This is a genomic window from Uliginosibacterium sp. 31-12 (genome assembly GCF_030548425.1).
Taxonomy (GTDB): domain Bacteria; phylum Pseudomonadota; class Gammaproteobacteria; order Burkholderiales; family Rhodocyclaceae; genus Uliginosibacterium; species Uliginosibacterium aquaticum.
On the sequence record NZ_JAUOOA010000002.1, the window covers coordinates 112,793 to 226,188 of the forward strand.

101 protein-coding genes, 1 tRNA gene and 2 pseudogenes (2 of these 104 running past the window's edge) are annotated in these 113,396 nt (G+C 63.1%); 46 read left to right on the forward strand and 58 right to left on the reverse strand.

Features of this window, described 5'->3' with window-relative positions:
* The 5 genes in view from kdsB to Q3Y64_RS05760 are tightly spaced (at most 12 nt apart) and all read right to left on the reverse strand, a layout consistent with a single transcriptional unit that may run on beyond the window.
* On the reverse strand, positions 1-238 hold the 5' end (the start) of the coding sequence (gene kdsB, locus Q3Y64_RS05740; RefSeq protein WP_303560435.1) for a 3-deoxy-manno-octulosonate cytidylyltransferase. The gene continues 551 nt to the left of window position 1, outside the view; the window shows 238 of its 789 coding nt (coding positions 1-238); the start codon lies at positions 236-238; its stop codon lies off the left edge, out of view.
* Positions 238-423, reverse strand: a complete 186-nt coding sequence (locus Q3Y64_RS05745; RefSeq protein WP_101941303.1) for a Trm112 family protein — start codon at positions 421-423, stop codon at positions 238-240. The genes kdsB and Q3Y64_RS05745 overlap by 1 nt, the downstream gene beginning before the upstream one ends.
* Positions 404-1,417 (reverse strand): tetraacyldisaccharide 4'-kinase, encoded by a 1,014-nt coding sequence (gene lpxK, locus Q3Y64_RS05750; RefSeq protein WP_303560436.1) that lies wholly within the window; start codon positions 1,415-1,417, stop codon positions 404-406. The genes Q3Y64_RS05745 and lpxK overlap by 20 nt, the downstream gene beginning before the upstream one ends.
* A gap of 12 nt (positions 1,418-1,429) precedes the next feature.
* The gene (locus tag Q3Y64_RS05755) at positions 1,430-1,852 is read right to left on the reverse strand and encodes a biopolymer transporter ExbD (RefSeq protein WP_101941305.1); all 423 of its coding nucleotides are present in this window, start codon (positions 1,850-1,852) and stop codon (positions 1,430-1,432) included.
* 10 nt (positions 1,853-1,862) lie between these two features.
* A complete protein-coding gene (locus Q3Y64_RS05760) occupies positions 1,863-2,495 on the reverse strand; it encodes a MotA/TolQ/ExbB proton channel family protein (RefSeq protein WP_101941306.1) in 633 nt (210 codons plus the stop codon).
* Between the two features lie 356 nt (positions 2,496-2,851).
* On the opposite strand from Q3Y64_RS05760, the gene xseA reads away from it, so the two are divergent.
* Positions 2,852-4,204 carry an exodeoxyribonuclease VII large subunit gene (gene xseA, locus Q3Y64_RS05765; RefSeq protein ID WP_303560437.1) on the forward strand — a complete coding sequence of 451 codons (1,353 nt, stop codon included), beginning with the start codon at positions 2,852-2,854 and terminating at the stop codon, positions 4,202-4,204.
* Between the two features lie 118 nt (positions 4,205-4,322).
* On the forward strand, positions 4,323-4,904 hold the full coding sequence (locus Q3Y64_RS05770) for a superoxide dismutase (protein WP_101941308.1): 582 nt from the start codon (positions 4,323-4,325) through the stop codon (positions 4,902-4,904).
* A gap of 64 nt (positions 4,905-4,968) precedes the next feature.
* Here Q3Y64_RS05770 and Q3Y64_RS05775 read toward each other — a convergent pair whose 3' ends face one another.
* Together Q3Y64_RS05775 and nadC are read right to left on the reverse strand one after the other, a co-directional pair.
* A complete protein-coding gene (locus Q3Y64_RS05775) occupies positions 4,969-5,106 on the reverse strand; it encodes a hypothetical protein (protein WP_170020828.1) in 138 nt (45 codons plus the stop codon).
* Between the two features lie 36 nt (positions 5,107-5,142).
* Positions 5,143-5,994: a carboxylating nicotinate-nucleotide diphosphorylase gene (gene nadC, locus Q3Y64_RS05780; RefSeq protein WP_101941309.1), complete on the reverse strand. Its 852-nt coding sequence runs from the start codon at positions 5,992-5,994 to the stop codon at positions 5,143-5,145.
* Between the two features lie 83 nt (positions 5,995-6,077).
* Here nadC and Q3Y64_RS05785 point away from each other — a divergent pair, with 83 nt between their 5' ends.
* Positions 6,078-7,559 (forward strand): FMN-binding glutamate synthase family protein, encoded by a 1,482-nt coding sequence (locus Q3Y64_RS05785; RefSeq protein ID WP_303560438.1) that lies wholly within the window; start codon positions 6,078-6,080, stop codon positions 7,557-7,559.
* On the opposite strand, the gene Q3Y64_RS05790 is transcribed toward Q3Y64_RS05785, so the two are convergent.
* The 3 genes from Q3Y64_RS05790 to Q3Y64_RS05800 all read right to left on the reverse strand — a co-directional run bounded on the left by Q3Y64_RS05790 (position 7,541) and on the right by Q3Y64_RS05800 (position 11,861).
* Positions 7,541-8,413, reverse strand: a complete 873-nt coding sequence (locus tag Q3Y64_RS05790) for a DMT family transporter (RefSeq protein WP_303560439.1) — start codon at positions 8,411-8,413, stop codon at positions 7,541-7,543. The genes Q3Y64_RS05785 and Q3Y64_RS05790 overlap by 19 nt on opposite strands.
* Complete coding sequence (locus Q3Y64_RS05795) at positions 8,410-9,879, reverse strand: NAD(P)H-hydrate dehydratase (protein ID WP_101941675.1); 1,470 nt, start codon at positions 9,877-9,879, stop codon at positions 8,410-8,412. Before Q3Y64_RS05795 ends, Q3Y64_RS05790 begins: the two co-directional genes overlap by 4 nt.
* A gap of 83 nt (positions 9,880-9,962) precedes the next feature.
* Positions 9,963-11,861 (reverse strand): potassium transporter Kup, encoded by a 1,899-nt coding sequence (locus Q3Y64_RS05800; protein WP_303560440.1) that lies wholly within the window; start codon positions 11,859-11,861, stop codon positions 9,963-9,965.
* A 174-nt stretch (positions 11,862-12,035) separates the two neighbouring features.
* Here Q3Y64_RS05800 and cobA point away from each other — a divergent pair, with 174 nt between their 5' ends.
* Together cobA and Q3Y64_RS05810 are read left to right on the forward strand one after the other, a co-directional pair.
* Positions 12,036-12,809: a uroporphyrinogen-III C-methyltransferase gene (gene cobA / locus Q3Y64_RS05805; protein WP_303560442.1), complete on the forward strand. Its 774-nt coding sequence runs from the start codon at positions 12,036-12,038 to the stop codon at positions 12,807-12,809.
* A gap of 129 nt (positions 12,810-12,938) precedes the next feature.
* Positions 12,939-14,960 (forward strand): sensor histidine kinase, encoded by a 2,022-nt coding sequence (locus tag Q3Y64_RS05810; protein WP_303560443.1) that lies wholly within the window; start codon positions 12,939-12,941, stop codon positions 14,958-14,960.
* Between the two features lie 55 nt (positions 14,961-15,015).
* Here the strand turns inward: Q3Y64_RS05810 and queF are convergent, their stop codons facing one another.
* From queF to Q3Y64_RS05830, 4 genes are all read right to left on the reverse strand, one after another.
* On the reverse strand, positions 15,016-15,855 hold the full coding sequence (gene queF / locus Q3Y64_RS05815) for an NADPH-dependent 7-cyano-7-deazaguanine reductase QueF (protein ID WP_303560444.1): 840 nt from the start codon (positions 15,853-15,855) through the stop codon (positions 15,016-15,018).
* Positions 15,856-15,954: 99 nt separating this feature from the next.
* A complete protein-coding gene (locus tag Q3Y64_RS05820; protein WP_303560445.1) occupies positions 15,955-16,905 on the reverse strand; it encodes an alpha/beta hydrolase in 951 nt (316 codons plus the stop codon).
* Between the two features lie 47 nt (positions 16,906-16,952).
* A complete protein-coding gene (locus tag Q3Y64_RS05825; RefSeq protein ID WP_303560446.1) occupies positions 16,953-18,914 on the reverse strand; it encodes an EAL domain-containing protein in 1,962 nt (653 codons plus the stop codon).
* Positions 18,915-18,927: 13 nt separating this feature from the next.
* Complete coding sequence (locus tag Q3Y64_RS05830) at positions 18,928-19,578, reverse strand: transglutaminase-like cysteine peptidase (RefSeq protein ID WP_303560447.1); 651 nt, start codon at positions 19,576-19,578, stop codon at positions 18,928-18,930.
* A 157-nt stretch (positions 19,579-19,735) separates the two neighbouring features.
* On the opposite strand from Q3Y64_RS05830, the gene Q3Y64_RS05835 reads away from it, so the two are divergent.
* From Q3Y64_RS05835 to Q3Y64_RS05845, 3 genes are all read left to right on the forward strand, one after another.
* Positions 19,736-21,523 carry a TolC family outer membrane protein gene (locus Q3Y64_RS05835; RefSeq protein WP_303560448.1) on the forward strand — a complete coding sequence of 596 codons (1,788 nt, stop codon included), beginning with the start codon at positions 19,736-19,738 and terminating at the stop codon, positions 21,521-21,523.
* A 334-nt stretch (positions 21,524-21,857) separates the two neighbouring features.
* Positions 21,858-22,181, forward strand: coding sequence for a hypothetical protein (locus Q3Y64_RS05840; RefSeq protein WP_303560449.1), 324 nt, complete (start codon positions 21,858-21,860; stop codon positions 22,179-22,181).
* 115 nt (positions 22,182-22,296) lie between these two features.
* Complete coding sequence (locus Q3Y64_RS05845; protein ID WP_303560450.1) at positions 22,297-22,617, forward strand: hypothetical protein; 321 nt, start codon at positions 22,297-22,299, stop codon at positions 22,615-22,617.
* Positions 22,618-22,999: 382 nt separating this feature from the next.
* Here the strand turns inward: Q3Y64_RS05845 and tldD are convergent, their stop codons facing one another.
* The 3 genes from tldD to Q3Y64_RS05860 are packed head-to-tail and all read right to left on the reverse strand — an operon-like array spanning position 23,000 to position 29,270.
* Positions 23,000-24,454: a metalloprotease TldD gene (gene tldD / locus Q3Y64_RS05850; protein WP_101941321.1), complete on the reverse strand. Its 1,455-nt coding sequence runs from the start codon at positions 24,452-24,454 to the stop codon at positions 23,000-23,002.
* Positions 24,451-25,299 carry a carbon-nitrogen hydrolase family protein gene (locus Q3Y64_RS05855; protein WP_303560451.1) on the reverse strand — a complete coding sequence of 283 codons (849 nt, stop codon included), beginning with the start codon at positions 25,297-25,299 and terminating at the stop codon, positions 24,451-24,453. Before Q3Y64_RS05855 ends, tldD begins: the two co-directional genes overlap by 4 nt.
* Entirely contained in the window at positions 25,296-29,270 is a 3,975-nt protein-coding gene (locus Q3Y64_RS05860; RefSeq protein WP_303560452.1) for a YhdP family protein, read from the reverse strand. The genes Q3Y64_RS05855 and Q3Y64_RS05860 overlap by 4 nt, the downstream gene beginning before the upstream one ends.
* Before the next feature lie 127 nt (positions 29,271-29,397).
* Between Q3Y64_RS05860 and glnE the strand changes: the two genes are divergently transcribed.
* Complete coding sequence (gene glnE, locus Q3Y64_RS05865; RefSeq protein WP_303560453.1) at positions 29,398-32,064, forward strand: bifunctional [glutamate--ammonia ligase]-adenylyl-L-tyrosine phosphorylase/[glutamate--ammonia-ligase] adenylyltransferase; 2,667 nt, start codon at positions 29,398-29,400, stop codon at positions 32,062-32,064.
* A gap of 113 nt (positions 32,065-32,177) precedes the next feature.
* Here the strand turns inward: glnE and Q3Y64_RS05870 are convergent, their stop codons facing one another.
* Positions 32,178-33,305: a pectate lyase gene (locus Q3Y64_RS05870; RefSeq protein ID WP_303560454.1), complete on the reverse strand. Its 1,128-nt coding sequence runs from the start codon at positions 33,303-33,305 to the stop codon at positions 32,178-32,180.
* Between the two features lie 276 nt (positions 33,306-33,581).
* On the opposite strand from Q3Y64_RS05870, the gene Q3Y64_RS05875 reads away from it, so the two are divergent.
* Positions 33,582-33,959, forward strand: coding sequence for a hypothetical protein (locus Q3Y64_RS05875; protein ID WP_101941326.1), 378 nt, complete (start codon positions 33,582-33,584; stop codon positions 33,957-33,959).
* Between the two features lie 134 nt (positions 33,960-34,093).
* Here the strand turns inward: Q3Y64_RS05875 and Q3Y64_RS19490 are convergent.
* The 13 genes and pseudogenes from Q3Y64_RS19490 to Q3Y64_RS05935 form a co-directional block, all read right to left on the reverse strand.
* A pseudogene (locus tag Q3Y64_RS19490) lies at positions 34,094-34,423 on the reverse strand (GNAT family N-acetyltransferase); the annotation flags it as partial.
* Positions 34,424-34,571: 148 nt separating this feature from the next.
* Positions 34,572-35,225 carry a DUF2238 domain-containing protein gene (locus Q3Y64_RS05880; RefSeq protein ID WP_303560455.1) on the reverse strand — a complete coding sequence of 218 codons (654 nt, stop codon included), beginning with the start codon at positions 35,223-35,225 and terminating at the stop codon, positions 34,572-34,574.
* 150 nt (positions 35,226-35,375) lie between these two features.
* A complete protein-coding gene (locus tag Q3Y64_RS05885) occupies positions 35,376-36,992 on the reverse strand; it encodes a methyl-accepting chemotaxis protein (protein WP_303560456.1) in 1,617 nt (538 codons plus the stop codon).
* Between the two features lie 62 nt (positions 36,993-37,054).
* A complete protein-coding gene (locus Q3Y64_RS05890) occupies positions 37,055-37,507 on the reverse strand; it encodes a cache domain-containing protein (protein ID WP_303560457.1) in 453 nt (150 codons plus the stop codon).
* 120 nt (positions 37,508-37,627) lie between these two features.
* Positions 37,628-38,683, reverse strand: coding sequence for a chemotaxis response regulator protein-glutamate methylesterase (locus Q3Y64_RS05895; protein ID WP_303560458.1), 1,056 nt, complete (start codon positions 38,681-38,683; stop codon positions 37,628-37,630).
* On the reverse strand, positions 38,680-39,237 hold the full coding sequence (locus Q3Y64_RS05900) for a chemotaxis protein CheD (protein ID WP_101941332.1): 558 nt from the start codon (positions 39,235-39,237) through the stop codon (positions 38,680-38,682). Before Q3Y64_RS05900 ends, Q3Y64_RS05895 begins: the two co-directional genes overlap by 4 nt.
* 98 nt (positions 39,238-39,335) lie before the next feature.
* Positions 39,336-39,893, reverse strand: coding sequence for a chemotaxis protein CheW (locus Q3Y64_RS05905; protein ID WP_101941333.1), 558 nt, complete (start codon positions 39,891-39,893; stop codon positions 39,336-39,338).
* Positions 39,894-39,909: 16 nt separating this feature from the next.
* A complete protein-coding gene (locus tag Q3Y64_RS05910; protein WP_303560459.1) occupies positions 39,910-41,517 on the reverse strand; it encodes a methyl-accepting chemotaxis protein in 1,608 nt (535 codons plus the stop codon).
* A 38-nt stretch (positions 41,518-41,555) separates the two neighbouring features.
* Entirely contained in the window at positions 41,556-43,730 is a 2,175-nt protein-coding gene (locus tag Q3Y64_RS05915; RefSeq protein ID WP_303560460.1) for a chemotaxis protein CheA, read from the reverse strand.
* 2 nt (positions 43,731-43,732) lie between these two features.
* Complete coding sequence (locus tag Q3Y64_RS05920) at positions 43,733-44,065, reverse strand: STAS domain-containing protein (RefSeq protein ID WP_303560461.1); 333 nt, start codon at positions 44,063-44,065, stop codon at positions 43,733-43,735.
* 14 nt (positions 44,066-44,079) lie between these two features.
* Entirely contained in the window at positions 44,080-45,372 is a 1,293-nt protein-coding gene (locus Q3Y64_RS05925) for a methyl-accepting chemotaxis protein (protein WP_303560462.1), read from the reverse strand.
* Positions 45,369-45,734 carry a response regulator gene (locus Q3Y64_RS05930; RefSeq protein ID WP_101941338.1) on the reverse strand — a complete coding sequence of 122 codons (366 nt, stop codon included), beginning with the start codon at positions 45,732-45,734 and terminating at the stop codon, positions 45,369-45,371. Before Q3Y64_RS05930 ends, Q3Y64_RS05925 begins: the two co-directional genes overlap by 4 nt.
* A 201-nt stretch (positions 45,735-45,935) precedes the next feature.
* Complete coding sequence (locus Q3Y64_RS05935) at positions 45,936-47,255, reverse strand: hemolysin family protein (protein ID WP_101941339.1); 1,320 nt, start codon at positions 47,253-47,255, stop codon at positions 45,936-45,938.
* Between the two features lie 209 nt (positions 47,256-47,464).
* Between Q3Y64_RS05935 and Q3Y64_RS05940 the strand changes: the two genes are divergently transcribed.
* A complete protein-coding gene (locus Q3Y64_RS05940; RefSeq protein WP_303560463.1) occupies positions 47,465-47,749 on the forward strand; it encodes a hypothetical protein in 285 nt (94 codons plus the stop codon).
* A gap of 168 nt (positions 47,750-47,917) precedes the next feature.
* Here Q3Y64_RS05940 and Q3Y64_RS05945 read toward each other — a convergent pair.
* Together Q3Y64_RS05945 and Q3Y64_RS05950 are read right to left on the reverse strand one after the other, a co-directional pair.
* Positions 47,918-47,994 (reverse strand) — tRNA-Pro (locus Q3Y64_RS05945).
* A 27-nt stretch (positions 47,995-48,021) separates the two neighbouring features.
* Entirely contained in the window at positions 48,022-48,951 is a 930-nt protein-coding gene (locus Q3Y64_RS05950) for a polyprenyl synthetase family protein (protein WP_303560611.1), read from the reverse strand.
* Positions 48,952-49,137: 186 nt separating this feature from the next.
* On the opposite strand from Q3Y64_RS05950, the gene rplU reads away from it, so the two are divergent.
* The 4 genes from rplU to proB all read left to right on the forward strand — a co-directional run bounded on the left by rplU (position 49,138) and on the right by proB (position 52,156).
* Complete coding sequence (rplU, locus tag Q3Y64_RS05955) at positions 49,138-49,449, forward strand: 50S ribosomal protein L21 (protein WP_101941347.1); 312 nt, start codon at positions 49,138-49,140, stop codon at positions 49,447-49,449.
* 17 nt (positions 49,450-49,466) lie between these two features.
* Entirely contained in the window at positions 49,467-49,733 is a 267-nt protein-coding gene (gene rpmA / locus Q3Y64_RS05960) for a 50S ribosomal protein L27 (protein ID WP_101941348.1), read from the forward strand.
* 76 nt (positions 49,734-49,809) lie between these two features.
* The gene (gene cgtA, locus Q3Y64_RS05965) at positions 49,810-50,955 is read left to right on the forward strand and encodes an Obg family GTPase CgtA (protein ID WP_101941349.1); all 1,146 of its coding nucleotides are present in this window, start codon (positions 49,810-49,812) and stop codon (positions 50,953-50,955) included.
* Between the two features lie 85 nt (positions 50,956-51,040).
* Positions 51,041-52,156: a glutamate 5-kinase gene (proB, locus tag Q3Y64_RS05970; protein ID WP_101941350.1), complete on the forward strand. Its 1,116-nt coding sequence runs from the start codon at positions 51,041-51,043 to the stop codon at positions 52,154-52,156.
* Positions 52,157-52,218: 62 nt separating this feature from the next.
* On the opposite strand, the gene aroG is transcribed toward proB, so the two are convergent.
* The gene (gene aroG, locus Q3Y64_RS05975) at positions 52,219-53,301 is read right to left on the reverse strand and encodes a 3-deoxy-7-phosphoheptulonate synthase AroG (RefSeq protein ID WP_101941351.1); all 1,083 of its coding nucleotides are present in this window, start codon (positions 53,299-53,301) and stop codon (positions 52,219-52,221) included.
* Positions 53,302-53,505: 204 nt separating this feature from the next.
* On the opposite strand from aroG, the gene Q3Y64_RS05980 reads away from it, so the two are divergent.
* Entirely contained in the window at positions 53,506-54,936 is a 1,431-nt protein-coding gene (locus Q3Y64_RS05980) for a S41 family peptidase (protein WP_101941352.1), read from the forward strand.
* Between the two features lie 53 nt (positions 54,937-54,989).
* Here Q3Y64_RS05980 and pap read toward each other — a convergent pair whose 3' ends face one another.
* Positions 54,990-56,471 (reverse strand): polyphosphate:AMP phosphotransferase, encoded by a 1,482-nt coding sequence (gene pap, locus Q3Y64_RS05985; protein WP_303560464.1) that lies wholly within the window; start codon positions 56,469-56,471, stop codon positions 54,990-54,992.
* 87 nt (positions 56,472-56,558) lie between these two features.
* On the opposite strand from pap, the gene Q3Y64_RS05990 reads away from it, so the two are divergent.
* The 4 genes from Q3Y64_RS05990 (at position 56,559) to Q3Y64_RS06005 (ending at position 58,824) form a co-directional block, all read left to right on the forward strand.
* The gene (locus Q3Y64_RS05990) at positions 56,559-56,957 is read left to right on the forward strand and encodes a DUF2946 family protein (protein WP_303560465.1); all 399 of its coding nucleotides are present in this window, start codon (positions 56,559-56,561) and stop codon (positions 56,955-56,957) included.
* Positions 56,958-57,024: 67 nt separating this feature from the next.
* On the forward strand, positions 57,025-57,549 hold the full coding sequence (locus Q3Y64_RS05995; protein ID WP_303560466.1) for a YcnI family protein: 525 nt from the start codon (positions 57,025-57,027) through the stop codon (positions 57,547-57,549).
* A gap of 49 nt (positions 57,550-57,598) precedes the next feature.
* The gene (locus Q3Y64_RS06000) at positions 57,599-58,075 is read left to right on the forward strand and encodes a copper chaperone PCu(A)C (protein WP_101941355.1); all 477 of its coding nucleotides are present in this window, start codon (positions 57,599-57,601) and stop codon (positions 58,073-58,075) included.
* 134 nt (positions 58,076-58,209) lie between these two features.
* Positions 58,210-58,824: an alpha/beta hydrolase gene (locus Q3Y64_RS06005; protein ID WP_101941356.1), complete on the forward strand. Its 615-nt coding sequence runs from the start codon at positions 58,210-58,212 to the stop codon at positions 58,822-58,824.
* A 46-nt stretch (positions 58,825-58,870) separates the two neighbouring features.
* Here the strand turns inward: Q3Y64_RS06005 and Q3Y64_RS06010 are convergent, their stop codons facing one another.
* From Q3Y64_RS06010 to Q3Y64_RS06020, 3 genes are all read right to left on the reverse strand, one after another.
* Positions 58,871-60,142, reverse strand: coding sequence for an MORN repeat-containing protein (locus Q3Y64_RS06010; protein WP_303560467.1), 1,272 nt, complete (start codon positions 60,140-60,142; stop codon positions 58,871-58,873).
* A gap of 76 nt (positions 60,143-60,218) precedes the next feature.
* Positions 60,219-60,413, reverse strand: a complete 195-nt coding sequence (locus tag Q3Y64_RS06015) for a heavy-metal-associated domain-containing protein (RefSeq protein WP_170020777.1) — start codon at positions 60,411-60,413, stop codon at positions 60,219-60,221.
* A gap of 66 nt (positions 60,414-60,479) precedes the next feature.
* Positions 60,480-61,457: a helix-turn-helix domain-containing protein gene (locus tag Q3Y64_RS06020; protein ID WP_303560469.1), complete on the reverse strand. Its 978-nt coding sequence runs from the start codon at positions 61,455-61,457 to the stop codon at positions 60,480-60,482.
* 283 nt (positions 61,458-61,740) lie between these two features.
* On the opposite strand from Q3Y64_RS06020, the gene eat reads away from it, so the two are divergent.
* From eat to Q3Y64_RS06060, 8 genes are all read left to right on the forward strand, one after another.
* Positions 61,741-63,129: an ethanolamine permease gene (eat, locus tag Q3Y64_RS06025; protein ID WP_303560470.1), complete on the forward strand. Its 1,389-nt coding sequence runs from the start codon at positions 61,741-61,743 to the stop codon at positions 63,127-63,129.
* A gap of 16 nt (positions 63,130-63,145) precedes the next feature.
* Complete coding sequence (locus Q3Y64_RS06030) at positions 63,146-64,540, forward strand: ethanolamine ammonia-lyase subunit EutB (RefSeq protein ID WP_303560471.1); 1,395 nt, start codon at positions 63,146-63,148, stop codon at positions 64,538-64,540.
* The gene (gene eutC / locus Q3Y64_RS06035) at positions 64,537-65,328 is read left to right on the forward strand and encodes an ethanolamine ammonia-lyase subunit EutC (RefSeq protein ID WP_303560472.1); all 792 of its coding nucleotides are present in this window, start codon (positions 64,537-64,539) and stop codon (positions 65,326-65,328) included. Before Q3Y64_RS06030 ends, eutC begins: the two co-directional genes overlap by 4 nt.
* A gap of 57 nt (positions 65,329-65,385) precedes the next feature.
* The gene (locus Q3Y64_RS06040) at positions 65,386-66,249 is read left to right on the forward strand and encodes a TorF family putative porin (protein ID WP_303560473.1); all 864 of its coding nucleotides are present in this window, start codon (positions 65,386-65,388) and stop codon (positions 66,247-66,249) included.
* A 121-nt stretch (positions 66,250-66,370) separates the two neighbouring features.
* Positions 66,371-68,806: a heavy metal translocating P-type ATPase gene (locus Q3Y64_RS06045; RefSeq protein ID WP_303560474.1), complete on the forward strand. Its 2,436-nt coding sequence runs from the start codon at positions 66,371-66,373 to the stop codon at positions 68,804-68,806.
* A 97-nt stretch (positions 68,807-68,903) separates the two neighbouring features.
* The gene (locus Q3Y64_RS06050) at positions 68,904-70,901 is read left to right on the forward strand and encodes a methyl-accepting chemotaxis protein (protein ID WP_303560475.1); all 1,998 of its coding nucleotides are present in this window, start codon (positions 68,904-68,906) and stop codon (positions 70,899-70,901) included.
* A gap of 45 nt (positions 70,902-70,946) precedes the next feature.
* Entirely contained in the window at positions 70,947-71,423 is a 477-nt protein-coding gene (gene cueR, locus Q3Y64_RS06055; protein ID WP_101941365.1) for a Cu(I)-responsive transcriptional regulator, read from the forward strand.
* A gap of 23 nt (positions 71,424-71,446) precedes the next feature.
* Positions 71,447-72,031, forward strand: coding sequence for a hypothetical protein (locus tag Q3Y64_RS06060; RefSeq protein WP_101941366.1), 585 nt, complete (start codon positions 71,447-71,449; stop codon positions 72,029-72,031).
* A gap of 183 nt (positions 72,032-72,214) precedes the next feature.
* Here the strand turns inward: Q3Y64_RS06060 and Q3Y64_RS06065 are convergent, their stop codons facing one another.
* The 4 genes from Q3Y64_RS06065 to Q3Y64_RS06080 all read right to left on the reverse strand — a co-directional run bounded on the left by Q3Y64_RS06065 (position 72,215) and on the right by Q3Y64_RS06080 (position 76,217).
* A complete protein-coding gene (locus tag Q3Y64_RS06065) occupies positions 72,215-73,288 on the reverse strand; it encodes a sulfate/molybdate ABC transporter ATP-binding protein (RefSeq protein WP_303560476.1) in 1,074 nt (357 codons plus the stop codon).
* A 43-nt stretch (positions 73,289-73,331) separates the two neighbouring features.
* Complete coding sequence (gene cysW, locus Q3Y64_RS06070; protein WP_303560477.1) at positions 73,332-74,210, reverse strand: sulfate ABC transporter permease subunit CysW; 879 nt, start codon at positions 74,208-74,210, stop codon at positions 73,332-73,334.
* Complete coding sequence (gene cysT, locus Q3Y64_RS06075) at positions 74,207-75,064, reverse strand: sulfate ABC transporter permease subunit CysT (protein WP_303560478.1); 858 nt, start codon at positions 75,062-75,064, stop codon at positions 74,207-74,209. The genes cysW and cysT overlap by 4 nt, the downstream gene beginning before the upstream one ends.
* A 148-nt stretch (positions 75,065-75,212) precedes the next feature.
* Positions 75,213-76,217, reverse strand: coding sequence for a sulfate ABC transporter substrate-binding protein (locus Q3Y64_RS06080; RefSeq protein WP_303560479.1), 1,005 nt, complete (start codon positions 76,215-76,217; stop codon positions 75,213-75,215).
* A gap of 226 nt (positions 76,218-76,443) precedes the next feature.
* Between Q3Y64_RS06080 and Q3Y64_RS06085 the strand changes: the two genes are divergently transcribed.
* Complete coding sequence (locus Q3Y64_RS06085; protein ID WP_303560480.1) at positions 76,444-76,887, forward strand: hypothetical protein; 444 nt, start codon at positions 76,444-76,446, stop codon at positions 76,885-76,887.
* An 11-nt stretch (positions 76,888-76,898) separates the two neighbouring features.
* On the opposite strand, the gene Q3Y64_RS06090 is transcribed toward Q3Y64_RS06085, so the two are convergent.
* A complete protein-coding gene (locus tag Q3Y64_RS06090; protein WP_101941372.1) occupies positions 76,899-78,008 on the reverse strand; it encodes an aromatic ring-hydroxylating dioxygenase subunit alpha in 1,110 nt (369 codons plus the stop codon).
* Between the two features lie 94 nt (positions 78,009-78,102).
* On the opposite strand from Q3Y64_RS06090, the gene Q3Y64_RS06095 reads away from it, so the two are divergent.
* The 4 genes from Q3Y64_RS06095 to folE2 all read left to right on the forward strand — a co-directional run bounded on the left by Q3Y64_RS06095 (position 78,103) and on the right by folE2 (position 82,007).
* Complete coding sequence (locus Q3Y64_RS06095) at positions 78,103-78,339, forward strand: exodeoxyribonuclease VII small subunit (protein ID WP_303560481.1); 237 nt, start codon at positions 78,103-78,105, stop codon at positions 78,337-78,339.
* On the forward strand, positions 78,336-79,229 hold the full coding sequence (locus tag Q3Y64_RS06100) for a polyprenyl synthetase family protein (RefSeq protein ID WP_303560482.1): 894 nt from the start codon (positions 78,336-78,338) through the stop codon (positions 79,227-79,229). The genes Q3Y64_RS06095 and Q3Y64_RS06100 overlap by 4 nt, the downstream gene beginning before the upstream one ends.
* A 36-nt stretch (positions 79,230-79,265) precedes the next feature.
* Positions 79,266-81,116, forward strand: a complete 1,851-nt coding sequence (dxs, locus tag Q3Y64_RS06105; RefSeq protein WP_101941375.1) for a 1-deoxy-D-xylulose-5-phosphate synthase — start codon at positions 79,266-79,268, stop codon at positions 81,114-81,116.
* Positions 81,117-81,194: 78 nt separating this feature from the next.
* Positions 81,195-82,007 carry a GTP cyclohydrolase FolE2 gene (folE2, locus tag Q3Y64_RS06110; protein ID WP_101941376.1) on the forward strand — a complete coding sequence of 271 codons (813 nt, stop codon included), beginning with the start codon at positions 81,195-81,197 and terminating at the stop codon, positions 82,005-82,007.
* A 15-nt stretch (positions 82,008-82,022) separates the two neighbouring features.
* Here folE2 and Q3Y64_RS06115 read toward each other — a convergent pair whose 3' ends face one another.
* Both Q3Y64_RS06115 and sthA read right to left on the reverse strand, forming a co-directional pair.
* Positions 82,023-82,604 (reverse strand): hypothetical protein, encoded by a 582-nt coding sequence (locus Q3Y64_RS06115; protein WP_303560483.1) that lies wholly within the window; start codon positions 82,602-82,604, stop codon positions 82,023-82,025.
* Positions 82,605-82,709: 105 nt separating this feature from the next.
* Positions 82,710-84,098, reverse strand: coding sequence for a Si-specific NAD(P)(+) transhydrogenase (gene sthA / locus Q3Y64_RS06120; protein ID WP_101941378.1), 1,389 nt, complete (start codon positions 84,096-84,098; stop codon positions 82,710-82,712).
* Positions 84,099-84,318: 220 nt separating this feature from the next.
* Here sthA and Q3Y64_RS06125 point away from each other — a divergent pair, with 220 nt between their 5' ends.
* The gene (locus Q3Y64_RS06125) at positions 84,319-86,532 is read left to right on the forward strand and encodes an NADP-dependent isocitrate dehydrogenase (protein ID WP_303560484.1); all 2,214 of its coding nucleotides are present in this window, start codon (positions 84,319-84,321) and stop codon (positions 86,530-86,532) included.
* An 85-nt stretch (positions 86,533-86,617) separates the two neighbouring features.
* Here the strand turns inward: Q3Y64_RS06125 and Q3Y64_RS06130 are convergent.
* From Q3Y64_RS06130 to coaBC, 4 genes and pseudogenes are all read right to left on the reverse strand, one after another.
* Positions 86,618-87,370: pseudogene (locus tag Q3Y64_RS06130) on the reverse strand (YoaK family protein); the annotation flags it as partial.
* 46 nt (positions 87,371-87,416) lie between these two features.
* Positions 87,417-87,866 (reverse strand): dUTP diphosphatase, encoded by a 450-nt coding sequence (gene dut / locus Q3Y64_RS06135; protein WP_101941381.1) that lies wholly within the window; start codon positions 87,864-87,866, stop codon positions 87,417-87,419.
* 24 nt (positions 87,867-87,890) lie between these two features.
* The gene (locus tag Q3Y64_RS06140; RefSeq protein ID WP_303560485.1) at positions 87,891-88,283 is read right to left on the reverse strand and encodes a tautomerase family protein; all 393 of its coding nucleotides are present in this window, start codon (positions 88,281-88,283) and stop codon (positions 87,891-87,893) included.
* 1 nt (position 88,284) lies between these two features.
* Complete coding sequence (gene coaBC, locus Q3Y64_RS06145) at positions 88,285-89,472, reverse strand: bifunctional phosphopantothenoylcysteine decarboxylase/phosphopantothenate--cysteine ligase CoaBC (RefSeq protein WP_303560486.1); 1,188 nt, start codon at positions 89,470-89,472, stop codon at positions 88,285-88,287.
* 57 nt (positions 89,473-89,529) lie between these two features.
* Between coaBC and radC the strand changes: the two genes are divergently transcribed.
* The 5 genes from radC (at position 89,530) to Q3Y64_RS06170 (ending at position 93,189) form a co-directional block, all read left to right on the forward strand.
* The gene (gene radC, locus Q3Y64_RS06150) at positions 89,530-90,207 is read left to right on the forward strand and encodes a DNA repair protein RadC (protein WP_101941383.1); all 678 of its coding nucleotides are present in this window, start codon (positions 89,530-89,532) and stop codon (positions 90,205-90,207) included.
* Positions 90,208-90,296: 89 nt separating this feature from the next.
* Positions 90,297-90,533 (forward strand): 50S ribosomal protein L28, encoded by a 237-nt coding sequence (gene rpmB / locus Q3Y64_RS06155; RefSeq protein ID WP_101941384.1) that lies wholly within the window; start codon positions 90,297-90,299, stop codon positions 90,531-90,533.
* A 37-nt stretch (positions 90,534-90,570) separates the two neighbouring features.
* A complete protein-coding gene (gene rpmG / locus Q3Y64_RS06160) occupies positions 90,571-90,738 on the forward strand; it encodes a 50S ribosomal protein L33 (RefSeq protein ID WP_101941385.1) in 168 nt (55 codons plus the stop codon).
* 108 nt (positions 90,739-90,846) lie between these two features.
* Positions 90,847-91,920 carry a 3-deoxy-7-phosphoheptulonate synthase gene (locus Q3Y64_RS06165; protein ID WP_101941386.1) on the forward strand — a complete coding sequence of 358 codons (1,074 nt, stop codon included), beginning with the start codon at positions 90,847-90,849 and terminating at the stop codon, positions 91,918-91,920.
* A gap of 30 nt (positions 91,921-91,950) precedes the next feature.
* Complete coding sequence (locus Q3Y64_RS06170) at positions 91,951-93,189, forward strand: DUF1015 domain-containing protein (protein ID WP_303560487.1); 1,239 nt, start codon at positions 91,951-91,953, stop codon at positions 93,187-93,189.
* Positions 93,190-93,252: 63 nt separating this feature from the next.
* Here Q3Y64_RS06170 and Q3Y64_RS06175 read toward each other — a convergent pair whose 3' ends face one another.
* The 4 genes from Q3Y64_RS06175 to yaaA form a co-directional block, all read right to left on the reverse strand.
* The gene (locus tag Q3Y64_RS06175; RefSeq protein ID WP_303560488.1) at positions 93,253-94,002 is read right to left on the reverse strand and encodes a carbonic anhydrase; all 750 of its coding nucleotides are present in this window, start codon (positions 94,000-94,002) and stop codon (positions 93,253-93,255) included.
* Between the two features lie 142 nt (positions 94,003-94,144).
* Positions 94,145-95,272 carry a M14-type cytosolic carboxypeptidase gene (locus tag Q3Y64_RS06180; RefSeq protein WP_303560489.1) on the reverse strand — a complete coding sequence of 376 codons (1,128 nt, stop codon included), beginning with the start codon at positions 95,270-95,272 and terminating at the stop codon, positions 94,145-94,147.
* A 33-nt stretch (positions 95,273-95,305) separates the two neighbouring features.
* Positions 95,306-95,758, reverse strand: a complete 453-nt coding sequence (locus tag Q3Y64_RS06185; RefSeq protein ID WP_101941390.1) for a hypothetical protein — start codon at positions 95,756-95,758, stop codon at positions 95,306-95,308.
* On the reverse strand, positions 95,758-96,534 hold the full coding sequence (gene yaaA / locus Q3Y64_RS06190; protein WP_303560490.1) for a peroxide stress protein YaaA: 777 nt from the start codon (positions 96,532-96,534) through the stop codon (positions 95,758-95,760). The genes Q3Y64_RS06185 and yaaA overlap by 1 nt, the downstream gene beginning before the upstream one ends.
* Positions 96,535-96,688: 154 nt before the next feature.
* Between yaaA and Q3Y64_RS06195 the strand changes: the two genes are divergently transcribed.
* On the forward strand, positions 96,689-98,191 hold the full coding sequence (locus Q3Y64_RS06195; RefSeq protein WP_303560491.1) for a serine/threonine-protein kinase: 1,503 nt from the start codon (positions 96,689-96,691) through the stop codon (positions 98,189-98,191).
* Positions 98,192-98,195: 4 nt separating this feature from the next.
* On the opposite strand, the gene Q3Y64_RS06200 is transcribed toward Q3Y64_RS06195, so the two are convergent.
* The 4 genes from Q3Y64_RS06200 to Q3Y64_RS06215 all read right to left on the reverse strand — a co-directional run bounded on the left by Q3Y64_RS06200 (position 98,196) and on the right by Q3Y64_RS06215 (position 101,936).
* A complete protein-coding gene (locus Q3Y64_RS06200) occupies positions 98,196-98,963 on the reverse strand; it encodes a PP2C family serine/threonine-protein phosphatase (RefSeq protein ID WP_303560492.1) in 768 nt (255 codons plus the stop codon).
* Between the two features lie 7 nt (positions 98,964-98,970).
* A complete protein-coding gene (locus tag Q3Y64_RS06205) occupies positions 98,971-99,651 on the reverse strand; it encodes an FHA domain-containing protein (protein ID WP_303560493.1) in 681 nt (226 codons plus the stop codon).
* A 117-nt stretch (positions 99,652-99,768) separates the two neighbouring features.
* The gene (locus tag Q3Y64_RS06210; RefSeq protein WP_101941394.1) at positions 99,769-100,911 is read right to left on the reverse strand and encodes a response regulator; all 1,143 of its coding nucleotides are present in this window, start codon (positions 100,909-100,911) and stop codon (positions 99,769-99,771) included.
* Positions 100,908-101,936, reverse strand: coding sequence for an acryloyl-CoA reductase (locus Q3Y64_RS06215; protein ID WP_303560494.1), 1,029 nt, complete (start codon positions 101,934-101,936; stop codon positions 100,908-100,910). The genes Q3Y64_RS06210 and Q3Y64_RS06215 overlap by 4 nt, the downstream gene beginning before the upstream one ends.
* A gap of 216 nt (positions 101,937-102,152) precedes the next feature.
* Between Q3Y64_RS06215 and Q3Y64_RS06220 the strand changes: the two genes are divergently transcribed.
* From Q3Y64_RS06220 to Q3Y64_RS06240, 5 genes are all read left to right on the forward strand, one after another.
* Positions 102,153-103,013, forward strand: coding sequence for an HDOD domain-containing protein (locus tag Q3Y64_RS06220; RefSeq protein ID WP_101941395.1), 861 nt, complete (start codon positions 102,153-102,155; stop codon positions 103,011-103,013).
* Positions 103,014-103,142: 129 nt separating this feature from the next.
* Positions 103,143-104,969, forward strand: coding sequence for a DNA mismatch repair endonuclease MutL (mutL, locus tag Q3Y64_RS06225; RefSeq protein ID WP_101941396.1), 1,827 nt, complete (start codon positions 103,143-103,145; stop codon positions 104,967-104,969).
* Positions 104,970-105,019: 50 nt separating this feature from the next.
* Positions 105,020-107,365, forward strand: coding sequence for a fatty acid cis/trans isomerase (locus Q3Y64_RS06230; protein ID WP_303560495.1), 2,346 nt, complete (start codon positions 105,020-105,022; stop codon positions 107,363-107,365).
* A gap of 104 nt (positions 107,366-107,469) precedes the next feature.
* Entirely contained in the window at positions 107,470-108,189 is a 720-nt protein-coding gene (locus Q3Y64_RS06235) for a pseudouridine synthase (protein ID WP_101941398.1), read from the forward strand.
* Between the two features lie 350 nt (positions 108,190-108,539).
* The gene (locus Q3Y64_RS06240; RefSeq protein ID WP_303560496.1) at positions 108,540-110,609 is read left to right on the forward strand and encodes a pseudouridine synthase; all 2,070 of its coding nucleotides are present in this window, start codon (positions 108,540-108,542) and stop codon (positions 110,607-110,609) included.
* 110 nt (positions 110,610-110,719) lie between these two features.
* Here Q3Y64_RS06240 and Q3Y64_RS06245 read toward each other — a convergent pair whose 3' ends face one another.
* Complete coding sequence (locus Q3Y64_RS06245; RefSeq protein WP_303560497.1) at positions 110,720-111,568, reverse strand: HD-GYP domain-containing protein; 849 nt, start codon at positions 111,566-111,568, stop codon at positions 110,720-110,722.
* 158 nt (positions 111,569-111,726) lie between these two features.
* Between Q3Y64_RS06245 and Q3Y64_RS06250 the strand changes: the two genes are divergently transcribed.
* Positions 111,727-113,396, forward strand: the 5' portion of a protein-coding gene (locus tag Q3Y64_RS06250; RefSeq protein WP_303560498.1) for a PAS domain-containing protein. Its footprint extends 1,612 nt past the window's final position; 1,670 of the gene's 3,282 nt are visible here — the first part of the coding sequence; it begins with the start codon at positions 111,727-111,729; its stop codon lies beyond the right edge, outside the window.

Genomic DNA, 113,396 nt, shown 5'->3' on the forward strand with positions numbered 1-113,396 from the left:
CGGTGCCGGTCGGATGGTCTGGCTTGGTCATCAACACCTTGCCTCCAGCCGCCTCGACGGCCTCGCGAACGCCTTCGTGATCGGTTGCGACCCACACTTCTTCGGCTCCGGACTCCAACGCCCGTTCCATCACCCGTACGACCATCGGCTTGCCGCAAATATCGGCCAACGGCTTGCCGGGCAGGCGTGTCGAAGCATAGCGTGCCGGCACGATGGCCTTGAAACGCACACAGGCCATCAGGCGGCTCCAGCTTCTTCGGCAGACAGCTGACGCGCCTCATCGGCCAGCATCACCGGGATGCCATCCTTGACCGCGTAGGCCAAGCGGCAGGGGCGGCACACCAGTTCAGCGGCAGCACGGCGATGTTCAAGCGGGCCTTTGCAAACCGGGCACACCAGGATTTCAAGCAGTTTCGGATCCATGCAGACGCTCCAGAAGATGATCCAGCGCGGCATCAGCTATACAAGCCTCCACCGGCAGCACCCAGCTTTCGGCGGGCGCGAAGGTGGCGCATTTTACTGCATCCTTCTCCGTCAGCAGCAGAAGCTCACCTGCAGGCACGGCAAGATCTTCCCGCGTGTAAGCATGATGGTCTCCGAAAGACCGGGTGCTGGAGAGTTCCAGCCCCATAGCCGCAAGCGTGGCAAAGAAACGCTCCGGGTTGCCGATCCCCGCCGCAGCATGCAGACGGCGCCCGGCCAAATCAGCAGCCGAGCAGGTTTCGCTCGGCTCGCCTAGGCGCCAAAACCGGCCTGGTGTGAGCACCATGTCCACGCGTGGCTGAGGTGGCAGTAAAGCTTGGAGGGCCGGACTTAGCGGTCCGTTGCAGATCAGCAAATGAGCCTCCTTGAGGCGCCCTAGTGGCTCGCGCAAAGGCCCTGCCGGCAATGGCCAGCGATTGCCCAGAATAGTTTCGTCCAGCACCACGATTTCGGCACTGCGCGCGAGGCGATAGTGCTGCAGCCCATCATCGGTCATCAGCACATCCACTTCGGGGTGAGCACCGAGCAAAGCCCGGCCCGCAGCCACCCGATCGCGCCCGACCCACATCGGGCATCCCGTACGGCGCGCCAGTAGCACCGGTTCATCACCCACAATTTCCGGGTCACTATCCGCCAACACGGCCGTCGGCACCCGGGCCGTGCCGCCATAGCCTCGCGACAGGATGCCTGGCGTGAAGCCACGCGCCTTCAGCGCCGCTGCCAGCCAGATCACAACCGGGGTCTTGCCGCTGCCGCCCGCGGCGATATTGCCGACCACGATCAACGGAACCGGCAAGCGCTCGTACCTCAGCCAGCCAGAACGATAGGCCAGCCGGCGCAGCGCGGAAACGGCAAGAAAAAGCCCCGCGAGCGGCAGCCACAGGATCGCAGCAGGGCTGCGGCGTGACCACCAGGCGGGGCGTTTGAGGGCCATGGCTGACCCGACTTACTTTTTCGTTTGCGCTGCAAAAGAGACGTTCGGCAGGCCGGCCTTCTGTGCAGCCTGCATCACATCGAAAACGCTCTGGAAGTTAGCCTTGGCGTCACCATTGATGACCACCAGCGGGGACTTCTCGCTGCTTTCAGGCGCCACCCGGCGCAACGCGGCGACGATGCTCTCGATGTCACGCCCCGCCACCGGCGTACGGTTGATCAGGACCTCGCCCTGGGCATTGATAACCACATCAATCTCATTGGGCTGCTCCTGGGCTGGCGGCGCATCGGTGCTAGGCAGGTTGATTTCCAGCCCCGAGAACTTCGAATAGGTGGTGGTCAGCATCAGGAAAATGATGATCACCAGCAGCACGTCGATCAGCGGGATCAGATTGATCTCGAGTTCTTCCTTGCCACGCCCGCGCCGGAAATCCATGCCCGGCTCCTTACTTGGCAGCCGGCGCAGGACGGCGTTCGCCGTGCAGCACTTCGACCAGTTTCACCGCCTGCTGCTCCATCTCGACCACGATGCTGTCGACCAGCGCGCGGAAGTGACGATGTGCAATCAGCGCCGGAATCGCGATCAGCAGACCAAAGCCGGTGTTATACAGCGCGACCGAAATACCGTGCGCGAGTTGCTGCGGATCAGCGCCCACGCCGCCAGCGCCGCCTTGGGCGCCGAACAGCTCGATCATGCCGACCACCGTCCCGAACAAGCCCATCAGGGGCGCTACCGTGGCAATCGTGCCAAGCGTAGTCAGGAAGCGTTCAAGTTCGTGCGCCACCACGCTGCCAGCCTCTTCGATCGACTCTTTCATGACTTCGCGGCTGCTGCGCACATTGCGCAGCCCGGCTGCCAGCACCTGGCCCAGTGGCGAATGAGCATGCACGCGGCCGATGAGTTCATCTGTCGGACCACTCTGACGCAGGTCGCCCAGCACCTTATTGAGGAGACCGGCCGGAACGATGATCGAGCGACGCAGGGAAATACTGCGCTCAATGATCAGCGCCAGCGCGATGACGGAAGCAAACAACAGCGGAATGATCGGCCAACCAGCAGCACGGATGATGTCCCACACGGGAGCGACTCCTCGAATTTCGACAAGCCTTGAACTGTATCGCCCCGCCCTGCAGAGGGCAAGCACGCTGCTGCATGCCGGAGCAGCCATCGAGCGGAAGACCGGCGGTATGCACCAGTTCGGTGTAATCCACAAAATCTGTGGATAAGTTTGTGAGCAGTTTGCTCCGGACTAACCTAAGTCGGCCTCCTGCAAAGGATTTTTTCAATTCGGTCAAAAATGAAGCTGAAATTACAGTTTCTTTAAAATCAACAACTTGCAAAACAAGAGAGTTGTCAACAAGCACACACATCCTGCGAAGGCAGTCGTGGTGCGCCTTTGCGGGCAGGGATGTGGATTGAGCTAGAATCGACGCCATGTCCAGAGCACCGATTCATGCAGAGCGAGTAGGCACGCGGGTTTCCAGTGTGTCGGATTTCGTCTTACAACTCCGCAGCCTGATTGAAGCCAACTGCCCGCTTGGCTGGGTCGGTGGCGAAGTCTCCAATCTGGTACGGGCCGCCTCCGGACACCTCTACTTCACGCTCAAGGATGAGCGCGCCCAACTACGATGTGCAATGTGGCGCAACAAAGCCGCTCTGCTGCCCTTCCAGCTCAATGAAGGCATGCAGGTCGAAGTACGGGCCCAAGCCACCATCTATGAAGCACGCGGCGACCTGCAACTCTCCATAGAGAGTGTGCGCAAGGCCGGGTTGGGCAATCTCTTCGAGGCCTTCCTGCGCCTGAAGGCCCGCCTGGAAGCCGAGGGGCTCTTCGAGGCAGCCCGCAAACGCGCCCTGCCTCCCCTACCGCACGGGATCGGCATCGTTACCTCACCCGCTGGCGCAGCCTTGCACGACGTCCTAAGCACGCTGCGCCGGCGAGCCCCAGGACTCCTCATCACGATTTACCCCACCCTGGTACAGGGTGACGCGGCTGGGGCTCAGATTGCCGCGGCTATCGAGCAGGCGGGCAGCCGGGCGGCCAGAGATGGCTGCGAAGCCCTGATCGTGTGCCGCGGCGGTGGCAGCATCGAAGACCTGTGGGCCTTCAACCACGAAGCCGTGGCGCGAGCCATTGCCGCCTGCCCGATCCCGGTCATCAGTGGCGTCGGCCATGAAACCGACACTACCCTGGCCGACTACGCTGCCGACCTGCGCGCACCGACCCCCACGGCGGCAGCCGAACTCATATCAGCGGGTTTATATGGCCTGCGCCAGCGCCTGCCCCAACTCCAGACAGCGCTCGCGCGGAGCGGGGAACGCCGGCTACAGCAAGCCGCGCAGCGCCTCGACGAGTTGCAGCGCCGCCTGCTCCACCCGCGCGCGCGTCTCGCACGCAGCCATGAGCGCCTGACAAATTTGCGTCTGCGCCTGCAGCAAGCCAGCCGCAACAGCCTGTTACACAAGGGCGCACGGCTCGAAACTCAAACGGCCCGCTTGCATGCCTGTCTGCCCGGCACCGCCGTTCTGCATGCCCGTCTGGAACGTGCGGCCCACAATCTTGTACGCAATGGCCAATGGCGTATCACCAATACCCGCCGGCAACTCGATAGCCTGGCCGGCCAGCTTGCCGCCCTCAACCCGGATGCCGTTCTGGCACGCGGCTATGCCGTCGTGCGAAATGAGCGTGGCGAGGTACTCCGCGACGCCGACGTTGCTCACAACGGTGAAGCCATCAACATCCAGCTTGCCAACAGCCAGCTGCGCGCCCGAGTCGAGAAAAGCTGATCCGGCCCTGAAAGGCGCTCGGTCACTATTGCCACGATTTGCAAGTACAATCGCGGTTTAGCCCCATTCCCGAGTATTCTGCTCGGGCATTTTCAAAACTTGCACGGAGAGAGAAGAAATGGCGCACACCCTGCCCCCCCTGCCTTATGCGAAGAACGCCCTCGTTCCGCACATTTCGGAAGAAACTTTCGATTACCACTACGCCAAGCACCATCAGGCCTACGTGACCAACCTGAACAACCTGATCCCGGGCACCGAGTTCGAAAACGCCAGCCTGGAAGAGATCATCAAGAAGGCGAGCGGCGGCATCTACAACAACGCCGCTCAGGTGTGGAACCACACCTTCTTCTGGAACAGCCTGAAGCCGGCTGGCGGCGGAGCACCGACCGGCGCCCTGGCTGCCGCCATTGATGCCAAGTTCGGCAGCTTTGATGCCTTCAAGGAAGCCTTCACCAAGAGTGCCGTGGGCAACTTCGGTTCCTCCTGGACCTGGCTGGTGAAGAAAGCTGATGGCTCGGTTGACATCCTCAACACCGGTGCCGCCGGCAACCCGCTGACGACCGGCGACATCCCGCTGATCGCCATTGATCTGTGGGAACATGCCTACTACATCGACTACCGCAACCTACGTCCGAAGTTCGTCGAGACCTTCCTGACCAGCCTTGCAAACTGGGATTTCGCTGCAGCGAATTTCGCCTGAGCGATCCGTTCAAACAAAAAGGGCGAGCCTGCGGGCTCGCCCTTTTTGTTTGTAGCTGTCGCCCTTAAAGGAAGATCACCGCCGGGAATACCGTGACTGCCAGCACATAGACCAGCCACTCAAGATTGCGGCGGACCAGAAAACCGGTGAAATGCAGGATCAACACCACGATGGCCAGGATGTAGTACAGGGCAAACAGCATCTCACCTCTCCGCTCAGGAACACTTGGGCAACAAGCTTACTCTTCGACGTGGCGCAGCGACAGATCCACAGCGACGACGTCTTTCGTCAGCGCGCCGATGGAAATGCGGTCCACACCGGTTTCGGCAATCTCGCGTACGCGCTCCAGGCTGACGCCACCGGAAGCCTCGAGCTTGGCACGCCCGGCGCTGATCTTCACGGCTTCACGCATTTCGTCGAGTGACATGTTGTCGAGCAAAATCATCTCCGCACCGCACTTGAGCGCTTCGTCGAGCTCGCTCAAACCCTCAACCTCGACCTCGATGAATACGTTGGAAGGCGCCAGCGCCTTGGCACGCTTCATCGCCTGCGCCACGCCTCCAGCGGCAATGATGTGGTTTTCCTTGATCAGGATTCCGTCATACAGTCCGATACGGTGATTGACGCCCCCCGCCACCGAAACCGCATACTTCTGCGCCAGACGCAGGCCAGGCAGGGTCTTTCGAGTATCCACAATGCATGCCGAAGTACCTGCCACCGCCGACACGTACTGCGCCACAGCCGTCGCAGTGCCAGACAGCAACTGAAGAAAGTTCAGGGCCGTACGCTCAGCCGTGAGAAGCGCACGCGCACTGGCAAACACATCACACAGAACCTGCCCGGCACGCACCTGCTCACCATCCCGCACATGCCAGACCACGGACGAATCCGGATCAACCATGCGGAATGTGGTATCGAACCAGGCCGTGCCGCACAACACGGCATCTTCACGTGTGACCACACGGCCACGCGCGCTGCTGTCTTCGGAAATCAACTGGGCCGTAAGGTCACCGGTACCCACATCCTCGGCCAATGCCTGAGCCACGCTGCGGTAAATCTCGACACGCAGCTGTTCTGATTTTTGGTTCATCATGTTCCTCTGTTGAAGCCTTGCAGCACAAAGCATGCAGGGCAGACCGAAGTCAGGAATTGTACACGCCGGGGGAGGCGCAGATGTCCGGAATACTGAGCATTCTCAGCATCAGCCTTGGAGCACTGATTGCGGCAGCCCTGCTCGCTACGCTGGTGTATTTCTATATCCGGGACATTACTCAGAAGAAACACGCCATCTTGCGCAACTACCCGATCGTCGGCCACTTGCGCTACTTCTTCGAAAACCTCGGCGAATACTTCCGCCAGTACTTCTTCCTCAATGACCGCGAGGAAATGCCCTTCAATCGCGCTACCCGTGCCTGGATTTATCGCCTGGCAAAAAAAGAAGGGGGCGCCATCGGTTTCGGCTCCACCTACAAGCTTCAGGAGCCTGGAGCCCTGATCTTCGTGAATGCCCCTTTCCCGGTCCTGGAAGAAGAACGTCAGCCCACCCCGCCACTGGTCATCGGTGAAGGCTTCTGCGCCACGCCCTACATTGCCCGCTCGATCTTCAACATCTCCGGCATGAGTTTCGGTGCAATTTCAAAACCGGCCGTACAGGCCCTTTCTAGGGGTGCCGCCGAGGCCGGCTGCTGGCTGGATACCGGCGAGGGCGGCCTCTCGCCATACCACCTTGAAGGTGCTTGCGATCTGATCATGCAGATCGGCACGGCCAAGTACGGCCTGCGCGATGCCAAGGGCAACTTCTCTCCGGAAAAGCTGCGCGCCCTGGCAGCCCACGACACGGTCCGGGCCTTCGAAGTAAAACTCTCCCAGGGCGCCAAACCCGGCAAGGGTGGCGTGCTGCTGGGCGCCAAGGTCACCGCCGAAATCGCGGCCATTCGCAACATCCCGGTAGGGCAAGACTCTCTCAGCCCGAACCGCCATTACGACATCGGCAATATCGACGAGCTGCTCGACTTCGTTGAACGGGTACGCGATCTGTCCGGCAAACCGGTTGGTATCAAGACCGCCATCGGTGGCTGGCACTTCTCTAACGAACTCTGCGAAGCCGTGTTGCGCCGTGGCCTCACCAGCGCGCCAGACTTTCTCGTCATCGACGGCGGCGAGGGCGGCACCGGTGCTGCACCGCAGGCGCTGGCCGATCACATGGGTCTGTCCATCGATGAAGCCCTACCCCGCGTAGCCGATGCACTCTATGCCAGCGGCTTGAAGGAGCGGGTGCGCCTGATCGCTTCGGGCAAGTTGGTGACCTCCGCACGGGTGGCCTGGGCACTGGCCTGTGGTGCGGACTTCGTCAATTCTGCGCGCGGCTTCATGTTCTCGCTGGGCTGCGTGCAGGCCCTGCGCTGCCACACAAACAGTTGCCCCACCGGAGTAACTACCCACGACCCGCGCCTGCAGCGCGGACTGGTGGTGGAAGAAAAATATCTGCGCGTGGCCAATTACTGCCGCGCAGTCAATGCCGAGGTGGATATGCTGGCTCACTCCTGCGGTCTCGTACATGCCCGCGAATTCCGCCGCGAACATGTGCGCATCGTGCAGCCTTCGGGTCGCTCGGAGGCGCTCTCTAGCCTCTACCCTTACCCGCCGCGTACCTGATTCAAGGCCACCACAACACCGGCCAGCGCGATCACCGCCATCCCCAGCAGAGTGAGGCCGTCCGGTACGCGATCAAAAACCAGCCAACCGAGCAAACCGGCCCACAGCAGTTGCAAATAGGTAAAGGGCGCCAGCAGCGACGCAGGGGCATGGCGATAGGCGCGCGTGAACAAGTAATGTCCCAACCCGCCGGTCACGCCAAGGCTGAACAGCAGTCCGGTTTCGAACAGGGAAGGCCAGGCAATAGCCGGCTGCCAGGGCAGACTCAGACCGAAACACAGCGTGCCGGCCAGCGCGGCGTGAAACAGCAAGGTATTGGTGGACTCGCTGCTGGCCAGCAGGCGCGAGAGGAGCTGATAAGCGGCGGCGCAGAGCGCTGCGCACAGCACCATGGCAACCCCGAAGGCATCCAGACTGGCGCCCGGGCGCGCCACCAGCAGCACTCCGCAGAAGCCGGCGAGCACCGCCCCCCAGCGAAGCCAACCGATGCGCTCGCCGAGCAAGGGCCGCGACAGCAAGACGACCAGCAAGGGAGCCACAAAACCGATCGCTGTCGCCTCAGCAACCGGCAGGCGTACCAGCCCCTGCATCATGAACAGTGTGCAAGCGACCAGGCACAAGGCGCGCACAACCACCAGCAGAGTACGCCGCGGGCGCACGAAGCCCAGACCCTGACGTGGCCATAGGATGCCCAGCATCAGGACGAGGTGCACCACGTAACGTACGAAGGCCATCAAAGGCACCGGGAAATGCGCCGCCAGATAGCGGATCGTGCTGTCCAGACAAGCAAAGAGAAATACTGCACTGGCGATCAGGAGCACGCCGCGCAACGGATGCGGGGAAGCTGTCGTCATCGTTTCAGCCAGGCATTGAAGATCCGCCGCGCAGCCGGCATGGTTTCGGAAGGCGTAAGCCCCACCGGGCCGATCCCCTCACACGCCAGCTGATCCGCTGCGCAGCCATGCAGGTGGCAGGCCGCAGCAGCGGCATCCAGCGCCGGCCAGCCCTGCGCCAGCAAGGCCACAATGAGGCCAGTCAAGACGTCTCCCATCCCCCCGACAGCCATTCCGGCGTTACCCGAGGCATTAATGAACCAAGCGCCCTGGCTGCCGGCAACGATGCTGCCGCAGCCCTTGAGGATGACTTCGGCATTGAAGCGTCGCGCCAGCGCCTGCGCCGCCCGAAGCCGGTCCGCCTGCACAGCGGCGGTGCCGGTACCGAGCAGGCGTGCCGCTTCGGCCGGGTGTGGTGTCAGCACGCCAGGCCAAGCACGACGACGCAGCAAGTCCTGCAGGGGCGGGTCTTCTGCCAGCAGATTCAGCGCATCCGCATCCAGTAACAAGGGACCGGCAAAACCCAGCGCACGCCGCAGTTGTGCCTGTGCAGTTTCGCCGCGCCCCAGGCCAGGGCCGAGGGCCAGAGCCTTGACCAGCAGCGCCAACTCGCCTGGCGCGCGCAGCATCAACTCCGGATACAGCGGATCAACCCCTGCCGACTGCGCATCGAGCAGCCCCAGAAAGACCTTGCCCGGGCCCAAATGCAACGCAGCCCGAGCCGCCAGCAAAGCAGCTCCCTGCATGCCAGCAGCGCCCCCGATCACGCCAACAGCACCGAAATCCCCCTTATGCACATTGCGACGCCGCGGCTGCAGATGCGCAGAAAAGAGTTCCGGCGCAAGGACGCGGCCGGCATCCTCCGGCACGGGTAAATCCAGGTCGAATAGGCGCAACTCGCCGCAATGGTCGGGGCCATCCAGTGTCAGCAGCCCCGGTTTGTGGGCAATGAAACTGGCGGTATGACTGGCGCGAACGGTCGGGCCAACGCAGGCACCGGTTTCCGCATCCAGCCCGGAGGGCGTATCCAAGGCCAGTACCGGACATGTCAGCGCATTCAGGCGAACAATCCATTCCGCATAGAGCCCGGCTGGCGGACGCTTCAAACCGATGCCGAAAAGCGCATCCACCGCCAATGCCCAGCGCGTGCCGATGAAATCGCTGACGATCTGGCCACCACTGGCCAGCCAGCGCTCACGCGCCGCCCGCGCATCCGGCGGCAGACTGCTCACCCCGGCCGGCGTGGCCAGCACTACCTGCAGGCCGCGAGCCGCCAGCTCACGCGCCAGTACATAGCCATCACCGCCATTGTTTCCGGGGCCCACCAAGACCAGCACCGGGCCGCGCGCCTCGCCAAGCAATTCCAGCGCCCAGGCGGCAGCGGCCTGCCCGGCCCGCTCCATGAGCGGCGGCTGAGCCTGGGCATAAAGCTGCTCCAGCGCGCGCAAAGCCTCGCTACCGAGAATCGGGATGAATGACGGAATCATGGCCGGGCGGCTCATATCAGACGGCTTTCAAGCTTGGCCGGCCTGCGTCTTATATGCAAGCCGGCCATTTCATCTGGCCTTGCTCAGATTTCCACCTGGGTGCCGAACTCCACCACCCGGTTGGGCGGGATCTTGAAAAAGTCCGCGGCACTGCCCGCGTTGCGGAACATGAAGAAAAACAGGCGCTCACGCCACATCGCCATACCCGGCTTGATATGCGGGACCAGCTTTTCTCGACCAAGGAAAAAGGTAGTTTCCATCATGTGGAAGGGCAGGCGCCCGTCCTCGGTCACAGCCTGCATGGCGGCCGGAATGTCCGGCTCATCCTTGAAGCCGTAACGCACGTACATCCGGTAGAAACCGTAATCGAGCTCCTCGATTTCGACACGATCAATGTCCGGCACGCTCGGTACGTCTTCGGTGATCACCGTGAGCAGCACAACGCGCTCATGCAGCACCTTGTTGTGCAGCAGATTGTGCAGCAGCGGGCGCGGCACACCGCTCGGCGTGGAGGTCATGAAGATTCCGGTCCCCTCAACACGTCGCGGTGGCGAGTGAAACAGTGAAGAGATGAAGATATCGAGCGGCATCGTCTCGGTATCGGTACGCTCCTTGAGCAGGGTGCGGCCACGTTTCCAGGTCGCCAGCAGTGAAAACACGGCCAGGCCCATGGCCAACGGGAACCAGCCTCCATCCACGATCTTCACCGCACAAGCGATCACGAAGGCCAGATCGACAATCAGGAAGCCAACGAGGAACACGAGCCCCTTGCCGATCGACCAGTTCCACAGATGCTGCACCACCACGAACGCCAGCAAGGTGTCGATGAGCATGGTCAGGGTCACGGCAATGCCATAGGCCGACGCCAGGTTGGAGGACGAACGGAAGCCCAGTACAACCGCCACCACGGCCAGCAAGAGAGTCCAGTTCACGCCCGGCACGTAGATCTGGCCGATCTCCTTGTGCGAGGTGTGAATGTAGGCAATGCGCGGGCAGTAACCAAGCTGGGTGGCCTGGCGGGTCAGCGAGAAGGCACCGGAAATCACCGCTTGCGAAGCAATGATGGCGGCCGCAGTGGCCAGCCCCACCATTGGATACAGCGCCCAGGACGGAGCCAGCAGGTAGAAGGGGTTGCGCACCGCTTCGGGGTCGGAAAGCAGCAACGCGCCCTGCCCCAGATAATTCATGTAGATACAGGGCAGCACCAGACCGAACCACGCGAGCTTGATCGGACGGCGGCCGAAGTGGCCCATATCGGCATACAAGGCCTCGCCGCCGGTCACCGCCAGCACCACCGAGCCCAGTGCCAGAAACCCGTGCCAGCGGTGCTCAATGAAGAAGTTCACCCCGTAGAGCGGGTTGACCGCCTTCAGCACATAGGGATGCTCCACCACCTGCAGCAGGCCCAGCAGGCCCAGGGTCAGAAACCAGATCACCATCACCGGACCGAACAAGGCGCCGACGCTGGCCGTACCCCGGCTCTGCATCCAGAACAGCGCCAGCAGCACGCACAGCGAGATCGGCAGCACGAAGCGCTCCAGGCCAGGCGCGGCGATGTTCAGACCTTCCACCGCCGACAGCACCGACATCGCCGGGGTAATCACGCCATCGCCGTAGAACAAGGCGGCGCCGAACATGCCCAGCACCGTCAACAGCCACATCTTGCCCTTGGAACCGGCTACTGCGCGGTTGGCCAGGGCGGTGAGCGCCATGATGCCGCCTTCACCACGATTGTCCGCACGCATGATGAACACCACGTACTTGAGCGACACGACCAACATCAGCGCCCAGAACACCAACGACAGGATACCCAGCACATTCGCCTCGACCGGCGCAATGCCATGTCCGCCGAACACCTCCTTCATCGTGTAGAGCGGACTGGTGCCGATATCGCCATAGACGATGCCTGTTGCGGCCAGTGTCAGGGCCGCCAGACGCTTGCGGGAAATCGCGCCGCCAGGGGCGGACGGTTCGTGGGACATGCGGGGTCATCTCCAATAGACAGACTGGCTTGCCCTCGTGCAGCACTGCCAGCGGCGCGAAGCTACCACCGCTACCGCACTGCGACAATCACGGCCGCGCAAAGCGTGGGCAATTTCCCACAAACTGCGCTTCCCGCTAAGATTCTGGCCGCAGCAACCTCCTGAATTCCCCACATGCCCTCATCCCCTCTTCCTGGCAAGGTTTTCCTGGTCGGCGGCGGTCCCGGCGATCCGGACCTGCTCACCGTGAAAGCCGTACGCCTGCTCGCCGCGGCCGACGTTGTCGTGTACGACAATCTGGTCAGCCCGGCCGTACTGGCCCATGCCCCGCCCCAGGCGCAGCGCATCTATGTCGGCAAGAAAGCCGGCAAGCATGCCCTACCACAGGAAGAGATCAACCAACTGCTGGTGGAGCTGGCCCGCGAAGGCAAGCAGGTGGTGCGCCTGAAGGGCGGGGACCCTTACATCTTCGGACGGGGAGGCGAAGAAGCCGAAACCCTGGTCGCCGCAGGCATCCCCTTTGAAGCCGTGCCGGGTGTGACGGCCGCCGCCGGCGCCGCCGCCTATACCGGCATTCCGCTGACCCACCGCGATCACGCCCAGTCCTGCTTCCTCGTCACCGGCCACCTCAAGGACGAGAGCTGCAACCTGGACTGGCCCACCCTGGCCCGCGCGGGCCAGACGCTGGTGATCTACATGGGTCTGACCTCCTTACCCGAGATCAGTCGCCAGCTCATCGCCCACGGCATGGCGGCGGACACACCGGCGGCCTGCGTGCGCCGCGCCACCCTGCCGGATCAGCAAGTCATCACTGGTACGATCACCGACCTGCCAGCCCAGGTGCTGGCGGCCGGCTTGAAACCTCCCGCACTGCTGATCATCGGCCGGGTAGTGAGCCTGCACACAGTGCTACACCCTGTAGCGGGCACACTCGGCCAAGAGTCGTAGGGGTCTGCCGCAGCTTGCCTGGCGCCCCCATAGGGCGCCAAGCTGCCGCGCGGAGAGACAGCACCTGAAGTACCTGCACGGCATGTCAAAACAGATTCCCGGCATCGACGGGAGTCGCGGGGAGAAAACATGTTGCGTTACCTGCTGGGCCTGTGTGCCCTGCTCGGCTCCTTGTCCTTGCCAGCCCTCGCTGGCCCCACCGACACGCCGGTCTGGTCAGTCCACACCAATACCAGGCCCATGTCTTTCGAGCACGTCGAAAGCCTGCCCGCGACTGATTGGGAAGCCCTGCCAGCTGGCGGCATGACCAATCGCGGCTTCCGCGGCAACAGCCTGTGGCTGCAGACCCGCCTCAGTCCCGAGCGTTTCGGCAAGCAGGTGCTGGAGCTCGCCAATCCGCTGCACGACCGCATCACCCTCTACATCCTGCGTGACAACGCCCCCCCCGAAGTACGCCACGGCGGCTTTCGCCAGGCCCACACACCACAAACCTTCAGTCGTTATCACAACCAGCTCTTCGACTTCGATCTGGAAGCCGGCCAAGGCAGCACACTGTTCCTCAACATTGAAACCTCGCGCCCACTGTTTGCCTGGCCAAGGCTCTACAGCGGCAGCGATTTCTTCGGCAACAGCGTCAAGGAACGCATGTGGCTGGGGCTTTATTGCGGGCTCTTCGTCACCCTGTGCCTTTACAGCCTGATGGCCTGGGTCGGCACCCGCGACAGCAACTACTTCGATTACGCCCTCTTCCTCTCGCTCATGGGTCTGGTGCAAGGCCAGATGCTGGGGGTATGGCACGAATTCTTCATGCGCGGGCATCCGGCCTGGCAAGACTTCCTCTCCAGTCTGCTGCCTGCACTGGCTCTGGCCGCGTTCTGCCGCTTTGCGCGCAACTTCCTGAACCTGGCCGAACACGATCCACGCCTCTATCGCCTGCTCACGCTGTGCATGTGGGCCGCCCCGGCGCTGATCCTGCCGACCTGGTGGCTGTTCGGCAGCGAAGTTTCGATCCCGGTCACCGACCTCGTCTCGCTACTCTTCTCCGGCACCGGCATCTTGGCGGGTTTCAGCCGGCTTGGAGCAGGCTATCGCCCGGCACGCTACTATCTTCTCTCGCAAATTCCACTGGTCAGCGGCGGCCTGATCTATGTGAGTGCCAATCTGGGATTAATCCCGGCGATTCCATTGGCCATGTTCGGTTTTCAGCTTGGCGCCGGCCTCAGCGCCGTGATGATCGCCCTGGCACTGGCGGGCAAGCTGCGCGCGCTGCAGCAGGAGCATCTGCAGGCCCACAGTGATCGCCTGATCGCCGAACAGCAGATGATCGAAGTCTTGCGCGAATCGGAAGCGGCACTGGAAACCCGTGTGCAGGAACGCACTCGCCAGCTCGAAGAAGCGCTGGAGCTGCAATACCGCCAGCACAATGAACTGGAGCGCAGCAATGTCAGCCTGAAGGCCCTCCACGAAGAGCGTGGAGCCTTCCTGCAGATCGCCGCCCACGACCTCAAGAACCCCACCGCCGCCATCATCAGTTATGCCGATCTGCTGCGCGAGCGCTGGCACAGTTGGGATGAAGAGAAAAAGCTCAAGCGCATCGGCAACATCCGCAGCATGGCCCAGCTGACTTTCGACATCATCCGCAAGCTGCTCGATATCGACGCCATCGAGTCCGGCAACTACGCCCTGCGCCCGACCACGCTGAACGCCTCGGAGAGCCTGCGCAGCGTCTGTGCGGAATATCGCGAGCGTTGCGAAGCCAAGGATCTGCGCTTGCACCTGAGTCTCGGCGAAGACGCACTGCGCCTGCGCATCGACAAGACCGCGCTGCACCAGATCCTCGACAATCTGGTCTCCAACGCCATCAAGTACTCCCCGCAAGGGCGCAGCATCCACGTCAGCCTAGAACAGGAAGCCGGCCATGCCCTGATCCAGGTGCGCGACGAAGGGCCGGGCATCTCAGAAGAAGACCAGAGCAAGCTGTTCCGCAAATTCACCCGCCTCAGCGCCCGCCCCACCGGCGGTGAGCACTCCACCGGTCTGGGGCTTTCCATCGTCAAGCACATGGTGGAGGCAAGCGGCGGTCAGGTCGGCTGCCTGAGCCGACTCGGCGAAGGCGCGACCTTCTTCGTGAGCCTGCCGCTAGCGGCTTGAATGATGCCCGAGCGGCTAGCTCAAGGCCGCTCCTGCAGGGCTCGGAGCGCGCCCCTTACTGCCGCACTTCGAACAGGTTCTCGGCGCGCCAGTCCGCCCGATTGCTGCGGAAAGGATTGATATCCAGCCCGCCCCGCCGGGTGTAGCGTGCCCACACCGCAAGCTCGCGCGGCGCACAGCGGGTCAGGACGTCGGTAAAGATGCGCTCCACACATTGCTCATGGAATTCGTTGTGCTCGCGGAAGGAGATGATGTAGCGCAGCAAGGCCTCACGCTCGATACGCGGGCCGCTGTAGCGCAGCGCCACCATGCCCCAGTCCGGCTGGCCGGTGACCAGGCAGTTGGACTTGAGCAGATGCGAGCAAAGCAGCTCACCCTCCACCAGTTGCGCCGGATCAGCGCGCAGCAATGAGGGCTGCGGCGAATACTGCGCCACCTCGATATCCAGCGCATCGATGCACTCGCCCTGCAGATAATCGATCTCGCGGCGCGGGCGACGCTCGAGCGGCTGCACGCTGACCCGCACCGAAGCGCCGGCAGCCTGTGACAGATCACGCGCCAGGGTGGCGGACACTGCTTCGGCGTCAGTCATGCGGGTCTGGTTAAAGGAGTTCAGGTAGAGCTTCAGCGACTTGGATTCGATCAGGCGCGGTGAATGCGCCGGCACCCGGAATTCGCCCAGCGCCACGACCGGCTTGCCACGTGGATTAAGCCAGGAAATCTCGTAGGCATTCCACAGATCCTCGCCTGTAAAAGGCAAGGCGGCTTCATCCAGCCCGAGCTCATCGCGCTTCTGCTTACGCGGAATCGGAAACAGCAGCTCCGGCGCGTAATCACTACGGTAAGCCGTGGCTCGACCCAGGGGAGAGTTTTCTGGCACAAGTTTTTCGTTCATGACAATTCCGGATCAATACGGGCCAGAGATGGCCCGCCAAGGGAAAACCAGCGGAGCCCGAACCATTCCAGGCAACAGGCTCCACAACCTTATTGCGACCTAAGCCTCACGCCAGTCCGGCCCTTTCAAGGCACGGGAAATTTCATCCAGCGTCGCCCGTGCTTCCTCAAACAGGCTGAACATGGTCACGAAACCATGCACCATGCCCGCATATTCGGAGTACTGCACCGGCACGCCCGCCGCTTGCAGGCGCTCGGCGTAGCGCGCGCCGTCGTCAGCCAGCGGATCACACTCAGCGGTAATCACCAGCGCTGGCGGCAGATTGGCATGACTCGCGGCGAGGGCCGGCGAAGCCCGCCAATCCTGCTTTTCAATGCCACGTGCAAAATACTGATGATGAAACCAGGCCATGGTTTCGCGTTCCAGAAAGTGGCCTGCCCCATAGCGCCGGCCACTCTCGAATTCACTCAGCAGATCGGTGGCAGGATAAATCAGCACCTGCTGACGGATCGCCGGCCCACCGCCATCGCGCGCCTTCAGGGCCAACACCGCAGCCAGATTGCCACCCGCCGAATCCCCCGCTACCACCAGGTGATCGCTATCCAGAGCGAGCCCCTGCGCTTCACGCACCAGCCAGCGCAGTGCAAACCAGGCGTCGTCCACCGCGGCCGGAAACTGGTGCTCGGGCGCCAGGCGATAATCCAGCGCCACTACAGCCATGCCTGTGGCATTGGCCAGGGCGCGGCACCAGGCATCGTAAGCAGCCATATCGCCCAGCGTCCAGCCACCGCCATGCAGCCACAGGATCACCGGCAAACCCGCCTCCAGGCTCGGTCGATACAGGCGTGCCGCCAGCGGACCACCGGCATGCTCACGGCGCATGAGCTGCAGTTCTTCGACCGCAGCAACCGCTTCCGGCTCGCCGCGATAGGCAAACATCAGCTTGTAGAAACTGCGCCGTGCGACCTCGACCGGCAACTCATGCAGGCGCGGCGCATCGATGCGATGCAGCATCGCCAGCCAGGCAGCGGAACGGGGATCGAGAGGCATGGGCAGAACTTCAGCGCGGAAGCCGCGATTTTAGCGTGGCCGCGCCCTCAATCCGGCAAACGGATCGCGGGTCCGGTCAGCCCGGCTACGCCCAAGCGACGCAGCGTACCCGCCTCGGCTTCGGACACCACACGCTCGGCAATCAAGGCGATGTCCAGCCCTTGCGCCACGTCCACCAGAGCCTTCACGAAGCGCTGGTGATCCGGATTGCTGTCGATATCCGCGACGAAGGCTCCATCGAGTTTGAGGTAGTCCAACCCAAGATCCTGCAACCGGGCGCTGACATTGATCTGTCGGCCAAAGTGCTCGATACCGAACTTGCAGCCTGCCACGCGCAGCACCTGCGCCAAGCCACCCAGCACCTCCAGCCCGCCGGCCTCGGTCACGCCACGCTCGGAAAGTTCCACCCACAGCCGCACAGCGTCAGCCCCGGCCTCATGCAGGAGGCTGCGCAGGCCGTCCACAAAACCAGCCTCGGCGAGAGATTGCGGCGCCAGATTGATGGCGATCTCGCCAGCTTCGGCCTGCAGCCGCTCAAGCGCCAGTTCCGCAGTGAGCAGATCGAGGCGCGCCGTGAGGCCCAGGCGCGCAGCAGCCGGCATGAACTGACCTGCCGTGAACTCACGCCCCTCTGCATCCAGCATGCGCAACATCGCCTCGCGATGCATCAGGCGCCCGTCGGCAGCCAGCACAGGAAAGCTCGCCAAACGGAAACCGCGCCGCTCAATAGCGCGGTTCAGGCGCTGCAGCCATTCGTCCTGCGACACGGCCAGCAGCTGGCCGCCCCCTATTCCGCCGGCAGCCGGAACCGGCGCCGTCTCAGCCTGCATCACATAGTTATCGAGGCGTGCCAGAACCTCGCCAAGTTGCTCACCGCGCTGATAAATCGTCCAGCCAATGCTGGCCAGCACACCCTCACCTGGTAGCAGATTGGCACGCAACCGCTCGAAGGCTTCGACCAACGTGGAACTGGCAACGCGCGCCTGAGCCTCATCGAGGCCCGGGCACATAAGGCCGAACTCAGCGCCATTGAGACGTGCCACCAGAGCCTCGATAGCCACGTTCTCGCCCTCCCTGGCCGCATCAGGCGGCGGCAGTGAGGGCAACATTTCGATCAGTGCCCGCGCACAACTCTTGAGCAACTCGTCCGTTTCACGCCGACCGAGGCTACGATTGATCGCCGCCAGGTCACGCAAGCGAACCAGGATCAGCAAACCAGAAGGCTCCGCGCGCTCGTCACTCAGCGCCGCACGCAGACTACCCATGAAGAGCGGGCGGCTGGGCACCCCGGTCAGCGAATCATGGCTTACCTCCTGGCGCAAAGCCTCAATCCGCGCCGCCTGCTCAGCGAACATGGCCTTGACCTTGTCCACCATCTTGTTCATCGCGGCACCCACCACGCGCAGCTCCGGCACATTCGGCAAGGGCTGGATCTCGAACCGACGCTGACCAATAGCCTCGGCCTGCTCAACAATGCCCTTCAAGGGTTTTTGCAGCCAGCGCATCAATACGGCCACGACGGCGCACAGCAACAGGCCGACGATTCCCTGGGTCAGCGCCAGCTTGAGGATGCCGGCCCACAGCTCGCCATAAGCGTAACGCGCACTGGCCCGCACCTCGACGCTCCCCGCCTGGCGCCAGCCGTCCGACACCAGCGCTTCTCCCGGTCGCGCATCGAGCGGCACCAGCGCCACGAACCAAGCCGGCGCCGTCGGCGCTGGCGCACTGGTGCGTCGCTCAGCCAGCACCTTGCCCTGCACATCGCGATACACGATAGATTCAAAGTGGCCCGAATCGAATAGCGCCGTCACCAGCAACTCGCTCATCGCAGCATCCTTGCTCTGCTGTGACATCGACAAGGCCAGCGAGGCCGCGCCATCGCTGGACTGGGCGAAGAGCTGCTGCTCAAGATAATTGCGGGCCGTCAGCACGCTCACCACAAAGCTCACCCCAAGCGCCAGCAACATGGCGCCCAGCACGCTCAACCACAACCGTTTCAGCAAAGACATCCCGTTTCCCTTCTCAAGGCTCGTAGCCTTCAGCCCGCATCTTCGATTTCAAACCCGCCCACAACGAAAGGCGATCCACCGGCGAAGTCGGCCGCGTGGCCCCCCCCATGAACACCCCTTCGCGATTGAAACTGAATACCGGAGCGAGATCAGGCCGGCGCGAAGCGGGGCGAATGTCGGTGATCAGATTATCCAGCACCAGCGGCTCCGCATCTGGAGCGGCATAGTAGCCGAGCACCATGTGCGCCACCTGCACCGGGCTGCCCGACGAGCCCAGCGTAGCCCGCACATAGATCATGCGCAGGCGCTCGGGCGCCACGCCCAGCTCAAGCAGGCTGTGCAGCTTGGCAATCGCGTAATCCTCGCAGTCTCCAGCGCCCTGCCCCAGAAACTCGATCGGCGTAGCCCAGTAGTCCGCCACCCGCCAGACGACAATGTCATCCAGAAAACGGATCCGACGATTGAAGAAATCATTCACCCGGCGCAGCTTGTCGGCCTCTGAAAGATTGCCCGCCCCCTGCAGCATATCGCGCCAATCGCGCAGGCTCTGCTCACCGGCGCTGCCATAGCGCTCGCGCATGCTGACCAGCATGCGATCGAGATCCACCCCCGCCCAGGCAACAACGCCAAGGCTCAGCAGCGCGCACAAGCCGCCCAGCAGCACCGCTCGGCGCCAACGGGCAGAGCAAGTGTGAAATAGTTCTTTATAAGACATATTCCGACACAGATTGCTTCAACAAAAACGACTCCTGAGAAGGGGCAAGGCATAAAATCTAAATCAATAACAAGCCCTGCAAACCATTACCGCACCGGCACGCCCCATGAAAATATTAGCTTTATCCCTGATGCTGATCGGCAGCGTAGCGCAGGCAGCAACGCTTGCCGAAATTACCGAACGCGCCCTGGCCCGCAACCCGGAAGTCCAGATGCGCCTGCACGAATACAACGCGGCAGGTGAAGAGCAACAAGCCGCACGCGGCAGCCTGCGCCCCCGTCTCGATCTGGATGCTTACGCCGGCCGCGAACGCTACGACCCCTCGCCCGGCACCAGCAACTACTTCAACCACCCTGGCGTCGCCATCCAGCTGCGCCAGTTGCTCTTCGATGGCGGCAGTGCCCGTGGCGAAGTGCGTCGCCTAGGTTATACCAAGGCCACCCGCTACTTCGAACTGCTTGCCGCCGCCGATGACATCGGCTTCGAATCGGCGCGCGCTTACCTCGATGTACAGCGTTATCGGCAGCTTTCGCTGCAAGCGCAGGAGAATTGGGGCGCCCACAAAGAAGTTTATGAACAGATCGCCTCGCGCGTGCAGGCCGGCGTCGGCCGCCGAGTCGATCTGGAGCAGGCCTCCGGCCGCCTCGCCCTCGCCCAGTCGAACTGGCTGACAGAGACCAGCAACCTGCACGACGTTAGCGCCCGCTTCCAGCGCATCGTTGGTGAAGCGCCGCCAGTGCTGACCGAAGCACCGGATCTGACAAAAAGCCTGCCGGAAGAAAAGAGCGTTATTTCCGACGCACTGCGCGACAACCCCAGCTTCATGGCCGCCGTCTCCAACCTGCGCGCGGCGCGTGCCCAAACCGATGTCCGCCGCTCCACGCAGAACTCGCCGACCGTTGAATTCCGCGCCTCCACCGGCGTCGAGCGCAACCGCAACGGTTTCTCCGGCAACTACAACGATGCCGCCGCCCAGGTCGTGATGAACTACAACCTGTTCAAGGGTGGATCAGACAGCGCCCGCCTGCGCCAGGCCAATGAGCAGTACTCGGCCGCCGTCGAGATGCGCGAGAAGGCCTGCCGCGAAGTGCGTCAGACCACCACCATCGGCTGGAACAACGTACGCAAGCTGCGCGAACAACTGCGCTATCTGGACCAGCATCTGCTCGCCACCGAGAAGGCTCGCGACGCCTACCGCCAGCAGTTCGACATCGGCCAGCGCACCCTGCTGGATCTGCTCGACACCGAGAACGAACTCTTCCAGGCCCGCCGCGCCTACGCCAATGCCCAGTACGACCTGCGCCTTGCGGAATACCAGGTCCTCACCGCATCCCACCGCCTGTTGCCAGGCCTGGGCCTCGCACCGTCTGCGGCCAGCTTCCCGGAACTGGACGCCGCCGAATCGGAAGACGCCGTCGCCCGTTGCGGCACGGACCTGCCAGCCTACGAACCGCTCGATCTGGCCGCAGCCATGGCCGCCCGTCCAACTCCCGCCAAGGCACCACTCCCAGCCCCAAGCCCCGCGCCCGTGCCAGCCACCATCCAGGCCCAGTGCGAATTCGCCGTGCAGGACTGGGCCGCCGCCTGGTCGGCCAAGGACCTCAAGAAATACATGGGCTACTACTCGAACAACTTCGAGCCGCTGACCCGTGCCGACCGCGAAGACTGGCGCCGCTTCCGCGCCGAGCGCCTGGACAAGGAAAACATCTCGGTCGAACCGCGCAACCTCAGCGTGAAGCAGCTCACGGCCGACACTTGCGAAGCCAACTTCCGCCAGCGCTATCGCTCCAGCGACTTCAACGACGACGTCGACAAGCGCCTGGTGCTGAAGAAAGAAGCCAATGCCTGGCGCATCATCCAGGAAATCGCACCGAAGAAATCCAGCGCGAACTGACTGAACGGCAAGGCAAAACAAAGGGCGCCCTCGGGCGCTCTTCGTTTTGGTGCTGAGGGTGACGGCTTACGGCCATGAACGGACCTCCAGATTCGCCGCTACAAAGCAGTCGTTCGTTGCTCCCGGACTGTAATCTGCGGAGTGAGGTTTTTCACGATTCTGTTAATGCATGTTCACATGCACAGTAAAATCATGAAAAGCGAGTCTGGAAGCCATTCTTCGCTGGTCGGTCGCGCCATGACAGGGATCACGTGCCGATGATGAACAGTAAACCTGTCGCCCTTATCAAGTTAGACGGCACCTTTCAAAACCCTCAGCGCGCATTCACGTAACGATGGACGCACCTAAACTGCATCCCATTCTGGATAGACCATACGAGTACGATCTCGGCGATTTCCGGTATCACATCGACAGAGAAGACCCAGGCGCATCCTTCATTGAAATGACACTGTGCAAGAACAGTGATTCACTCAGGCTGCGTTTCTGGCAACCCATCAACCTAAAAATTGAAGAAGGGTTTCCTCAAGCAACGAGAGGGATGGTCTTTTACGATCGTACCGCTGACGGATTGGAAGACATCAAAGTCGAAGTGGCAGACTTTGAAAGTTCGTGGGGCGCCATTACGTTCTGTGCCCGTAGCGTAGAGAAAATCGGTTAGTCATAATGAGCCAGCCGTCGAACACTACAGTCGAGAGGGACAGCCAACATGCTGCGCTTGTCGGTACCCTTCGCGGCTTCGCCGCTACGGCGGCCTCTCACGTCAAACGTTAGTCATGCAGAACATGACCGTTTTGCCACTCGTCGATGCCATCTTCGCCATAACCAGCGCGCCGGAGAATGCGGTGATCTGCACGCGAGAGCCATTCAGCTGGGGAGCAGAGTCCGTGATTGCTCAATACACCGAAGACTTTCGTGTTCCCAAAGACGTTCAACTAAAGGGCTTCAAGTATTTCCTGGGGAAGGAGGACGTGGTTGATCTCCTTGACAAAATTGCCGCGAAGCGCGCATCAAGAGAAACTCAGGCCGAGTTTGTCGCGCACTATGCGATGTTCGACGCATATCCGTACTGGTTCGATGATCTGCAAGAACGCTAGTTACGCTGGCGCGCTGCCGGCTAACAGGTCGTTTGACGCGGACGCGCACCGACGTTGGACAGCAAATGAATAATCAAGCTTGCCTGTTTGCTGATCATCACAACAGCAAGTAGCCTGGATGAAGGCAAAGCCGGAATCCGGGGCTTTTCCTCGCCGGCACGACCGGCCCCATACGGACAGGTATGGCGGATCACTGACCCGCCCTGACAACCCGTTCGCTCTGGCAGGACTCACCATTCCGCGCGGGTTACGGCTGCGCCTAACCCGCCCTACGCCTGAATGCCCGCCCTTCATTCTCCCGATCGAGTACAAGGGTTCGATTCCTGCCCATAACAAGAAAGGCGCCTCACGGCGCCTTTGTCTTGTGCAGTACTGCCGGCGCTCAGCCGCCGGTGCCACCCACCGTCAGACCGTCGATACGCAGAGTGGGTTGACCAACGCCGACCGGCACACTCTGGCCTTCCTTACCACAGGTGCCCACGCCGGGGTCCAGCGCCAGATCGTTGCCGATCATGGACACGCGGGTCAGCGCGTCCGGGCCATTGCCGATCAGCGTCGCCCCCTTCACCGGCTGGGTGATCTTGCCGTTTTCGATCAGGTAGGCCTCGGCCGTGGAGAACACGAATTTGCCGCTGGTGATGTCGACCTGGCCGCCCCCGAAGTTGGCCGCGTAGAGGCCCTTCTTGACCGAGGCGATGATCTCGGCCGGATCCTTGTCGCCGGCCTGCATCAGGGTGTTGGTCATGCGCGGCATCGGCAGGTGGGCGAAGGATTCGCGGCGGCCGTTGCCAGTGGGCGCAACGCCCATCAGGCCTGCGTTGTGCATATCCTGCATGTAGCCGACGAGGATGCCGTCTTCGATCAGGGTGGTGCAGCGCGTGGGATTGCCTTCGTCGTCCACCGTCAGCGAGCCGCGGCGCCCAGTGAGGGTGCCGTCATCGACTACGGTGACGCCCTTGGCGGCGACACGCTGGCCGATGCGGCCAGCGAAGGCGGAGCTGCCCTTGCGGTTGAAGTCGCCCTCAAGACCGTGGCCGATAGCCTCATGCAGCAGGATGCCGGGCCAGCCAGAGCCTAGCACCACCGTCATGCTGCCGGCCGGGGCGGGCTTGGCGGAGAGATTCACGCTGGCCTGATGCACCGCACGGCGGGCGTAGTCGCGCAGCACTTCGTCGGTAAACAACGCGTAGTCCGCACGACCACCGCCTCCTGAGGAGCCCTGCTCGCGGCGGCCGCCGTCTTCGAGGATCACGGTCAGCGACAGGCGCACCAGCGGGCGCACGTCAGCCGCCAGGTGGCCGTCGCTGCGGGCGACCAGCACCACGTCCCAGCTTGAGGCGAGGTAGGCCATGGCCTGCACGACGCGCGGATCTTCGGCTCGGGCGTATTGCTCGAGGCGCTCGAGCAGCGCGATCTTGGCGGCATCCGGCAGCGAGGGCAGCGGGTCGACTGCGGCGTAGAGCGGCGCCGGCAGGCCGGGCGAGCGCACGCGGGTCTTGCGGCTCTGGCCCTGAGCGCCGATGGCGCGCACGGTTTTGGCGGCCTCACCGAGGGCAGACAGGCTGATGTCGTCTGAATAGGCGAAGGCGGTCTTGTCGCCAGCGATGGCGCGTACTCCAACGCCTTGCTCGATATTGAAGCTGCCTGCCTTGACGATGCCTTCTTCGAGACTCCAGCTCTCAGCACGCTGGTACTGGAAGTAGAGATCAGCGAACTGCACGTCGTGGCTCAGGATCTGGCCGAGGCTGCGATCGAGCGAGGCGGTGGTGAGGCCGTAGGGCGTGAGAAGGAGTTCGGCGGCGATATCCAGCGCGGGGTTTGCTGCGGGGTGACTCATGCGGGAAGCGTTCCAGGTTCGGTTGAGGCGGATTCTTTGAAAATGCGGTGCTGCAGGGCCGGCAGGCTCTCGCGCACGGCGGCGATACGCTTGGGGTCGATCTCCCCCACGACCACGCCGGGGCCGCTCGCGAGGGCCGATACTATCTCGCCCCAGGGATCGATCAGCATGCTGTGGCCGAAGGTGCGACGGCCCGAAGGATGTTCGCCGCCCTGCCCCGAGGCCAGCACATAGCACTGGTTCTCGATGGCTCTTGCTCTGAGCAGGATTTCCCAGTGTGCCCGCCCCGTGGTTTCGGTGAAGGCGGCAGGCACCACGATGAGGTTCGGACTGCCCATGCGGCGATAAAGTTCAGGGAAGCGCAGGTCGTAGCACACCGAGAGGCCGACCCGGCCGCAGGGTGCTTCGAAGCTCACGATCTCGCGGCCGGCTTCGATAGTGCGGGATTCGTCGTAATGCTCGGCGCCACGCGTGAAGCCGAAGAGGTGGATCTTGTCGTAGCGCGCCACGCACGCGCCCTGCGGGTCGAACACCAGGCTGCTGTTGAGTACGTGCTCAGCATCTGCGGCCTGCAGCGGCAGGGTGCCGCCGATCAGCCACAAGCCATGGCGCCTGGCTTCGGCCGCGAGAAAGCGCTGAATCGGCCCCTCGCCAAAGTTTTCGCGGATGCCGATCTTGGCCTGTTCATCGGCATGGATCAGCGGGAAATACTCGGGCAGCAGCGCGAGCTGTGCCCCCTGTGCAGCCGCCTCAGCGATCAGGCGGGCAGCTTCAGTCAGGTTGGCGGCCACGTCCGGCCCGGAAATCATCTGCACGGCGGCAACACGCATGGCGGATGGCATCATTTATCTCCCTCCTCGGCGGATGAAACTCCGGACTGGACGCCGGATTGCACGGCGGCCTTCAGGGTACTGATCTTGTCGACCCGGGGCTCGGCCCACGGGCCACGCACCTGGTATTCGTAGCTGAACATTTTCTCGACCGGGTCCAGCAGGATTTTCTGAGCCACATAGGTGGCCGCGCCAATCAGCGGGTTGAACACGCCCACAGCCAGGGCGCCTCCCACGGCCACCGTTTCCGACAGGGTCGGCTGCACCATCACCTGCAGATCGTGCTGCTCGCGGCCCAGATCGGTATTGCCGGTGATGAAGACGCGGGCCGCCGGGCCACGCACTTCGAGATCGTTGGTATGCAGCACGCCGGCGGCCACGCTCATCTCGCCGCTGATGCGATCGAAGGCGAAGCCTTGGGCATAGATGTCGCTGAAATCGAGGGTCAGGCGGCGCGGCAGGGACTGCAGGCTCATGATCCCGAGCAGGCGGCCGGCGCCGGGGTCCATCTGGCGGAAGCGGCCCTTGCGGGCCTCAAGCTTGAGGCTGCCGGACAGGCTCGGATAGTCGATCGCAGTGGGCGCGCCACGCCATTCCGCCTTGCCTTCGAAGTCGACCGTACCCTTGTCGACCATGCCGGCAAAGCCCAGGCGCGCGAGCATCGCGCCGGCATCCTCGCTATGCAGGCTGAAGTCCAGATGGGTGCCCGGCTTCAGACCGACGCGCTGCCAGTGGCCACTGCCGGTGAATTCGAGATCAGGCGTTTTGAGGCTGACCTGCTCGAGCTTCCAGAGCTGGCCATCATTCACCGCACGCAGTTTGAGCTGGCCGAAATCGATGTTGCGGGTACTGAAGTGCTCGGCCTCCACATCCAGTGCCGGCAACTGGCGGCCACTGGTGGACTCGGCGACATCCACCACGCTGGCTATCTCGGCTACGCCGGCCGGGTGTTGCAGGTTCAGGCGCTTGAGACGGGCACGCAGATTACCGGCACCCAGCTCGCCCCAGCTCAGCTCGCCGGCCATGTCCGGCCCGTCGAGCTGCAGGCTCCAGTCATTGCCACGACGCAAGGCTTTGCCCTGCTGATCTCGGAAACGGTAGCCCCCCACGCGCAGCTCGCCCACCCGGAAAGCTGCAGCCACCTGAGACTGACCACCGCTGCCCGAGGCAAAGCCCGTCATGAACTCGTCGACCACCGGGATCCAGGGATTGACGTCCACCTGAGGCGCCACACCGGAGAAACGCCAGCCCTGCATCGGCAGCGTGGCGGTTTCGCCAACGGCCAGCGCGCCCGAGGTGAACTGGCAGGGCGTATCACCGCAGCGCTCGCTCCAGGCCACGTCGAGACGCTTGTCGAGGCGCACACGCCAGATCTGGTTTTGCCCGCCCAAGGTCTCGCGCTTTTCCTGACGCAGAGAAAAGTTCAGCGGCCAGGCCTCGCTGGCGGGTTTGGCAAAGGGCGCCGGCAAGCTGGAGCTGATGCCGATCAGGCTGGTGTCCGCACTCAGATCGAGCAGGCCGTGGCGCACCCGGATCACCAAGGCTACTGGAGTTTCACCACCAAGGTGACGCCAGGCCGGGTTGCGTACCAGCTGGTCCAGCCCGCTCGCAGTCATGCTGCCCTGGGCATCGAAGCGGAGGTTGCCGTCCGCTTCGGTCACGCCGGTGGCGCGCACACGCCGCCCCAGGAACATGGCCCCTGCTGCCGGCAGGCTGATGCCCTTCTCGGTAAAACCCAGCGTGGCGCTGGCTTCGGTGAATTCAGGCAAGGCCGGGATCAGTTGCAGGCTCGGCGCCTGGAAACGGTAATCGCCGCGCACTCGGGTGTGGATGGATTCATGCAGCGGGATTTCAATGTGCAGGTTGAGTTCGCCATTCCCGCTGGCGCGCACATTGCGCGTGAAACTGCCGACCAGATTGGCCAGCAGGTGGCTGCCATTCACGTAGCGCAGGAAATCGGAGTTGGGGCCGCTGGCCTTGCCATCCACGGTGAGCACCTGTTTGCCCTGGTCCATCAGATCCGGAATCTCGACCTTCACGCCGCGCGCGGTGGCCGCGCCGTAGCGGCCGCTATCGGCCCGGATGGTCATGCGCTGGCGATCGAGCAGGAAGCTGCCTTGCAAGGCATTCATGCCGGGCCAGCCGGAGTAGAACTCGCTGATCATCGCGTCGCGCAGGCCGGCTTCGAGCTTGAACACGCCGGGCGCGTGATTGAAGGGGAACTGATTCAGTTCACCCGTGAGCTGGAAGGCCAGATTCTCGCCGCGCCCACCCTGCAGATAGCTGCGCAGCCAATCCACGGCCTGCACCGGCGCCACCGCCGGAATGTAGCGCCACACCGCATCGAGCCTGGCCGCCGGGGCGCGCGCGCGGACATCCAGATAGCCCGGCCCACTGGCCCGCGCCTGCCAGTAACCGGAGGCCTCGGCCTGCACATCCGGATTGCTGGCCTGCAGCCGGTCCAGCCGCACGGTGAGACGCTGGACCTTGTCCTGCGGCGCTGGCTCATAGCCCCAACGCCCCTTGAGTTCGGCCTGATCCAGCACCATGAAGGGCTCATGCATGATGTGCGGCAGATAGAGGCCACCCTGCTTGAAACCGAGGCGGAACTCGCCGCTGCGCTCGCTGCCGCTGAGCTGGCCCGAAAGCCCCTTGAAGCCGGGAATATGCCCCACCGGATGGAGGTGCAGATCAGCAAAACGAGCCGCCAGGGTGAAATGCTCCACCGGTTTGGCCGCACTGCCCTCCCAACTGAGTTTCACATCTTCGATGCGCCCGGAAGGATCGGCCAGCACCAGCTGTCGGCGCTGCTCTTCAGGCAGCGGCAGGAAGCTTGCGAGCTGGGCCAGCACCTTCACATCCTGGGCACTGGTGGCAAATTCGCCGCGCGCCTCGCGCCCGGCCCGGGCCGGCACGTAACGCAGGCTCAGCGTGGTCGGGCCCACCTGCAGGCCGTCCTGCGCGGCGAGGCTCAGGCGCTCGGCAGCCAGATCGATACCGCCGTCACGACGGCTCAGGCGCACCCGCCCCTGCAGGGCATGCAGGTCCAGCTGCGGAATATCCTTGCCGAAGCGCAGCGACACCTCGGCCAGCGCCACATCGGCCGTCAGGCCGGTGAGCTGGAGGGCATCGAAGCTGGCCCAGGCACGCAGCCCGCCGCGTCCGCGGGTCAGACCCAGCGGGTAATCCACCCATTGCTGCCAGACCGCCAGATCCGCCTCGTCGAGCGAGGTGTAAACCGTGCCGCGCCAGTCTTCGAGCTCAGCGAAACTGCGTCCGCGCAGATCACCACGCAGATCCAGATTGGCCGAATAGGCCGCAGGCGGGCTCGCCTGCAGTGCGAAACGGTGACGCCGGCCGCTGTTTTCGAGGCGCAGACTGACCTTGTCCAGGGTCAGCGGCGGGGCCGAGCGCTGGGCATCGGCCCAGGTCAGGCGTGCATCGCGGATCAGGATCTGATCCTGCTGCAACACGAAATCAGCCGCACCGGAACCCTCGCCACCGGTATTCATCGCCAAGCCGGCCACGAACAGACGGCCATCGGCCTCGCGACGCACGGCCAACTCCGGTCGGATGATCTCGAGGCGATGCAGACGCAGGCCAAAATGCCACAGGGAGGACCAGGCCACCGCGGCATTCACTGCAGGCAACTCCAGCGCCGGGCGACCGGCCTGGTCCAGCACCTGCACATTGCGGATCGCGAGCTCCGGGCGCAGACCATCCCAGTTTGCCTCCAGCTGCTCGATGCGCACCGGCAAGCCGATGGCCTGGCTCAGCGCCTGTTCGATCTCCACGCGGTGCGCGGCAATCTGCGGCGCGCCAAGATAGCGCAGCAAGAGCAGAGCCACGCCGAGCACGAAGAAGCTCAGCAGCAGCAGCGTGCGCAACAGCTTAGGCAGCATCAGGGGCAGACGCAGCCAAGCCTGCCAACGGGAGCGGGCACGCGTGCACAGCGAATCAGGAGGGGTGCCGGTCGGCTCAAGCATTCAGGCTGGACGTCGCCACTGCGGTGGCGGCATGATGGGAGGGCGATTTTATCAGGGCCGGACCTGCTGCCGCCCTTTATTCCGCCGTAGATCACAGAGTCTGACAACCGTCCGTCGCGTTTCCACCATGACCGATACCACTGCCCTGATCAGCCGCGCCTGTGCCCACAGCCGCCACCTCGAACGCCAGCTCGCAGCCCGCCCCTGGCTGACCGAGCGCCTCGGGACGAGTCTTGCTGCATCACTCACGCGCGCCGACATGGAAGCCTTCCTGGCTGAAAGCCCGCTCGACGAGACGAATCTGGCCCCGCGCCTGCGCGCCCTCAAGAGCTGGGTGGCGGCGCACGCCATGGTGCGCGATCTGGCCGGGCTGGCGCCGCTGGAGGAAGTCACCGCGGCCATGACCAACATCGCCGAGGCCGCCATCGTCACCGCCCAGCGCGTGCTCACGGCCCAGCTCACGACCCGCTTTGGCACACCACGCAATGCCGCCGGCGAAGCCCAGGCGCTGATCGTGATCGGCATGGGCAAACTCGGTGGCGGCGAGCTGAATGTGTCCTCCGATATCGATCTGATCTTTGCCTACCCCGAAGACGGCGAAACCGACGGCGCACGCAGCATCAGCAACTTCGATTTCTTCACCCGCCTGGGTCGCGCGCTGATCGGCGCGATCTCCGAGCTCACCGGCGATGGCTATGTGTTCCGCGTCGACATGCGCCTGCGCCCGAACGGCGATTCCGGCCCGCTGGTGGCCTGCTTCGAGATGCTGGAGAACTACTTCATCACCCAGGGCCGTGAATGGGAGCGCTACGCCTGGATCAAGGCGCGCCCGCTGACCGGCACACGCCACGACGAGCTGAAGAACATCGCCCGCCCCTTCATCTTCCGCAAGTATCTCGACTTCGGCGCCATCAACGCCATGCGCGAACTGCATGCGCAGATCCGCCGCGAAGTGGCCCGCCGCGAGATGGCGGACAACGTCAAGCTCGGCCCCGGTGGCATCCGCGAAATCGAATTCCTGGCCCAGGTCTTCCAGCTGATCCGCGGCGGCGGTGATCACGGCCTGCAGATCCGCCCGACCCTCAAGGTGCTGCGCGCGCTGGTCCATCGCGGTCAGCTCGAAGCCGAAACCGAAGCCCTGCTGGCCGCCGCCTACGATTTCCTGCGCCGCCTCGAACACCGCATCCAGTATCTGGAAGACGCCCAGACCCATACCATCCCGGGCAACGCCGAAGACCGCCTGCGCCTGGCCCGAGCCATGAACTGCGACGATTACGAGGGCCTCATCGCAGCACTCAATGTGCACCGCCACATCGTGGGCAAGCACTTCACCGAAGTCTTTGGCGACCCGGTGGCGCAAGATCATCGCCTCGACCCGATCTGGCAAGGCGCCTGTGAAGCCGGGCCGACCGGCGACTGCCTCGGCGAACTGGGCTACCGCAAGCCGCTCGAATCCTCCGCCCGCCTGCAGGAGTTCCGCAACAGCGCCCGCCTGCGCAGCATGGGAGACGAAGCCCGCCACCGCCTGGATGCGCTGATGCCGCGCATCCTCGAGCTCGCCGCAGCACGCCCCGATCCCGATCAGACCCTCGCCCGCATGATCGAGCTGCTCGAAGCGATCTGCCGCCGCTCGGCCTACCTCGCCCTTCTGCAGCAATACCCACAGGCCATGGCGCGGGTGGTGGAACTGGTCTCCGCTTCCAGCTGGGCCGCCACCTACGTGACGCGCCATCCGCTGCTGCTCGACGAGTTGCTGGATAACCGCAGCCTCACCGAGGAGCCGGACTGGTCCCACTTCGCCACCGCCCTGCACGAGGCCATGGAGCGCCTCGGCGACGATGTGGAGCGCCAGATGGACGTGATGCGCGAGCAGCACCATGCCCAGGTCTTCCGCCTGCTCAACCGGGATCTTGCCGGCCAGCTCAGCGTGGAGCGCCTCTCCGATCACCTCTCGGCCGCCGCGGATACGGTGCTGACCGAAACCCTCAGCCTGAACTGGAAGCGCGCCCGCCGCCACGCCGATGAACACCGCTTCGGCATCCTTGGCTACGGCAAGCTCGGCGGCAAAGAACTCGGCTATGCCTCAGACCTCGATCTGGTCTATGTGCATGACGACCCAAACACCGACTGCCAGCCGGTCTACGCCCGCCTCGCTCAACGCATCAACACCTGGCTCGACAGTCGCACCGCCGCCGGCCACCTCTTCGAGATCGACACGCGCCTGCGCCCGAACGGCGAATCCGGTCTTCTGGTGGTCTCCCTGGAAGGCTTCGCCCAATACCTGCGCAATGACGCCTGGGTATGGGAGCTGCAGGCCCTGACGCGCGCCCGCTTCTGCGCCGGCCACCCGGCCGTAGGCGCCCAGTTCGAAACCCTGCGCACCAGCCTGCTGGCCCAACAACGCGACATCACCAAGCTGCGCGAAGAGGTGCTGGGCATGCGCCGCAAGATGCGCGAATCCTTTGCCAACAAGGGGCCGGGCTTCGAGCTCAAGCATGACGCAGGCGGCTTGATCGACGTGGAATTCATCGTCCAGTATCTGGTGCTGGCCTATTCCCACGCCCATCCCGAACTCACCGAAAACAAGGGCAATATCGCCCTGCTGGGCCGCGCGGCCAATGCCGGCCTGATTCCGGCAGCGCTGGCCGAAGCCAGTGCCAACAGCTATCGCGCCCTGCGCCACGCCCAGCATGGCCTGCGTCTGAACCAGTACAAGAGCCGCGTACCCGACGACAGCCTGGACCACTGGCGCACGCCAGTACAGGCCTTGTGGCAGAGCGTGTTTGGCGAATAGCAGCGAGGCACCTGCATCGCCCGGCTTGGGCGCTGATGGCAAAACCCACCGCATGAAAAAGCCGCCCGGCGCAACACGCGGGGCGGCTCAGCTTGGAAGTACTCGGAGCGGGATCAGTAAGCCGTCACATCTGCCGGACTCAGATCGCAATAGGCGGTGTTGAAGAACTCGCCGTTATTGGTCTGGGCCTCGCCCGGCTGCACGCCCACGGCCTGCACGCACACCTTGGGGCTGCCCTTGACGTAGTTCTTGATCTTCAGGTTACGCACCGTAGCCTTGTCGCCGTAGTTGTAGTTCAAGCGGATGGCATAGGCCTGGACGTTCTTGGCTGAATCCCAGATGCGGCCGGTGATGTTCACACGATCGATATCCAGTTTGCGCGGGCCACCGTTGTCCGAGCAATTGCCGCAGGACATCCAGAAACGGCCGATATCGCCATAGGTGTTGAAATCCCGCACCTTGACCGTGCTGCCCTTGCCGTTGTGCTGGAACACTTTGTCCGACGCATGGCTGGCCGAGCCCCCCACCACACTCATGACTTTGCCCGAGCCACCGAGCATGGTGGCCGCGTCTTCACAAACGTCTTCCCAATGCACGTTCTCGAGCGTGCAATTGCCCTTGCAATGCACGCCATCCGAACCATTGAGGCCGCCGTGGATGATCACGTTCTTGAGCACCGCGCCATCTTCGAGCAGGAACACCGGCTTCTGCCCTTCGTCATCACAGCTGGCGGCCTGGGCGCTAATGCCGATGCGCTGGAAGCCGTAGTCCTTGGTGGTATTGGCCGGAATGGTGACCGTCGTGGGATTGATCACAGTGCCAGTGGCCGCCGGGATACCGGCAGTCGAAGAGGCGGCTTTTGACGAAGCGGCGACGCTGGATGCAGCCTTAGAAGAGGCCGCAGCACTGGAAGCAGCCTTGGAAGATGCTGCCGCGCTGGCTGCAGCGGATGAAGCAGCTATGCTGGAAGCCGCCGACGTGCTGCCAGCATACGAGCACCAGGCCGAGGTGGTGTAGCTATTGCTCGGGAACGCCGAGCCGATGCAGGCAAAGCTGTCCGTCTTGGTGGCGTAAACAAAGCTGCCGGACTTGCCGAGAGCCACCGAGCGGCTGCCCGTCATCGTGCAGATCGCCCCGGTGTTCTGCGCACATTTGGTGTAGCCGGTCGGTGCATCCGAAGCGGCATGGACGCTGACGGCCGCCAGCGCCAGCAAGGCGCCGGTAATGAAACGGAATTTCATGTCTTGTCTCCTGCCAGGCTATGTTGTGGCCATCACCGGTCCTGGCTCCCGGCAATGTGTCTCTAGCACTGAAGTAATAAGTTCAGTGGCGTGAAATATGTTCTGACGCCCTGTCCAAGTCAAGTCGCAGAGCAGCAGGCTCGGCCACCCACAAGCAGCGCAAGACCCGTTGCGTACGAGTGGGAGGTTTCCGGGCAGCCCGCTCAGGCCCGGAATAGTCTGCAGCAGGGGCGCCTGACCCAAAGTGCGCATCCCCACCCCAACCAGGAGAACACCATGAAAACCAGGCATCTCACCGCATCGCTACTCCTCTCGGCCCTGCTCGCCGCCTGTGCGATGCAGCCGCCAGCCCCGGCCAAACTCACTGACGGCACCCTCACCGGCAACGGCGGCATGACGCTCTACACCTTCGACCGCGATACAGCAGGCAACGGCAAGAGCGCCTGTAACGGCCCCTGCGCAACAAACTGGCCGCCGCTCTACGTGGCCGAGGGCGAAGCCCCGAGTGGGGACTACAGCATCGTCACGCGCGACGACGGCAAGAAGCAGTGGGCCTTCAAGGGCAAGCCGCTGTACTACTGGATCAAGGATCAGAAACCGGGCGACCGCACGGGAGACGGCGTGAACAACACCTGGCACCTCGCCAAGCCCTGAAGACCGCAGAAGGATGCGCCAGACACACGCGGGTCTGGCGCCGGCCTCTAAGCCCCTAGCTCCCACGGCACCGGCCGGATTCACGAATGGCTGCTGAAGCAAGCCTTGAATCGAACACCAGCCCTTACCCTCTGCTATGGCAGTCGCTTGCCCAGAACATGGGAGCGAACCGAATAGCCAAGTTCTTCATAGAGGGCCATCGCTCTCTCGTTGAAGGACCAGACCTGCAGACGCATGTCCGCGGCTCCACGTCTCGCCGCCCACTCTTCGGCCAGAGCAACCAGAGCCCGGCCAACGCCCTTGCCTCGGTGCCCTGCGGCGACACCGACAGAGCCAATCCGACCGTAGGTGACGGGCTGCATGAGCGAGCCTGTTTCACTGACAAGGCCGAAAGCGATGAATCCGATGATCCACGCATTCTCCTCCGCAACAAAAATAGCGGAATCCGGAGAAGCAAGGCGCTTCGCCCAGGCGTCTTGAACTCAGGTCCGTGACGGAGGCTTCGCGGTGAGAAATCACGGTGACGCCCAGACCCAGGCATGGCGCCCGGCACCATGCGTCCCGAGCGCTCCTGCAAGGCGAATACTTAAGACCGAACAGATCAAGATGCACCTATGCAGAAGAAGGCGCTCCGCCTGTGGGTTTGCCTTGGTTCATTTTCGCAATCTGGCGATCGTGCCAGCCCGCGAACAAGAGCATCGCGGTGCTGGCACCGATCAACGCCATGCACATATCCCACTGCGTATCCCACTGGTCGCCCTGGGTGCCAAGAAACTCGTCAGCCCCCTGCCCGAGCAGCAGTGCCGCCCACCATTCGACCAACTCGTAACAGGCACTCACGGCCAGCGCTACGCAGATGCACAGGAAGGCAGCCATCCGCCGGCCGCGCACCCAGGCGCCGCGTAGCAGGATTTCACGCGCCACCATCGCCGGCACAAAGCCCTGCATGAAGTGGCCGAGACGATCATAGGGGTTGCGCGCAAAGCCCAGCCAGTCCTGCAGCCAGAAGCCCATCGGCACCCGGGCATAGGTATAGGCCCCGCCATAGATCAGGACGAGGCAATGCAAGGCAATGAGGATGTAGAGCAAATCCGTGAGCGGATAGCGCTGGCGGCTGGCCACCAGCACAGCTACTGCAATCACCGCAGGCACGACTTCCATGACCCAGGTGATGCGATCGAAGGGAGCGATACCGGACACGATCAAGGCCAGGACGACCAGGACAGCAAGGCTGCGCGGCAGGGCTTCGGACGAGGTGGCGGACATGGCGAACTCCGGCATGGGCAAGGCGCCAGTGTAGCGCAGCGCCCACCCGGCTATGGCGCAGGCATGCCGGGGAGACCTGCCCGGATCGGATTCAAGGCGCCCTGGAGCCAAGCCCGGGAGGGCCTTTGGCTGCGCGGCAACGCGCGGATTTCAGCAGCGGAAGCGTGCGACAGTCTCCGTCAGGCCGCGAGCGAGATGCTCCAGTTCGCCTGCAGCCTCGCGCCCACGCTCTACGGCAGAGGAACTTACCGCGCTACTCTGGCTGATCTGCTCCACACGCTGGGCAATCTCGGTAGAGGCGCTGGTTTGCTGGCGCGCCACTTCACTCAGCTCACGCAAATTCTCCAGCGAGCGATGGGCACCTTCATCAAGCTGGCGCAGTGGGTCGCGCAGGCTTTCAACTTCGCTCACGCCGCTTTCCACCTGCTGCCGTGCCACACCCATTTCACCCGCCGCTTCCCGCGCCTGGCGTTGTACCTGCTCGATCATTCGCTGGATCTGGGAGGTGGCCGTAGCGGTTTTTTCGGCCAGCTTGCGCACCTCATCAGCGACCACGGCAAAGCCACGCCCACCCTCGCCGGCACGCGCAGCTTCAATTGCAGCATTAAGGGCCAGCAGGTTGGTCTGGTCCGCAATCTCGTGGATCACGTTGGCAAAACCGCTGATCTCTTCGGCGCTGCTGACGAGAGCCGTCATGGAGTTGGCGGTGCCATCCACGGTGCTCACGATGTGGCGCACCTCTTCTGCGGCGTGAAGCACAAGGTCGCGTCCACAGGTGGCCGTCTGCGAGGTTTCGTGTGCAACCTGCACCACAGCCTCGGTGCGCTCGGCAGCACTCCACACACTTTCGGTGAGACCACTCACCATCTGCGAAATACCTGCCAGGGAAGTGCTCTGCTGGCTGACTGTTTCAGCCACACCACTGGCCACACCGCTCATGGTGTGGGCGGCTTCCTCTACATTGCGCACACTGGCCTGCACCTCACCTATCACGATGCGCAAGCCCTCCTGCATGCGCGCCAGCGCCATCAGCAACTGGCCCACCTCGTCGGCGGACTGCGGTGCGATCCGCTCGGTCAGATCACCGTCGGCCACCCGGCCGGCTACGCGCACGGCATCAGCCATCGGGATGGCTATCCGGCGTGCCATGAAGAAGCTGGTGACGATGGAAAGCAACAGGGACGCGACCAGAATCGCCGCCGTCATCAGGAGTGCCTGGCGGGCATCCGCTTCGGCAGACTCATAACGCTCACGAGCCGCATCGGTCTGGCTCTCGATGGCCTGACTCATCGCCCGGACGATCTCGCGGAACACGTCGTCAGCGGTCTGCATGCCCGAGCGGCCCATGTTGGGGTCCACGGTCGCCATATCCAGCGCCGTACTCACGGCCTTGCGATAACGCGCCAGACCGCTGGCCACCTCGCCCAGCACGGCACGTTCGGCTTCCCCGATATCGTTTGCAGTGCGGATGGCCTGGACCTGGGAGTCAGTCCGGACGATGGCCGCATCGATGGCCGCGGTACGCGCCGCCACCTTTTCGGAGGCCAGACCATCCAGCGCCGTGAACAGGCTGTAGGCCTCGGCATGAGCCTGCAGGAGGCCGTTTTCCAGCCCCTTGAGGAGAAGCACATAGTTGAAGCGTTGTTCGAACAGCTCGCGCAGGGCGGCTCCCATTGCGTTGATCGAAATGACACTGCTGGCCCCGAGGAGCAGCATGAGCAGCGCGCACAAGAGCGGTGCAGCGAGCATCCGGTGAATGATCCGCATGAAGCGCTCCCGGTGGGTATCAGGCTAGCGGGCCCGGCAGAAGCCGGCCCCTTCACGCAGGCTCAGCGCTTGTACACGCCGGCACAGACAATGTCCTCGCCGGAGCGCTCGCAATACGCTTGCTTGGGCAAAACCTTTTTGCTGACCGGATCGGTGAATTTGTAGTCCTGCCAGAACTTGCCTTTGCTTTTGGCAAGATCGACACGCTCGCGCACAAACAGCTTGCCGTCCGGATCCTTGAAATCGATCAGCTCCTTGCCGACCATCTTGTCGTTCTGGCCATGGGCCAGCACCTTTCCGGTAGTGTCATACACCACCGGATAAAGATCACGATCAATCCATTTCGGGGCTTTGGCCGTGATCTCGCTCAGCGTCGCCGCGCGGTTGGACTTGAGCGCCGCAACGGCCTTGACCACCATGCTTTCAGCCTCTTTGGCAGAAGCAAACTCATCCGCTGCGTGGGCACTACCGAACGCGGCCAGCCAGGCCACGCACAGGAAGGGAACTGTTTTCATTTTGCCTCCGGGAATCAAGCAGGCCCCACTTGGCCGCTCTCCTAATTAATAACGTCGCCAGCGGCACGGCTTTGAGGCGCACAAAGAGGCAGCCTCTGCAGCTTCATGCACCCGAGTGGCTCAGGCCAACTCCAGGATGCGCCGGGCAATATCGGGCAGCGCCAGTTGCTCCTGCACGCCGCCCAGGCGCATGGCCTCCTTGGGCATGCCGTAGACCACGCAGCTGGCTTCATCCTGCCCCAACGTGAGTGCGCCGGCGTCGTGCATTTCCTTGAGGCCGCGCGCGCCATCATCGCCCATACCGGTCATGATCACGCCCAGCGCACTGCTCCCCGCGAGCTTTGCCACCGAACGAAAGAGCACGTCCACCGAGGGTTTGTGGCGATTCACGAGCGGGCCGTCAGCCACCTCCACGGCCCAACCGCTGGCCACACGCACCAATTGCATGTGGCTGCCACCCGGCGCAATCAAGGCGCGCCCCGGCAGCACCCGATCGCCATCCTGTGCCTCACGGATCTCGGGAATACAGAAGCTGTCGAGGCGTTCGGCAAAGGCAGCGGTGAACTTCTCCGGCATGTGCTGCACGATCACCAGCGGCGGGCAATCGGCGGGCATCTGGCGCAGCACGTTCTCCAGCGCCACAGTGCCGCCCGTGGAGGTACCGATGGCCACCATGCGGGCGCCCGCACGGGGGGCACGCGCAACAACGTGCTCCGCACTTCGCGCTTCAGGCAGCGCCGATGAAGCGCCGAATGCCGCCTGCAGGCCACGCAGGTTGGCATGTGCCGCAGTGCGGATCGCGGCAAGCAGATCGCTGGTTACATCGTGCAAGAACTGGCGCACACCCAGCCGGGGCTTGGTGATGATGCTGATGGCCCCTGACGCCATGGCCTGCATGGTGACCTGCGCGCCGCGCTCGGTGTGCGAGGAACAGATCACCACGGGGGTCGGTCGCTCGGCCATGATCTTGCGCAGGAAGGTGATGCCATCCATGCGCGGCATTTCGATATCCAGCACGATCACATCGGGCCAGGCATCACTCATCTTGGGCAGGGCAAACAACGGATCGGCCGCTGTGCAGGCAATTTCCATATCCGCCGCATGGCTGATCAGCTCGCTCACCACCTGGCGCACGATGGCCGAATCATCGATCACTGCTACCCGGATCCGCCTCATTTCCGGCCTCGCGCCCGCTCCATCTCGCTCGGGCTGACGCCCTGCTGCTTGAGCCACACGTCACCGCTCCAGACATCCAGCATCAGCTTGCGGTGACTTTCACCGCCCAGATGCTTGGCGATCAGCGGAATGCCGTAACGCTCCAGCTGGGCCAGCCCCATCTCGATGTTGCGCTCGCCCACATTGGCTTCGCGACGCTGCGCAATGTCAGCAAACATGTTGGCGCCGCCAAAGAGCTTGGCCTGGAACTCCTCGGGCTCGGCGGCGACCCGCATGATGTGGCCCATGAACATCTTCATGGCCTCGTCGCCATAGCGACCGTCGTAACTTCCCCCCTCAGGGATCACCCCGCGCGAGGGCAGCATGAAATGGCACATGCCCCCCATCCGCAGCCTAGGATGCCACAGGGTGATCGAAACACAGGAGCCCAGCAGAGTGACGATACGCGTATCTGCACCACCGAAATGGAAGCCCCCGGGATTGAGGAACACCTCCTGGATGCAATCCGGGCGCTCATTGAGGAATCCGGGCGGAGTGAAGGATTGGGCTGCCATGGTGAAACGAAGGTATTCAAACAGATTTCAGGACTGCAGCCAGCCACGTGCGGGCGGCTGGCCAATGCCCCGCTCCGCACATGGGCCACTCAGAAGGTTCAGGCGGCGAGTGTTTCCCCCTCCCGGTTGTCCTGCAGGCTGCCGTGCAGTGCGCCGAGTGCAGCGAGTTCATCGAGCGAGAGCACGTGATTGACGCTGAGGATGATCACGAACTGCTCGCCAACCTTGCCCATGCCTGAGATGAAGTCCGTGCGGATGTTGGCGCCGAAGGCTGGCGGGGCTTCGATGCGGTTGGCCGGAATATCCTGCACCTCGCACACGGCGTCCACGATCACGCCGATATCGTGACGCTCGCCTTCGCCCCCGCCGATCTCGATGATCACGATGCAGGTGCGCCGGGTGATCTGGCAGCCTCCGCGGCCAAAGCGCGCCGAGAGATCCACCACCGGCACCACCGCGCCGCGCAGATTGATCACGCCGCGAATGTGCTCGGGCATCATCGGAATGGTGGTGAGCTTGCCGTACTCAATGATTTCCTTGATCGACAAAATGCCGATGGCGTAGAGCTCGCCGCCAAGCAGGAAGGTAAGGTACTGATGACTCTGCTCGTCGGCCAGAGTGGCTGCGAGCGGGCCTGCTGGAATGATGTTGGCCATGATGCCCTCCCTTCCTTTAGAAGCGCACGAATTCCTTGTCGCCCGGCTCGCCACCGGAGCCAATGCGTACGGTGTGGCGCGTGGAGCGCATGGCCTTGTCGACCACTCCGGCACTCGCCGCCCCGCCCGCCAGCTTGAAGAAGGCCATCAGCTGCTGCAACTGCTCGGCCTGGCCACTCATTTCCTCGGCCGTGGCCGCCAGCTCTTCAGACGCCGAGGCGTTTTGCTGGGTGAGCTGGGAGAGCTGGGAAAGGGCGGCATTGATCTGCCCAACGCCGCCCGATTGCTCGGTGGATGCGGCAGCGATCTCCTGCACCAGTTCGGAGGTCTTCTGGATCGAGGGCACCATTTCATCGAGCAGCTTGCCAGCCTTCTCTGCCAGCTGCACCGAGCCGCCGGCCAGTTCGCCAATTTCCTGCGCGGCCACCTGGCTGCGCTCAGCCAGCTTGCGCACTTCAGCCGCCACCACGGCAAATCCCTTGCCGTGCTCTCCGGCGCGCGCGGCTTCGATCGCAGCGTTGAGCGCCAGTAGATTGGTCTGGTAGGCAATGTCGTCGATGATGCCGATCTTGTCGGCAATCTGCTTCATGGCGAGAACGGTTTTTTCGACCGCCTCACCGCCCTCGCCGGCTTCACGTGCGGCCTTGATGGCCATGCCGTCGGTGACCTTGGCGTTATCTGCGTTCTGGGTCACCGAGCTGCTCATCTCTTCCATCGAAGCTGAGGTTTCCTCGACGCTGGCAGCCTGCTCGCTGGAGGCTTGCGAGAGAGACTGCGAGGTAGCACTGATCTGGCCGGAGGCGCCGGTGAGGCTGTCGGCCGCAGTACGCACCTCGGTGATGATCTGGGCCAGCTTGGCGCTCATTGCATCCAGCGAGCCCAGCAGCATGCCTACCTCGTCAGTGCTGTCTGCCTTGACCGTGGCGGTGAGATCCCCCTGCGCGATCCGGTTGGCCACCTCAAGCGCCTGATTGATCGGCCGGGTGATGCTGCGGGTCACGATCCAGGCCGCCAGGCCCGCAATCAACAAGGCGCCGAAGAACACCACCAGCACCAGCAGCTTGGTTTGCTCGGCCAGTTTCTCGGCGCTATGCCCATCCTCCTCCATCAGCTTGACCTGGAATTTGATCAGGTCATTCACGGCGTCCATGTAAGCGGCCTGGGTCTTGCGCAGCTCACCGAAAATGGTGGCTACTGCGTCGGCACGCCGGTTTTCGTTAACCGCCTTGATCACCACATCCTGCTGGGCGACATAACCAGCCCGCGCTACATTCACGACCTTGAGCAGCTCAATGCCCTTTTCGGAGGTAATGTTTTTCTCGAGCTTTTCGAGGCTGTCGCTAATGCTCTTGCGCAGCAGGGGAATCTGGTCCAGTTCGGCCTTCACCGCATCCGGCTTGTCGGCCAGCACGGCGTTGCGCAGACGCCGGGCCACCGTATTGAGGTCATTGATGACATTGTTGGACCATTCCGTCTTCGGGAAGCGGTCATTCACCATCACATTGACCATCTCGTCGAGCGCGACGACGCGGGTGTAGGCCAGGATGGAGATGATGCCCATCATGGCTACGACCAGACCGAAGCCGACGGCCAGCTTTACTCCGAGTTTCAGATTCTTGAACATGATCCAGCTCCTCCACATTAAAGCGATTGACTGCGGCGTCAGGCACTGGCCGGGCTGGCCGTGCGCTGGGCGCGCTCCTGATCAGCGGCAAGCGCGATCAGGGCCGGTACATCCAGGATGAGGGCGACTTCGCCGCCCCCGAGAATCGTCGAGCCGGCCACCCCGCGCAGGTGACGGAAGATGCGGCCGAGCGGCTTGATGACGGTCTGGAACTCGCCCATCAACTCATCCACCACCAGGCCTGCTTTCTGCGTGCCGTAGCGCACCACCACCACGTTTTCGCGACGCCCGGCAAGCCCGCCAAGCTCGAGGAATTCGCGCAAGCGGATGCACGGCAGCACTTCACCGCGCAGGTTGATGTAGCGGCTGCCAGCCTTGTCGGCCGACAGTTCGATGCACTCCTCGACCATGTCCAGCGGCACCACGTAGGCTGCGCCGGAAACGCCCATCAGGAAGCCATCGATGATGGCCAGAGTGAGCGGCAAACGGATGCGGAACAGGCTGCCGACGCCTTCACTACTCTCAACCTCCACCGTGCCACGCAGGGATTCGATACCGCGTTTGACCACGTCCATACCCACCCCGCGGCCAGAGAGCTTGCTCACCTGATCTGCGGTGGAAAAACCGGGCTCGAAAATGAGGCGATAGATGTCCTGATCGGGAAGCTCGGCGCCGGCTGCGATCAGGCCGCGCTCGATCGCCTTGGCGCAGATCCGCTCCCGGTTGAGACCGCCGCCATCGTCCGAGATCTCGATCACGATGCTGCCTGACTCGTGATAGGCGTTCAGCCCCACCGTGCCACGCTCGGGCTTGCCACGCGCACGCCGCACATCCGGGGCTTCGATGCCATGATCGATCGCGTTGCGCACGAGGTGCATCAGCGGATCGCCAATCTTGTCGACCACGCTCTTGTCGAGCTCGGTTTCCTCACCCGAGATGCGCAGCTCGATGTTCTTGTCCAGCTCCTTGGCCACATCACGCACTACACGCTGGAAGCGGGTGAATACCTCGCCGATCTGCACCATGCGCAGGCGCAAGGCGCTCTCGCGCACCTCCTCGACCAGGCTGGAGATGGTGGCGGTGGCTTCGAACAGGGCACTGTTGCGGGTGCGCTGGGCCACCATCGCAGCAGCCGAGCCGGCAATCACGAGTTCGCCAACAAGGTTGATGAGATGGTCAAGCTTGTCTGCCGGCACGCGGATCAGCTGGGCTTCAGCAGCACGCTTCTCTTGCGCCTTGACCTGCTTCACAGCGGCAGCCTCAACGATCTCTTTCTGAACCACCTGCTGGCTGACGAGAATTTCTCCCAGCGGTTGCGGCGCTGTTTCCAGCGGCTCACCGGCACTCTCTTCGCGGCTCTGGATCTGCAGGCTGTCGAGCAGCTCCTGACGGGTGATCGCCCCGGCCGCCACCAGGATCTCGCCGATCCGCAGATTGTCTTCTGGCAGACTCATGACCAGCTCGATGTAGTCGGCCAACTTGCTGTCCGGCGGCAGGATATGGAGCAAGCAGCTATCACGCACGAACTCGAATACGCGCTCGATCTTTTCCTTGCTCGTGTCAGCACGAAAATCAATCTCGCAGCCCAGATAACAGGATTCAGGATCCATGCTGGCCGCAGCCGGAATCGCGTCCACCAGCGTAGTGATATGCACGATTTCGCCGAAGCTGGCGAGGTAGCGGATGAATGACAGCGGATCCATGCCTTCACGCAGCACGTTCTCACCGAAACGGATCGAGATGTGCCAGCAATCGTGGCCGATCAGACTGCCCGTACCCTGCTGCAGCGGCAGTTGCACGGCGGCATTGGCCGCAACGGCCTCCGGCTGACCGCTGATCTGGCGCATGCGGGCCAGCAGTTCGGCGCCGATGGCGTCCATGTCTGCCGAAGGATTGGCGGTGTGATCCGGGATCAAGGGCAATAGGGCGCGCAAGTGATCCACGCTGCCAAAGAGCGTATCGAGCAGCTCGGGCGAGATCGCCAGACGCCCCTCGCGCACATCGTCGAGCGCGTTTTCAAGCACATGCGAAAAACGCTCGATGAAACCGCATTCGATGATGCCGGCGCCACCCTTGATGGTGTGCACCGCACGAAAGATCGCATTGATCAGATCCGCGTTGAGCGGATCGTTCTCGAGCGCAAGCAGGCTCTCGTCAAGCAGCGCCAGCAATTCCGTGCATTCGGCCATGAAGGCCTCGCGGACCGGATCCATGTTCAGGCCTCCCGGGCCGCTGCGGCCCTGTGTGAATCAGCGTGCATCAGCATCGGGTCGCCAAACCAGCGGGCGAGCCCAAGCAGATCGAACACTTCCTGCACCTCGGCGCTGTGAGCCACGATGGCCAGATGGCGCTGACAACGCTGCGCTTCGCGCTTGGCCAGCACCAGCACCTGCAAACCAGCACTATCGAGTTCATCCACACGCGAAAGATCAAGCTCCAGCAACTCGGTTTCTTCCAGCCGCTGCAGGAGCTGGGCCTTCAGCTCACCCGCGTTGTAGATCGTGATGCCGCCCACCGGCGTCATCTGCTGCGTTCCACTTCCAGGCATGCCACTCTCCTCGCTCAGAACAGCTCGACCTTGGGGCCACCACCACCAGCAGAGGGCGAATTGCCCAGAGCCGAAGCATGGGCATCGCGCTGCTCATCCATCACGTAGTTCGCAAACATGTCGTCCAGTGTGTCGGCCAGTGGCACCAGCGTAGGTGCCTCGGCACAGGCCGGATCGAGCACGCCGGCCATCTGTTCCAGGTGTGCGCCCAACTTGCCGATCGCCGCCAGCACGTGTTCGACCTGCTGACGCGTCACGTCCTGAAACTGGATATCGGCCATCACATCCATGAAGGTGCGGGTCAGCGCCTCGCTGGTGGTGCGCAGTTGCTCCACCGTCTCCCCTTCGCGCATCACGAAATAGCCGTAGCGCGCGCCCATCTCGATGAGCTGACCAGAGAACTCCTCCAGCGTCTCGACTTCTTCCTTCTGCACGTCATGTGCCATGCGCTGGGCGAATTGCTCTTCGACACGGGAGGCCACCTTCAGGATGCCCTCGCGAATCTGCACGACCGCGTGCTCGGTCTGCACCGAGAGCTTGCGTACCTCATCGGCGACCACCGCGAAGCCACGCCCCGCCTCACCAGCCCGCGCGGCTTCAATCGCCGCATTCAAGGCAAGCAGATTGGTTTGGCCAGCCACATGCTTGATCAGATCCACGAGAGATTCCAGCGAGCGCGCATCGGCGACGATTTCCGAGATGCGGCGATGCTCGTCCTCGCTGTCTGTCACCCGGTCTGCGATATAGCGCTGCATTTCCTCGACCCGCCGGGTGTTCTTATCGAGCCCGGCACGCGAGTTCTCCATCATCATTTCGGATTGCTGGTTGAAAGCGCCGATGTAATCGTTCATTTCAGTCAGGTGTTCGTCCACCTTCTGCAGGCGCTCCATGATGCGCAGTGCGGCCGCCTCGGTTGCCACCGTTACCGCCCCCAGTTGCTTGTGCACCACCCCCTGGAAAGCAGGAAACCCCAGCAGCTCTTCACGCACCGGGTGCACCCGGCGCTGCCAGACACTATGGAAGTCCCCCTCGACCTGCTCTCTCTGAGCCGCCAGGCCAAAGGCCGGATCGCGAAAAAGCAGGAGCGAAGCAATAAACTGCACCGCAAACGCACACAGCACGGCGCCCTCCACCACCAGCAACGCAGCCCCACGCGGACTTAGCCCGAACCAGTCTTGCAGGCGCGGGTTGAACCAGTCAAAGCCCAGCCAGGCCAGAAAGCCGATCACCGCTGCCGTGCCCAGCGACACCAGGGACACGCGCAGGATGAAACAGCGATGGCAGTTGAGTGGCTGCGGGGTGTTCATTTCATGACCAGCTTGATGGTGCCGAGCAGTTCATCAGCCGTCACAGGCTTCACCAGCCAGCCCGAAGCACCGGCGGCCTTGGCCTCGGCACGCTTGGACTGCTGCGACTCGGTGGTCAGAAACAGGATCGGTACGAACTTGAAGAGGGGCAACTGACGCACGGCGCGGATGAACTCAAGTCCATTCATGCCCGGCATATTCAGATCGGTGATGACCAGATTGGGCTTGAGCCCCGAGTTGAGCTTGCCCAATGCTTCGTCGCCCGAAGCTGCCTTGCTGACTTCATAACCCGCCTTGGCCAGGATGCTGGACGTACTCAGTAGCACGGTTGCCGAATCGTCCACCAGCAGGATCGACTTCATGATGTCCCCCGTTGAGCTTCACCGGATCAGGCGGACAGATGCGCCCGGTCTCCTGAAACCTATCGGCAAGGCGTCCGGCGACTGAAGTGGAACTGTTACTTTTTGAGACGCAAACTAGGCTGCTTGCCCATCAGGACAGTAAGGCCAAACAAAAAGGGCCACCCCACGGGGTAGCCCTTGTTCGTTCCTGCATTACGGCGCTCAGTCCTTGCTGGCTGCCAGCTGCGCACGCAGATCCGGCTCCTGAATGGTCAGCAGAAGTTTGTCGACGCGATGTCGATCCATATCCACGACTTCAAACCGCATCCCCATGCATTCGAAGTGGTCTGCGACGCGCGGCACTCGGCCCAGCATATGCATCACAAAGCCGCCAATGGTGTGGAAGCCACCACTTTCACTGCCCGGCAGCTCATCCACCTCGAAGAAATCATGGAAGCGCTCCACGCTCATTGATGCTTCGATCAGCCAACTGCCATCCTCACGACGGATCGCATCAGAATCCGGCTCCTCGTCATCAGCGGGCAATTCCCCGACGATGGAGGTCAGCACATCGGTCAGTGACACCACGCCTTCGAGCTCACCGTACTCGTCCACCACCAGCGCAAACTGCACGCGAGTCTTGCGGAAATTTTCCAGCAACTGCGAAGTCGTCACGGTCTCCGGCACATACAGCGCCGGGCGGATCGCCGACTCTACATCAAGCACTTCGCCAGACAGTGCAGGCTTGAGCAGATCAGCCACATGCAGCACGCCCAGCACATTCTCCAGCCCACCCCGGCACACCACCAGGCGGCCGTACTCGGTATCCGCGATCGTATTGCGCAATTCCTGCGGCTCTTCAAGATCGACGAAATGCACGTCCTTCCTCGGCGTCATGATCGTACCAATGCGCTGCTCGTCGAGCCGCAACACGTTCGAAACGATCTCCTGCTCGCTCTCGTGGAACACTCCGGCCTCAGCGCCCTGCTCCATCAGCACCTTGATCTCTTCATCGGTCACCGGTGGCTCGTCGGAACGGCGCGCATTGAAGGGGCGCAAGATCACGTCACCGGAAACCGAAAACAGCCACACCAGCGGACGCGTAGCGCGGGCCAGGCCGGACATCGGGCCGGCAATCACCGCCGCAATCGACTCCGGAGCCAGTAAAGCCAAGCGCTTGGGCACCAACTCGCCTATCACTACCGACAGGTAGGTGATCAACACCACCACGAAACCCACCGAAAGTGGACGAGCGTAATGCTCAAGGGTGGAAAAGCCTGCCAGCCACTCGGCAATCGGCACCGCCAGAGCGTCTTCACCCACTACGCCGCTGAGAATACCAATCGAAGTGATCCCCACCTGAACAGTGGATAGGAAGGAGGAGGGATCATCATGCAGGCGCAGTGCCACTTTCGCGCCCAGCGAGCCTTCGTCGGCCAGCTTCTGCAGCCTCGCCTTGCGCGAGGACACGACTGCTATCTCAGCCATGGCAAAAATGCCATTCAGCACGATCAGCAGCAACAGCAGAAAAACCAGATTCATACATATCGCCGGCCTGATCCGGCGAGGTTTTCACAAGCGTCGAAGAATAACACGCCGCCCTTCCGACCGCCTACGGCCCCAAATTGAGCGGGCACCACTTCCGAAGCTTGTTCAGAATCAATCGGTTGCAAAAATTGACGGATAACCCTAGCCGAAAAAAAGGGTTTACCCTAGGATTCGCCTCCCGCCATCCACGAACGCCACAAAACATGCCTTTTCACATCGAATCAACCAGTTACTGCGCAAATGGCCAAGCGCCGCGCTGGTCCTGGTGGATCCGTGGCGTACATGGCAGCAGTCGTTATGGAATCGTCGGCACCGACGAAGATGGTGATGGCCTCTATCTCTTCATCCACCGGGGCAATCAGGCGCCCGAGCGCCAACCTCTGCTGGGACCAGAACAATTCTCGCTGGCGGGCAAGAGCTGTCGCACTGAAGCACTCCATCAGGTTTCGCACGCTCTGAAAACGCTGGGCTGGAATCAAACCGCCTGAGCCACATACTGGAGCCGTGGCTGCCAGCCAATAGCGCCACTTCAGCCGCCTGACACATCAGCATCTCCCGGAAAGATGCCAGCGCCTTCTCAGCCCGACAGCCGCTTCACAGCCACTCCGGAAATGAAAACGGCCGGACCAACATTGCGTTGATCCGGCCGTTGTATCTGGTCGGGGTGAGAGGATTCGAACCTCCGGCCTCTACGTCCCGAACGTAGCGCTCTACCAGGCTAAGCTACACCCCGTTTGTTACTGCTTTTTTAGCTGCAGCCTCAGTGATTCCGGCCAACTGCGAAAGAACATAATTGTAGCAGCACTTCCTTGAAATTGGAAGGGGGAAGTTCAATCAAAAGTGCCGCAGCGGCCTCAGCCTCACGCGCGGCATGAGCGCGCGTTGCTTCGAGTGCGCCAGTCGCGTGCACAGCAGCCATCACCTCAGCAAACAACTCGCGCCCACCCTCTTCGATTGCCCGACGCACCAGCGCTGCCTCAGCAGGCTCACCATGCTGCATCACATGGATCAACGGCAAGGTCGGTTTGCCTTCCGCAAGATCGTCACCCAGATGCTTGCCGGTTTCAGCCTCATCCCCGGAGTAATCCAGCACGTCATCAATCAGCTGGAAGGCTGTGCCGATATGGCGGCCGAATGCAGCCAGGCGCTCCTGCCCGGCGTCATCCAGACGGCCAAGAATGGCGCCCAGACGAGTAGCCGCCTCAAACAAGGTGGCGGTCTTGTAATGAATCACCCTCAGGTAATCCTCTACCGTCACATCTGCATTGTGTACATTGAGGAGTTGCAACACCTCCCCTTCGGCGATCACGTTGGTGGCATCAGCCAGTACGCTCATCACGCGCATGTCCTTCACCCCTACCATCATCTGAAAGGCGCGGGAATACAGGAAGTCACCCACCAGAACAGCAGCAGCGTTGCCGAACATGGCGTTCGCCGTGCTGCGGCCGCGGCGCAGATCAGACTCGTCCACCACATCGTCATGCAGCAAGGTGGCGGTATGAATAAACTCCACCACCGCGGCCAATTCGTGATGATGTGTGCCGCGATAGCCCAGCGCATTAGCCACCAGCAACAGCAGTGCCGGACGCATGCGCTTGCCACCGGCGCCGATAATGTACTCGGCAACCTGATTGATCAGGACGACTTCGGAAGACAGGCGCTTGCGGATGACCTGGTTGACCGCTTCCATGTCTGCGGCCACCGGCGCGTAGAGTTGTTCTAGCTGCAAGGCTTCACTCGGGGCGTTTGGGGAAAGGCGGGATGTTAGGCGGCGGCTCGCAGCAGCGTCAAGCTGAACTGAAGATACGGCTTGACTTTCCCTTTTCGAATCAACATAATCTCGCGTTTCCCACGCTCTTTGCAATTGGAGTTCCACATGTACGCGGTCATAAAAACCGGGGGCAAGCAGTATCGCGTTGCCGCTGGCGAAAAAATCAAAATAGAACAGATACCGGCAGACGTTGGCACTGAAATCACGCTGGACCAGATCCTCATGGTCGGCGAAGGCGAGTCCGTCAAGATCGGCGCTCCCCTGGTTGAAGGTGCATCAGTCAAAGCTACTGTCCTGGCTCAGGGTCGTCACAAGAAGGTCGAGATCTTCAAGATGCGTCGCCGTAAGCACTACCAGAAGCATCAGGGCCACCGTCAGAATTTCACCGAAATCCGCATCGAAGCGATTTCGGCCTAAGCAGGAGCTAATACGCCATGGCACACAAAAAAGCAGGCGGCAGTTCACGTAACGGCCGCGAATCAGAAGCAAAACGACTCGGCGTCAAGCGCTACGGTGGTCAATTCGTTCTGGCTGGCAACATCATTGTTCGTCAGCGCGGCACTGAATATCACCCGGGCGAGAACGTCGGCATCGGCAAGGATCACACCCTGTTCGCGCTGAAGGATGGCCACGTGAAGTTCGTGGTCAAGGGCCCGCAGCAGCGTCGCACCGTGACCATCGTTCCGGAAGCCCAGGCCTGATCAGCTTCCGCGCGATAGCAGAAAGCCCCTTCGCGCTGCGATGGGGCTTTTTCATTTTTGAGACTCAGGAAAGACCATGAAATTCTTCGACGAAGCGCGCATTGATGTCTATGCCGGCGACGGTGGCAACGGCAACGCGTCGTTCCGTCGCGAAAAATACATCCCCCGTGGCGGCCCTGACGGCGGCGACGGTGGCCGTGGCGGCAACATCTACGCCGTAGGCGACCGCAACCTGAACACCTTGGTCGACTTTCGCTACACCCGTGCCTTCCGCGCCGAGCATGGTGAAAAGGGCGGCAGCACTGACTGTTACGGCAAGGGTGGCGAAGACCTGTTCCTGAAGATGCCGGTCGGCACCGTAATCAAGAATCAGGAAACTGGCGAATTGATCGCCGACCTGAATCAGGACGGCAAGCAGGTGCTGATCGCTCAGGGCGGCAAGGGTGGCCTCGGCAACCTGCACTTCAAGAGCAGCACCAACCGTGCGCCACGCCAGAAAACCAATGGCGAGCCGGGTGAGCACTTTAAGCTCGCGCTTGAACTCAAGGTACTGGCCGACGTCGGCCTGCTGGGCATGCCCAATGCAGGCAAGTCCACCTTCATCCGCGCTGTTTCCGCCGCCAAGCCCAAGGTTGCCGGCTATCCCTTCACCACCCTCGCCCCCAACCTCGGCGTTGTACGTACCAGTGAAGGCCGCAGCTTCGTAATTGCCGACATCCCCGGCCTGATCGAGGGCGCCTCGGAAGGGGCTGGTCTGGGCCATCGTTTCCTGCGCCACCTGCAGCGTACCCGCGTGCTGTTGCACCTCGTAGATCTGGCGCCCTTTGACCCGGAAGTCGATCCGGTGCGCGAAGCCCGTGCAATCGTTGAAGAGCTGCGCAAATACGATGAATCGCTGGCCGAAAAGACCCGCTGGCTGGTGCTCAACAAGCTCGACCTGATCCCAGAAGAAGAGCGCGAAGATCGCATCCGCGCCTTCCTCGACGCCTACGGTGAGCCGGAACGCTGGTTTGCCATCTCCGGCATCAGCGGCAACGGCTGCCAGCCACTGATCTTCGCCCTGCAGGACTTCATCGACGCCCTGCCGCGCTGGAGCGAAGAGGAAGAACTGGCGGCAGTCGCCGCTGGCCCGAACGCTTACCCGATCGGCTCGGACGACGAGGAGGACGAGGATGAAGATGAAGACGATGATTACGACGGCGAGATCATCTACGCTCGCTAAGCACTCAAAATCGTAGGCTGCGCATAGCGCAGCATCTTGCTCTCAACCCCTTGCACGAAGGTGCGCATGGCGCACCCTACACACCATGCGCAATGCCATCCGCAACGCTCGCCGTCTCGTCGTCAAAGTAGGCTCCGCCCTCGTCACCAACAACGGAGCTGGTCTGGACCTGACCGCCATCGGCGACTGGGCGCGCCAGATTGCCGCACTGAGAACCGAAGGCCGCGAGATCGTACTGGTCTCCAGCGGCGCGATTGCGGCTGGCATGCAACGCTTGGGCTGGAGTGAGCGGCCGGCCGAGACGCATGCCCTGCAGGCAGCAGCAGCCGTCGGCCAGATGGGCCTGGCACAGGCGTATGAGGGCGCATTCAACCAGTACGGCCTGAAAACCGCCCAGCTCCTGCTGACCCATGCCGATCTGGCCGATCGCCTGCGCTACCTGAATTCGCGCTCCACGCTCTCTACCCTGCTGGAGCTGGGCGTGGTGCCAATCATCAACGAGAATGACACTGTCGTGACCGACGAAATCAAGTTCGGTGACAACGACACGCTGGGCGCACTGGTCGCCAACCTGATCGAAGCGGATGCACTGATCATCCTGACCGACCAGAAGGGCCTGTACACCGCAGACCCTCGCAAGGACCCTGCGGCTACATTGATCAGCGAAGGGCAGGCTGAGGACCGTAGCTATGAGGCCATGGCGGGTGGTGCCGGCAGCGGTATTTCGCGCGGAGGCATGATCACCAAGATCCGTGCGGCACAGCGCGCAGCCTCTTCCGGCGCGCACACCCTGATTGCATCCGGCCGCGAAACCGATCCGCTGATCCGCCTAGCAGCCGGCGAAGCCCTCGGCACCCTGCTCTACGCCAGCAGCACGCCGCTCGCCGCTCGCAAGCAATGGCTGGCTGATCACCTGCAGCTGGCCGGCAGCTTTGTGCTGGATGAGGGGGCCGCCAGGGCGCTCAAGGGAGGAGCCAGCCTGCTGTCGATCGGCGTGACGGAAGTGCGCGGTGAATTCGGCCGCGGCGCTGCCGTAGCCTGCCTGGATCAGAGTGGGCACGAACTCGCGCGCGGTCTCAGCAATTACGCCAGCTCAGAAGCCCGGCGCATTGCACGCCACGCTAGCAACGAATTCGAACAGCTTCTGGGCTACATTGAAGAGCCCGAGCTGATCCACCGCGACAACCTGGTTCTGCGCTGAGCGCCGAAGCAAAAAAAGAAGGGCCGGGTAAAACCCGGCCCTTCTTTTTTCTACGGATCAGCTTATTCCTGAGCGGAACGGGCGATGCGGCGCTGCCGCACACCTTCAGCCAGCGTCTCGAGCAGAGCGACCGAATCCTCCCAGCCGATGCAGGCATCGGTGATGCTCTTGCCGTACTCAAGAGCCCTGCCCGGCACCAGATCCTGGCGCCCGGCCACGAGGTGGGATTCGCACATGATGCCGAAGATACGCTCATCGCCAGCCGCCATCTGCGCCGCAACATCCCTGCCCACTTCAATCTGGCGCTCGTACTTCTTGCTGCTGTTGGCGTGCGAGAAGTCCACCATCACTTTGGAAGCCACGCCGCTGGCGGCAAGCTCCTTGCAGGCCTTGTCGACGCTGACAGCATCGTAATTAGGCTCCTTGCCGCCACGCAGAATCAGGTGGCAATCCTCGTTGCCGCTGGTCGACACGATGGCCGAGTGGCCCGCCTTGGTCACCGACAGGAAATGATGCGGCGCCGCAGCAGCCTTGATCGCATCCACCGCAATTTTCACGTTGCCATCGGTGCCGTTCTTGAAACCGACCGGACAGGACAACCCCGACGCCAACTCACGGTGCACCTGGCTCTCGGTGGTACGTGCGCCGATCGCGCCCCACGAGATCAGGTCAGCGATGTATTGCGGGGTGATCATATCGAGGAATTCGGTCGCCGCCGGTAGCCCCAACTCATTCACTTCCCACAACACCTTGCGCGCAAGGCGCAGGCCGTCGTTGATGCGGTAGCTGTTATCCATGCCCGGATCATTGATCAGGCCCTTCCAGCCTACCGTGGTACGCGGCTTCTCGAAATACACGCGCATCACGATCAACAAGTCGTCCTTGAAGCGTTCAGCCTGATCCTTGAGGCGCCTGGCATACTCGACAGCAGCATTCGTGTCATGGATCGAACACGGCCCGATCACCACCAGAAGGCGGTCGTCCGCAGCATGCAGGATGCGGTGGATCGCACTGCGCGCCTCGAAAGCGGTCTGGGCGGAGCGTTCAGTGGCCGGAAACTCGCGTAGCACGTGAGCAGGCGGAGCGAGCTCCTTGATTTCGCGGATGCGGACATCGTCGATGTGAAGCTGGTTGGAAGCACTCATGATGTTTCGTTCGGACAACAGGATCAGGACCTCATTCTAGCCCGGAACCTCACTTGAGCCCGCCTGCGCAAGGCTATCGATGCGATAAATCGCAACTTGCCCGATATCAAAGCGACCCACCGGAACAAATGACATATGGGCAGCAGTCCGTATAATCGGCCTCAATAAATATCATCCAAAAACAAAGTCCGGGGGGAAGTCTTCATGCACGCCTGTATCCGTTATCTGCCGCTCATCCTGGCTACACTTGTACTCACTGCATGCGGTGGAGGGGGTGGCGGAGGTAGCAGCACGACTACCGCAACCGCCACCAGCAGCTCATCCAGCAGTACCGCGAGTACTTGCAGCAACACGGAGCAACTGAACTTCGTGCGCAATCATGTCGACAACGACTACCTGTTCTACAAGGATGCACCGCAAACAACGGCCGCCTCCTACGCAGGCCAGCCTGCCGATTTCTTCCTTGATCTCACCAGCCGCGCCCAACCCGCCAAGGATCGCTTCAGTTTCGTGATCACCGCAGCAGAAGCTGCCGCCATGTTTCAGTCCGGCAGCGCCACCGGAGTGGGCATCGACACCCGCCGTGACAGTGCTCAGAGCCTGCGCGTAGCACTGGTGCAGCCGGGCAGCCCGGCTGCCTTGGGCGGCCTCAAGCGTGGCGACCGGATCACCGCCATCAATGGCAGCAGTGTGAGCAGCAACCTCAGCAGCGCACAGATCAACGCGCTCTACTACGGAAAGGTAGGAGACAAGGTCAGCCTGGCCTATGTACGTCAGTCCGACGGCGCCAGCATTTCCGTCACCCTGACGGCCGCCAGCTTCAGTTCCGATCCGCTGCCACTGGCCTCCACCCTCACCGCTGGCAGTACCAAAATTGGCTACCTGGCCTTCCATGAACACACCCAGCCTTCCGAGGCCAAGCTCGCAAGCGCCATCAACAATTTTGCCAAGGCTGGCATCAGCGATCTGGTGCTGGATATGCGCTACAACGGCGGCGGCTATCTGGCGATTGCCGGCGAACTGGGCTACATGATCGCGGGCAGCAAGAGTCTGGATGCCAGCAACAGCGTTGGCTACAAGACATTCCAGCGCCTGGTCCACAACGACAAGCGCAGTGCGGACAACTACGACTTTCCTTTCATGCCGCTCAAGCTGCTGAACTACTACGACACCGGTCTCGCCGTGGCGCTGCCATCCCTGAGCCTGAAGCGGGTGTATGTGCTCACCACGTCCTCGACCTGCTCGGCCAGTGAAGCCGTGATCAATGGTCTGCGTGGCATCGATGTGGAAGTGATCACGATCGGCGGCAAAACCTGCGGCAAGCCGTATGGCATGTATGAGACAGACAACTGCGGCAACGCCTACTTCGCACTCGCCTTCAAGGGCCTCAACGCCAAGGGATTTGGTGACTACGAAGCAGGCCTGACTGCCAACTGCACGGTGGCGGACGACTTCAGCCACGAACTGGGCAACAGCTCGGAGGCGATGCTGGCTGCTGCCCTGACCCATCGCAGTACCGGTTCATGCCCGACTACTTCGGTGGCCTTCGCACTGCAGAGTTCGGGAAGCGTCAGTGATGCGATCGTGCAGGATGACGTGCCACTGCGTGGGCTCGGCAGTTCCATCATGCGCTGAACCCCGCCTTCGGAGATCCGGCCTGGTCGGATCTCCGAAGCGCGCAGCCCTGCTCAAGCCAGTACGCGCTCAAGCTGCTGACAGATTGCCTTGAGAATTTTCACGCGTGCAAAGCTCTTGTCATTGGCTTCCACCACGATCCACGGCGCCTTGCCGGTACTGGTGCGGTCAATCATGTCGACCGCAGCCTGCTGATAAGCTTTCCACTTCTTGCGATTGCGCCAGTCTTCCTCGGTGATCTTGAAGCGCTTGTGCTCGATTTTCTCGCGCTCCCGAAAACGGCGCAGTTGCTCTGCCTTGTCGATCTGGAGCCAGAATTTCAACACGATGGAGCCCGCCTCGATCAGCTCATGCTCAAAGTCGTTGATCTCGGCGTAGGCGCGCAACCAGTCAGCCTCCGCGCAGAAACCTTCAATGCGCTCGACCAGCACCCGTCCATACCAGGAACGGTCGAAGATGCTAACCCGCCCCTGGCGCGGCATATGCCGCCAGAAGCGCCACAGGTAGGGCTGGGCACGCTCTTCATCGGTAGGAGCCGCCACCGGCACGATCTGGAACTGGCGCGGGTCCAGCGCAGCGGTGATGCGGCGGATGGCGCTGCCCTTGCCCGCCGCGTCCATGCCCTCGAAAACCAGCACCAGGGAGCGGCCAGCAAACTTCTTGTGGCGAGAGAGTTCTGACAGGCGGCCCTGCCATTTCGCCAGTTCGCGGGCGTATTTCTTCTCGCCCAGACGCTGCCCGAGATCCAGCGCGCTCAACACATTGCGCTCATCGATGCGTGCGGCGAGCGGTGCTGCGACCGCCAGGGGAGACTGCTGGACACTCACAGCGAGGCGTGCATTGAGCGCATCCAGCAAAGCCCGACCCACACACAGGTTGCGGTAATTGTCGTCCGTACCATCGACGATGATCCACGGCGCAGCAGCCGTATTGGTCACACGCAGGACATGGCCGGCCACCTCCTGCAACTCGTCGTACGTTTTCATGCGCGCCCACGAGAGCTTCGTTACCCGCCAGGCAGTGCGTGGATCTTTCTCGAGCCTCTCGAGACGGCACTTCTGCCCAGCCTGGCTGAGATGAAACCAGAACTTGAGCACCAGCGCACCTTCATTCACCAGCATGGTCTCGAAACGGTTGATTTCATCCAGGCGATTGTCCAGCGCGCTGCGCGGGAGCTTGCGCGCGATGCGTTCGGCAATCGGAGCCGAGTACCAGGAGCCGGAGAAAATGCCGATCCGCCCCTTGGGCGGCAACGCGCGCCAGTAACGCCACATCACGGGACGCTCACGCTCCTCATCAGAAGGCTCGGAAAAGGCCAGAGTGCTGAGAAAGCGCGGGTCCAGCCATTCATAGAGCTGGGCAATGGTTTCGCCCTTGCCTGCGCCATCCACGCCGGAAATCAGCAGCACGACCGGAAATTTCCCGAGCTTGCCGAGTGCGCTCTGCGCCAGCAGCAACTCATTGCGCAACAGCGCCTCCTGCTGGCGGAAACTTTTCTTGTCGATGCGATGGCCCACTTCAGCGGATTCAAACATGGAGGTACTCCGGTAAGGGTTCCGAAGCTTAGCGGCAAGAGGCAGAGCCTGCTTGAGGCATAATCCAGCCAGAAACCAGAGCACGCCATGAGCCGTCGCCCCTTCATCCCCCAGCGTAATATCGTCTGGATGGCCTTGCTGGCCATCCTCCTGCATGCCGCCCTGCCCTTTGTGCACGGCCTGCTGCAGACACCTGCGCGCGGTTTCTACACCAGCCTGTGCGCGGTAGGCAGTCCGCAGCAAACCATGTGGGTGGCGCTGGATGAGCAGACCCAACCTGTCCAGGAAAAAGAGCAGGCGCAGATGCTGCGCTGCCCGCTGTGCATGGCGGGCGCCCACCTGGCGCTCAATCCTCCGGCCTATTTCACGCTGGCACTGCGTAGCGATCTGTTTCAGCCCCGGCCGCTGGCGGCCGCACAGCTGCACCTGCCAGGTTCAGCCACTGCCGCTTACCATTCGCGGGCACCGCCGGCCTTCTCCGCCTGACCCCGTTCACGCGCATCCTGCGGGATGCAAGGCAATGGCCACTCCTTCGGCCAACACGGAGAATTCCATGCACTATCGCAATCTACTGGCGATGCTGGCGCTTGCCGCCGGCACCCTGCCTGCCGCCCAGGCCCATGTCACCCTCGAGCAAGCCAGTGCCATCGCTGGCAGTACTTACAAGGCCGTCTTCCGCGTCGGCCACGGCTGCGCGGGCTCGCCCACCACCCGCATCACGGTCTTCCTGCCGCCGGGCTTTGTGGGCGCCAAACCCATGCCCAAACCGGGCTGGGCCCTCAGCATCCAGAACGAGCCCTTGCTGCAGCCCTATGACTCTCATGGCCAGCCCATCACCGAGCGGGCGGCGGTGATCACCTGGAGCGGCGGGCGTCTGCTGGATACCGAGTACGACGAGTTCGTCCTGCGCGGCAGCCTGCCTGCTGAAGCAGGTCAGCACTACTTCCGCGTGCTGCAGAACTGCGAAAAGGGCGAAAACGACTGGGCGGCCATCCCGACCGGGCATGACAAGCCGGCTTTCCCGGCAGCCGTCCTGACCCTCACCCCGGCCGCTGCCAAGCCCTCTCATCAGCATTGATCCTCACACGCGGCGCCAGAAGGCGCCGCCCCCTGCAAAGGAATCGCTCATGTCATTCATCAAGCACTTCACTCTTCTTGCCCTGCTGGCCTGCGCTGGCGCCACTCAGGCAGCCGACTACACCAGTGGCAATCTGCGCATCAGCCAGCCCTGGGCACGTGCCACGGCACCGGGCGCGGCTGCCGGCGGTGGCTTCCTTAAGATCGACAACAAGGGGCCAGCGGACCGTCTGGTGTCCGCCAACGCAGGCGTCTCCAAGCTCGTCGAACTGCACACTATGCGCATGGACGGCAACATCATGCGCATGGCGAAACTGGAGAACGGCATCGAGCTGCCTGCCGGGCAGAGCGTCGAACTCAAGCCGGGCGGCCTGCATGTCATGTTCCTCGACCTCAAAGCCCCCTTGAAGGAAGGCGAGAGCTTCCCGCTGCGCCTGAAGTTCGAGAAAGCCGGCGAAATCACGGTGGACGTGAAGATCGAAGGACTGGGCGCTGCGATGCCTGCTCAATCCCATCATCAGCACTAAACCCGAACCAGCATTCCATCAGGCGCCTACGGGCGCCTTTTTATTCCAAATAGAACTATAGGAATTACAACTTATACCAAAAATACACTTTTGATGGCGCTAGAGTGCGGACATTGATTCACGCAGAGCACGCCATGAACGCCCTCGCCCACTCTCTCGCTCACACCACCTCATCCCACGCCTTGCATGCGCTGGCAGCCCGCGCCTTTGCCCGTGCCGAGCCTGACAATGCAAACGTGCTGATCGTGCCGGGCTTGCGCGGCAGCGGAGAGGCCCACTGGCAAAGCTGGCTGCATGCACAGCTCCCCGGCAGTCAGCGCGTTGAGCAGGCCGACAACACCACCCCGGATCTCGCCGCCTGGAGCGATCGCCTCGGAGCGGCCATCGACGCCGCCCGCGAACCGGTATGGATCGTTGCCCACAGCTTTGGCAGCCTGGCCAGCCTGCACGCCAGCGTCGGCCGTGAAGAACGCATCGCCGGCCTGCTGCTGGTGGCCCCCGCCGATCCAGACAAATTCGGCGTCCGTGAGCGTTTGCCGACGCAAATGCTGGATATCCCCGCCATCCTGGTCGCCAGCAGCAATGATCCGTGGATGACGCTGGACAAGGCGCGCGGCCTCGCACACCAGCTCGGCCTGAGTTTCCTGAACCTCGGTGCGGTAGGCCATGTGAATACCGACAGTGGCCACGGCCCCTGGCCGCAGGGCCTGGCGCTGCTGCGCCGGCTGCAGGCGGCGGTGACGGCCTAGGGTCTAAACAATCACTCGCCGGATCACGGATGATTGCCAACAGGGCCTAACGCCGGCGCTCGCAACCGCCTTTGAACCAGCCCTTGATGGTGGCGGCCGGAATGGTCTTGCCGACGTAGCGATCGAAATTCTTGTCGAGGCTGCAAGCCTTGCCATTGCAGTTGTAGATGAGCTGGATTTCGAGCGCCTGGCTGCGGCAGTCGTACTTGATGCCGGTATGGCGCAACAGGTTGGCATTGAAATCGGCAAAGCGGAACCAGGAGAAGACCACGCCGGCCTCGCTGCTGCTGCGACGATCGACGTCATAGCTCACGCCCTTCTCGGCAAACATGTTCTGCCAGTCGTGCTCGAAGTGGCGGCCGGCCGCGATGGCTGCGAGGGTGGTGGCGCGGCAGTCAGGTTTAGCGGCAGGCTGGGCGCAGACTTCCAGTTCGGCCGCCACCTGCGCAATCGCAGCAAGGCGCTCGAGATCCAGCGCGCGCTCCGGTTCGGGGCCGCCGGGGCGCACGGCGAAACTGTCGCTGGCGGCACGCGCCTGCTGCATCAGCTTGTTCACGCTCTCCTGATCCAGCTTGATCGTGGGCACGAAATAGAGGCGCCCCTCCGCCTGCAGATCCTCGCGGAAAAGGCCTTCCCAGTAATCGCCATTGACCCAGGTGTAACGCCCCTTGCCATGCTTGCGCCCCTGCTGCCACTGGCCGACATACTGGTCGCCACTGGGCCAGGTATAGCGGCCCTCGCCCTGCGCGAGCCCTTTGTCGAACTGGCCTTCGTAGCGGTCACCCGTCGCCGCAAAGAGCTTGCTGCCCTGGCCTTGCGGCAAGCCCTGGCGGACATCCCCGCTGTAGCGGTCGCCATTGGCGAACAGCAGCACGCCGCGCCCTTCGGGTTGATCGTTGGCCCAATCCCCCTCGTAGGATTGGCCATTGGTCCACTGCATGCGGCCGCCGCCCTGGCGTAGGCCTGCCACACAGGCGCCCTCGTAACGATCTCCGTTGGCATACACGATGCGGGCCTTGCCGGTAGCCTGATCGTCTTGCCACTCACCATCGTAAGACTGACCGTTGGCCCAGTCGAAGCGCCCCTGGCCATGGCGTTTGCCGGCGCGCATCTGGCCGCTGTAGCGATTGCCGTTATCCCATTTGATCGTCAGCTCACCAGTGATCAGCTGGGTCTGCGGATCGATCACGAAGCGTCCGGTGAACAGCGCGTCACTCGCCCGCACGCTTTGCTCGGGCGGCAGCGGCACCGCGCCCTGAGCCGCACACAGGCCAGGCAGCACGAAGAGCAGCGTAAGGATCAGGCGGCGCACAGCCATGGGGGCATCCTGCAAAGGGAGAAGATGCCTTGACGATATGTGCTGGCCGCCCGCGCGGTCAAGCGAGATGCGCCGCTCAGGCCTGTGGCTCGAAACCGGCCTCGGTCAGGCGGCTGACGATGGCTTCGCGGGCCAGCGCGGTTTCCACCTTCACCTGCTTGGTCGCCACGTCGATTTCCACTTTGGCCGCCGCATCCAGTTCGCCAAGAATGCGGGTGATGGTTTTGGCACAGCCGCCGCAGCTAATGTCCGGAACGATGAATTCGTACATGGAGCAACTCCTGACTGGCAAAGCCGCCATCTTCATCCCTGCCCCGGGGGCAAGGTCAAGCCCGGCTCAATGCTCCTGCCGGGCTTCGGAAGGCAGCTCGCCGAAAAGCTGGCGGTAGTCCTTGGCGAACTGGCTCAGATGGGTAAAGCCCCAGGAATAGGCAACGGCGGAAATGGCACTGCGGTGATCCTGCTTGAGGGCGCGCCGCACCTCGTTGAGACGCAAGCTGCGGATGAAGCTCAGCGGCGACTGGCCGGTGACCTCTTCGACGCTGTTCTGCAAAGTGCGGCGGCTCACATGCAGGTCCCGGCACAGATCGGGAATCGACGGCGCTTCGCCCGGACTGGCCAGCACCTGACTACGAATGCGGCTGACGATCTGCTGGCGCGCAGAGACGCAACGCCGGGCGACCGGAGCCGAGGCCTTGCCTTGCTGCAGCACCTCCACCAGCACATCGAAGACCCGCGCCTGCAGAAGCGCCGGATCGTCGCCCGCCGCCTCAGCGTCCAGCAGGATGTTGCTCAGGGCCGCGCACAGGCGATGCTTGCGCGCCGGCACGAGGGAGATCACATCGCGCTGCTGGAGCACGCGATCGAGGTCGAGGCGGGCCGTTTCTTCGAGATGGCTCGCAAAGGCCGGGCGATCCACCACGATGCCGTATAGATCGAAGTCCGGCGCAGTCAGCAGATCGAACTCCACGCCGCCGTCGCGCACGCATACCGCGTCCGCCGCCAAGGGCTTGCTGCCCATCCACATCATGCCGTCTTCGGCGGCCGGGATGCCGAACCACACCGAGTCCTTCCAGGCTGCGCAACTCTGGCGCAACTGGCGATTGGCGCGCTCGACGAAGATCTGGCTCTTGGGCAGCCAGAGCTCCATCACCTCGCCCTCGAATGCGCCCGCCGAGAGCTGGTCGTAACGCTGATCCCATTGCGAAAGGTTGAGTGCATGCTCATCCGCATCACGCGCCCGGCTCACCCGGCGCAAGGCGCGCGGCGCCGAGTCTTCCCGGGCGTCGCCCCGGTCCCTCACAAACTGATCCATGAAAATCACACCCCGCCACCGCTAATACTTTAGCTCTAAGCAAGCGGCGTACCGGGCCTGATCATTGCATGACCTGTTGAGGTAAGCACACGGGCAGGCGGGATGCCGGCGGAAGCGCCGTCCTGCGCACCAAAGATACGCCCTCGTCTGGTGCAGAAAGGCTTCGGTACGGTGCCAACAAAGCTGTGCCAAATCCTGCTATCGACGTGCCAAAACTTGATACGCCTCCCGGCAGGCTTTGATTCACGATGCGCTCACCAAACCAACTCGACTGGAGTCAATCATGAGTGGATCAACGCAAGCGCCGCACGGGCTGGCGGCAAGCCTAGGCACCTGGCAACTGTGGGGCATCGCTGTCGGCCTGGTGATCTCGGGCGAATATTTCGGCTGGAGCTTCGGCTGGGCCTCGGCCGGCACGCTCGGCTTCCTGATCACCACCCTCGCCGTTGCGCTGATGTACGGCACCTTCATCTTCAGCTTCACCGAGCTGACCACCAGCATCCCGCATGCAGGCGGCCCTTTCGCCTACAGCTATCACGCCTTCGGCCCTACCGGCGGCTATCTCGCCGGCATGGCCACCCTGATTGAATTCGTGTTCGCCCCGCCGGCCATCGCGCTGGCCATCGGCGCTTACCTGAATGTGCAGTTCCCCGCGCTGGATCCGAAAATCGCGGCCGTCGGTGCCTATCTGGTCTTCATGAGCCTGAACATCGTGGGCGTGACCATCGCCGCCACTTTCGAGCTGTGCGTGACCCTGCTGGCAATCTTCGAACTGCTGGTATTCATGGGTGTGGTGGCGCCGGGCTTCTCCTTCGCCAACTTCACCAAGGGCGGCTGGGCCGGAGCCGATGAATTTTCGCTGGCCTCGATCGCCGGCATCTTCGCCGCCATCCCGTTTGCGATCTGGTTCTTCCTGGCGATTGAAGGCGTGGCCATGGCCGCCGAAGAAGTGCGCAACCCGAAACGCTCGATTCCGATTGCCTACACCGGCGGCATCATCACCCTGGTGGTGCTGGCGGTTGGCGTGATGGTGATGGCCGGCGGCGCAGGCGACTGGACCAAGCTTGCCAACATCAATGACCCGCTGCCGCAGGCCATGAAGATGATCGTCGGCGAATCCTCCGGCTGGCTGCATATGCTGGTGTGGCTGGGCCTGTTCGGGCTGGTCGCCTCCTTCCACGGCATCATCCTCGGCTATTCGCGCCAGATCTTTGCCCAGGCTCGCGCCGGCTACCTGCCGGGCTGGCTCGGCGCCGTGCATCCGAAGTTCAAGACGCCGCACCGCGCCATCATCGCTGGCGGCGTGATCGGCATCCTGGCGATCTTCAGCGACGAGCTACTGTCCTTCGGTGGCCAGACGCTCACCGCCAACATCGTGACCATGTCGGTCTTCGGTGCGCTGCTGATGTACATCCTGAGCATGGCTTCGCTGTTCAAGCTGCGTCGCAGCCAGCCGGACCTGCCGCGTTCCTACAAGGCGCCGTTCTTCCCGGTTTTCCCCGCCATCGCGCTGGGTGGCGCTGTGATCTGCCTGATCACCGTCACCTGGTTCAACCCGCTCCTGGCCGCCGTCTTCGCCGGCATCCTGGCGGTGGGCTACGGCTACTTCCGCGCCACCCACGCCCAGCGCGCGGCTGCGCCGATGGCCGCCCTGGCGGTCGAGACCGAGTAAGCGGGAGGCTGGAAAAATGTCGTATTCCGCCAGCGTGGGGGTGAGGCGTTATGTGTTCGCCGACCTCAAGACCCTGCTCGCCAAGGCCAGCCCGCTCCGCTCCGGCGATCTGCTCGCCGGGGTGGCGGCGGCCACCAGCGAGGAGCGCATGGCGGCCCGGATCGCGCTGGCGGACGTTCCGCTGGCGCGCTTCCTGGAAGAAATAATCATTCCTTATGAAGTGGACGAAGTGAGCCGCGTGATCCTGGACGATCACGATCCCGTGGCCTTCGCCCCGGTCGCCGGGCACAGTGTCGGCGAGTTCCGCGACTGGCTGCTATCAGACGCAGCAGGCAGTACGGAGCTCGCCGCGCTGGCCCCCGGTCTGACCCCGGAAATGGTGGCCGCCGTCAGCAAGCTGATGCGCAATCAGGATCTGATTCTGGTCGCAGCGAAATGCGAAGTCATCACCCGTTTCCGCAATACCTTGGGCCTGCGCGGCCGCCTCGCGGTGCGCCTGCAGCCCAACCACCCGACCGATGATGCCCGCGGCATTGCGGCCTCGATGCTCGATGGCCTGCTCTACGGTGCCGGCGATGCGGTGATCGGCATCAACCCGGCGAGCGACAGCCTGCCAGCCATCACCACCCTGCTGCACCTGATGGACAACTTCCGCGCGCAGTACGCGGTGCCCACCCAGAGCTGCGTGCTCACCCATGTTACCAACACCATCCGCGCCATCGAAAAAGGTGCGCCGGTGGATCTGGTCTTCCAGTCCATCGGCGGCACCGAGGCGGTCAATACCAGTTTTGGCGTCACCGCAGCGATCCTTGAAGAGTCGATGCACGCCGCACGCAGCCTCAATCGCGGCACGCTGGGCAACAACGTGATGTATTTCGAGACGGGTCAGGGCAGCGCGCTCTCGGCCAACGGCCATCACGGCGCCGACCAGCAGACCCTCGAAACCCGCGCCTATGGCCTCGCCCGGCGCTACCAGCCATTGCTGGTGAATACCGTGGTCGGCTTCATCGGCCCCGAGTACCTTTACGACGGCAAGCAGATCATCCGCGCTGGTCTCGAAGACCACTTCTGCGGCAAGTTGCTGGGCCTGCCAATGGGCTGCGACATCTGCTACACCAACCATGCCGAAGCCGATCAGGACGACATGGACACCCTGCTCACCCTGCTAGGGGTGGCCGGCATCAACTTCATCATCGGCGTGCCCGGCGCCGACGACATCATGCTCAACTACCAGAGCACCTCTTTCCACGATGCGCTCTACCTGCGCCGCGTGCTGAACCGCCGCCGCGCACCGGAATTCGAAGAATGGCTGGAGCGCATGGGGATCGCCGATTACCGCGGCGAACTCCTGCCACAAACCGAACAACAGCCGCTGCTCGCCATGGCCGGCAGCGCCTGGGGGCAGACATGAGCAAGCTGCCGATCACACCGGACCCGTGGACACGCCTGCGCAGCCTCACCCCGGCACGCCTGGCGCTCGGCCGCAGTGGCGTCAGCCTGCCCACCGCCGAAGTGCTGCGCTTCGGACTCGCCCATGCCCAGGCGCGCGATGCGGTACATGAAGCACTGGATGCCGAAGCCCTCGCACACAATCTGCAACTAGCCGGCTTCCAGAGCATTCAGGTCGCCAGCCAGGCCACGGACCGCGCCACCTACCTGCGCCGGCCGGACCTCGGGCGCCGCCTCGCACCAAGCAGCGCCCAGCTGCTGAAGCAGGCTGCTCCGGCCGCGCCCTTGCCACTGCTCATCGTGGTCGCCGATGGTCTCTCGTCCCTCGCCATCAGCCGCCACACCCTGCCCCTGCTGCAAGCCCTGCGGCCCTATTTCCCGACCCTGCGCGAAGCACCGGTGGTGATCGCCAGCCAAGCCCGTGTGGCGCTAGGCGACGAAGTCGGCCAGCTCCTCAACGCTGCGCTGGTCGCCGTGCTGATCGGCGAGCGCCCCGGCCTCTCCTCGCCGGACAGCCTCGGCATCTACCTCACCGGCGGGCCGCGTATCGGCCTCACCGATGCCTGGCGCAACTGCATTTCCAACGTCCGCCCGGAAGGCCTCGACTACGCCGAAGCGGCCCGCAAGCTGGCCTTCCTGATCGCGGGCGCACGCCAGCTGGGGCGCACGGGTGTCGACCTCAAGGACGACAGCGACACACCGGCGCTGGAATCCCGAACCCCTATGCCGGAGCTATCCGGCAGCGACTGAACCTCAGCTTTTCCCGCTTCCCGTTCCACCCCAACCATTGCCTGACAGGAGAGAACCATGCTCACCCTCGCACAACGCACTATCCCTGCCGCCCTCGCAGCCCTCGGCCTGGCCCTGGCGCTGCCCGCTCATGCCCAGGAAACCGCCGCACCGGCCGCCACTCCGGACTGGAGCTTTCCCAGCAGCCTGAGCCTGACCAGCGACTACATCTTCCGCGGCCAATCTCAGACCTGGGGCAAGCCCGCCCTGCAATACGGCATCGAGGCCGATCACAGCTCCGGCTTCTATGCCGGCTTCTTCGCCTCCAACGTGTCGGACCACTGGCTGCCGGGCGCTTCCGTTGAAACCGATCTGTTCACGGGCTACCGCAACACGATCGCCGACACCGTCGGCTATGACCTCGGCGTGATCTATTACGCCTACCCGGGCGGCAACTGGAAGAACTCCAGCTTCACCGGCTACAACGATCCGAACGAGCTCAACACTGCCGAAGCCTTCATTTCGCTGAGCTACAAGGGGCTCAGCTTCAAGACCGGCCGTGCCCTCACCGAATACTTCGGCTGGAGCACCAACAACTCGCCGGTCGGCGGAGGCTTTGCCGGCGACAGCACGGCCGGCGTTACCGGCAGCACGCGCGGCTCCTACTTCTACGAACTCAATGGCAGCTTCGACGTGGCCGAAGGCTGGAACCTCAACGGCCAGCTCGGCCGCCAGATCATCGCCAATGCCACAGGGTTGGACATCACCTATTACAAGCTCGGCGTTACCCATAGCTTCGTCGACGGCTGGTCCGCCAGCCTGGCCTACTACGGCTCCAGCGAACCGGATGCCTACAAAGGCTTCCTGAGTCTTGCCGACACCACCTCGGCCTCCAACATCGCCAAGGACAAGACGGTCGTCACCCTCAGCAAGGCTTTCTGAGTCACACCCGGGCTGCGGAGCCCCGTCCGGCACGGGTGGCTTCGCAGCTTCTCTTCCTCCCGCTTGACCCTGCCATGATGGGAAGCCCTAGAGTCAGTGTGTCCTGACCCGGAGCCCTGCCATGAGCGCGCCCCCCCCTATAGCCCCTCCGACACACTTCTCCTTCCCCATCGAGGGCATGACCTGCGCCGCCTGCTCCACGCGACTGGAGAAAATGCTGCGCGCCACACCCGGTGTGACTGAGGCGAGTGTGAATCTCGCCAGCGAGCGCGCCAGCGTGGTGGGAGAAGCCGACTTCGCGGCGCTGCTTGCCACCGTGCGCCGCGCCGGCTTCGAGGTGCCGCGCCGCACCCTGCAGCTCGACGTGGGTGGCATGAGCTGCGCCAGCTGCGTAGCGCGGGTCGAGAAAGCCCTGCTCAAACAGCCCGGCGTGGAAGTGGCCGAGGTGAGTCTGGCCACCGAATCCGCGCGCATCGAAACCCGCCTCGATGCCGATCCTGCCCCCCTGCTCGCAGCACTTGAAAAAGCGGGCTTCCCGAGCCGGCTGCATCAGGCCGCCGCTCCGGCCGCCGGCGCCTCCGCCGGCCAGCGCTGGCAACTGTTTTCGCTCGCTTGCAGCATCGCGCTGAGCCTGCCGCTGCTCGCGCCGATGCTCGTCGAACCCTTCGGCCAGCACTGGATGCTGCCTGGCTGGCTGCAGTGGGCGCTCGCCACGCCGGTGCAGTTCGTGTTCGGCGCGCGCTTCTACCGCGCGGGCTGGAAAGCGGCACGCGCCGGCAGCGGCAACATGGATCTGCTGGTCGCGCTGGGCACCAGCGCGGCCTATTTCCTCTCGCTGTGGCTGCTGTTCCAGGGCCATGGCGCGCATCTCTATTTCGAAGCCGCCGCCGTGGTGATCACTCTGGTACAACTGGGCAAGTGGCTGGAGGCTCGCGCCAAGCGCCAGACCACCGCCGCGATCCGTGCCCTGCAAGCCTTGCGGCCGGAAACTGCACGTATTCGCAGCTCCGATAGCGAGCAGGAGATCCCGCTTGGCCAGCTGCGCGTGAATGACATCGTGATCGTGCGCCCCGGCGAGCGTATTCCGGCCGATGGCGTGCTGATCGAGGGCGAATCGCAGGTCGATGAGTCGCTGATCACCGGCGAGAGCCTGCCGGTAGTGCGTACGCCGGGCGCGGTGCTGATCGGCGGCAGCGTGAATGGCGAAGGCCTCATCGCGCTGCGCACCACGGCGGTCGGCGCGCAGACGGCACTGGCCCGCATCATCGAACTGGTCGAAAACGCCCAAGCCAAGAAAGCGCCGATCCAGCATCTGGTCGACCAGGTCGCAGCAGTGTTCGTGCCGGTGGTGCTGGTGATTGCGCTCGTAACCCTGCTCGGCTGGGGGCTAGCCGCCGGCGACTGGCAGCAGGCCATCCTCAACGCGGTGGCGGTGCTGGTGATCGCCTGCCCCTGCGCGCTGGGGCTCGCCACGCCCACCGCGATCATGGCCGGCACCGGGGCGGCTGCGAAGCTGGGCATCCTGATCCGCGACGCCGAAGCGCTAGAGATCGCCCATCGCGTGCAGGTGGTGGCCTTCGACAAGACCGGCACCCTGACCCTCGGCAAGCCAAGCTTGATGGCTTTCGAAAGTAGCCCGGATGCAGCGCAGCGGAATCCGGGAGCCCCCCTTGCGCCACAATCCCCGGATTCCGGCCTGCAGCCTCCATCCGGGCTACAGATTGCCGCCGCCCTGCAAGCCGGCAGCGAGCACCCACTGGCGCAAGCCGTCATCACAGCCGCGCAAGGCCTTGATGTGCCGACGGCAACCGGCGTGAAGGCCGAGGCCGGGCGCGGCATTCGCGCCACGATCGCAGGGCGCGAATACGCGTTGGGCAGCCTGCGCTGGCTAAATGAGCTGGGCTTCGATGCCGCCGCACTCGCGGCCGAGGCCGCACCGCATCAGGCGCAAGGCCGCACCGTGTCCTGGCTGATCGATCTGAGCAGCAAACAACGCCTCGCCCTGCTCGCCTTCGGCGACAGCCCGCGCCCCGAAGCGCAGGAGGCCATCGCCGAACTCAAAGCGGCCGGCATCCGCCCGGTGCTGCTGACCGGCGACCATGCCGTGAGCGCCGCGGTCATCGCCGCACAGCTCGGTATCGAGGATGTGCACGCCGAGGTACTGCCGGCGGACAAGGCCCGCATCGTCGCCGAACTGCGCGAGAAATTCGGCACGACGGCCATGGTCGGCGACGGCATCAACGACGCCCCCGCGCTGGCCGCCGCCGACGTGGGCATCGCCCTGGGCAGCGGCACCGATGTGGCCATGGCTGCGGCCGGCATCACCCTGATGCATGCGGACCCGCGCCGGGTCGCCGACGCCCTGGCCATCTCGCGCCGCACCTCGGCGAAGATCCGCCAGAACCTGTTCTGGGCCTTCATCTACAACCTGATCGGCATTCCGCTGGCCGCGGCCGGCCTGCTCAACCCGGTGATCGCCGGCGCAGCGATGGCATTTTCCAGCGTCAGCGTGGTCAGCAACGCCTTACTGCTGGCGCGCCGGCCACTGCGACACTGACGGGCAAGGCGCCCCCACCCATCGGGCAGGCCACGGTGCAGCAACCGCTTCGGGGCACTAATGCTCAGGAGAGGCCTTTGCCTCGAAGGAGCGCCGCATGCAAGAAGATGCCCAGATCCACAGCCCGTCCCTGCGCCAGCGCATGGCCAATCTGCCGATTGCCGCCAAGCTGAGCCTGCTCACTCTGGCCCTGCTCACCGCCGTTTTCAGTGTGGCCGGGCTGTATCTGGCGCGCTCGCTGTCCACCCAGCTCGAAGCCAACGCCACCAGCGCGCTGCAAACGGCCAACCAGCGCATCGTGGACATGATCGAGGTCTATGCCGCCAATCTGGAGCAATCCGCCGCCATGCTCGGCAGCGAATTCGTCTCGCGCCTGCAGGCGGGCGTGCCCGAAACCACCCGCAACAAGGACATCGCCGCCAGCGAGGCGAAAGCCACGCCTCTGATCGACAGCTTCAGCACCGCTTCCGGCGCGGTCGCCACCCTCTTCGTGAAGGACGGCGAGGATTTCACCCGCCTCGCCACCTCGGTCAAGGATGCCGCCGGCAAGCGCGCCGTCGGCACCCGACTCGACCACACCCACCCAGCCTATGCCCCGGCACTCGCCGGGCAGGCCTACACCGGCCGCGCCAAGCTCTTCGGCCGCGACTACATCACGCGCTACATCCCGCTGCTCGAAAATGGCCGGGTGATCGGCATCGGCTTCATAGGCATCGACTTCACCGAGGGCCTCGTCACCCTGAAGCAGAAGGTGCGCGCCATCGCCGTGGGAGACAGCGGCCATGTGCTGATCTTTGAGCGCAGCGGTGTGGACGCCGGCAAGGCCGTGGTGCATCCGGAAGCCGAAGGCCAGAACCTGCTCGGCGACAGCCATCCCTGGCTACGCACGATGATCGAAGGGAAAAACGGCGCCCTGCACTTCAGCTCAGCCAAAGACAGCAAGGCCGGCACCGAACAGCTCGGAGTATTCAACAGCTTCGAGCACTGGAACTGGCTGATCGTTTCCACCGGCCCGCTCGATGAATTCACCCGCTTCGCGCGCGGCATCCTGCGCGACCTGCTGATCGCCGCCGTGATCATGGCCATCCTGATCGCCAGCGGCATCATGCTCTGTGGCCGGCGCTGGATCAGCCGGCCGCTGGCCGGCGCCGTCGGCCTCTTCGAGCAGATCGCCGAAGGCGATCTGGGCACCCGCATCGAAGTGCACAATCGCGACGAGGTGGGTCAGTTGCTGGCCGCCATGCAGGGCATGACCCGGCAGCTCGCCCGCGTGATCGAGGAGGTCCGCGCGAATTCGGAGAGCCTGGGGGGGGCCGCCAGCCAGATCACCGGCACCTCGCAGTCGCTGGCCCAGTCATCCAGCGAGCAGGCCGCCAGCGTGGAGCAGACCTCCGCCGCCATGGAGCAGATGAGCAGCTCGGTCACCCGCAACGCGGATAACGCCCATAGCACCGATGAAGTCGCGCTCAAGGCCGCAGGTGAAGCGAATGAAGGTGGCGCGGCCGTCAGCCAGACCGTGCAGGCCATGCAACAGATCGCCCAGCGCATCGGCATCATCGACGACATCGCCTACCAGACGAACCTGCTCGCTTTGAACGCGGCCATCGAAGCGGCCCGCGCAGGCGAAGCCGGGCGCGGCTTCGCCGTGGTAGCCGCCGAAGTGCGCAAACTCGCCGAGCGCAGCCAGGTCGCCGCACAGGAGATCGGCAGTCTCGCCAGCAGCAGCGTGCATGTGGCTGAAAACGCCGGCAAGCTGCTGCAGCAGATCGTGCCGGCAATCCAGCAGACCGCCGAACTGGTACAGGCCATCGCCAGCGCCTCGAATGAGCAGTCCGACGGCGTCACCCAGATCAACGCCACACTGAGCCAGCTCGCCCAGCTCACCCAGCAGAATGCGGCCTCGGCCGAAGAGCTCGCCGCCACCGCCGAAGAGATGAACAGCCAGGCCGGCCAGTTGCAGACGCTGATGGCCTTTTTCAAGCTCGGCACAGCGTCAGCCCCGCGCGCGGGCGGCAGCGCGCCACGCGCATCCGGGGCGACACCTCGCCCCCGCGCCGGCTTCAATTCGGACTCAGGAGAATATGTACGTTTCTGAAAGAAGCCCGGCGTAAACTGGCGCTTTGCCTCGCCAGGAATTCTCATGCCCGCCAGCATCGAACACGCCGACGCGCTTGAAGCCGGCTTTGTGGACATCGGCGCTGCCGCAGCCGCCAGCGGCGTCTCGATCAAGATGGTGCGCCACTACGAAAGCCTCGGCCTGCTGGGCGCGGTGCCACGCACCGCCGCCAATTACCGCATCTACGGCGCCAACCACATCCACACCCTGCGTTTCATCGCCCGTAGCCGCAAGCTCGGCTTCTCGATGGAAGAAATCCGCGAGCTGCTCACCCTGTGGCAGGATCGCCAGCGCTCCAGCGCGGCCGTCAAAGCTATCGCCACCCGCCATATCACCGATCTGCAGACCCGCATCGCCGAATTACAAGGCATGGTCGCCACCCTCAGCCAGCTCAACCACTGCTGCGCGGGTGACGCCCGCCCGGACTGCCCGATCCTGGCTGATCTGGCCGGCCACAGCGACATGATCGAAGGCGGCGCAAGGCCCGGCCAATCCCGCTAGAATTCGCCGACGATTTTGGAGGCATGCTCGTGTACGGTCTGATCCTCACGGTTTTCTTCGGCGTAATGGCGTTCTTCCTGTACCGGGCCTGGCGGGTCTGGCAACAGCGTTTCGGCCAGCGCGACAACGATTTCGATGCCTACCAGCTTCAGCAACTGGTCAAGGAAGCCGAAGCAGGCAACCCGTTGCCGGCTCACGAAACCTTTGAAATCAAACCCCTGCCCGTCACGCCAGCCGCCGCCGTGGTGGACACCACACCGCGTACGCGCCGCCCCCTACTTGATGGCCCGGCCCAGGACGCATTCCTTCTGCTGCACGCCGACGTCGCCGCCGGCTTCCCGCTGCTGACCAGCGTCGATATTGCTACCCTGCTGGACGCCCACGGCACACCGCCGCCACGCGTCAGCGCGGACTTCGTGATCTGCAAGAAGGACTTCAGCCCCGCCGTGGTGATCTTCATCGAACGCAGCCCGGGAGATCCGATGATCGAGCGCGCCCAGACCCTCTTGCGCAGCCATCGCCTGCGCGTGCTGCGGTGGCCGGCCTCCGCTCTGCCTTCACGCGAGGAAATGCGGCGCCAGGTATTCAAGCCACGCACAGCAGCTTGAGGGCAGCGGCACAGCCATGCCGCTCAAACGATACATTCTGCAGGCGCGGTCCAAGGCCGCTTCAACGAAAGCCGTCCAGAGCCGGAATCAGAAAGAAAGCGTAGCGAGCAGGCAGAGGTCTAAACAAGGCGCGTAAAACTACGTGCGCCAGTGTTTCGAGATCGGCCCACGCGCCTGCTTGATTCAGATGCCAGCACCCAGATCAAAGGTCTGGGAACTGACCATCTGTTCGCCCTGGAACACACGCAGGTTGCGCGGGCGCAGCCAGACGGTTTCGCCGGCGGCCAGCGCGAGCTGGTTATGACGCTCGCGAGTCAGCTCGACCTCGAAGATCTCACCCTGGTGTTCGACTTCCACCCGTACCAGCGGGCCGATGGCCTGCACATGCAGCACGCCGGCTGACAAGGCGCCGGCGGAGGACTCGCGCTGGATCTCGATGTCATGCGGGCGTACAAAGGCCAGCGCGTCATCCTTGGCGACATGCGCAGCCCGATCCACCTCGGCCCACTGCCCGTGCACACGGCTGTGGAACACATTCACGTTGCCGAGGAAGCGATACACGAAAGGCGTGGCCGGCGCCGAGTACACCTCGTCCGGCGTGCCCAGCTGCTCGATGTGGCCCTTGTTCATCACCACCACGCGGTCGGCCACTTCCAGCGCCTCTTCCTGATCGTGGGTCACGAATACCGATGCGATATGCATTTCGTCGTGAAGGTGGCGCAGCCAGCGGCGCAATTCTTTTCTCACCTGGGTATCCAGCGCGCCAAAAGGCTCGTCCAACAGCAGCACCTTGGGCTCCACCGCCAGGGCACGGGCGAGCGCAATGCGCTGGCGTTGCCCACCCGAGAGCTGCGAGGGGTAGCGCTCGGCCAGCCAGTCCAGCTGCACCAGCTTCAGAAGTTTCATCACGCGCTCGCGGATCTCGCCTTCCGAGGGGCGTTCGGCGCGCGGCTTCACGCGCAGGCCGAAGGCCACGTTCTCGAACACGCTCATGTGGCGGAACAGCGCGTAGTGCTGGAACACGAAGCCGACCTGGCGCTCGCGGGTATGCACGTGGGTGGCTTCCTCGCCGTGAAACAGCACCGAACCGGCGTCGGCCGACTCCATGCCGGCGATGATCCGCAGGAGCGTGGTCTTGCCGCAGCCGGAAGGACCAAGGAGCGCGACCAGTTCGCCGGTCGGGATCTCCAGCGAGATGTTGTCCAGCGCCACGAAATTGCCGAAACGCTTGCTGATGTTTTTGACTTCGATGCTCATGACTCAAATCCTTGTGCAGATCAACGGGCCTCAAACCCGTCGTTCAATTCGTTGCTGTGGTTTTCTCCGGCGGCAGCACGGCATTGAGCATGTCCGTCTCCTTCTGCATCCGCCATTCCACAAAGGTCTTCGCCACCAGCGTGACCAGCGCCAGCAGCGCCAGCACCGAGGCCGCGGCAAACGCGCCAACCGAGTTGTATTCGTTGTAGAGAATTTCCACATGCAGCGGCAGGGTGTTGGTCTCGCCGCGGATGTGGCCGCTGACCACACTCACCGCACCGAACTCGCCCATCGCCCGAGCATTGGACAGGATCACGCCGTAGAGCAGGCCCCACTTGATGTTCGGCAGGCTCACCCGCCAGAACATCTGCCAGCCCGAAGCGCCCAGCGATACGGCTGCCTCCTCCTCGTCCTTGCCTTGCGACTGCATCAGCGGAATCAGCTCGCGCGCGATGTAGGGCACGGTAATGAACATGGTGGCGATGATCATGCCGGGCAAGGCGAAGATGATCTTGATGTCATGCGCCGCAAGCCACGGCCCGAACCAGCCCTGGCGTCCGAAAATCAGGATGAAGAGGAGGCCTGCGACCACCGGGCTGACCGCGAAAGGCAGGTCCAGCAGGGTCGTCAGCAGGCTCTTGCCACTGAATTCAAACTTGGCCACCGCCCAGGCAGTGGCCACGCCGAACAGGATGTTGAGCGGCAGCACGGCCAGTGCCACAAACACCGTCAGCCAGATGGCGGCCAGAGTCTCTGGTTCGGCCAGCGCCTGCCAGTAAGGGCCAAAGCCCTGGCGGAAAGCCTCGGCGAACACCGACAGCAGCGGCAGGCCCAGGAAGAAGAACAGAAAAGCAAAGGCCAGAGCCATCAGCGTCCAGCGCACGCCGCGCGACTCGGTATTCACGGTGCGAATCTGATTCATGCCTGTGCTCCTTCATCCACATGGCGGCCCGTGTGGCGATTGGCAGTCCACCACTGCAGCAGATTGATCGACAAGAGCAGCACGAAGGAGATCACCAGCATCACCACCGCCAGCACCGTGGCGCCCGGCAGGTCGTATTGCTCCAGCTTGGAGATGATCAGCAGCGGCGTGATCTCAGACACCATCGGCATATTCCCGGCAATGAAGATCACCGAACCATACTCACCGACCGCGCGTGAGAAGGACAGCGTGAAACCCGTCAGCAATGCCGGGAACAAGGCCGGGAACAGCACCCGGTGGAAAGTCTGCCAGCGCGAGGCGCCGAGGCTGGCGGCCGCCTCTTCCACTTCCGGCTCGATATCTTCGATCACCGGCTGCACCGTGCGCACCACGAAGGGAATGCCGATGAAGATCAACGCCACCACAATGCCGGCCGGCGTGAAGGCCACCTTGAAGCCGAGCCAGCCTTCGAGAATTTGACCAACCCAGCCGGTATTGGCATACAGCGTGGTCAGGGTGATGCCGGCCACCGCGGTCGGCAAGGCGAAGGGCAAATCCACGAAGGCATCCACCAGCTTCTTGCCGAAGAATTCGTAGCGCACCAGCACCCAGGCCACGATCAGGCCGAATACCCCATTCACACAAGCGGCGATGAAGGCGGTGCCGAAAGTCACGCGATAGGCCGCCAGTGCCCGCTCAGCCGTGGCGATCTGCCAGAACTGAGCCCACGAGAGCTCGGCACTGCGGGCCACCAGTCCGGCCAGCGGGATCAGCACCAGCAGCGAGAGATAGACCAGCGAATAGCCGAGCGAGAGGCCAAAGCCGGGCAGCACGTGATGTTTTTTGCTTGTCATGATGAAAACGGGCCGGCATGGCCGGCCCGTCCTTGTTCGAGAAGGCTTGAGAACTGTAGCAAAGCGAAGTGTAACGCCACGCTTCTGGCCAGGCGCTCCACCACGGGCAGCACCTCAGTACGACCAGAATCGTTTGCTTGCTGTTCTCTTATTTTGCCTGATAGACCTGATCGAAACTGCCACCGTCCTTGAAGTGGGCGGTGAAAGCCTTGTCCCAGCTACCGAAGATTTCTTCCACGGTGAAGGTCTTGATCGGCGGGAACTGCGCAGCGTACTTCTTGAGCACTTCGGCATCGCGCGGACGCAAATAGTTCTGCGCAGCGTTTTCCTGGCCGTCCTTGCTCCACAGGAATTCCAGGTAAGCCTGGGCCTGCTTGCGGGTGCCACGCTTGTCGACAACTTTATCGACGACAGCAACCGGGAATTCGGTCAACAGAGACTGGCTCGGATAGACCACATCAAAGTTGCCACGGCCAAACTCACGCGCGATCAGCTCGGCTTCGCTCTCGAAGGTGATCAGCACATCACCTTGCCCGCGCTGAATGAAGTTGGTGGTGGCGTCGCGCCCGCCGGGCGCAAAGGCCGGCGCATTCTTGAGCAGGCTGCCCACGAAGGCCGCTGCCGTCTTCTCATTACCGCCGGGCTGACGCAGCGCCCAGCCCCAGGCAGCGAGGTAGGTATTGCGACCGTTACCGGTGTTCTTAGGGTGCGGGATGGTGATCGTCACGCCGGGCTTGGTCAGATCACTCCAGTCCTTGAAGCCCTTGGGATTGCCCTTGCGCACGATGAACACCATGGTAGAGGTATAGGGCGAAGCGTTGTTGGGCAGCTTCTTGTTCCAGTCAGCGGCCAGCAAGCCCTTCTCGGCCAGGAAACTGACGTCGGTCGGCTGGTTCATGCTCACCACATCGGCCTCGAGGCCGTCCGCCACCGCGCGCACCTGCTTGGAAGAGCCACCGTGGGACTGCTTCACGATCAGCTCTTCGCCTGTCTTGGCCTTGTAGGCCGCGATGAAGCGCGGGTTGTAGTCCTTGAACACATCACGCGCAACGTCGTAGGACACGTTGAGGATGTCTTTCTGCTGGGCCTGGGCGCCCGCAACGAAGCCCAGCAGGGCCAGCGCAGCAACGGCGGATTTGAGGATCTGGTGCATGTTCTTTCTCCGTAGGGGGCAGGATGCTGCAAGTATGCCGCACCCCTTTATCCACTTCTAAAACAAAAATAGATTCACAAAGAACTATTGAGAATAACGATCTGCCGCACGTCTGCTAGCCCCCAGCACGAGGGCCGCTTCCGTCCCGCCATTCGCTATGCTTGAAAAAACGGGCGACTGCCGCGCAAGCAAGCCCCGACATCTCTCGTCAGCCAGAAAGAAAATCATGCAATCCTCCCCCCTGCTCCGCCTCAGCCTGATCACAAGCTTCGCCGCTCTTGCGCTCAGTGCCTGCGGTGGCGGTAACGACCTTGCAGACACCTGGGCCGATATCACCAAGAGCGTCAAGCTCGATAGCTACTCCGACTCCTGCGATGGCGAGAACTGGAAAACGGTGTCGCGCACCAGCGGCAACCAGACCATCCTGATGACGATCACGGTCAACACCACCGGTGACGTCGAACCGCTCAAACCCGAATGGGGCATCGGTGACGGTCACTCGATCGGCAGCGGCCTGGTCTCAGCGACCAGCAGCACCGACGGCACCGGCCGCAAATTCACTCAGACTCTCGTCATCAACAGCACTGGCGACATTTCCTACCGCTTCAAGATCCGCGACAAGAACGACGATCTGCGTTACGAGACTACCTGCAAGGTGCACGTCAACTGAGCGGCAAAGGCTCAGCGGCCGTCGAGCGCCGCACCCATCACGCGGCGATAGAACTCATGGAAGTGCTGCATGCCATCTTCCATCGGTGACTGATAGGGGCCTACCTCGCTGCGCCCTTCGCGCAGCAGGGCGCGGCGGCCGCGATCCATGCGCTCGCCGATCTCGTCATCCTCGATCGCCGTCTCCATGTAGGCAGCACGCTCCGCTTCGATCAGCTCCGGCTCGAAAGCCGCGATCTCTTCCGGGTAGTAGAACTCGACCACGTTGAGGGTCTTGTCCACCGCCAGCGGCTGAAGGTGACTCACCACCAGCACGTGCGGATACCACTCGACCATGATGTTGGGGAAGTAGGTTAGCCAGATCGCGCCGTGCTTGGGCAACTCGCCGCCATTGGCGGCCAGGACCGCCTTCTGCCAGCGCGCATAGGCCGGGCTGCCGGATTTCTGTAGGGAAGTCACGCCTACCCGCTGCACCGAATACCAGTCGCCAAACTGCCAGGAAAGGTCGTCACAGGTCACGAAGTTGCCCAGACCCGGATGGAAAGGCGCAACGTGGTAATCCTCCAGATAGACCTCGATGAAGGTCTTCCAGTTGTAATTGCATTCGTGATGCTCGACATGGCCCAGCACATAGCCGGTGAAATCCAGCTCGGGCGCCAGCTGCATGCCGGCCAGATCAGCATTGGCCGAACGTGGCCCCTTGAACTGCAGGCCTTGCCAGGACTCCAGCTTCTGTCGGTCCAGGTTCAGGCAGGGATTCTGCGGAAAATGGGGCGCGCCGATCAGCTCGCCCTCCTTGGTATAAGTCCAGCGATGCACCGGACACACAACATTCCGTGCCTTGCCCCGCCCTTCCAGCATGATGGCCTGGCGATGGCGGCAGATGTTGGACATGTGATGCACCCCGTCCTCACCGCGCACCAGCATGCGACCGTGGTCCTGCCAGCCCAGCGTGTAGTAATCGGAGAGTTCCGGCACCATCAGCTCATGCCCCACGTAACCCGGCCCGGCATCGAAGAGCAGGCGCTTCTCCACTTCAAAAAGAGCCTGATCAAAGTAGGCTGAAACAGGCAGCTGCGAGACTGCCGGGGCCAGCTGGACGGGTGTTGCGTTAGAAGACATGGTGCGCTTGATCCTTTCAGCCCGGAAACCGGGAGCAATAAATTATAATCGCCGGTTTATCCCCGGGGCAGCCCGGCATGCACGCGTGAGCACAATGGCCCGAAAATCCGCAGAACAAGCCACCAGCTTCGAACAGGCACTGTCTGAGCTCGAAGGCATCGTTGCCGCCATGGAGCGCGACGACCTGCCCCTCGAAAACGCGCTCGCCAGCTATCAGCGTGGCGTAGAGCTCCTGCGTCACTGCCAAGGCACCCTGGCGGCGGCTGAACAGAAGATCCGGATTCTCGAGAACAACCAGCTGACCGACCTGCCTGGTGAGGAAAACCCATGAGCGCCCCAAAATTCACCGACTGGATGGCGCAGCAGCAGCAACGCGCCGAGCACGCCCTGGAAGCCGCCCTGCCCGCCGCTGGCATCGCGCCCGAGCGGCTGCACGAAGCCATGCGCTACACCACGCTCGGCGGTGGCAAACGCGTCCGTCCGCTGCTGGCTTTTGCAGCCGGCGAACTCTCCGGCGCCCCGGTGGCCAGTCTCAACGCCGTAGCCTGCGCGCTGGAATGCATTCACGTCTATTCGCTGGTGCACGACGACATGCCCTGCATGGACGACGACGCCCTGCGCCGTGGCAAGCCTACGGTGCATGTGCAATACGACGAAGCCACAGCCCTACTGGTTGGCGACGCCCTGCAGACCCAGGCCTTCGACATCCTCTCGGCGCCCGGCCTGTTTGCTGACCCGGCACGTCAGCTGCGTGCCCTCCATACCCTGTCGCGAGCTTCGGGCTCGCGCGGCATGGCCGGCGGCCAGGCCATCGATCTGGCCTCTGTCGGCAAGGAACTCACGCGCGCCGAGCTCGAAGTGATGCACCTGCACAAGACCGGCGCGCTGATCCGTGCCGCCGTGCTGCTGGGTGCGCTCGCCGGCGAAGTCAGCGACGAAGCCTTGCAGCATCTGGATCGCTACGCCAAGAGCATTGGCCTGCTGTTCCAGGTGGTCGACGACATCCTCGACGCCACCGCCGACACCGCCACCCTCGGCAAGACAGCTGGCAAAGACGCGGCTAATGACAAGCCAACCTATGTAAGCATCCTCGGCCTCGCCGAATCCCGCGCCCTTGCCGCTGAACTCACCGCCGAAGCCGAACAGGCCCTCGCCGGCTTTGGCAGCGAAGCCAGCCGCCTGCGTGAGCTTGCCCACTACATCACCAGCCGCCAGTTCTGAGCCCGGCACACCATAACAAGACAAGGCCACGCCCCCATGAACACCTATCCGCTGCTGGACAGCATCAATACCCCAGCCGAACTGCGTGCCCTGCCGCGCGAGCAACTGCCTAAACTGGCCGACGAGCTGCGTGCCTTCCTCGTCGAATCAGTCTCCCGTACCGGCGGCCACCTCTCGTCCAACCTCGGCACAGTGGAGCTAACCATCGCTCTGCACTATGTGTTCGATACCCCTGGCGACCGCATCGTGTGGGATGTCGGCCACCAGACTTACGCCCACAAGGTACTTACTGGGCGCCGTGAAGCCATGGCCAACCTGCGTCAGTACCAAGGCATTTCGGGCTTTCCGCGCCGCTGCGAGAGCAATTACGACACCTTCGGTACCGCCCACTCCTCCACTTCGATCTCGGCCGCGCTGGGCATGGCCGTGGCCGCCAAGCAAAAAGGCGAGCAGCGCCATGGCATCGCAGTGATCGGCGATGGTGCAATGAGCGCCGGCATGGCCTTCGAAGCGCTGAACAACGGCGGCGTGATGGACGCCAACCTGCTCGTTGTGCTCAACGACAACGAGATGTCCATCTCGCCCCCGGTCGGCGCGCTCACCAAGATCCTCGCCCGCCTGCTCTCCGGCCGCACCTACGCTGCCGCCCGCCGCGCCGGCGAAAAGGTGCTTGGCGCCTCGCTCACGCGCAAGGTGGAAGAGCACGTCAAAGGCTTCATCACGCCCAGCACCCTGTTCGAGGAGTTCGGCTTCAATTACCTGGGCCCGATCGACGGGCACGATCTCGACGCCCTGATTCCCACCCTGCAGAACATCCGCAACATGGAAGGCCCGCAATTCCTCCACGTCGTGACCCGCAAGGGCCAGGGCTACAAGCTGGCCGAGGCAGACCCCACGCTCTACCACGGCGTCGGCAAGTTCGATCAGGCCGCCGGCATCCAGAGCGGCAAGAGCGGTGGCAAGCTCACCTTCACCCAGGTCTTCTCGGACTGGCTGTGCGACATGGCCGCCCAGGACGAGCGCCTGATGGCGATCACCCCAGCCATGCGTGAAGGCTCGGGCCTTGTGCGCTTCGAGCAGGAATTCCCGCAGCGCTATTTCGACGTCGGCATCGCCGAGCAGCACGCTCTCACCTTCGCCGCCGGCCTCGCCTGCGAAGGCATGAAGCCGGTGGTGGCGATCTATTCCACTTTCCTGCAACGTGCCTACGACCAGCTGATCCACGACATCGCTCTGCAGAACCTGCCGGTGATGCTGGCCATCGATCGCGGCGGGCTGGTCGGCGCCGATGGCGCCACCCACCACGGCGCCTTCGATCTCTCCTATCTGCTGTGCGTGCCAAACATGGTGGTCATGACGCCCTCGGACGAAAACGAATGCCGCCAGATGCTCTATACCGCCTGGCAGCACGAAGGCCCGAGCGCCGTTCGCTACCCACGCGGCAGCGGTTGTGGCGCCGTGCCACAAACTGAAATGCAGGCCATTTCGCTCGGCAAGGGCGAAATCCGTCGCCAGGGACAGCGTGTGGCCCTGCTCGCCTTCGGCACCCTGCTGCACGATGCATTGCGCGTGGGCGAGGAGCTGGGCGCCACAGTGGTCAACATGCGTTTTGCCAAGCCGATCGACGCCGAGCTGGTCCGCGAACTCGCGGCCAGCCACGAACTGCTCGTCACCCTGGAAGAGAACGCCATCATCAGCGGCGCGGGCAGCGAAGTCGCCCGCGTGCTTGAAGAGGCCGCTCTCAGCACACCGGTCATGCGCCTGGGCCTGCCGGATCATTTCATCGACCACGGTGATCAGGGCCAGCTCCTGAACGAGATCGGCCTGGATCAGGCGGCCATCCTGCAGCGCATCCGGGCACGGCTCGGCTATGTCAGCCATAGTTGAGTTTTTCAGTCGGGATTCTTAGACTGCTTTCATGACACACCACAGTCTGGCCTCGACGCCAGACGCAGCCCCCAGCCCATGAGCACGCAACACGCCCCCATCCCTGACGTCCAGGGTTTCGAAGACCGCCGTCAGCTGGCCATCAACAAGGTCGGCATCAAGTCGATCCGCCACCCGGTGCGCGTGCTTGATCGTGCCTCCAGCGGCGTACAACACACCATCGCCAGCTTCAACATGTATGTCGGCCTGCCCCACAACTTCAAGGGCACCCACATGTCACGCTTCGTCGAGATCCTCAACACGCAGGAGCGGGAGATCTCGGTGGAGTCCTTCGAGCCGATGCTGCGCGAGATGGTCAAGCGTCTGGAAGCCGACACCGGCCTGATCGAAATGCGCTTTCCCTACTTCATCAACAAGAAGGCGCCGGTTTCCGGCGTGGAAAGCCTGATGGATTACGACGTCTGCTTCACCGGCGAGATTGACGCCACTGGCAACTACTCCCTGACCATGCAGGTCGTCGTGCCGGTCACCAGTCTGTGCCCCTGCTCGAAGAAAATCTCGGAGTACGGCGCGCACAACCAGCGCTCCCACGTCACCATCACCGCCCGCACCAACACCCCGGTATGGATCGAGGACCTGGTCGCGATCGCTGAAAGCGAAGGCTCCTGCGAACTCTACGGCCTGCTCAAACGACCAGACGAGAAATTCGTTACCGAGCGCGCCTACGACAACCCGAAGTTCGTCGAAGACCTGGTGCGTGATGTGGCCGGCCGCCTCAATGCTGATTCCCGCGTCGTGGCCTACATCGTTGAATCCGAAAACTTCGAATCGATCCACAACCACTCGGCCTACGCGCTGATCGAACGCGACAAGCGCCTGCAGCCGGCCTGAGTATCTCCGCCAGGCTCAGGCGGACGGCAACAGGCAGCGCAAACGCTCGTTGCCGGTCTCCTCGATCAACTGCGCTGCGCGCAGCGGATCGATTTCCACTAGGCGTCTGACCGCCTCACGAACAGCGGCCTCATTGCCGCAGCGCTGCTGACACAAGCCCATCAGGTAAAGCGGCAGCGGGCTCAGCGGCATCAGTTCGCGCACCCGCCGCAAGGGCGTGATGGCATAGGCGAATTCGCCCAGATCCATGTGCATGCGCGCCAGCGCATACCAGCCCCGCTCTTCATCCGGCTGCAGGCGTGCAGCCTGACGAAAGGCTTCGCCCGCATCATGCTTGCGCCCCAGATCATCCCGCACGCAGCCCAGTTCAAACCAGGCATCAACATCCTGTGGCGCCCATTGCACCAGTTGCTCCAGCGCCAGCGCTGCCTCGGCCCGCATCCCGCGCTGCACGGCCAAGGCTGCGTAATGCCGGGCACAGGAGACGCATTGATGCAGATTCAGCAGATGGTGAAAGATCGCCGCAGCGCGCGCATTCAGGCCCAGCAGCCTGAATAGCACCGCCTCCAGCCAAAGCGCAATGAAGCCACCTCTCATGTCCGCTCTCCCACCCAGACAAATCCACGCTTCAGCTTGGTTCAAAAGAAAAGCCCTCGCGAGGAGGGCTTTTCTTGAAGCGCAAACAATTGTGCCAGGCGGTGCTCAGTAGAGCCGGTTCAAACCGTTCAGGGCCGCCACCCGATAGGCTTCAGCCATGGTCGGGTAGTTGAAGGTGGTATTCACGAAATAGGTAATCTTGTTGTGCGGCGCCGGCTGCAGCATGATCGCCTGACCAATGTGGATGATCTCCGAGGCCTGCGCACCGAAACAATGGATGCCCAGCACCTCCAGCGTATCGCGGTGAAACAGGATCTTCAGCATGCCGGTGGTCTGGCCGGTGATCTGCGCGCGAGCCAGGCTCCTGAACAGGCTGTGGCCCACCTCATAGGGCACCTTGGCCTCTGTCAGCTCGCGCTCGGTGCGCCCCAGCGAGCTAATCTCCGGCAGGGTGTAGATGCCGGTCGGGATGTCACGTGCGAGTTCTGTGCCGGATGAACCATCCACCAGATGCGCCGCTGCGTGACGGCCCTGGTCATAGGCCGCTGAAGCCAGGCTCGGCCAGCCGATCACGTCGCCCACCGCGTAGATGTGCGGCACAGCCGTCTGGTAGTTCTCATTCACCGCGACCGCGCCACGCTTGTCCGGCACGATGCCCAGCGCCTCGAGGCCCATGTCATTGGTGTTGCCCTGGCGGCCGTTGGCCCACAGCAGGAAGTCGGTCTTGATGCGCTTGTTGGACTTGAGCTCCAGTACCACGCCGTCATCCTCGACCACCACGCGCTCGGCTTCCTCGTTGTGGCGCACCAGCACCCCCTGCTCGCGCAGGTGATAGGCCAGCGCGTCGACGATTTCATCGTCGAGGAAGGACAGCAAGCGATCCCGCGTGTTGATCAAGTTCACCTTGCAGCCGAGATTGCGGAAGATCGACGCGTATTCGCAGCCAATCACCCCAGCACCATAGATTGTGATCGATTCCGGCGTTTTGGTCAGGCGCAGGATGCTGTCGCTGTCGTGAATGCGCGGGTGGGTGAAATCGATGTCGGCCGGGTGGTAGGGGCGCGAACCGGTCGCCAGCAGGAACTGCTTGGCGCCATACACCTCGTGGCCGCCGTTGTTCAGCGCCACCTCGATGGTCTGTGCATCACGGAAACGGGCGCGGCCGTGAATCACCTGGACACCGTTGCGATCGTAGAAATTCTGCCGCATGCTGACCTGCTTGCGGATCACGCTCTCGGCCGTGCGCAGCAGGTCAGGGAAACTTACATTGAGATCAGTCGAGTCATGAAACTGCGGGCTGTCGCGCATTTCGCGCAGGCCCGAAATCACCTGCCGCAAGGCCTTGGACGGGATCGTGCCCCAGTGCGTACAGCCGCCCCCCACCTGGGTGTAGGCCTCGACCATGGCCACTTTTTTGCCAGCCTTGGCACACTTCATGGCGGCACCCTCACCGCCGGGGCCTGAACCGATCACGATCACGTCGTATTGCTGCATGTTTCTCTCCGGATATGCTGGGGCTGATTCTTGCTCTTATAGAAGACATTATCCAAGCTTTAGGCCTGCCGCGATAGGCGGAAAGCCCACCCCTGCCCAATTCCACCCGTCACGCACCCGTCTGCACCACGATGGATGCATCGAACCTCCGGGCAGATTGTTATACTCACGCCTTCGCGCGCGGAGCCCAGCGCCGTCCCCAAGAGCCCAAGAGAAGATCATGAACAAAATCATCTACACCCTGACCGACGAAGCCCCGGCACTGGCTACCTACTCCTTCCTGCCCATCGTGCAGGCATTTACCCAGCCAGCCGGCATCACCGTCGAAACCCGCGACATTTCGGTGGCCGCGCGCATCCTGGCGAATTTCCCCGAAGCCCTGAAGCCCGAGCAACAAGTCCCCGACACCCTCGCCGAGCTGGGCGAACTGGCCAAGACACCGGAAGCCAACATCATCAAGCTGCCCAACGTGAGCGCCTCGGTACCGCAGCTCAAGGCCGCCATCAAGGAACTGCAGGCGCAAGGCTATGCCGTGCCGGACTACATCGAAGCGCCGGGCAGCGAAGCCGAGCAGAAGATCAAGAACCGTTACGCCAAGGTGCTCGGCAGCGCCGTGAACCCCGTGCTGCGCGAAGGCAACTCGGATCGCCGCGTGGCCAACGCCGTCAAGCAGTTCGCCAAGAAGCATCCGCACTCGATGGGCGCCTGGTCGGCTGAGTCGAAGTCCCATGTCGCCAACATGGTGAACGGTGACTTCTACGGCAACGAACAATCCGCCGTGATCGCCGCCGCCGGCAGCGTGAAGATCGAGTTCAGCGACAACGCAGGCAACACCAAGCTGCTCAAGGAAGTGAAAGTGCAGCAGGAGGAGTTGATCGCAGCCACCTTCATGAGCGCCAAGGGCCTGCGCAAGTTCTATGAAGTGCAGATCGCCGACGCCAAGGCCAAGGGCGTGTTGTTCTCGCTGCACCTGAAGGCCACCATGATGAAGGTCTCCGACCCGATCATGTTCGGCTACGCCGTGCAGGCCTTCTACAAGGACGTGTTTGCCAAGTACGCCGACGTATTTGCCAAGCTGGGCGTGAATCCGCGCAACGGCATCGGCGACGCTTACGCCAAGATCCAGACCCTGCCGACCGCCCAGAAGGAAGCCATCGAAGCCGACCTGCGCGCCGCCGAAGCTGCCGTGCCGGTCGCCATGGTCGATTCCGACAAGGGCATCACCAACCTGCATGTACCGAGCGATGTGATCGTCGACGCCTCCATGCCCGCCGCCATCCGCGCCTCCGGCCAGATGTGGAACGCTGCCGGCCAGCAGCAGGACACCAAGTTCGCGATTCCCGACCGCTGCTACGCCGGCGTGTATCAGGCCGTGATCGAAGACTGCAAGACATTCGGCAAGTTCGACGTGACCACCATGGGCACCGTGCCCAACGTCGGTCTGATGGCCCAGGCGGCCGAAGAATACGGCTCACACGACAAGACCTTCGAGATCCCGGCCGACGGCGTAGTGCGCGTCATCACCGCCGACGGCAGCGTGCTTACCGAACACAAGGTGGAAGCCGGCGACATCTGGCGCATGTGCCAGACCAAGGACATCGCGATCCGCGACTGGGTGAAGCTCGCCGTCACCCGCTCGCGCGCCAGCAACACCCCGGCCATCTTCTGGCTGGATGACGCCCGCGCCTATGACCGCAACCTGATCGCCAAGGTCGAGACCTACCTCAAGGATCACGACACCAGCGGACTGGAAATTCGCGTGCTCTCCCCGGTCGAAGCCTGCAAGCTGTCGCTCAAGCGTATCCGCGCCGGCCAGGACACCATCTCGGTTACCGGCAACGTGCTGCGCGATTACAACACCGACCTGTTCCCGATTCTGGAACTCGGCACCAGCGCCAAGATGCTCTCCATCGTGCCGCTGCTGGCCGGTGGCGGCATGTACGAAACCGGCGCCGGCGGCTCTGCACCGAAGCACGTGCAGCAGTTCCTCGAAGAGAACTACCTGCGCTGGGATTCGCTCGGCGAATTCCTGGCTCTGCAGGTGTCGATCGAAGAACTCGCCGTCAAGACCGGCAACAAGGCGGGCGCCGTGCTGGCCGAGACGCTGGACGAAGCCAACGCCAAGTTCCTCGACAACAACAAGTCGCCCGCCCGCAAGGTTGGTCAGATCGACAACCGTGGCAGCCACTTCTACCTCGCCCTTTACTGGGCACAGGCTTTGGCGGCTCAAAGCAAGGATGCCGGCCTGCAGGCCATCTTCAAACCGGTCGCCGAAAAGCTGACCGCCGACGAAGCCAAGATTGCCGGCGAACTGATCGGCGCACAGGGTAAGCCAGTGGACATCGGCGGTTACTACCACCCCGCTCCGGAGAAGTGCTCGGAAGCCATGCGCCCCAGCGCCACGCTGAACGCCGCATTGGCCAGTATCAAGTAAGCACGCATGAAAAGGGCGTGGTATCCACCACGCCCCAGAATGCCCAAGCCCCGGACTGCGGGGCTTTTTTTCGCCCGCCTCAGCCCCGACGCCAGGGCCGGTGAAGCCGCAGGTCGTCCAGCACCGGCACCACTGCCATCAGCACCAGCAGCAAGGCAAGCGGCAACGTCGCCAGATAGCCCACATACTTGAAACCATAGGCCCCTAGCAGCCCTCCCAGAAAAAAACTCAAAAGCAGTGATCCGAGCACCCTGAGCCGGGCGCGGTTTGCCCGCACATCCGGGTGCAGGGGGTCGCTCGAGCGATTCCAGTAGAACAGTTTGCCCAGCTCCATGCCGATATCGGTCACCACACCCGTGATGTGGGTGGTACGGATCTCGGCATTGGACGATTTGGAGATGACGGCGTTCTGCAGCCCCATCATGAAACACAGCAGCATCACGGTCACCGGCACGAACAGCCCCTCAATCACCGACAGGCGTGCCCCCAACAGTCCGAAGGAGAGCAGCAGCGCAGCCTCCAGCAGCAGCGGCAAGGCATACTCGCTGTGCCGAGCGCGCCGCCGGCTGTAATTGACCATGATTGCCGTTGTCGCCGCCCCGCCAAGAAACGACAGCAGCGCCCCGAGCCCGGCCAGAGCGATCCCGACATTGCCGAGCACGAAATTGTCGGCCATCGAGGAGACAATGCCGGTCATGTGCGAGGTGTATTGACGGGTGGCCAGATAGGCCCCCGCATTGGTCGCACCGGCCACGAACGCCAGGGTGAAACCCAGATGCCGGTTGCTTTCTGCGCTGCGAACCCGACCCGTCAAACGTCGTGCGTAATCGATGGGCATGCTCTTGATACACCTTCCACTCCGGTGCCAGGCACCGACGCCAAACTTACTGCCGGCCAGTACTGCCGAAACCACCTGCCCCGCGTTCGGTCGCTTCGAAAGCCTCGACCACGTTGAGCTTCACCTGCACCACCGGCACCACCACCAGCTGCGCGATGCGGTCCATAGGCTGAATCGTGAAAGGCTCCTTGCCACGATTCCAGGTCGATACAAACACCTGCCCCTGATAGTCCGAATCGATCAAACCGACCAGATTGCCCATCACGATGCCGTGCTTATGGCCCAGGCCCGAGCGCGGCAGGATCATCGCAGCCAGCCGCGGATCCTCCAGGTGCATGGCCATGCCGGTGGGGATCAGATGCGTGTCACCGGGATTGATCGTCAGCGGCTCATTGATGCAGGCACGCAAATCCAGCCCAGCCGCACCGGCAGTGCCGTACTGCGGCATGTTGTCATGCAGACGGGCGTCGAGAATCTTGATGTCGAGTTGGTGCATGTTGATTTCCGGAAAATAAGAGGATTAAACCTCGACCTTGAAGCCGAGATCGATTTCAGAAGCCGGCAGGCCGCGCACTCCCCAGTTTTCACGGGGAATATCGCGCAGCCGCACCAGAATGTGATCAGCAGGAATACCCAGCTCGCCCAGCTTGGCGGCTATCGTCGCATACAGAGTGCGCTTGGCCTCCAGCGAGCGGCCAGAAAACAGATCGATGCTGATCAGGGTGAACAAGTCAGGCCGGGCTTTGCCGGGCGGGCAGGCAAAGCGATGCGGCGGATGTGCCTGCAGACGCACGATTCGGTCGCCAGCCGGGATTTTCAGCGCTGAAACAATGGCGGCGTGTACCGCATCCATCAGAGCCGTTTCTTCAGCCGCAGTGCATTCGCGACGAATCTCTATCAACACCACAGGCATCTCAGGCTTCCAGCATCTTCGCCAGATGCGCCACGATACCGGTAGCCACCTCAGTCTTGCTGGCACGCGGCAAGGGGTGCGAGCCGGCTGCGTCAAACAGCACCACCTGATTGGTGTCGCCGCCCATGCCATCCTGCACCAGATTGCCCACCACCAGCTGCAGGCGTTTGGCCTGGAGTTTGCCACTGGCGTAGGTGTCCAAATTCTGGCTCTCAGCCGCAAAGCCGACACAGAATGGGGCGGCCGGCAACGAGGCCACCTCGGCCAGGATGTCCGGATTGCGGGTGAGGTTGAGGGTCAGGCCATCACCCGTCTTCTTAATCTTGTCGGCAGCCACATCCAGGGGGCGAAAATCTGCCACTGCCGCCACGCCGATGAAGATCCGCGCCTGCCCGACGCGCTGCATCACGGCCTGATGCATTTCACGCGCGGTCTGCACATCGATGCGCTCCACCCCATACGGCACCGGCAAGGCCACCGGACCACTGATCAGCTGCACCTTCGCTCCCGCAAGCGCCAGCGCACGCGCCAGCGCATAGCCCATCTTGCCGGAGGAGATATTGGTGATGCCGCGCACCGGATCGATCGGCTCGTAAGTCGGCCCGGCCGTCATCAGCACTGTCTGGCCGGCTAGCGGCTTGGCCTGCAGGGCGCTAATCAGAGCTTCAACAATGGTTTCAGGCTCAGTCATGCGCCCTTCACCCACCTCACCGCAAGCCTGCTCGCCGGCATCCGGACCGATGATGCCGACGCCATCGGCGCGCAACTGATTCACATTGCGTTGCGTGGCCGGATTGCCCCACATCTGGCGATTCATGGCTGGCGCCACCAGCAAGGGGCAGGCGCGCGCCAGAGCCAGCGTCGACAACAGATCATCCGCCAGCCCGTTGGCGATCTTCGCCAGCGTATTGGCCGTGGCCGGCGCGATCAGCAGAGCATCGGCCGAGCGCGTCAGATCAATATGGCTCATGTTGTTAGCGCGGCGATCGTCCCAGGGGTCAGTCCACACCGGATTGCCTGACAGCGCCTGAAAAGTGGTTGGCGTCACGAAGCGCGCGCCGTTTTCCGTCATTACCACATGCACTCGCGCGCCGGCCTTGATCAGCAGCCGGGTCAGCTCAGCTGCCTTGTAGGCAGCGATACCGCCGGAAACGCCCAGCACGATGGTCTTGCCCGAGAGTTCAGTCATGCCCAAGTTCCGAAAAGGTAAGAATCCCGCAGTCCGCAATTCTATCCCGCAAGCACCATGGCAATCACTGACTGGCCCGAAGAAGAACGCCCGCGCGAACGCCTGCTGGGCCACGGGGCGGCCGCACTGTCCGATGCCGAACTGCTGGCGATCTTCCTGCGCGTGGGAGTGCGCGGCAAGAGCGCGGTGGATCTGGCCCGTGATCTGATCGCCCATTTCGGCAGTCTGAGCCGCCTGTTCAATGCCCCGCTGCCCGAGTTCAAGGCCTTCCACGGCATGGGCGAAGCAAAATTCGCCCAATTGCAGGCCGTTCTGGAAATGGCACGGCGCGCGCTAAACGAAACCTTGCGCAGCCGTGATGTACTCGGCTCGCCCGGCACAGTGCGTGACTGGCTGCGTCTGAAACTCGCCCACCTGCCTCACGAGGTCTTCATGGTGCTGCTGCTCGATGCCCAGAATCAGCTCATCGAAGCGCGCGAACTTTTCCGGGGAACCCTGACGCAAACCTCCGTATACCCACGTGAAGTCGTTAAACTCGCGCTGGCTCACAATGCCGCCGCCGTCATCCTGGCGCACAACCATCCTTCTGGCGTCATGGAAGCCAGCCGTGCCGACGAGTTGCTGACCAATGCTCTGAAACAGGCTCTAGCACTGGTAGATGTGCGAGTACTGGATCACTTCATCGTGGCCGGAAACGCAACGCCGCTTTCCTTTGCCGAGCGTGGCCTGTTATAGTTGCGGTCTTTCCAGCGCGTGGGCTTGAGCTCTGCCTGATTTTCAGGCTATACTCGCGTGCTTTACGGAACCAGTTACCGGAGCGAGATATGTCTCGAGTTTGTCAAGTTACGGGCAAGGGCCCGATGGTCGGAAACAATGTTTCCCACTCCAACATCAAGACCAAGCGTCGTTTCCTGCCGAACCTGCAGAATCGCCGCTTCTGGGTCGAAGCAGAAAACCGCTGGGTCAGCCTGCGCGTCTCGAACGCCGGTCTGCGCACCATCGACAAGAAGGGCATCGACGTCGTGCTGTCCGAGCTGCGTGCTCGCGGCGAGAAGTTCTGATCGCCACCACGACTCATAGAAATAGCGGAGATTAAAAATGGCTAAAGGCGGTCGCGAAAAGATCAAACTGGAATCCACTGCGGGTACCGGCCACTTCTACACCACCAACAAGAACAAGCGCACCACCCCGGGCAAGCTGGAATTCAGCAAGTACGACCCGGTGGTTCGCAAGCACGTGATTTACAAGGAAACCAAGCTCAAGTAAGCGCTGTGTGCGGCGCGGCCCGCACCCTCGCACTCTGGCTGGTTCCGACCTGCTGTACCCGAAAGCCCGCTCCTGCGGGCTTTTGCGTTTCGATACAGGCTCTCCGAAATGACTCACGCGTCTACTGAAAATCTGAACGTCGTCTCCTTCGATCACATGCCCTCGCCGGGCGAGATCAAGGCCCGTGTGCCGCTCTCCGATGCCGCAGCGGCTTCGGTCGAATCAGGGCGTGCCACCATCAAGGCCATTCTGGATCGCAAAGATCCGCGCCCAATGGTAATCGTGGGCCCCTGCTCGATCCATGATCCGGTCGCCGGTCTGGACTATGCCCGTCGCCTCAAGGCGCTGGCCGACGAAGTGGCCGACACGCTCTGCGTGGTGATGCGGGTGTATTTCGAAAAGCCGCGCACCACCGTGGGCTGGAAAGGTTTCATCAACGATCCGCGCATGGACGACTCCTTCCACATTGAGGAAGGCATGGAGCGTGGCCGCAAGTTCCTGCTCGACATCGCCGAACTGGGCCTGCCTGCAGCCTCCGAGACACTGGACCCAATCGCCCCGCAGTACTACGGCGACCTGCTCTCCTGGGCCGCCATCGGCGCCCGTACCACTGAGTCACAGACGCACCGCGAGATCGCTTCCGGTCTTTCCTCGCCGGTAGGCTTCAAGAATGGTACCGATGGCTCGCTCGACGCCGCCGTGAATGGCTGCCTGTCGGCCTCGCAGCCGCACAGTTTCCTCGGCGTGAATGACGCAGGCGAAACCTGCATCGTGCGCACCCGCGGCAACCGCTACAGCCACGTCGTGCTGCGTGGCGGCGGTGGTCGCCCGAATTACGACACGGTCTCCGTGTCGCTGGCCGAACAGGCCATGGCCAAGGCCAAGCTGCCGGCCAACATCGTGATCGACTGTTCGCACGCCAACTCATGGAAAAAGCCTGAATTGCAGCCGCTGGTGATGAAGGACGTGGTTGGTCAAATCCGGGCCGGCAACCAATCCATCGTCGGCGTGATGATCGAAAGTTTCATCGAAGCGGGCAACCAGTCGATTCCGAAGAACCTCGCAGAACTCCGCTACGGCTGCTCGGTCACCGACGGCTGTGTCGCCTGGGATACCACCGCACAGATGCTACGTGAAGCCCGCACTGCGCTGCGTGACACGGTCGCCCAGCGCCAATCCTGATCCCCTCTCTTTCCTGAAAAAGGCAGAACCATGAGTCTGGTCACCCCCTTCAAGGCCCTTCGTCCGGCCGCCGGCCGTGCCGCCGAGATCATCGCCCCGCCCTACGACGTACTCTCGTCGTCTGAGGCCATCGAGCGCGCCGCCGGCAAGCCGTGGAGCTTCCTGCACATTTCAAAGCCGGAGATCGACCTGCCTGCCGGCACCGACATCTACTCGCCCGCGGTGTATGCCAAGGCAGCCGAAAACATGCAGAAGCTGCTCGACGCCGGCGTCATCACCCGCGACGACAAGGCCTGCTACTACGTCTATCGCATCATCATGGGCAGCCATGTGCAGACCGGCATCGTCGCCGCAGCCTCGGTGATCGAATACGACAATGGCCGCATCAAGCGCCATGAATTCACCCGTCCGGACAAGGAAGACGATCGCGTGCGCCAGATCGAGGCCCTCAACGCCCAGACTGGCCCAGTCTTCCTAGCCTATCCGGACGCCCCCGCCATTGACGCCGTGCTGACGGCCACCATCGCCGGCACGCCGGATGCTGACGCCACCGCCGATGACGGCATCCGCCACACCCTGTGGGTGGTACGTGATGACGCGACCATCACGCAACTGAACAAGAGCTTCGATGCCCTGCCCGCGCTCTACATTGCCGATGGTCACCACCGCTCGGCAGCCGCCTCGCGCGTCGCTGCCTCGCGTCGTTCAGCCAACCCGCATCACACTGGGGACGAGCCCTACAACTACTTCCTCTCCGTGATTTTCCCGGCCCATGCGCTGAAGATCATGGATTACAACCGCGTCGTCTGCGATCTGAACGGCCTCTCGAAGGACGAGTTGCTGGCGAAGATCGCAGCCACCTACAGCGTGACGCCTTCTACCGCGCCGGTGAAGCCGGCAGCACACGGGGAAGTCGGTATGTATCTGGCCGGCCAGTGGTACCAGCTCAAGGTGAAACCCGAACTGATCCCTGCCGATCCGGTCGAGCGCCTGGACGTGAGCCTGCTCACCGCCCACATTCTGACCCCGATCCTGGGTATCGCCGATCTGCGCCGTGACAAGCGCATCGATTTCGTCGGCGGCATCCGTGGCCTGCCTGAGCTCGAAAAGCGCGTCAATAGCGGCGAGATGGCCGTAGCCTTCGCGATGTGTGCCACCACTATGAACGACCTGATGTCAGTCGCAGACGCAGGTCAGGTGATGCCGCCGAAGTCGACCTGGTTCGAACCGAAGCTGGCCGATGGCATGGCCTCACACGCAATCGACTGAAACACGCAACAGACGCAAAAAAGCCGACCCGCAGGTCGGCTTTTTTCATGGGCAGCATTCGCCTCAGTTGATCACGATGCGTGAGTTGAGCGGCTGCACTGGACGGTTGTTCGGGTGATGCATGACATGCGAGAAGTGGTTCACCTGCTCATCCGAGCTTTCCACCGCCTGCTTCAGCACGATCCATGACACGCCTTCGCTGCACGGTGGCGTCGTCAGCGAGCCGCTGAAGTAGTAGTAATCGCGTTTGCGCGGCAGCAGCTCCCCTGCGAGCAGCTTGCCATCAAAGGCCTGCTTGGTATTTGCAGCCTCCGGCATCTGCTGCCAGATCCGCGCCAGTCCGCTCTGTGCCTTGCCCGGTTTGAACATCACGGCTACTACGGCAAGCCTGCCGTCCTGGCCCTGATGGACGAGGTGACCCTCAAGCGGAAACTGCTTGCCGTGAATGGTGTTTTCGCTGGGGGCATGAAAATGTACCTGCTTGAGCTCGAAGCTGTGATCGCCGAGGCGAAGCGTGCTGCCCGGCGCAAAATTGGCCTGGATCGTATGACCGTTGTTGAGCACCTCGGTGACGGCTGTTGTATAGCTGAAGCGCAGTTTCGGCAAAGCCGCTTTCAGCTCGCCGCTCACGTTCACCGGCGACTGGTTCTTGCCTGCACCACAGGCCGCAAACTCGGGCGCCAGCTCGCCCCAGTGAGCGGGAGCCGCCTCACCGTCATAGGCCCAATGCACAGCTTCAGCCGCCATGCAGAGCGGTGCAGACAGCAGCATTGCCAGCGCGCTGGCAGACTTGATCCAAGCTTTTTTCATCATCAGCTTCCTTTTCAAAACACTACCTGTGCCGGCAACACCCGTTGCCAGCGGGGGCTTGAATGCTGGTCTTGCTGCAGCGCAAAATCAAGGCGCAGGATCAAATCCGGAACGCAGCGGATATTCAGACTACCGGATTGGCCGTTCAGCCCAGCCCCCGGAGATGCTCCAGCACCGGGTTCAGGAAAGCGGCACCGAGACGCTGACTACGTGCGCCATTCCAGCCGGTGCGAGAGTCCGGCGCATTGGCATTGTCCTTGAATGGCATTTCCAGCGTCAGGGCGACGCAACCGAAAGTGGCTGCGGCCCACTTCGAGCACAACGTCATCATCTCGTCGGTAAAGCGGTCGTCGGAGTAACCATGCTCAGTCTGAAAATCCGGGCTCACGCGCTTTAGATCCGCCAGGAAAGCCGACTGCAACTCCAGATTGCGTGCCCCATAGCCCGGCACCATGTGACTGCCATCGATGAAAACATAAGGCAGGGTCTCGTCACCGTGAATATCGAGAAAAAGATCCGCTCCACGCTTCTTCATCGCACGCTGCGCATGCCATACCTCCGGGCTGCGCTCAAGCGTCGGCGCATGCCACTCACGATTCAGGTTCACTCCGGCCGCATTGCTGCGCAAATGCCCCAATGCGCTGCCATCCGGGTTGATATTCGGAATCAGATGGAAGCACGCCCGGCTGCGCAGCTCGCGCGCCACCGGATCGGCTGGATCAAGCAGGCGGCTGATGAACCCCTCCATGAACCACTCTGCCATGCTCTCGCCCGGATGCTGGCGCGCCTGCAGCCACACGCTTCTGGGCCCCGTTCCGATGTGCAGCAGATCCAGGTCGCGTCCGTGCAGACTGGTGCCGATACATTCGAGCTGCACCAGCGGCGAAGCTGAGCAACGCCCTAGAAAATCCAGCCGGCGCTCCTGTGAATAGGGCTCGAAATAAGCGAGCCACACAGTGTCATGCTGCGGTGTGAATTCGATGGTCAGCAGCTCTCCGTCATAGCGTGTGTCGGCAATGCGGAACCAGTCCGCACGGTCATAACTCGCAGCACACTGGTAACCATGCCAGCCATCGGCATAACTGCATGCACCGGCATTTTCGATGACCAATCGCAGCGGCACTCCACGCACACCGTGCAGGCGGAAGTGGAACCACTGCAGGAACTGGCCGCCCGCATCGGGGCGAATGGCCAGACGGATATCGGCGGGATTGGCAGCATCAAGTACTTCAATGTTGCCGCTGTCGAAACAGGAACTGATATGGAGGCTCATGGCAGAACTATTCGGATGGATGCACTCAAGAAATCACATGTCACGCGCCTGCGTAACATGCCATGCAAAACAAACAGCGAGCCGCTGCGGCATCCCGGGCATGGCAGCCTGCAGCCAGCGCCGGATAGCAGGACCTTCGTCCTGCGCGGCGGCTCCCGACCAAAGAAGAAAATAGGACGAACTCCGCAGGGGGTCATCACGATAAAACAGGAAGGGCTCGTCGCTAACCCCACTATTGACATAAATGATATGCCAGCGACCACCCCGGAAGGACTGCAGAATATCCTCCGGAGCCAAACGGATACCTCCGTCCGCCAAACCACCAAATTCTGGCTGGAGATGCTTCGAAATGATCGGGGCAAGACTCTGCCTGCGGGTAACCGTAAGGCCGCGATCCACCCCCGTGCAAGGCACACCCCAAGCGACTGTAGCTACCGACAGAGTCCATACAAACAGGACGCCGCGGTAGAAAAGATGGCGAAGCATCAAGCCGCTTCACGCCGGAACACCCAGCGATCCGCGTCTGATGCCGCAGGCGTGAAGACATAGCCTTCCGCATCAAACTGCTTAAGCGCGTCCGGATCCGTCAGGGCATTGACGATGGCAAAGCGGCTCATCAGCCCGCGCGCGCGCTTAGCGTAGAAGCTGACGATTTTGTAACCGGCGCCTTTGCGCTCTTCAAACACAGGTGTGATCACTCGCGCAGCCAGCTGCTTCGGGCGCACCGACCTGAAGTATTCCTCTGAAGCCAGGTTCAGCAATACAGGCTTACCGCCCTGCCGCGCCAGCTCCGCATTCAAAGCAGTGGTGATCGTATCTCCCCAGAACGCATACAGATCCTTGCCGGCAGGATTGGCGAGCCGGGTGCCCATTTCCAGGCGATAGGCCTGCATCAGATCCAGCGGGCGCAGCAGCCCATACAGGCCGGAGAGCATGCGGAAATGCTTCTGCGCAAACGCGATCTGCGCGGGTGTGAAACTGTAAGCATCCAGCCCCTCATATACATCGCCATTGAAGGCGAACATCGCCTGCCGCGCGTTCTGCGCCGTGAAGGGTCTCGCCCATTCGGCGTAGCGGGTGAAATTCAGGGTCGCGAGGGGATCGGAAAGCGTCATCAGCTTCGCGATCTCGGCCGGACTCTTCTCGCGCAGGAGGTCAATCAGTTGCGCGCTCTGGTCGAGAAAGGCTGGCTGGGTGAAGTCGGCAACAGGCAGAGGGCTCTGGAAATCAAGGGACTTGGCAGGGGAGACGACGATCAGCATCGGAGCACGGCGGAAACGGGGTACGGGCTGCAATGATCGGCCAAATCCGGCGAGGGCGCAAAGCCGGCCCTCCCGTCCGCGGGTCGTGTGTTCGCCCCCGCCCTGGCATACACTGCAGGCAAACCGCCCACCCGCCCTGCACGGAAAACCGAACGTGGCCGAGACTCCGCCCGACAACGAGACCATCGTCCTCAATCAGACCGTCAACGCCAGCGTGCAGCGCCGCGACACGGCCCACAACGCGCTGCCGATCGGCACCCGCATGGGTGAATTCGAAATCATCGGGCTGGTCGGTGAGGGTGGCTTCGGCATCGTCTATCTGGCGCAGGATCACTCGCTGGAACGCAAGGTGGCGCTCAAGGAGTACATGCCAGCCTCGCTGGCTTCGCGTGGCAGCGATGCCGCCGTGGTGGTGCGCAGCGAGCGACATCACGAAACCTTTGCCATCGGCCTGCGCAGCTTCGTGAATGAAGCGCGCCTGTTGGCCCGCTTCGATCACCCGGCACTGGTCAAGGTATATCGCTTCTGGGAAGCCAACGGCACGGCCTACATGGCCATGCCTTACTACGACGGCCGCACCTTGCGTGATGTGCTCGCCAGCCTTGATGCGCCACCAGACGAAGCGACGCTCAAACGCCTACTGGCGCCGGTCATGGAAGCGCTGGAGCTGATTCACGCCGAGCAATGTTTTCACCGCGATATCGCACCGGACAACATTATGATCCTGCGCGATGGCCGCCCGGTGTTGCTGGACTTCGGCGCCGCCCGCCGCGTGATCAGCGATATGACCCAGGCCCTCACCGTGATCCTCAAGCCGGGCTACGCGCCGATCGAGCAATACGCCGAAATGCCCGGCATGAAACAGGGGCCATGGACCGATCTCTATGCGCTTGCCGCCGTGGTCTATTACGCCATCCTGCACAAGCTGCCACCACCTTCAGTCAGCCGCATCGTGCAGGACAGTTACGAGCCCCTGAGTCAGCTTGCCGCGGGGCGCTACAGCCACACCTTTCTGCGCGGCATTGATGCCTGCCTGGCGGTGAAGGCCGAGGACCGCCCGCCTTCCGTTGCCGCCATGCGCGCCTTGATCGGCATGGCCGGCAGTGCTCCGGCCAGCCCGCCGGCCACACCACTGGCACAGGCGCGCACCACGCCTCCAACGCCCCAGGCAGCGGCCATTCGCGTGGATCAGGACGAGCAACGCCCCCGCCCGTCCGCTCGGCCGCAGAGCCGCCTGATAATCGTATTGGTGGCCGCTGGGCTGACACTGGCCAGCGCTGCCGGCTGGCATTTCACACGCGTAAGGCCCCCGCTACCGGCAGCCCCCATCGTCACCCAAAGCGAACCGGAAACGCCGGCCAGTGCGCCAGCACCACTTTTTACCGCAACGGCCAGTGAGCCCGGGGACCAGGAGTCAGCCCCCATCGAGCAGTCAGCGCCGCCCGCGCCAGTGCCCGCCAGTGCTGCGACTGTGCTCGAAACAGAGTCAGCCCCTGTCGCGCCAACCGCCGCGGCTGCCAGCTCGGCCTCGACCCGCTCCGCCATAACCAAGTCCAGAGCCCGCAGCGCGAACGCCTCTGGCGATACCGAGCGCAGCCAGGCAGAGCGCGATTACATGCGCCAGCTCAATCGCGATCTGGACAAGATGCTGCGCTGAGCCCTCAGGGCTCAAGCGAGTGGAGGCTGCGCCCGGCGGCGTCCTGCAGGCGAACCGCAATCGCCGTGTAGTTGTCATGGCGCGGCGCAGGATCGGCACTGACCACCCGAGCCATGCGCTCCAACCAGTCCGGCATGCTCGCCGCCTCGGCCAGAGTCGTCACCATCTGCGTCTCATGAACATGCTCCCACCAGCCATCGGAGCAGACCAAGAAACAATCGCCAGCGTGCAGGGGTAAAACCTCGCCCGACACACTCACTTCGATCCCTTCCAGATTGCCGATGGCTGAGGTAAGCAGGCTGCGCTGCGGATGGGTACGGGTCAGCTCCAGGCCGCCATAACCGGCATCAATCATGGTCTGCACCAGACTGTGATCGCGGGTCTGAAACACGACCTCACCAGCACGGAAGAAATACACCCGGCTGTCTCCAGCATGGGCCCACACGGCCTCGCGCCGCTCAAGATCAATCAGCAACAACGCGCAGGTGGCGTGCATGTCATCCACATGATCCTGCTTGGCGACCAGTACCGCGCCGTGCGCCGCCTCAATCAGACGAGCGGCCACCGCAGAGCTCACTCCAGGCGAAGCCTCGAACATGCCCAGCACGGTTTCAACCACGATCCTGGCCGCAACATCGCCGCCGCCATGGCCGCCCGCCCCGTCAGACACACACAGGCAGACACACTCGCCAACCCGAACCTGGCCGCATGCGTCTTCATTGCGACGGCGCGCTCCGATATGGCTCTGCTCGGCGCTGTAAAGGGCAAGCATGGCGGGGTCAGCAGGGCCGCTCGCCCGACGGCGCAGCGATCTCATCCGGCTGCCGCTGCAGGGCCACGCCCAACAAGGTATGCAGGGCTTCGGCCGGTACTGCCTGCTGCTCACCGAGCAACAGGCGCAATTGTTCGCCGAGGCGCTCGGCCCGCAGCTCGTCCAGCTCAGCCGGCAGGCGCAGACCCTGCATGCCCAGACCGCGGATGAAGGCCTCAAGCAAGGCATGGGGGCTGCCAGCCGGAGGGCTCATACGAGTGCTGAGCTCGAAATCAAATTCCAGGGTTTCACTCACCGCCTCAGCGTCAGCCACTACCGGAGCCGCCACGGGCGGCCGCGGGGCAGACACAAGCCTCGGGCGCACCTGACGATCGGCACCGATGTGCTCGACCAGCAAGGCCCAGCCCCCCATGCCGATCAGATCCCCTTCATGAAGGGTGACGACCTTGCCTTTACCGAGCTTGCGGCCATTGATGCAACTGGGATTACCCCCCTGATCGACAAGGAAGTATTCGCCACCTAGCCACTTGATGCGGGCCTGGATGCGCGAGAGGTGCTTGCCCGGGTCTTCCAGCAGGAGGGTATTACCTTCCTCGCGACCGATGCTGCCCCCCTCAGGGCCGAATTCGGCGCACTGCGGGCATCCAGGAGGGGCGCCATCATGGCTCTGTACGGCAATGCGCAGCACGCTGCTCTCCTGTGGTCATGGCCGGCCGCAGCCGTACCCCCTCATTGCAGCACAGGCGCACCCGCTGCTTCAAGGGCCGATGCGGGCAGACAGCATGCGCGCGGGTAAATCCAGCGCTCAGCCTCTCCACTGGGTCATGTTGGTCGCCGTGCTGGTCACCAGGCTGGAGGTGGATGTGGCGGTGTGCATTTCCAGCGAGGTGATCTGGGCCTTCTCTGCCAGCGTCAGCAGGTTCAGCGAAATCCGGAAATCATCCTCCATCAGCTCCAGCAGCGGCATCACAGTCTGCACCAGCTCGCGCAGGCGCTTACGGGCCTCTTCCTTGCTACCGGTGCGGATCTGGGTCAGGGCATGATCAACGCTGACGGCTAGGCGGCTGAAACGGCCGATATTGTCCGGCGTGACCTCGCCGGACTCGGACACTACACGGTTGCCCCCCAGCAAACAGCCGTCAGCCACGCGGGCTGCGGCAAGCTGAAGCAGTTCTTCCAGCGACAGATTGGGATCGCCGTGCGCGCTGGCCAGCCCGATGGTCAGGCTGATGCGGATACGGTGCTCCTTGTAGGTCATCACGATGGTGTCGATGGCCCGACGCAATCGCAGGGCGAAGGCGCCACAGGCATCCAGATCAGCAGATGGCGAGATCACCGCAAACTGACCTTCGGCGAGGTGGGCGATCGTGTCTTCCTTGCGCACCTTGGCCGACAGCAGTTTGGAAAGCTTGCGATGCACCAGCTGGCCGACGCTGTGACCGTAGCTCTCGCACAGTTTGTCGTAGCCATCGACCTGGATGACCATCACCGACACATCGCCACGGTTGCGGCGCACCAGTTGCTCGCGGCTCTCTTCGAGCTCGCGGCGGGTCTGGGCCAGTTTGACGAGGGCTTCGATGCGGGCGACCAGCTCGACGCGCGGCGTGCCCTTGGTAATGAAGTCAGTGGCACCCATGGCCTGGGCCTTCATGCGTGCTTCGTTCTCGTCTTCACCCGAGATGATCAGCACCGGCAGGGTATTCACGCGCGACAGACGCGAGCCCCGGATGCGCGACAGCAGGCCGAAACCGTCGAGGCGAGGCATGCCGATGTCGGAGATCACGACCTCGATGGTCGGGTCGAGCAGCAGGGTCTGCCAGCCCGCTTCGCCATCGACCTCTTCGCGCACATCGAACTTGTCGCGGATCTGCTTGATCAGCGAGGCGCGCACCATGCGCGAATCATCCACGATCAGCACACGCGGCAACTGCGCAACCACTTCACTCATGTCATGTCCTCTGTTTCGCCACTGCGGGCAATCTGCACCACGGTGCGGCCCGTGGCGCGGGCTGCAATGAATTCACCAAACACTTGCGGCAAAGCTTCGAAAGGGATTATCCGCATGATCGAGGCAAGATGGCGCGGCCGCAGATCAGCGGCCAGCCGCGCCCATGCGCGTTCGCGCACACTGAATCCAGCATAGACCGAATCGATGCCCAATAAACTGACGCCGCGCAGGACGAAGGGCATCATCGAAGCGCTCAGATGGCTGTCGGCTGCTAGCCCGATACCTGCCACCACACCAGTGGGTTTGCTGGTGGAGAGCGCCCAGGCCAGCGTCGCGCCCCCCAGATTGTCGATCACGCCGGCCCAGATTCCCTTGTCCAGCGGCTTGAACGCATCCAGCGGCAGTTCGCTGCGCAACATCACCCGGCTAGCGCCCAGGCTGCGCAACCATTCGGCCTGCTCTGCCTTGGCGGTGAGGGCCACTACCTCGTAGCCCCGCCCGGCCAGCATGTCGATGGCGAGAGAGCCAACACCGCCGGAAGCACCGGTCACCAGTACCGGGCCGCGCTCAGGCTTGAGGCCATTCTCTTCCATCCGAGTGATAGCCATCGCTGCGGTCAGTCCGGCGGTGCCGATGGCCATCGATTCCTGCGAAGACAGGGACGCCGGCAGCGGCAACAACCAGCCCCCGGGCAGCAAGGCGCGCTCGGCGTAACCGCCATGATGCGCCACCCCCAGTTCGTAGCCGGTAGCAATCACTTTCTCGCCCGGCGCAAACCGGGGCGCCGCACTGCGCAACACGGTGCCGGCCAGATCGATGCCACCGACGCAGGGGAAACGGCGCACCACCTTGCCGCTACCCGTCGCGGCCAGCGCATCCTTGAAATTGACCGAAGAGCACTCCACACGGATCAATACATCGCCCGCATCCAGCGCCGTTTCATCCAGGCTCAGAAAGCGTCCGCACAATGCCTCACGGGTCGCAGGCGCAGAGCGTTCGATGCAGAAGGCGCGAAAAAAAGTCACCGGTAACAAGCTCTCGTAAAGGAAACAGCGCAAGTGTGAGGCCAGGCTTTGTCCGGCCGCAATGCTAATCCGCTTTTACGGCGCCGAGGCCTTCCGCGGCGCAGCAATTCCGGCATACGCCGAAAGATCTACGACCAACGGCAAACAATTGATAAAGCTAAAGATCTGCTCACCCCCTGCCGTAGAACAGGGGGCATTCCCTTGCTATGAAGAACCATGCTCGCCAAACCTCTCGATTCCGTTGACAGCTATATCGCTTACTTCAGCAGCCACGAACTCCCGGTACTGAGGCGAAGCATGCGTGCGCTGGGCGAGTTGCACAGTAACGAAGATCGCATCAGCGGCCGCTCGCTGGCCTCTGAAGTGCTGCGAGACCCGATGCTGGCCCTGCGCGTGCTGGTGTATCTGGAAACCCATCGCCATCGCAAGCAGAACCACGACATCACCACCATCGATCGCGCCATCATGATGATGGGCATCTCGCCCTTCTTCGACAAGTTCGGCAAGCTGCCGACCGTGGAGGCCTATCTCGCCAGCCATCCCAAGGGCCTGGTGGGCTTGCTGCATGTAGTCAGCCGGGCGCAGCACGCGGCGCACTGGGCCCGCGATTTCGCCCTGCTGCGCCACGACATCGATGTAGACGAAGTCACCGTGGCGGCCCTGCTGCACGAAGCAGCCGAAATCCTGTTCTGGTGCTTTGCGCCAGTCTGCATGCAGCAGATCGAGCAGATGAAGAAGGATCAGCCGGGCCTGCGCAGTGTGGTGGCGCAGCAAGCCGTGCTGGGCGTGAGCATTCAGGATCTGCAGGAAGCCCTGGTCCAGGCCTGGCACCTGCCCGATCTGCTGATCACCCTGATGAGCGACGAGAACGCTCAGAATCCACGCGTGCGTACCGTGCTGCTGGCCTGCGACCTCGCCCGCCATGCCGCCAACGGCTGGAACGATCCAGCCCTGCCCGACGACTACACCGCGCTGGCCGAGCTGCTGCATATCAAGCGCAGCGCCGTGATGCAGCGCGTGGGAGCCCCGGAGGAAATGTGGGCGCCCGTGCTGGCCGGAGAGATCGCGGCAGAGTAAAGGGCTACAGGAAGCGAACGAAAGCATGCGCCGGCAGCGGCGCTTGAAACGCCCCCGCCTGCCCGCCTCACCACTCTCCATGCCCGATTTTCGGGATAATGCCGGCTTCCCCGCCGTAGTTGCCGCCGCATGCCTGCCATCCACAAACTCCCCGAAGTCCTGATCAACCAGATCGCCGCCGGCGAGGTCGTCGAACGCCCGGCCTCAGTGCTCAAGGAGCTGATGGAAAACAGTCTGGACGCAGGCAGCCGGGCGATTGAGGTAGCGCTGGCCCAGGGTGGCGTGAAGCAACTACGCATCACCGATGACGGCTGCGGCATCGACAAGGACGACCTGGCCCTGGCACTGGAGCGCCACGCCACCAGCAAGATTGCTTCGCTCGAAGACCTGGAGGCCGTGGGCACCATGGGTTTTCGCGGCGAAGCGCTGGCAGCCATCGCGTCCGTCGCCCGCACCAAGATCATCAGCCGCGCCACCGGCGCTGCGCACGCCTGGCGCGTCACCGAGCGCGAACGTGAGCCAGCGCCAGCAGCCCTGAATGGCGGCACGGTGATCGAGGTGGAAGACCTCTACTACAACACCCCGGCGCGGCGAAAATTCCTCAAGTCCGAGTCCACAGAGTTCGGCCACTGCGACGATGTGTTCCGCCGCGTGGCGCTGGCCCGGCCGGATGTCGGCTTCCAATTGGCCCACAACGGCCGGGTCTCCCTGCGCCTCGCGGCGGGTGATGCCGAGCGACGAGTGCGCGAGATTCTGGGCGACGACTTCATGGCCAACTGCCGCCGCGTCGAAGTGGACAGCGGCCCGCTGCGCCTTTACGGTTTCGCCGCTCTGCCGGCCTATGCACGCGCCAACCGCGACGCCCAATTCTTCTACGTGAACGGCCGTTTCGTGCGCGACAAGCTGATCCAGCATGCCCTGCGCGAGGCCTATGCCGACATCCTCCACGGCGCACGGCATCCGGCCTTCGTGCTGTTCCTCGACATGGATCCAGCCGGAGTGGATGTGAATGTGCACCCGGCCAAGACCGAGGTGCGTTTCCGTGAAGGCCGCGCGATTCACCAGTTCGTTTTCCATGGTCTGTCGCGCTCGCTGGCCGTGCCGGTGCAGTCCGCCAGCCTGGCGCAAGAACCTTCAGCGCCCCTCGCACCCTACAGCGGCCCCACTGAACAGGCTCGTCTCGGCGTCGAAGAGCCAAGCCTGCCGCAAAACCTCTCGGCCTGGCAGACCCGCGCAGAACCCGCCCGCAGCGAGGGCTTCCGCCCGGCCAGCTTCGAGCGTCCGAATGGCGGGGCCAGCTTCAATCCGGCCATCCTCGAACGCCTTGCCCCGCAGATGCCGAACCTGCCCGCTGCCGACGCCGGTAGCGCAAGCTCGGCCCCGCTCGGCTATGCCGTCGGCCAGATCCATGGCGTCTACGTGCTGGCACAGAATGCCCACGGCCTGGTGCTGGTGGACATGCATGCCGCCCACGAACGCATTCTCTACGAGCAGTTGAAGCATGTGCTCGATGGCGCCCCCGGTGTGCAGCGCCTATTGATTCCGGCCGTATTCAACGCCAGCAAGATCGAGCTCGCCACCGCCGAGGAGCAGGCCGACATCCTCAATCGCATGGGCTTTGACGTCGCCGCCGCCGGGCCGAACGAGCTCGCCGTACGTAGCGTGCCGGCGCTGCTCGGGCGCGCCAACGTGAGCGAACTCTTGAGAGCCCTGCTCGCCGAGCTGCGCGACTTCCCGGCCTCGGAGGTGATCGCCGCACGGCGCAACGAACTGCTCGCGACCATGGCCTGCCACGGCGCGGTGCGCGCCAACCGCCAGCTGACCCTGCCCGAGATGAACGCACTCTTGCGCGACATGGAAGCCACCGAGCGCGCCGATCAGTGCAACCACGGCCGCCCGACCTGGACCCAGCTGAGCATGAATGATCTCGACAAGCTCTTCATGCGCGGGCAATAAACCGACGCCACCATTCCTGCACTCCATTCCAAGTTGCTGAAGGCCAGCTCATGAAACGCCCCTACCTCCTCGCTCTGCTGGTCTTCCTGGTCGGCTGTGCCACGCTCGCTCGCGAAGATCTCGGCGCGCTCTTCGGCCCCGCCAATCCAACCCGTTTCGATACCCCGCATGCCGAGGCCGGCCAGGTCTCTTTCCGCACTGAAGTGCTGCCGGTGCTGGAGCAGCGCTGCGTGGTCTGCCACGCCTGCTACGACGCCGCCTGCCAGCTCAAGCTCGGTTCCTTCGAGGGCATCAGCCGCGGTGCCAGCAAGGACAACGTTTATGACGCCGCCCGCCTGTTCGAGGCGAACCCGACCCGCCTCTTCATTGATGCCGACCAGCCTTCGGTCTGGCGCAAGAAGGGCTTCCATCCGGTGCTCAACGAGTTCCCGGCCACGCCAGCGGCCGAACTGCAGGCCAGCCTGCTGGCGCGTGCCCTCGATCTGAAGGAGCGCCATCCGCTCACCCCGAACGAACCCGCACCGGACTCGCTGGACTTCTCGCTGAATCGCACCAACCAGTGCCCCAGCATCGAGGAGTACAGCGCCTTCGAACGCAAGAACCCGCTGATGGGTATGCCCTTCGGCATGCCGGCCATCAGCAGCGCGGAAAGCGGCTTGCTGCGGCGCTGGCTGCAGCAAGGAGCGCCCTACGAAGGTTCGCGTCCGCTGGCGGCCAGCGTGACGGCTGAAATCCGCAAGTGGGAGCGTTTCTTCAACGGCAGCTCGCTGCGCGAGCAACTGGTATCCCGCTACATCTACGAGCACCTGTTTCTCGCCAATCTGTATTTCGAAGGCGAGCCGGAGCTACGCTACTTCCGCCTGATCCGTTCCACCACGCCCTCGGGCCAGCCTGCCCGCGAGATCGCCAGCCGCCGCCCCTTCGATGATCCGGGCAAGGCCCCGTTCTACTACCGCCTGCTGCCGGTGGAAGAAAGCATCGTCGCCAAGTCGCACATGCCTTATGCCCTGAGCGCCCAGCGCATGACGCGCTGGCAGGAGCTGTTCTTCACGCCGGATTATCAGGTCACCAGCCTGCCAGGCTACGCGCCCGAAATTGCCACCAACCCCTTCAGGGCGTTTGCCGCTTTGCCGGTCAAATCACGCTACCGCTTCATGCTTGATGAGGCCGAATTCACCGTGATGGGCTTCATCAAGGGCCCGGTATGTCGCGGCCAGACCGCACTGAACGTGATCAATGATCACTTCTGGGTCTTCTTCCAGGATCCGGAAACCCTCACCAGCTCGGACGCCGAATTCCTCTCCCTGGAGAGTCGCAACCTCGCCCTGCCCGCAGCGGAGGAGAGCAACTCCCTTGTACTCACCCCCCTGATCCGCTATTCCCGCCAGGAAGAGCGCTACCTGGAAGCCAAGTCCGCCTATCTGGAAAAACGCTTCGCCCGCCCAGAAGACGTTTCGCTGAACCTGATCTGGAATGGTGATGGCCAGAACCCCAATGCAGCTCTGACGATTTACCGCCATTTCGACAACGCCACCGTCATGAAGGGGCTTGCTGGCCAGAAACCCAAGACCGCCTGGGCCATCAGCTACTCACTGCTTGAGCGCATCCACTATCTGCTCACGGCGGGCTACGACGTTTTCGGCAACCTCGGCCACCAGGTTAACACCCGTCTCTACATGGACTTCCTGCGCATGGAAGGTGAATTCAACTTCATTTCCATGCTGCCGCAGGCCGAGCGCATTGGCGTGCGCGACTACTGGTACCGCGACGCCAGCCAGAACGTGAAAGATCACGTTTACGGCAAGCACGCCCATTTCAATCAAGAGTCAGGTATCTCCTTATCCGGCCAGGGGCGTCCAGAGCATGAACTGATGGGCCTGCTGGCAGCACGCCTTCAGCCGGCCCTGCCCTACAAACACAATCTGTCTGCCCTGCCGGACAACGGTCTGCGCCGCGAACTGGAAACCCTCGCTGCGATTCGCGGCAGCAGCCTCAGCTGGCTGCCCGAAGCCAGCTTCCTGCGCATCGAAGAGCCCGGCCGTGCGCCGCTCACCTTCACCCTGCTGCGCAACACTGCCCATCGCAACATCACCATGCTGCTACGCGAGGACAAGGCCGTGGTGCCCGCCGAATACGGTCTGGACGTGCTGCAAGGCATCGCCACCGCCTACCCGAACGCCTTCTACCGCCTCCAGCGCAAAGATCTGGCGGAATTCACCCAGCGCATCGCCCGCCTCGGCAGCAAGGCAGACTATCGCGAACTGATGGAGCGCTTCGGCGTACGCCGCACCAGCCCGGATTTCTGGGCCATGAGCGACGCTATCAATGCGGACTACCGTCGCCAGGAACCGATCGAAGCGGGCATCCTCGATCTGAACCGCTTCGAGAATCGCTGATCCTTCGCAAGTCACACACCACTTGTTGCGCAAATTTTGCGCAACAAGTGGTCTCAAAATGCGATAATCGCGGCCCTTTCTCCGCTCTACCCTCCCCCGCCGTGATGCAACTCGACAGAATTCTCCAATCTCAGGGCTTCGGCTCGCGCAAGGAATGCCGCAAGCTCGTGCGCGATGGCGAAGTGAAAATCGGCGGCGTGGTCGCCACCGATCCCTTTGCGGAATACGAGGAGAAAGGTTTCCAGTTCGAAATCGCCGAGTGGGAATGGGAATACAGCGAAAAGGTCTACGTAGCCCTGTACAAGCCTGCCGGCTACGAGTGCTCGCATAAACCCAAGCACAACGAAAGCATCTACCACCTGCTGCCCGAACCCCTGGTAGCACGTGATGTACAGAGCGTTGGCCGCCTCGATGTGGATACCACCGGTCTGCTGCTGTTCTCGGATGACGGCCAGTTCATCCACGCCATTTCCTCGGCCAAACGCCAAGTCACCAAGAGCTACCGAGCCACGACCAACCAGCCCGTACGCGACGAAGAAATCGCCCAGCTGCTGGCCGGCGTGCAACTGATTGATGAGCCCGAACCGGTCGCCGCACTCGAAGCGCGCAAGGTCGGCGAGAAGCAGATCGAGCTGGTGATCGACCACGGTAAATACCACCTTGTGAAACGCATGATCGCCGCGGCTGGCAACCATGTGGACAAGCTTCACCGCTATGGCGTGGGCGGCCTGTCGATGGAAGACGGCACCCTCCCCGAGATGGAGCCGGAAGACTGGTGTTATCTGCGCCCCAAGCATCTCGCCCTGCTCGGCTACCAGCCCTGAAAACAGGATAGATCCGCGGCACCGGGCAATTTCGACACACCGCAAGCTACCGTTGTACGCCTGCGCATCGGGTTTCGACTTTGCCCCGCTTGCCAAGAAGCTATTCACGATCTGTAGCGAGAGGCCGTCAGCAGGGCATCGATACGCACAGGAACCGGAGTTTATGTTGATCAATGAGGATCCCGAGCAGCGCATGAGCCCTCTCAGTGATCAATGAGCGGCCTCGCAGTAAGATCGGGAACAGCTTCTAAGATTTCTCCCCCTCTCATTTCTCGTATTGAAATGAAAAACCGACGCACTTCACCGCGCCGGGCTACGCTTAAAAAATTACCCTGAAGAAAAACAAGACCATGGCTGAAGACAGCAAACGCAGCAAACTCTCCCTTCCCGCCAAAACGGGCGATGCGCCCACCAGCGAGCGCCGCTCCCGCGCGCCGCTGCGCGGCTCCAGCAAGCCACGCGCGCCCAAGCCAGCCACCTTCCGCCCACGCGAAGAGAGCAGCGAACGCGCGTCGCGCGAAGGCCGTGGTTCTGACGAGCGCCGCCCCTATGCAGACCGTAACGAACGCGGCGACCGCCCGCGTCGCGAGGGCGAACGTCCGGCGCGCCCGGCAGGTGATCGCCCCCAGCGCGATGGGCGCAGTTTTGACGAACGCCGCCCGGCCTATTCCCGCGAGGGCGAACGCCCGCGCCGTGATGATTCCCGCCCCTCCCGCCCTGCTTTCGGTGAGCGCACGCCACGCCCAAGCGGCCCGCGTCGCGAGGAAGATCGCACGGGGTTCAACGGCCGCCTGCCGCGCGAAGAGTTTCGCGGTGGCGCCGGGCGTGGTTTCGATGAGCGCCGCCCGCAAGGGGATCGCCCGCCGCGCCGCGAAGGCGAGCGTCCGTCCTTCGGCGAGCGTCCGGCACGCGGCTTTGGCGAACGTGGAGCGCGACCGGAAGGCCGCGACGAGCGTCGCCCCGCCTATTCCCGCGAGGGTGAGCGCGCCCCGCAAGGCGATCGTCCGCAGCGCAGCTTCCGCGACGACGGCGGTGACCGCCGCTTCGGCAGCGCGGCCAAACCCCGCACCGAAGGCGAACACGGCTCACGCCGCCCGGCCTTCGAAGGCGGCAATGAGCGCCGCCCGGCTTATCCACGTGATGGCGAGCGGCCGGCTTTCAGCCCGGATCAGGAGCGCCGCCCCTATGCCGAGCGTGCCCCGCGCGAAGGCCGCAGCTTCGGCGAACGTGATGGCCACCGCGAAGAACGCCGTCCGGCTTTCCGGGAGGGTGATCGTCCGGCCCGCCCGGCTTTCCGTGACGGCGAACGCTCCCGCCCGGACAACCGTGCCGCGGATGAGCGCCGCCCTTACGCTGAGCGCCCTGCCCGCGATGGCGAGCGCGCAGCCCGCCCGGCCTTCCGCGATGGCGCCCAGGCGCGCCCGGAAGGCCGCAGCTTCGGCAGCGAGCGTCCGCGTCGTGATGAAGCCCCGCGCACTTACGGCGAGCGCCCGCGCCGCGACCTCGATCGCGACGGCCCGGCCCCGGCGCCGAAGTTTGGCGACGACCAGATGCCGGCGGCTCCGCGCGGCACCAGCTTTGACCGCAGTCGTGCTGAAACTGCGCCCGAACCCGCACCGGAGCGCTACCACCGGCCCGTGCCGCCCGAACGCTTTGCCAACGCCCCGGCCGCCGCACCGGTGGATCAGCCGGGCGCCGTGCGTCTGTCCAAGCTGATGTCGGAACTGGGCCTGTGTTCGCGCCGTGAAGCCGATGACTACATCGAGCGCGGCTGGGTCAAGGTGGATGGCGAAGTGATTGCTGAGTTGGGCGCCAAGGTGCTGCCGACCCAGCACATCGAGCTCAATGCCGTCGCCGAAGAAATGCAGCTGCGCCGCATCACGGTACTGATCAACAAGCCGATCGGCTATGTCTCCGGTCAGGCCGAAGATGGCTACGAGCCCGCTGCCGTGCTGATCACACCGGAGAATCACTGGGCCGAAGACCCGACCCGCCGCCGTTTCGAATCCCGCATCATCCGCAAACTGGCCCCGGCCGGCCGGCTGGACATCGACTCCACCGGCCTCCTGGTACTCACTCAGGATGGCCGCGTCGCCAAGCAGCTGATCGGCGAAACCAGCGAGGTCGAGAAGGAATACCTGGTACGCGTGGAAGGCGAACTCTCGGCCGAAGGCATGCGCCTGCTGCATCACGGTCTGGAGCTGGATGGTGTCGAGCTGCAACCGGCAAAGGTCAGCTGGCAGAACGAGGATCAGCTGCGCTTCGTGCTGCAGGAAGGCCGCAAGCGCCAGATCCGCCGCATGTGCGAGCTGGTCGGCCTGAAAGTGGTGGGCCTCAAGCGCATCCGGATCGGCAGCATCCCGCTCGGCAAACTCCCCGTCGGCCAGTGGCGCTACCTCGGCGAGCACGAAAAGTTCTGATCGATGTAACTATCGCGCGGTAGCTTCCATTCGCTCAGACGCTGGTCTGAATTCCTGTCAAAAAAAAGGGCTGCACATGTGCCGCCCTTTTTCATTCGAAAACCCAAGATTTACTGCAAAGGTAAATGCGCGACGCAATCGAGCACGAGTCTGGAGATCAGCTCTGCATCCGGCTCCGGCACGGCCACAGAGGGACGGCCCTTGCTGCCGGTGGCGGTGATGGCGAGCTCGCCTTGCGGATGGCTGACCACGAATTCGTTGGCACACAGGCGGCAATACACTTTGTCGCCATCCCGATGCGTGCGGAACACATTCACCACCGGGCCACAGGCCGGGCACTCCTGCACCGGCACCCCCAGATCCGAGTGACCGAGAATGTGGCTGATCGCGCCGGCTCGGGCCAGCGATACAAAACGCGCGCCGAACTCGGCGTCGAACTCGCTGCCGAGCCCGGCCTCGATGACCTGCAAGGCAGCTTCGAGCGCCAGCGGGCGACGCCAAGGGCGGGTGCTGGTCATGGCGTCGAAGGCATCGGCAACGCCGATGATGCGCGCCGGGAGGGGGATTTCGAGGCCCTTCAAACCATCTGGATAGCCCTTGCCGTCCGGCCGCTCGTGGTGATGGCGGATGGCCTCGCCGAGGAAGGCGGCAAGCGGGTGCCCATCGAGCATGCGCACGCCAACGGTGGAGTGCTCCTTGACCACTTCATATTCGGACTCGATCAGGTGCTCCGGGCGCAGCAGCACTGAATCAGAAATTCCGATCTTGCCCAGGTCGTGCAGGAAACCGGCGATCGACACGAGCGCAATAGTCTCCTCGGATTGCACGCTGCCCTCTGCCAGCAGCCGCGCGTAACGCGATACGCGCCAGGCATGGCCCACGGTGTAGGGGTCCCGCGCCTCCACCATCGCAGCCGTAATGAACAGCCCGCTCAGTTCCTGCTCCAGCCTTGCCCGCATGTGCCTCACCTCCGTGTTTGCTGCAGCGCGATCATAGCAAGAGAGACTTACGACAAGATGTGTGAAATCTGCTGTCGCATGCTCGTGGAAAGCCCCGATCCCTCTGCCCTTTGGTGCAGACTATAAATGAACTAAGTCTCCATGCACTGCGGGGCGTGATGAATCGGAATCCAGGTCTTCGCTGGCAGCTCTTCCTGCTGTGGCTTCTATGCGGTACGGCAGGCACGGTGTTGCTCGGCATTTCTCACCCGGAGCTATGGCTGGCGCTCACCGGTACAGCACTGGCCTGGCTGCTACCGGGGGCGCTGATTTCGGTTTGGCTGATCCGCCGCGCCGAGTGCCGCGAGGCTGATGTGCTGGCGTTTTTCCAACGCGTCCTGGATGTGATCCCGCATCCGGTGTATCTGAAAGACGCCGATAGCCGCTACATCCTCGTCAATGACGCCTTCGTGCACGACAAGCGGCGCAGCCGCGAAGCACTGCTCGGCAGCCATGGCATCGAAGCGACGCACGCCGAATCCATCCGCCTGCAGCGGGAAGAGGATCTGGCGGTGCTGGCCGGCATACCGCTGCGCAAGGAAGAGCACAAGACGCACTCCCATACCGGCGCAGAGGTCTTCCGCCTGGTGGCCAAGGGCTGTTGCACAGACAGCGCCGGTGCCCCGGTCATTGTCGGCTCGCATATCGACATCACCGAGCTGCGCCAGGCCCAGCGCGAGCTGGCGGAGGCGGCAGACCGCGAGCGCCAGCTGCGCCGCCGCACCCAAGAATTCACCCAGCGCCTGATCGACGTGATCCCGGCCCCGGTGTATGTCCGCAGCGTCGAGGGCTATTACCTGCTGGTCAATGAGAGCTTCATGCGCGAGCGGGGGCGCAGCATGGAGGAGATCCTGTCGAATCTGGCCTGGGCCAGCGAGGAAACGGCCGAGCGGGTCAAGGCCGAGGATGCCCTTGTGCTGGCCGGCGAGGCGGTGCTCAAGGAAGAGCATGTGCCTCATCCGGATACCGGTGCCGAGCGCTTCCGCCTGATTTCCAAGCGCGCCTGCGAGGATACCGACGGCCACAAGGTCATCGTCGGCGCCAACTTCGACATCACGCCCTGGCGCCAGGCTGAACGCGAGCGCCAGTCTGCGCTGGAGCGTGAGCAGGCATTCCACCGCGCCACCCAAGTCTTCATCCAGCGCATTCTCGACATGATCCCGGACCCGGTCTACGTGAAGGATGCGGCAGGGCGTTACATCCTGGTCAATGAAGCCTTTGCCCGCGAACGTGCGATGCCGCCGGAAGAAATCCTCGGCAGCACTGCACTGAACCTGACCGGCGAACTCGAGGCGCGCGAAACCTCACTGCGCGAGGATGCCGAAGTACTGGCCGGCAGCGAGATCTTCAAGGAGCAGCACAGCACCCATCCGGTGAGCGGGGCGGAGGTGTTCCGCGTCGTCTCCAAACGGCGCTCGACCGACTCCGATGGCCAGCCGGTGATCGTTGGCGCGCACTTCGATCTGACGCGCTGGAAACTCGCCGAGCGCAGCCTGCAGCAATCCCTCGAACGCGAACGCGAGTTGCGCGAGCGCGTGCAGACCTTCACTCAGCGCCTCATCGACGTGATTCCGCAGCCGGTGTATGTGAAGGATGCGCAGAGCCGCTACATCATGGTCAACGAGGCCTTTGCCGAGGATCAGCAGCGCCCGGCCAGCGAGCTGCTCGGCGCCACCCCCGAGATGTTCCCGGGCGACGCCGCCCATGTGCAGCTGGTGCGCGAAGAAGATGCGCGGGTACTCTCCGGCGAGGTGTTGCTCAAGGAAGAGCGGCGCCGCCATGCCCTCAC

What these genes read in the sequence shown, in the direction of transcription:
- Q3Y64_RS05745 (WP_101941303.1), bottom strand. Translation starts at nt 423, where the DNA reads ATGGATCCGAAACTGCTTGAAATCCTGGTGTGCCCGGTTTGCAAAGGC.
- lpxK (WP_303560436.1), bottom strand. Translation starts at nt 1,417, where the DNA reads ATGGCCCTCAAACGCCCCGCCTGGTGGTCACGCCGCAGCCCTGCTGCG.
- Q3Y64_RS05755 (WP_101941305.1), bottom strand. Translation starts at nt 1,852, where the DNA reads ATGGATTTCCGGCGCGGGCGTGGCAAGGAAGAACTCGAGATCAATCTG.
- xseA (WP_303560437.1), top strand. Translation starts at nt 2,852, where the DNA reads ATGTCCAGAGCACCGATTCATGCAGAGCGAGTAGGCACGCGGGTTTCC.
- Q3Y64_RS05770 (WP_101941308.1), top strand. Translation starts at nt 4,323, where the DNA reads ATGGCGCACACCCTGCCCCCCCTGCCTTATGCGAAGAACGCCCTCGTT.
- Q3Y64_RS05775 (WP_170020828.1), bottom strand. Translation starts at nt 5,106, where the DNA reads ATGCTGTTTGCCCTGTACTACATCCTGGCCATCGTGGTGTTGATCCTG.
- nadC (WP_101941309.1), bottom strand. Translation starts at nt 5,994, where the DNA reads ATGAACCAAAAATCAGAACAGCTGCGTGTCGAGATTTACCGCAGCGTG.
- Q3Y64_RS05785 (WP_303560438.1), top strand. Translation starts at nt 6,078, where the DNA reads ATGTCCGGAATACTGAGCATTCTCAGCATCAGCCTTGGAGCACTGATT.
- Q3Y64_RS05790 (WP_303560439.1), bottom strand. Translation starts at nt 8,413, where the DNA reads ATGACGACAGCTTCCCCGCATCCGTTGCGCGGCGTGCTCCTGATCGCC.
- Q3Y64_RS05795 (WP_101941675.1), bottom strand. Translation starts at nt 9,879, where the DNA reads ATGATTCCGTCATTCATCCCGATTCTCGGTAGCGAGGCTTTGCGCGCG.
- Q3Y64_RS05800 (WP_303560440.1), bottom strand. Translation starts at nt 11,861, where the DNA reads ATGTCCCACGAACCGTCCGCCCCTGGCGGCGCGATTTCCCGCAAGCGT.
- cobA (WP_303560442.1), top strand. Translation starts at nt 12,036, where the DNA reads ATGCCCTCATCCCCTCTTCCTGGCAAGGTTTTCCTGGTCGGCGGCGGT.
- Q3Y64_RS05810 (WP_303560443.1), top strand. Translation starts at nt 12,939, where the DNA reads ATGTTGCGTTACCTGCTGGGCCTGTGTGCCCTGCTCGGCTCCTTGTCC.
- queF (WP_303560444.1), bottom strand. Translation starts at nt 15,855, where the DNA reads ATGAACGAAAAACTTGTGCCAGAAAACTCTCCCCTGGGTCGAGCCACG.
- Q3Y64_RS05820 (WP_303560445.1), bottom strand. Translation starts at nt 16,905, where the DNA reads ATGCCTCTCGATCCCCGTTCCGCTGCCTGGCTGGCGATGCTGCATCGC.
- Q3Y64_RS05825 (WP_303560446.1), bottom strand. Translation starts at nt 18,914, where the DNA reads ATGTCTTTGCTGAAACGGTTGTGGTTGAGCGTGCTGGGCGCCATGTTG.
- Q3Y64_RS05835 (WP_303560448.1), top strand. Translation starts at nt 19,736, where the DNA reads ATGAAAATATTAGCTTTATCCCTGATGCTGATCGGCAGCGTAGCGCAG.
- Q3Y64_RS05840 (WP_303560449.1), top strand. Translation starts at nt 21,858, where the DNA reads ATGGACGCACCTAAACTGCATCCCATTCTGGATAGACCATACGAGTAC.
- Q3Y64_RS05845 (WP_303560450.1), top strand. Translation starts at nt 22,297, where the DNA reads ATGCAGAACATGACCGTTTTGCCACTCGTCGATGCCATCTTCGCCATA.
- tldD (WP_101941321.1), bottom strand. Translation starts at nt 24,454, where the DNA reads ATGAGTCACCCCGCAGCAAACCCCGCGCTGGATATCGCCGCCGAACTC.
- Q3Y64_RS05855 (WP_303560451.1), bottom strand. Translation starts at nt 25,299, where the DNA reads ATGATGCCATCCGCCATGCGTGTTGCCGCCGTGCAGATGATTTCCGGG.
- Q3Y64_RS05860 (WP_303560452.1), bottom strand. Translation starts at nt 29,270, where the DNA reads ATGCTTGAGCCGACCGGCACCCCTCCTGATTCGCTGTGCACGCGTGCC.
- glnE (WP_303560453.1), top strand. Translation starts at nt 29,398, where the DNA reads ATGACCGATACCACTGCCCTGATCAGCCGCGCCTGTGCCCACAGCCGC.
- Q3Y64_RS05870 (WP_303560454.1), bottom strand. Translation starts at nt 33,305, where the DNA reads ATGAAATTCCGTTTCATTACCGGCGCCTTGCTGGCGCTGGCGGCCGTC.
- Q3Y64_RS05875 (WP_101941326.1), top strand. Translation starts at nt 33,582, where the DNA reads ATGAAAACCAGGCATCTCACCGCATCGCTACTCCTCTCGGCCCTGCTC.
- Q3Y64_RS05880 (WP_303560455.1), bottom strand. Translation starts at nt 35,225, where the DNA reads ATGTCCGCCACCTCGTCCGAAGCCCTGCCGCGCAGCCTTGCTGTCCTG.
- Q3Y64_RS05885 (WP_303560456.1), bottom strand. Translation starts at nt 36,992, where the DNA reads ATGCGGATCATTCACCGGATGCTCGCTGCACCGCTCTTGTGCGCGCTG.
- Q3Y64_RS05890 (WP_303560457.1), bottom strand. Translation starts at nt 37,507, where the DNA reads ATGAAAACAGTTCCCTTCCTGTGCGTGGCCTGGCTGGCCGCGTTCGGT.
- Q3Y64_RS05895 (WP_303560458.1), bottom strand. Translation starts at nt 38,683, where the DNA reads ATGAGGCGGATCCGGGTAGCAGTGATCGATGATTCGGCCATCGTGCGC.
- Q3Y64_RS05900 (WP_101941332.1), bottom strand. Translation starts at nt 39,237, where the DNA reads ATGGCAGCCCAATCCTTCACTCCGCCCGGATTCCTCAATGAGCGCCCG.
- Q3Y64_RS05905 (WP_101941333.1), bottom strand. Translation starts at nt 39,893, where the DNA reads ATGGCCAACATCATTCCAGCAGGCCCGCTCGCAGCCACTCTGGCCGAC.
- Q3Y64_RS05910 (WP_303560459.1), bottom strand. Translation starts at nt 41,517, where the DNA reads ATGTTCAAGAATCTGAAACTCGGAGTAAAGCTGGCCGTCGGCTTCGGT.
- Q3Y64_RS05915 (WP_303560460.1), bottom strand. Translation starts at nt 43,730, where the DNA reads ATGGATCCGGTCCGCGAGGCCTTCATGGCCGAATGCACGGAATTGCTG.
- Q3Y64_RS05920 (WP_303560461.1), bottom strand. Translation starts at nt 44,065, where the DNA reads ATGCCTGGAAGTGGAACGCAGCAGATGACGCCGGTGGGCGGCATCACG.
- Q3Y64_RS05925 (WP_303560462.1), bottom strand. Translation starts at nt 45,372, where the DNA reads ATGAACACCCCGCAGCCACTCAACTGCCATCGCTGTTTCATCCTGCGC.
- Q3Y64_RS05930 (WP_101941338.1), bottom strand. Translation starts at nt 45,734, where the DNA reads ATGAAGTCGATCCTGCTGGTGGACGATTCGGCAACCGTGCTACTGAGT.
- Q3Y64_RS05935 (WP_101941339.1), bottom strand. Translation starts at nt 47,255, where the DNA reads ATGAATCTGGTTTTTCTGCTGTTGCTGCTGATCGTGCTGAATGGCATT.
- Q3Y64_RS05940 (WP_303560463.1), top strand. Translation starts at nt 47,465, where the DNA reads ATGCCTTTTCACATCGAATCAACCAGTTACTGCGCAAATGGCCAAGCG.
- Q3Y64_RS05950 (WP_303560611.1), bottom strand. Translation starts at nt 48,951, where the DNA reads ATGGAAGCGGTCAACCAGGTCATCCGCAAGCGCCTGTCTTCCGAAGTC.
- rplU (WP_101941347.1), top strand. Translation starts at nt 49,138, where the DNA reads ATGTACGCGGTCATAAAAACCGGGGGCAAGCAGTATCGCGTTGCCGCT.
- rpmA (WP_101941348.1), top strand. Translation starts at nt 49,467, where the DNA reads ATGGCACACAAAAAAGCAGGCGGCAGTTCACGTAACGGCCGCGAATCA.
- cgtA (WP_101941349.1), top strand. Translation starts at nt 49,810, where the DNA reads ATGAAATTCTTCGACGAAGCGCGCATTGATGTCTATGCCGGCGACGGT.
- proB (WP_101941350.1), top strand. Translation starts at nt 51,041, where the DNA reads ATGCGCAATGCCATCCGCAACGCTCGCCGTCTCGTCGTCAAAGTAGGC.
- aroG (WP_101941351.1), bottom strand. Translation starts at nt 53,301, where the DNA reads ATGAGTGCTTCCAACCAGCTTCACATCGACGATGTCCGCATCCGCGAA.
- Q3Y64_RS05980 (WP_101941352.1), top strand. Translation starts at nt 53,506, where the DNA reads ATGCACGCCTGTATCCGTTATCTGCCGCTCATCCTGGCTACACTTGTA.
- pap (WP_303560464.1), bottom strand. Translation starts at nt 56,471, where the DNA reads ATGTTTGAATCCGCTGAAGTGGGCCATCGCATCGACAAGAAAAGTTTC.
- Q3Y64_RS05990 (WP_303560465.1), top strand. Translation starts at nt 56,559, where the DNA reads ATGAGCCGTCGCCCCTTCATCCCCCAGCGTAATATCGTCTGGATGGCC.
- Q3Y64_RS05995 (WP_303560466.1), top strand. Translation starts at nt 57,025, where the DNA reads ATGCACTATCGCAATCTACTGGCGATGCTGGCGCTTGCCGCCGGCACC.
- Q3Y64_RS06000 (WP_101941355.1), top strand. Translation starts at nt 57,599, where the DNA reads ATGTCATTCATCAAGCACTTCACTCTTCTTGCCCTGCTGGCCTGCGCT.
- Q3Y64_RS06005 (WP_101941356.1), top strand. Translation starts at nt 58,210, where the DNA reads ATGAACGCCCTCGCCCACTCTCTCGCTCACACCACCTCATCCCACGCC.
- Q3Y64_RS06010 (WP_303560467.1), bottom strand. Translation starts at nt 60,142, where the DNA reads ATGGCTGTGCGCCGCCTGATCCTTACGCTGCTCTTCGTGCTGCCTGGC.
- Q3Y64_RS06015 (WP_170020777.1), bottom strand. Translation starts at nt 60,413, where the DNA reads ATGTACGAATTCATCGTTCCGGACATTAGCTGCGGCGGCTGTGCCAAA.
- Q3Y64_RS06020 (WP_303560469.1), bottom strand. Translation starts at nt 61,457, where the DNA reads ATGGATCAGTTTGTGAGGGACCGGGGCGACGCCCGGGAAGACTCGGCG.
- eat (WP_303560470.1), top strand. Translation starts at nt 61,741, where the DNA reads ATGAGTGGATCAACGCAAGCGCCGCACGGGCTGGCGGCAAGCCTAGGC.
- Q3Y64_RS06030 (WP_303560471.1), top strand. Translation starts at nt 63,146, where the DNA reads ATGTCGTATTCCGCCAGCGTGGGGGTGAGGCGTTATGTGTTCGCCGAC.
- eutC (WP_303560472.1), top strand. Translation starts at nt 64,537, where the DNA reads ATGAGCAAGCTGCCGATCACACCGGACCCGTGGACACGCCTGCGCAGC.
- Q3Y64_RS06040 (WP_303560473.1), top strand. Translation starts at nt 65,386, where the DNA reads ATGCTCACCCTCGCACAACGCACTATCCCTGCCGCCCTCGCAGCCCTC.
- Q3Y64_RS06045 (WP_303560474.1), top strand. Translation starts at nt 66,371, where the DNA reads ATGAGCGCGCCCCCCCCTATAGCCCCTCCGACACACTTCTCCTTCCCC.
- Q3Y64_RS06050 (WP_303560475.1), top strand. Translation starts at nt 68,904, where the DNA reads ATGCAAGAAGATGCCCAGATCCACAGCCCGTCCCTGCGCCAGCGCATG.
- cueR (WP_101941365.1), top strand. Translation starts at nt 70,947, where the DNA reads ATGCCCGCCAGCATCGAACACGCCGACGCGCTTGAAGCCGGCTTTGTG.
- Q3Y64_RS06060 (WP_101941366.1), top strand. Translation starts at nt 71,447, where the DNA reads ATGCTCGTGTACGGTCTGATCCTCACGGTTTTCTTCGGCGTAATGGCG.
- Q3Y64_RS06065 (WP_303560476.1), bottom strand. Translation starts at nt 73,288, where the DNA reads ATGAGCATCGAAGTCAAAAACATCAGCAAGCGTTTCGGCAATTTCGTG.
- cysW (WP_303560477.1), bottom strand. Translation starts at nt 74,210, where the DNA reads ATGAATCAGATTCGCACCGTGAATACCGAGTCGCGCGGCGTGCGCTGG.
- cysT (WP_303560478.1), bottom strand. Translation starts at nt 75,064, where the DNA reads ATGACAAGCAAAAAACATCACGTGCTGCCCGGCTTTGGCCTCTCGCTC.
- Q3Y64_RS06080 (WP_303560479.1), bottom strand. Translation starts at nt 76,217, where the DNA reads ATGCACCAGATCCTCAAATCCGCCGTTGCTGCGCTGGCCCTGCTGGGC.
- Q3Y64_RS06085 (WP_303560480.1), top strand. Translation starts at nt 76,444, where the DNA reads ATGCAATCCTCCCCCCTGCTCCGCCTCAGCCTGATCACAAGCTTCGCC.
- Q3Y64_RS06090 (WP_101941372.1), bottom strand. Translation starts at nt 78,008, where the DNA reads ATGTCTTCTAACGCAACACCCGTCCAGCTGGCCCCGGCAGTCTCGCAG.
- Q3Y64_RS06095 (WP_303560481.1), top strand. Translation starts at nt 78,103, where the DNA reads ATGGCCCGAAAATCCGCAGAACAAGCCACCAGCTTCGAACAGGCACTG.
- Q3Y64_RS06100 (WP_303560482.1), top strand. Translation starts at nt 78,336, where the DNA reads ATGAGCGCCCCAAAATTCACCGACTGGATGGCGCAGCAGCAGCAACGC.
- dxs (WP_101941375.1), top strand. Translation starts at nt 79,266, where the DNA reads ATGAACACCTATCCGCTGCTGGACAGCATCAATACCCCAGCCGAACTG.
- folE2 (WP_101941376.1), top strand. Translation starts at nt 81,195, where the DNA reads ATGAGCACGCAACACGCCCCCATCCCTGACGTCCAGGGTTTCGAAGAC.
- Q3Y64_RS06115 (WP_303560483.1), bottom strand. Translation starts at nt 82,604, where the DNA reads ATGAGAGGTGGCTTCATTGCGCTTTGGCTGGAGGCGGTGCTATTCAGG.
- sthA (WP_101941378.1), bottom strand. Translation starts at nt 84,098, where the DNA reads ATGCAGCAATACGACGTGATCGTGATCGGTTCAGGCCCCGGCGGTGAG.
- Q3Y64_RS06125 (WP_303560484.1), top strand. Translation starts at nt 84,319, where the DNA reads ATGAACAAAATCATCTACACCCTGACCGACGAAGCCCCGGCACTGGCT.
- dut (WP_101941381.1), bottom strand. Translation starts at nt 87,866, where the DNA reads ATGCACCAACTCGACATCAAGATTCTCGACGCCCGTCTGCATGACAAC.
- Q3Y64_RS06140 (WP_303560485.1), bottom strand. Translation starts at nt 88,283, where the DNA reads ATGCCTGTGGTGTTGATAGAGATTCGTCGCGAATGCACTGCGGCTGAA.
- coaBC (WP_303560486.1), bottom strand. Translation starts at nt 89,472, where the DNA reads ATGACTGAACTCTCGGGCAAGACCATCGTGCTGGGCGTTTCCGGCGGT.
- radC (WP_101941383.1), top strand. Translation starts at nt 89,530, where the DNA reads ATGGCAATCACTGACTGGCCCGAAGAAGAACGCCCGCGCGAACGCCTG.
- rpmB (WP_101941384.1), top strand. Translation starts at nt 90,297, where the DNA reads ATGTCTCGAGTTTGTCAAGTTACGGGCAAGGGCCCGATGGTCGGAAAC.
- rpmG (WP_101941385.1), top strand. Translation starts at nt 90,571, where the DNA reads ATGGCTAAAGGCGGTCGCGAAAAGATCAAACTGGAATCCACTGCGGGT.
- Q3Y64_RS06165 (WP_101941386.1), top strand. Translation starts at nt 90,847, where the DNA reads ATGACTCACGCGTCTACTGAAAATCTGAACGTCGTCTCCTTCGATCAC.
- Q3Y64_RS06170 (WP_303560487.1), top strand. Translation starts at nt 91,951, where the DNA reads ATGAGTCTGGTCACCCCCTTCAAGGCCCTTCGTCCGGCCGCCGGCCGT.
- Q3Y64_RS06175 (WP_303560488.1), bottom strand. Translation starts at nt 94,002, where the DNA reads ATGATGAAAAAAGCTTGGATCAAGTCTGCCAGCGCGCTGGCAATGCTG.
- Q3Y64_RS06180 (WP_303560489.1), bottom strand. Translation starts at nt 95,272, where the DNA reads ATGAGCCTCCATATCAGTTCCTGTTTCGACAGCGGCAACATTGAAGTA.
- Q3Y64_RS06185 (WP_101941390.1), bottom strand. Translation starts at nt 95,758, where the DNA reads ATGCTTCGCCATCTTTTCTACCGCGGCGTCCTGTTTGTATGGACTCTG.
- yaaA (WP_303560490.1), bottom strand. Translation starts at nt 96,534, where the DNA reads ATGCTGATCGTCGTCTCCCCTGCCAAGTCCCTTGATTTCCAGAGCCCT.
- Q3Y64_RS06200 (WP_303560492.1), bottom strand. Translation starts at nt 98,963, where the DNA reads ATGCTTGCCCTTTACAGCGCCGAGCAGAGCCATATCGGAGCGCGCCGT.
- Q3Y64_RS06210 (WP_101941394.1), bottom strand. Translation starts at nt 100,911, where the DNA reads ATGAGTGAAGTGGTTGCGCAGTTGCCGCGTGTGCTGATCGTGGATGAT.
- Q3Y64_RS06220 (WP_101941395.1), top strand. Translation starts at nt 102,153, where the DNA reads ATGCTCGCCAAACCTCTCGATTCCGTTGACAGCTATATCGCTTACTTC.
- mutL (WP_101941396.1), top strand. Translation starts at nt 103,143, where the DNA reads ATGCCTGCCATCCACAAACTCCCCGAAGTCCTGATCAACCAGATCGCC.
- Q3Y64_RS06230 (WP_303560495.1), top strand. Translation starts at nt 105,020, where the DNA reads ATGAAACGCCCCTACCTCCTCGCTCTGCTGGTCTTCCTGGTCGGCTGT.
- Q3Y64_RS06235 (WP_101941398.1), top strand. Translation starts at nt 107,470, where the DNA reads ATGCAACTCGACAGAATTCTCCAATCTCAGGGCTTCGGCTCGCGCAAG.
- Q3Y64_RS06240 (WP_303560496.1), top strand. Translation starts at nt 108,540, where the DNA reads ATGGCTGAAGACAGCAAACGCAGCAAACTCTCCCTTCCCGCCAAAACG.
- Q3Y64_RS06245 (WP_303560497.1), bottom strand. Translation starts at nt 111,568, where the DNA reads ATGCGGGCAAGGCTGGAGCAGGAACTGAGCGGGCTGTTCATTACGGCT.